We start from the raw sequence: 103,754 nt of genomic DNA on the forward strand, positions 1-103,754 counted from the left end.
TTACAATTTGAGTGACGATCAGGCCAAGAAAATTTTAGCTCATCTCAACCCATAAATCATTAAATGAGGTGGTATAAGATGACGGAAGAACTAAGAGACTTATTTTGTCGGGACTCAGGCTTGTTATTTCAAAAGGCACAGGAAATTGCTAAAACAAAAAAACTATTTATTGTTCCCCGAATATTGTCAATGGTTTCTGCAAGACTGTTCCAAGCTGTCGGCACTGTAAATGGGAACATATGAAAGTAGCAGATCCTTGCTTTTATAGAAAAAGAACGCTTAAGGAAGTTAAAGCGCGAACTCAAGTACTTGTCGAGGCGGGAATACAGAGAGTTTTTTTAGCATCCGGTTGGATGGGATATGAAGTACCGGAGTTTTACTATGATTGTATTCACTCAATAAAAGAAGATTCCAATTTAGACGTTTATGGACTCTTTGGCGCTCTGAATCGGACAAGTTTACTAAACCTCAAACGTGCCGGCATGGATGGCTACTTATGTGGCTTAGAATCTCCAAATGAAGCAATATATAAACGTTTCAGACCAGCGGGCGATACTTTGACAGATCGCATTAGTGCCTTGAAGACGGCAAAAGGCCTGAATCTAAAAATCTGGAGCGGCTTTTTAGTGGGCTTAGGAGAAACAGATGAGGATGTTAGCGTAGGGCTGGAGATTCTCAGAGGGCTTGAGCCGGAATCTCTGTCGATCTTACCATTTACGCCATTTCCCAATACTGAGATGTGGGATGAGAATCCGGCAAATCCTCTAAAATGGGCTAGAGCTATGGCTATTGCTAGGACCTATTTGCGGAAGCCAGATCTCTTTTCTGATCAAACCGAAGGATTTTATCAAGGATATGGAATCTTAGGCGGGGCTAATGGATTCTATTCTTTCCCAGGAAAAAAGTCTCTATTTCAATCTCTCGAAAGATCCGGAGCTTAAAAGGTAAACGTTTTCGCTCTAATTCCGTTAAGTTTGATTTACGTAATACACAGATTAAGCGAAGAGAATTTTATGGTGTTACAGGATACTTAACCAATTGGAGGAGGGTTAGTGATGAGCAGCGAGTTTGATGAGCCTAGAGATAACGAGAAATTTACGAGTAATTTGGAAGCAGACTATCAGTTGGGAATGGACATTATTTCTGGGCGCGCAGAAAGTAAGGACTTACCTGAAGCGGTTATTTTGTTCCGTGAGGCAGCTCTCGAAGGGCATCCTGGTGCCCAATATGAACTTGGAGTATCCTATTGTGCAGGTCGTGGTATCAAGCAAAATAGTGAGAGTGCCGTGCAATGGTTTATTCGCTCAGCTGAAAATGGATACCCCAAAGCTCTGCACAATCTTGGTGTTCGGCATTCAATCGGAAAGGGTGTTGATGAAGATGCCGTCAGAGCCGCGAGTCTTTTTCTTCAGGCTGCCAGTCAAGGTCATGCGTTATCCCAATTTAAATTGGCAGTGATGTATAAAATAGGCTGGGGTGTTCAGCAGAAGGATGAAGAAGCGGATAAGTGGTTTGGCTTAGCAGGAGATACCGGCAAGAATGAAGCGCTGTGTCCCCTTTCTGAAATAGTAAAACAAGGAAATGATCGGGCAAGATGGCTTAAGGCAGCGATGAGTCGGGGGTATAGTGAAAATGCATTTGAGGTTTTTGTCGCCAGTCAGTCGATTTAGAGCACGGTTTGTTATTATAACTTGGGAGGGAATCCATGTTGAAAAAAGGATTAGTTACTAAGGGTACTGTCTTGGGAGTCTCGATTTTACTTTTGTTTTCAATGCTCGTCGGATGCAGCAAAACAGAGGTCAATCCTGTCAACACAACTCCTGTACAAGTGCAGATTAAAGATATGGCGGGTCGGGAGGTGACGATTCCAAGCAATGTCAAGAGAATACTGGCCTTGCATCCAATTCCTTCCTACTTTCTGTTTAGGTTAGCTCCTGACAAGGTGGTAAGTAAAGACTCGGTGTTTGATGGGAGATATTTGGGTAAAGATTCAGTGAAAGTTTATTCGGACGGGGATCGTGAAAAACTTAGTAAACTACCCACTACGGGTGTCTATTTTAAAGGGTTGGAACCAGAGCAGCTACTGCAGCTCAAACCAGATGTGATTATATCCCTGACAAAGGACCCCAAAATCAACGATTTGACAACTAAAGTTAACATACCGATTATTGCTGTTTCTAAAGACACCATGGCAGACTATGAGGAGACCATGCGTCTGATTGGCAAAATTGTTGGCAATGAAAGTGAGGCCAACAAGCTCGCGGATTATTGGCAGAAGAGTATTGACGAAGTGAAAAGAAAAGTAAGCGTTATACCAAGTGATAAGCGAGTGAAGGTGTTCTTCGCGGGCGCCAGCGGTGTTCTGACTACCCCAGGGACCCAGACCATCATGGCCTCCATCGTCGACACAGCCGGTGGGGATAACGTTGCCAAAGGACTGACCGGAAATCAAACGGGTGAAAGTCTCCCTGTCTCGCTGGAACAAATTTTGAAGTGGAACCCTGAAGTGGTAATTGTAGGGACGCAAAAAGGCAAGGATCAAATCATGTCAGACACCGCTTGGAAGGATATTACCGCTGTCAAAAATAACAAAGTATTTGTTCAATCGCGTTACGCTAGCCTCGATGGAGTCACGGCACTAATGGGGTTAGTTTGGCTAGAAGGGAAACTATATACAAATGACTCGGAATTTAACACGTATTTTGAAAGCAAAATGAAAGAATACTACTTACTTTTCCATAAGTATCAGATTACTCCAGATCAGATTGAAGAGGTTGCGAAGTAATAATGCCAAAGCAGAACAAGTAATGAATCGGCTAATAGTGTACGGGTAAAAATCATGGGAAATACGTTCGCTGGAGCGGAGGGATTGCTAGTGTTCTGCGTTGCCATTTGAAACCATTATGTAGTTCTGTCCTTCTCGGCGTGGTGGTCCTAATGCCATTAATTTTTAAACCAACTAGCGATCAAGCTGGGTCATGCATAGTGATTAGGAGGGGAAATAGAAATTGAAATGTTATATTTGTGAAAGAGCCTGTGTAATTCGGGAAGGAAATACTGGGGCCTGTGGACTTTATCAGAACCATGGGGAACAAATTATTGAGCTTTTCCCCAATAAATATTTGACGGTTTGTCCTATTTCTATTGAAACAATGCCTATATTGCACTTCCACCCAAGAGGAAAATTCCTCCAGGTTAGTACCACGGGTTGTAATTTTCATTGTAATGGCTGTATTTCGGCGTTGATTGTTGAGGAAATGGCACCGTCAAGTAAAGCCTTGCGGGAATTGCTTCCTCAACAGGTGGTCGATGAAGCTGTGAAAAATGACTGTCTGGGTATTGCGTTTTTACTGAATGATCCCTTGGCATCGTTTCCAACCTTTCTTAAAGTGGCCAAACTTGCCAAAAAGCAGGGCCTGTTAGTAGGCTGTTCCTCAAATGCTTATTTTACCGAAGTCTCACTGGCTGAAATCAGTGGTTATATAGATTTCATCAATATTGGTGTTAAAGGATTGTCCGATCGGGCTTATCAAAACTGCGGCGGCAGTACGGTCGAGCCGGTTCTGAGAAGCATTAAGACGCTCTACGAAAAGGGTGTCCATGTGGAAGTTTCCTGCATGTTAAAAAAGGATAATATGGGAGAAGTTATGGTCCTGGCCGAGATAATTGCCCAAATATCGCAGGATATTCCTTTACAGCTCATGCGTTTCATCCCTTTGGAAGGTGCCGATCCTTCCTTAGAGCCCTCCATACTAGAGGCAGAAGATCTATATCGGAGGTTAAGAAAGTCCCTTAATTATATCTATCTTTTCAATTCACCCGGGACTGACTATCTGAACACATTCTGCCCTCGCTGTGGGGAAGTGATCTATAAACGAGATTTTTACGGCCCTATGGGAGCGAAATTGATGTCTACGGAGATAGGTTCAGGGCAAAAGAATAGTTGTCCACAATGCGACCGGATGATCGACATTAAGGCTGCTCCAGCGGAGATAAATTATCAAGAAGGTGCTTTTGAAGGAGGTTATCCCTTTACAAGGGCTCTGGAAATGATGGAAGCAATTTTAATAGCGATTGGTGTCACGGATAAAAAGAAAGTGGTCCAGGTTTGGGAAGAGGTTCTTTGCCATGATGGTTTGCAAAAATTACATCATTCCATTCAAAACTTCGAAACCTACCTTGAGACAATCCGGTACTTTGGGGAATTAACTAAGACGGAAAACAAAGCTGAAGATCTAGTTGCCTATATGCAAGAAAAAATCTTACTGATTAAAGACGGTTGGTCAGCTATCAAGCACAAGCCCCGTGTCTATTATGTTATGGGAAAGCCGCTTTTTTGCCTTAAAGGAGAACGCCTCGAAAATCAGTTGGTTGAAGCGGCTGGGGGAATAAGTGTAAACAAAGAGATAGAATGTAGTGGAAGGCCTGGTATGCAAATTTCTGTTGAACAATTAAATGCCCTCAATCCAGAGGTGATATTTATATCGGCCTTCCTATCTTCTTCCGTTGAAGATTTCTATAAGGAGTGTCGTAAGGTTGGTATAACGGTTGATGCTGTCAAAAACAAGAGAATTTATACCCATCTTGCCTCGGGTTGGGATTTTGGCAGCCCTCGATGGATATTGGGATTGCTGCATATAGCGAATATTCTTCAGCCCGAGATATATCATTTTGATGTGATCGGAGAGGCAAAAGGGTTGTATAAGGAATTCTATGAGTTGGATTTTTCTCTTTCCGATCTTAATCGATCATTTAGTAAGCCAAGTAGTAAGTGGACATGGAAGACCAATCGACAGGCTTGCTGCACGAATGATAAGGTAATTTCAGGTTGAGATTTGCACTTGTTATTGATCTCCACTTTTTATGCGGTGGAGCTGCTTTTTATGAGAATTGGTATATGGATATAAATGATAATTAAGAGATATAAACATTGATCCTTGGAAGGTTTGGGGGGCAAGGCTAATGAACAAAGAAATTTACCAGGGACTTAAAAAAGTATTTGAGCAAAACCTAAATGCAGCACTAATTACTGTTACCAGCGCGCTGGGGCCAACCCCCTGTAAACCTGGAGCTAAGATGTTAGTATTTGCTGACGGCACTAGTGTTGGCACCATTGGCGGAGAATGTGGTGAGGTTGAGGTTAGGCGGGAGGCTTTTAAAGTTATCGTAGCCCGTTCTCCCAAGATTCATTATTTAAATATGACTGCAGACCTTGATCAGGAAGATGGAATGGTTTGTGGAGGCATCATGGAATTATTTATTGATTATTTGGGTTTTCAAAGCCTCGTGGAACAGACGAATCTTAATAAAGCTTATCTGTCTGCTTTAAGGGACTACCATGACCCTATACTTGTAACTGTGCTTGAAGCGACTGAAGACCTGTGGGTAGGGAAAAAGCTTTTTATCAAGAATAACGGAGACGTCTTCGGTGATCTCGGCTCAGAAGAATTAAACAAAGTTGCTATAAAGAGTGCCGAAATAGGTGGAGGAAAATTCTATCCGCTGTTGATTAGTTTAGATTCCAGGTTCGAGTTATGTAAACCTTCAAGAACGAAAGCAACTTTTAGGTTACTGATAGAGCCCCCAACGACTGTGGTACAATTATTAATTCTAGGGGCAGGAGATATTACGCAATCGCTCGTAACCATGGCGAAAATCCTGGGGTATGAGGTTACAGTTGTCGATGATCGACCATTTATTTTTAATTCTACCCAATATAACGAGGCGGATAGGATTATATGCGCAGACCTCGAACGAGCCTTAGATGCTATAAATATTAATCCGCAAACCTTTGTCGTGATTGTTACTAGAGGGTCTAATTCCGATAAAGTGTGTTTGCGGAAAATGATAAATCAACCAGTCAGATATATTGGCATGATGGGTAGTAACAGAAAGGTTAAAGCATTGAAATCCGAATTGGAGAAAGAGGGAGTCGGCGGTGAGTTGATGCAAAAATTGTATTCCCCGATTGGTCTAAAAATCAGAGCAGAAACTCCGGCAGAAATAGCCGTAAGCATTCTCAGTCAGGTAATTAAAGTTCAGAAGAGGTTGGCGTAGACATGCAAAAAAGGAACACCTACTTAAAGAAGTGGGTGTCTTGGAATAGGTTAAAGGAGGATACTCAAGTGCCTGAAATAAAAGGTTCACTGACTATTAATGTCAACAATTACGCTAGTGGGGTATCACTTGTCGCTATAAACCACGATACGAATAAAGTGTTTGAATTTACAGATTTTATTATGGTTTTGCTGATCAAGGCGAATATATAGCAAACAATTGTACATTACCACAGGTTGCCCAAGGGTTATCTAGACTGCATGACCTCTACGATGAACTCAATGCGGAGGCTCAGGTTAAAGACAAGCTAAGGCTTGTTGTATTGCCGTTTAAAATTAAGAAGGATGAAAATATGGTGAAATAAACGTGCCAGTGTTATTAAAAGTCTTTTTTTAATGAACCGAATTATGAATTAAAGGAGGTGTGCAACATCAGCCTTTCTGTTTAGGAAAGGATCACTTTAAAATATAGCCTTACATTATGAAGCCAAACGCCAAAGCTTTTTATTGGCTGTGGAACACTTTTCAACCTTCCTAAGATCTTAGAGTTCTATGATGTATAGCGTTTATATAGAGATAAATATACTAAAATTGACTGATATACAATAATATGGTAATATTCGTTTGGGTAAGATATAGATGGAGGTGATACATATGCAATTATCAACGAGAAATCAACTCAAAGGGAAAATCAAGGACATAAAGAAAGGTCCGGTATCGACTGAAGTAATCTTAGATGTTAGTGCCCAAGCAGTGGTAGTAGCCTCAATCACTACTGGGTCAGCGGATACAATGGATCTTAAAGTTGGAGATGATGTCAGCGCTCTTATTAAAGCAAGTTCAGTTATGATAATGAAATAGCAAAATTGAATAAGCAGAATTGAATAAGCAGAATCAATAAAAGTAACATACTGTTTAGATCTAACAGATCTACATAATCCCACAGAAATACGAAGAACGTCCTTTTGCGGGCGTTTTTCGTTTCGGTTTATCTTAAATACTGCATGTGAGTTCATCAACAGAATGGCTGGGACTAAATCCTGGCTTTTTTCGGCATATTAGATATAAAGGGAATATAACCATAAGTTTGTTAATCATAATCATCAGTGAACAAAGTATAATATGAATGTAACGTATTAGATTCTTGGACATAAGGAGGAAACATGTTAAAGAAGAAAGTTTTTATTGTTGTGACAATCATGGCACTTATCCTCGCTCTTGCTGGTTGTGCAAAAAAACCTGCAACTCCAGTAACACCCCAAACAGGTACAGCAGTAACGCCGCAAGACCATCCAACCGAAACACCGGCTGTATCTGGGAAGGTGAGCCAAGCTGATGTAGAAGCCAAAATAAACGACTTGCTTAATAAAAAATACCCCGGCGACTGGAAAGTTTCTGGAACCACGTTAAGTAAGGGGGCCTATACTGAAAATGGGAAATATAAAATGGTGGATGATGTTGCTGCGTTGTTCCCAGATACCATGGGGGTATCTATTTTCGTTGGTGAAGAAAGGATCTCTTCCAGCGTGATACAACAAGACACTGGTCAAAGGGTTCTGAAAGGCTATGCTACCCCGCCTACAGTCGGCGAGGTTATGAAAAGTGGAAAAACCACTAGTACCCTTAGTAGCGGGTATTTGAAGGTCTATGTTCCTTTTAAGGATAGCAGCGGTAAGACGGTAGCCGTTATGACAGTGTCGGTACCACAGCAATAAAAGGTCTATGCTTATAATTCGAAATTCTGGTTATCAAACAATAAAGAAGGACCGAGGTGCAGCCTCGGTCCTTCTACTCGCCTTATCCTGACCATCGATTGATCAAATTCAAGTTATTCCCCATCTACAACATATAATTCCTCTAACCCGTGAGTTATACTTTAGCCTCAGAGGGGAGAAATAATATAGTAGTTAGAATTTTCTAAAATGAATCGAATGTAGTAAAACGAGCATCTTTGTAGCAGCTTGGAATAATCAAAAGATGTTATTAAAAAAAGCCTCATAAAAAACGTTATGAGGCTTCCTGAACATTAGCACTTTTTCATATTTAGCGAATTCCGCTATTCAGGGGGGGCTTGCTAATCTCAATTAACTTAACAATTCCCCAAGCTACCACGGCATAAACAATCATCGCAATAATGGTCGTTGGTTCTAAGACCGACTGGGCTTCAATCCCTTTAGTTACCGTCGATCTGAAAATGCCAGAAAAGGGAGATAAGAACGCTTGGGACACTGAATATATGAGCGATACGAAGGGGCTTTTAGGATTGGCCCCTAATAGTTTAAAAATAAGGCGGAAGGCAAACAAAACTTCTAAAACGCCTAGAACATAATAGACTATTCTCCTAGCTTTCAGAAACCCTTGGTTAGTTTGGATAACGTTACCTTCGTGCGCAGGCTGCTCCACTCTTTTTTGTTCATCCATTGCTGTCCCTCCAATGTCAATTTGCTGTGTTATTATCTTGCCATATTTTATAATCAACTATTACACACATGATGTTGATCGCCCAAGGCAACTATTGAAAAGAGTGCAATTTAGTAGAATTTGGGTAATCAAATCGCGTGCAATCTGATCTACTAAGAATTTAAAGGTGTGAGCTAGTTTTCGTTATATCATGTACATATTTATGCTCCCTAATGTGCAAACTTTTTATAGTGACAATAAAGGGAGGACAGACTAATGACGGAAACAATACTCGAAAAGACAGAAGGACGGGTAAGCTATCATGATTCTGTAGAAGAAATGTTAGTTCGAATTCGGGAAGATGGGATGTCTAACTCATTTGATCGATGGACTGAGCAGGAAAAAATTCGCTGTAAATTTTGTCTTCAAGGACTAACCTGCCAACAGTGTGCCCAAGGACCTTGTCGAATTAGTGAGAAAGGCGGGCAGGATAAAGGGGTCTGTGGAATAGGTGCAGATGCTATGGCGATGAGAAAGCTCCTTCTGCAAAATATTATGGGAGCTGGTACATACAGTCATCATGCCTATGAAGCGTTTAGAACTTTACGAGCAACAGGAGAAGGGAAAACTCCGTTTAAAATTACTGATGTCAATAAACTCAAATGGATGTGTGAAAAGCTTGGACTCGATACGAATCAGGATACTAACCAGATGGCCATACAATTAGCTGATCTCCTCAATGCGCAAATGAATATTGGATCTGATGAACCGAATCTGATGGTCGAAGCCTTTGCTCCGAAGAAACGAAAAAAAGTTTGGCAAGATCTCAATATCTATCCGGCCGGTGCCGTTCATGAAGAACAAAATTGTGTCGCTAGCTGCTTAACCAATGTTGACGGAGATTATGTTTCTTTAGCGCTCAAAGCTTTGCGCTTGGGGCTTTCTACAATCTATAATGCCCAAATCGGGCTGGAAATGACTCAAGACATCTTGTTTGGTACACCCACGCCTCACGAGGTCAATGTTGATTTAGGAATTATGGATCCTGAGTATGTTAATATTGTGTTTAACGGTCACCAGCCATGGCCTGCTGTAGCAACTATTCAGATGGCCAAAATGGCCGAAGTTCAGGAACGGGCGAAAGCGGCTGGTGCTAAAGGATTAAGGGTGGTCGGTTCGATTGAAACCGGACAAGAATTGATCCAAAGATTTGGCATGGACGAAGTCTTTGTTGGTTTAATGGGGAACTGGCTTACCATCGAACCCCTGCTGGCAACTGGGACAGTGGATGTTTTAGCCATGGATGAAAACTGTTCGCCACCAGCCATCGATATGTATGCTGAGAAATATCAAATAACCTTGGTGAGCGTGAGCACAATTATCGGTGTCCCCGGTCTCCAGCATAAGATTCCCTATCAACCTGCTGAAACAAATGCGATGGCTGATCAGCTCATTAACTTGAGTATCGAAAACTTTAAAAAACGTCATGGTAAGGTTACGCCTAAAGTTCCTAAAATAACGCAAAAAGCTATTGCGGGATTCTCCACCGAAGCCGTCCTAGGGGCACTAGGCAACAAACTAGATCCACTTGTTGATGTCATCACCGCCGGAAAGATAAAAGGTGTGGTAGCCTTAGTTAGTTGCTCGACAATAAGAAATGGTCCTCAGGATTGGAACACTGTGAATCTCGCTAAGGAACTTATCAAGAAGGATATTCTGGTAGTGGCCGCTGGATGCGGAAACCATGCCTTAGAAGTGGCGGGCCTTTGTAACATGGATGCCGTCAAAATGGCAGGCAATGGCCTAGGAGAAATCTGCGGTGCCCTAAAAATACCCCCCGTTTTAAGTTTTGGTACTTGTACAGATACTGGGAGAATCTCGATGCTCGTCACAGCGTTGGCGGACCATCTGGATGTCGATGTTCCTCAATTACCGATCGCAGTGACCGCACCCGAATGGATGGAGCAAAAAGCGACGATTGATGGAGTATTTGCTGTAGCATATGGGGCTTACACTCATTTATCACCGACCCCCTTTGTTACCGGGGCACCTCAACTTGTCAAATTATTAACGCAAGATGTGGAAGGCTTAACTGGAGGGAAGGTTGCCCTAGGAGATGATCCAGTCGAAGTTGCTAAGAACATTGAAGCTCATATCCTTGCTAAGAGAAAAGGCTTAGGTTTGAGTGTTAATTAAGCAGCAAGATAAACGGTTATGGAATTAAGCAAGTAATTAATTATTGAGCCCAAAAGATGGATAGATTAGCACGGCATTGATGATGGCTAAGGCTGTCGATACTTTATTGTATCGGCAGCTTTTTTAAGTAATAGTCAGAACTAGACCTCCATCCCGCTGCGCGGCACTACTGATGCTCTTCGCTAAACCACTTTTCGGGCATGAAAAGCTGTGCCGAAATTGCTCGAACAATCTAACAAAGAGGGTTCTAAATAAACTTCATACGGAAAATCGTTATGGAATATTTGACAAGTATATCCAGAGTCCTAGTTGAAAGAATAACGTAAATACTAGAAAGCTACCGACAGTATTTATATCGGTAGCTTTCTAGTAGATTGATTTAAATCGATTAAATTAGCGTGCACCTAAATCATAGGGAGTCTCCTGATAAACGTAATAATTCAGCCAGTTTTGAAAGAGTAAGTTAGTATGGGAACGCCATTTGTGGACCGGCATTTGAGTAGGATCATCGTCAGGAAAATACCCTTTAGGGAGAGCAATGGAAACTCCTTTGGCGATGTCTCGGTCATATTCTTCTTTTAGAGTTAACGTATCATATTCCGAATGTCCAGTTACAAAGACTTGTCGGCCGTCTTTAGATACCACAATATAAATGCCTGCGTCATCGGACTCTGATAGAATCTCTAACTCTGGGTATTTTTCAAGGTCACTACGCTTGATTTCTGTATGACGCGAGTGGGGAACATAAAATTCGTCGTCAAAACCACGTAGGAGCTGCATGCCGTTTATACCGCGCTTATTAACATCGTGTTTAAAGATACCAAACATTTTCTCATCAAGTGGGTATTTGGGAATGCCATAATGGTGATACAGCCCGGCTTGGGCCCCCCAGCAAATGTGAAAAGTGGAGGTTACGTGGGTTTTTGTCCAGTCCATAATTTTTTGAGTTTCTTTCCAGTAGGTGACTTCTTCGAATTCGAGATGTTCTATCGGTGCACCAGTAATGATCATGCCATCAAACTTTTGTCCTTTAATGTCAGTGAAACTCTTATAAAAGGCATCCAGGTGTTCTTGAGCGGTATTTTTAGAAGAGTGACTTTCAATATGCAAGAGAACAATGTCGACTTGCAAGGGAGAATTTCCGAGCAGTCTCAAAAGCTGTGTTTCTGTTGTTTCTTTGCGGGGCATTAAATTGAGGATAACAATCCTTAAAGGGCGAATATCTTGGTGAAAGGCGCGTTCTTCACCCATCACAAAGATGTTTTCTCGACTTAATATATCCATAGCCGGTAAATGTTCGGGTATCTTAATTGGCATATATTTAACCCCTTTTTCGAGGTGCGAGGCACGATGTACAAGCTGGAAAAATTTAAGATCAAAAGATTGTACATCGATAGTCGACCATAATTTCGTCGCTGGATTTTTTATACTATCAGAAAGTATAAACTTTCGTTATATACTTTCTAAGCATAAGTGCAACTAAGGCAGCTGCCTTCGTCGAGGCTAACAAGAAGGCTAATACGTGCGAAGACAGTGTCTTCGCGGGCGCCAGCCAAGTTTTCTTTATACCTATAACTAGTCCATGGGTGACGAGTGCTGATCTGGCGATATCCCTGATGAACTTAAGTTTTTACGCTGCTTATGCTTTCTGACTTGCTTGAAGTGCTTGATCCAAATCATACAGCAGATCGCCAATTGTTTCTATGCCAATGGAAAGGCGGATCATATCGGGTGATATGCCGGCAACGCGTTGTGATTTTTCGTCGAGTTGTTGGTGGGTTGTGCTTGACGGATGAATGACCAGGGATTTGGCATCCCCGACGTTAGCCAAATGCGAAAATAGTTTGAGGCTGTTTATGAACTTCTTTCCTTCGTTAAGGCCGCCTTTGACGCCGAATGTAAAGATCGATCCAGCTCCTTTGGGTAAGTATTTTTTAGCAAGTGCATGATAAGGGCTTTTCTCCAGCCCCGGATAGTTAACCCAAGTGACCAAATCGTGTTGATTGAGAAATTCTGCAACCTTTTGGGCGTTTTCAACATGGCGTTCCATGCGCAGTGGGAGAGTTTCCAATCCTTGTAAAAACAAGAAGGAGTTGAAGGGAGAAACTGCTGCCCCAGTGTCGCGTAGAAGGGATACCCTAGCCTTGGTGATATAGGCAGCCTTACCGCAGGCGTCTGTATATATGACGCCATGGTAGCTAGGATCAGGTTGGCTGAGCCCTAGAAACTTGCCGTTATTCCAGTCAAAATTCCCTGAGTCGACAATAACACCACCAATAGAAGTCCCGTGGCCGCCAATAAATTTGGTGGCAGAATGAACGACGATGTCTGCTCCGTGCTCAATAGGTCGACACAAGTACGGCGAGGCAAATGTATTGTCAACGACCAGGGGGAGACCGTTTTCGTGAGCAATATGGGCAATAGCCTCTAAATCGGCAACATTAATTTGTGGATTTCCTATGGTTTCTGTGTATAAGGCTTTTGTCTTGTCTGTAACTTTTGAGCGGAATTCTTCCGGTTTGTCGACATCAACAAAGTGGACCTTGATTCCAAGTTTAGCAAACGTATAGGCAAACAATGTGTAGGTACCACCGTAAAGGGAACTCGAGGCGACAATTTCATCCCCAGCTTGAGCGATGTTTAAAATAGCATAGGTAATAGCTGCTTGTCCTGAGGCAGTAGCGAGTGCTCCGACTCCCCCTTCAAGGAGCGTGATGCGTTGCTCAAATACGTCTTGAGTGGGATTCATGATCCGGGTGTAAATGTTGCCTGATTCTTTTAGAGCAAATAAATTGGCCGCATGCTCAGTGTCGTTAAATACAAAGGAGGATGTTTGATAGATTGGAACGGCACGTGAATTAGTTGCGGAATCAGGGCTTTGCCCTCCGTGCAAGGAAAGGGTTTCGAAACCTAGTTGACGTTCTTCGGTCATTATAATTTCCTCCTTTAATAACTATTTTGTAAATAAAAAACGACCACTTCAAGAGAAGCGGCCGTTATATATTTAACACGCTACTCTCATCTTTCAGAACTATGTTCTGTAGGATTTAGCACCTTATAGCTTACGCTATCGGTTGCCGGGCATCATTGGGCCAGTCCCTCCGCCACTCTTGATAAGAGAAATTTAATATTTAATTGTATGTGTAGGTTACAGCTACTATAAAACAAATTAGCATCAGTGTCAATATTCAACGAAGGTAATTTCTGTGGAAAATATTTGAATGAGTTCAGTTATCTTAAGCTGGAGCTTAGACCCTGTTAATTTAGGTTGCCTTATGTACCTCGACGGAAACAGTGTACACCAATCCTTTAGGGACCATTTTAGATACTTCAGCAACGATGGAATTGATTTTTTCCTCCGTATCAACAATCTCCAAAATGATGGGCAAGTCGGATGACAACTCTAATAGCCGTGCACTATGTAACACTTTATCCTGTCCGTATCCCTCAATTCCCCTGTATACAGTGACCCCGATGATCCCTTGTTCTTTCAGCCAATGGACTAGATATTGGTATAACGGCTTGTTCATAAAACGTTCTTTTTCACCAACGTAAACTTTCAGTAATTTTGCTTTTTCGGCCATACTCTTCATAGTTTGTGCCTCCCTTCAGATCTGCTTACAGTACTCGGGCCAAGCCAACTCCTAAGGCTACACCTGTGAAACCAACGACAATGCTCAGTAAGGTATATAATCCTGCCGTGAAAAAACTCCCACCTTCAAGTAAGGAAATTACCTCGAAACCAAATGTGGAGAACGTTGTGAAAGCACCCAAAAAGCCGACGCCAATTCCTAAACGCCAGAGGGGGCTGATGGTTAAGCGTTCAATAAATAATACATTTAAGAACCCCAAGAGAAACGCTCCGCTAACATTTATAAGAAAAGTATGTAAAGGAAATCCCTGGTTCCATTTATTAGAAATCCATATCCCAAGGCTATAGCGAGAAAGGGCTCCAAGTGCACCTCCTAGAGCAATCACTAGCATGTTTTGCATTAATTTCAACCTCGTAATTCATAAAGTTTGTAGGATTAAGAAAAATCAAAATCCAAAGATGGTGTGAGTAAAAGCGATGAATTGCATTTATCTCTATCATAATCTATAAAATAAATGAAAACAACCATGGGAGAAAATCACTGGACCGAGGAGGAAGCATAGAATTTATCGTAGAAATTTTAAAACTAATATTATAATTTTGTCATAATAACATATTGACATATATAGATATGAGAGTATGATAATATATAGAAATTATTTGGAACTGCTGAGCAAGAGTAACATTGTACTTAAAGGAGATGAGTAATGTGCCCCAGGAGTTGCCGACGATTAGGCGTCTTTTAGGTATTGATGAAAGCGGAATTCGCCAGGAAGCTAAGCGCTATAAGGCCTTGGGGGACGAAACACGCCTTAAAATGTTTCGAGTCTTAGAAAAAGGGGAGCGATGTGTCTGCGAAATGATGGATCTCTTTCAAATGAACCAATCTGCAGCTTCTCATCATCTTAAAATTTTGGAAAATGCAGGGTTGGTGGAGGGACGTCGGGTGGGTAAATTCGTCTATTATTGTGTGCCAAAAGTAAGGACGGAAGAATATTGACAAAGAATAAGGGAGAGAAAGGATTGATAATTCATTATGCTTCAAGCTTTTGCAGACTATGTAGCGTACACTTTGTTTGGGCTTCTGCCAAACAGCCGTTTAGGTGCTGCCGTTGACTTTTTTATCTATGACACTATTAAAATCTTTCTAATGCTAGCTTTAATTATCTTTTTGGTTTCACTAATCCGCAGTTTTTTTCCACCGGAACGAACTAAGAAGATTTTAAGCCATAAACGAGAATTTATCGGCAATATTCTGGCAGCCTTGTTGGGGATTGTGACCCCATTTTGTTCCTGCTCTGCAGTGCCGGTCTTTATTGGTTTTGTGGAATCTGGGGTGCCTCTTGGGGTTACATTTTCCTTCCTCATCTCTTCACCAATGGTGAACGAGGTGGCTCTGATCATGCTTTGGGGAATGTTTGGCTGGCAGATTGCAGCGATCTACATTACCACTGGGATTACCGTCGCCATTGTCGGCGGACTGGTTATCGGGAAACTTAAATTGGAACATCTAGTGGAAGAGTATGTTTACAATATTAAAATGGGCGAAACTGAATTGGAAGCCTTAACCTGGAAGGAAAGAGTAGAGTATGCCTGGGAATACGTTAGAGATATTTTGAAAAAAGTTTGGCCGTATGTCATTATTGGGATAGCTATTGGAGGATTTATGCATGGCTATGCACCAGCTGATTTTCTGGTAAAGTATGCCGGAAAGGATAACCTGTTTGCTGTTCCGTTAGCAGTGTTGATCGGAGTGCCTCTCTATTCTAATGCGGCAGGGATCATTCCCATAGTTCATGTGCTGATGGAAAAAGGGATGGCTTTAGGAACAGTACTTGCCTTCATGATGGCTGTGACCGCTTTAAGTCTACCGGAGATGATTATTCTACGTAAAGTTTTAAAACCCAAATTGCTCGGCATTTTCATAGGAATCATGTCGGTGGCCATTATTTTCGTAGGATATTTGTTCAATTGGATATTTGTTTAGCTCCTGTGGCGCGATCGGTGATACCAAAGGCCTAACTATGCGTCAAGATAATCAAAGAGTAGAAGGGGAAAAGGTTCGGTCGGGGATATGTTTGAGATCTTCAAATAAGCGGGTATTTTACTAAGAAAAGCTTCTGCCGGTTTTTAACAGGGTGGGGGCTTACTTTTTTTATAAAATAGCATTGTAATTAATATATAACAATATTATGATTAATCAATAATTACCTTACTATGATAGGTGACCTAGGAGCGGTTAAAGGCTGAAGAAGGAGGAGGAAAAGTTATGATTGAAATTCATGTGTTTGGCATCCGGGATGAGGCGCCAGCAGGTATGGGTATGTGCAGTTGCGGCGGTGCTTGTGGTTCGAGTTCTGAAAAAACCATGGGAGAAATGTACGAAGAATTAGAAGGATTTCTAATAAATAGTGATTTGGGTGCCGAGGTACAGGTGCGATTTCTTGATGTATTAGACGATGACTTGAGTGGCCATGACACAGCCCACACGATGTTCAAAAACGGGTTTGCTTTGCCTTTGGTAGCCATAAAGGGAGTTGTTCGTTTTTATGGCGGTATTAGCCAAACCATGGTGTATGACGAAGTTAAAAAACTGATGGTCTGATCATTGAAAAGCTTTACGAGCGAGGAAGAGATTGAAACGGCTCTGCAGGCAGTAAGAAGGTCCCGAGGAGATGGGCTAACCAAGCAACAGGGGCATTTGTACTGAAACGTACAGATGCCGCTGTTGCTTTACTCATGTTCGCCACAGCTGCATTTGATAATCCCGTCTTTTATCATCTCTTCCAGTTCGTTAGGAAAATATATGGCCTTCCCCCCTTACTCCATTTCAATTGATAAATCTGCAGCAGTTAGGCAAGTATGTGAACAACAACTACATCCGCAGCCCATGGTTTATACTAATTTTCATTCTTCGCTCTTTAAATTGTTCTTCTACTAAAAACAAGTGTTGCACGGGAGGCAGGGGTTCGCCATCCTCCTCTACGACTGTTTTAATGTAATATGCGCAGTCAGTTTTGTCCTCTTGTGAATTGCTCAGGGTTTTGTACTTGAAACAGCTTATGAGGCCGTTATTGTCCGCTATACCTAGACCACAGTTACCACATGTTTTCATGTTATACATCCTCCTTTTAGTTCTCCTCAGAGGGATAATAAAACTCACACATTGTTAATGATGAATTGAATTATTTTATCTGTTAGAAAACCCCTTTCAATGAATATTTTTTACTAAAGAGGATTTTATTTCCTCAAATAGTCTTAATGATCTTTTGTAGGTGTGATGTTATGATCAACTCGGACCTTTTATAAAATTGTCAGAATATAATAAAATTATTATATTATAGAATTGTGATAAAGTATACAAATGTACATGAAAAAAATTATAAAGGAAAAGTATACTGCCTAGGTAATTGACCTTGATCGTTAGAGATATGCAGTACAAGAGAGAGTTAAGTTGGAGAGCTAATATTATATCATTTAGCTTAGAGCGGAGAGGGGATGTACAAAAATGAAAGATACGGTTGACATAGTATTTAAACCTACGCCTTCTATAGAACGCCTTTATTTGGAGTTGACCAACCGCTGTAACTTGTCTTGTGAAATGTGTTACCGCCAGAATTGGCACGAACCTTTGGGTGATATGTCTACAGAAGTTTTAAGCTCGGTTGCGGATGAGGCAGCTGCTTTTCCAGACCTTAAGGAAGTGATTCTGGGAGGTATTGGTGAACCGACGATTGCTAACAATTTCCGACACGCAGTGGAACTATTCGCTTCCCGGTATGATGTTACCGTGACTACGAACGGGACTACATTGGACGAGGAGCTGATTGAATTCTTAATCTCCCATGGTGTAGATAGGATCGCCCTGTCCGTTGATTCAACTGATGTGCAAACCTTTGCTGCTATCCGGCATCAAAATGTACAAGGCATTTTGGAGAGCACGCGTCAGATAGCAGGGGGGAGGGTTAATGGGAGACCAGCGGTCACTTGGGAATTCGTGGCGATGAAGAGTACTCTCCCATATTTGATCGAAACCGTGCGCCAGGCAGCGAAACTGGGAGTCAATCAGATCGTTATTTCTCATATTCTACCGATGCGGGAAGAATCAATGGTGGAAACCCTTTATCACCCTATTATGTTTGCTGAGACAGAGAAAACTTTCCAATCGGCTTTTATGATGGGATTGGCAAAAGGGGTAGAAGTAGTTTTGCCAAAAAGCGAGTTAAAAACAGATCGGTATTGCAAGTTCGTGGAAACTCAAAGTGCAGTTGTACGCTGGGATGGTCAGGTTTCCTCCTGTTATCGGTTTTTGCATTCCTATCCTGAGTACGTGTTTGGGAGACATAAACTGATTGACGCCCACAGTTTTGGCTCACTCAGGGAAAAATCGTTGCTTGAAATCTGGACTTCTCAGGAATTTATGAGGTATCGTTACAATGTTCTGCACGGACAATACGCGTCGTGTCCTGATTGCCAGTGGATTGATGGGTGCGATATGGTTCTTCGTGCAGACATGGATTGCTTGGGTAATGCTCCATCTTGTGGAGATTGTCTTTGGGGAAGGGGAATGACAGTTTGCCCATGAGTTGGGGGTTCTACCCCACGAACTATCCGAAGGTAACAGAACCCTTTTCCTTGCCAGAGCTCTTCCACATGAAGGTCAAAATAGCTATTGAAGAATTAGAAAATCAGTGTATAATTCCCACGTTACTGCTCATCAAAAATTACAAACTCCTCCCTTCAGAGAACACCCTGACAGCAAAATTTTTGCGCCGTAGCCAAGCTTTTGGGAACGAGTAGAAGTTTATTTAGCTATATCATCGTTTTACTGGAGGGAATTTTTATTATTGGAAGTTTTACTTATAGTGGAGCTTACATTGCCAAAACGTATGGATTCAACTATTTATATTGGGTTAATTATGACAGCCTTCGGAATCATGTCAGTTATTGGCGGGAGTTTGCCAGCATTTGTTCATTATGGCTATGAAGAAGGTTTTTACAAACAATCATTCGTCTATGAAGAGAATTCCATCATTGACAGTTGCGGTTGCAAACACAACGCAGGCTCTTCGAAAGAGGTTTTTATACAGTAGTGACACGATGATTAAGATATGTTAATCTGAACTTGATAGAGATAGCTTCTCTTTATTTGAGTAAGTCTAAGGTTGTTTTCTAAAAATTTAGTTAGGAGCCAGAGTAATGTTTAAAAAGATATTGGTAGCAACTGATGCATCAGAGTATTCACGTCGGGCGTTGAAGACTGCATTGGAACTTGCTGGGATTTTTGGTGGAGAAGTCGAGCTTTTGAATGTTATGTATATTAGGGAGGCCTACTGGGGTTATAATGTAGCATACAGCATTTTAGTTCCGCCGGAACAAATTGAAGAGGCAGGAGAGCTCGCCTTAAAAGCAACACTTGAAGGAATCGATGTAGGGAATGTCCCCTTGAAGAAAAAGGTAGTTCAAGGATACCCATCGACGATGATCTTAGAAGAAGTTGAGAGAGAAGCCCTGGATTTAGTAGTCATGGGGAGCCATGGTTACGGTCCAGTTGCCGGTTCTGTCTTAGGTAGTGTGAGTCAACGTGTCCTCCAAAAAGCAGAAGTCCCTGTCCTTATTGTGAAATGATGTGTAAAAGTGATTGAATGTAAAAAGCTGTTGACGAATTGCCAAAAAATCGTCAACAGCTTTTTACTTATATTTAATTTGTGCAAAGTTCAAGTGTGTTATGACGCAAAATTTAACTTCTCAGTACTAAAAATTAAAAACTGTACTTAATTCTATGATAAGATCGGGAAAAATCGATACTTTCACATTATCAGCATCCGTAAACAATTCAGGCCTTTCATATCGGTTGTTGTCCTGTAAAGTGAATACACTTACGATCTTCGTGTCTGGCGCAACTATCCAATATTCCTTTTAATTATAAATAGAGGAAAGAGGAGCACCAATCAGAGGATAGAAACCGCATTAAGGTTGACCGTTTCAATCTTACCAATGCACCGATGGAACGCCTTCACGGAGGCTTGGCGCCAGCTAAGTTTTCTTTATCAGCGGATATTATCTCAAAAATAGCATTGAAAAAGCAAAAAATAAATGTATAATATTATAAATACATTATATTAATAATATATTGTGTTCGTTTTTGAGCGTAACAATTAGTGCGCTGCTCGTAAAAACAGCTTTAAAACAAGCATTCAATAAAGAATTGAGGAGGAGCGATTATGAATATTGGAATTTTCCCTTGTCAAGGCCGTTGTAACGTCAGTATGATGACGAAAACGGTTGCTCAATTTTTCGTTGATGACGAAATAATACGCGTACTACCTAATTTAAGTTTACTTCTTGACAATGAAAGTGGTGTTAACGAAAAGTATATTGCCTTAAATGGTTGCCCAGCAACATGCGCTTCCAAGGAATTCGAGTCTGTTAAAATCAAACCACATGAAGAAATCATCATGACCAAGGATTTTGATCCGAAAAATAATGAAAAATATGAAGAGTTATTAAATATAGATGAAGAGGTATACTTAGTGCAAGAAGTGATCGATAGATTATTGGGTAGTAGTGACGAGGCATAGCCCAATTGCTAAGAGCCTTTTTGAAGAGGGAAAAGAAGGACTACCAGATAATATGGAGCGAACTGAATAATATAAAGTATTGCTTCTCTCAATGTAGATCGGGGGGCTTTTTATTATATTATAGAGAACTAATATAAATTATTCAGAGTAGTGCTACTTATTATTTAAGAAGGAGCGTGCGAAAATGTTTACGACTCTGATGTACATTGTGGCTTTCGGCTTTCTTATCCTTTCCTTTATAAAGGATAAGAAAAAGACTTTCCAAGCCTTGAAGAAGGCCTGGAAGTCGTTTGAAAATATTCTGCCTCAGTTCCTGTCTATTTTAATAATTATCGGAATCATGCTGGCAGTACTGAGTCCCGCGGTGATTTCTGGATTAATCGGCGAGAAATCCGGGTGGTTGGGAATGTTAATGGCTTCTCTGGTCGGTTCAGTTACTTTAATACCTGGATTTGTAGCCTTTCCGTTAGCTTCGGCTTTGTTGAAAAGCGGCGCTGGTTTTATGCAAATCGCCGTATTTATCTCAACTTTAATGATGGTTGGAATCGTGACAATCCCTCTAGAGATAAAGTATTTCGGTAAAAAGGCTGCATTACTCAGGAATAGCTTAGCATTCGTATTTTCGTTTATGGTAGCAATAGCAATTGGGGTGGTGTTGAGATGAAAATGTTGATTAAACGATACAAGTATTTCTTCGTACTACTCATCATTAATATCGTAGTTTATGGTTTGTATCCATCAGTCGGTCGAAAGTCAATTGACATCACTTGGAGCAATACTATGGAAATGCTCTCGGTTATACCACCGATATTTATTTTATTGGGGCTCTTGGATGTATGGGTACAACGAGAAACAATGATCAAATTGATGGGCGAGAAATCCGGAATCATTGGAATTTTAATAGCATTTTTCTTAGGTTCGGCTGCTGCGGGACCGTTATATGCAGCTTTCCCCGTAGCGGGAGTGCTCCTGCACAAAGGGAGTAAGTTTTCTAATGTCCTAATTTTTATTGGTGCCTGGTCAACCACCAAAATACCCATGCTTCTATTTGAGGCTTCTTCGATGGGGTGGAAGTTCATGATTACTAGGTTTCTTATCAATATACCTGGGATTATTTTGATTGCTTTTATCACGGAAAGGTTATTAAACGAAAAAGAAAAACAGTATATCTATGATAATATTGTTAGTTGAAATGAATGCCACCCATGCCTTGAATCAGGCGTTATTCGGACTTTTACAGCCAGGGGATCATGTTATCACATCTTCGCTTGAGCATAATGCGGTGGCCCGGTGAAGTAGACTCTACAAAAGTCAGCTTTATTTTAGAACAGGAGGCAGGAGTAATCGTCCGGGTCGGGTTACATTGTGCTGCCCATGCGCACAGGATGTTAGGAACCTCAGACTAGGGGGTCGTTCGGTTAGCCCGTCCCATTTTACGAACGAGGAAAAAATTGAAATCGCTTTGCAAGCGGTAAGAAGGGTCGCCAAGGGGTCGGAATAACGAGTTGATACGGACACTAGATTATCTCAATGTGTTTTTCATTCGCCTATAATTATTGTATTTAAGGCCTAAAATATATTATAATATTATTAATTGGTTACTTCATGGGCAGATTATAATTAATAATAAGATTTGAGGTTTTTTTGTGGAAGAGCAGATCGTATCCATGAAGAGTGATTTTTTTAAGGCCTTAGCACACCCTACCCGGGTGCGTATCATCGAAAGACTGGCGAAGAACGGCGAAGAAGTGTGTGTTTGTGAGCTAATCGAGGATTTGGGAGTTGAACAGTCGAATTTATCCCAACACTTAAGTATCTTGCGTAAACAACAAATCATTACATCGACTAAAGTGGGCTTAAAAGTCATGTGCCGTGTCAAATATCCTGAAGTATTAACCATTCTTGAAGAGGTCCATAAGATTCTTGCCCAACATTTTCAAGAAGGGGAAGCTTTGATGAGGCATCTTGTCGACCACTAGGAGGATAAAAATGTAATTTTTATGCAATGATTTTAAAAACAAAGAAAAGGGGTAAGGATTGTTGGATATTAAAATCTTAGGTTCTGGGTGTTCAAACTGTGCGAAGTTAGAAAAAGTAACCAAGGAAGGCATATCTCAGCTCGGGATTGAAGCCCAAGTTGAAAAGATCGAAGACATGCAAAAAATTATGTCTTATGGGGTTATGAGTACACCGGCTCTCGTGATTAACGGGGTGGTTAAGTTGGTTGGGAAAGTGCCGAATAAAGCGCGCCTGATTGAAATCTTAGAAAAAGAAATGAATGCTTAATAAAATCTCGCCATACTATAGTTTGGTGTAGCGGGATTTCTAAGCTAACAAGATGACTTCTACTGTTTAGTAGAGGTCATTTGCTTTTTGTTGTGGCAAGTTGTTAACAATAAAATTTTGAGGAGTATTCTTTATCCTAATACATAAGATAAGTGGACATGCCCCCAATAACGGCCGCAAAGAAATTGATGCCTATTTGAGTTAAGAGAGTCTAGCCGATACCTTCATGGTGTAGTCGGCTTTTTATTATGTAATACTTGCAGGTTTGTTATTATTTGATGGGCGCTTTATTTTCTAGAATAAGTGCAGAAGTATTGTAATTAATATATGAGAATATTATGATTAATTAAATAATTACTTTGCTATGATAAGTGCCCAAGAGCTTTTAGGAGTAAAGAAGGAGGAAAGGTTATGATCGGGATGGCAACTATGACTAAATCAGTAAAAGGTGAAGAGCCTGTATGGTTTGACTGTGTGGTCTAAAGGGACTCCGGTTGAACGAATGAAAGGGGTAGCGTTATGATATATTTGGATAATGCAGCAACAACTTGGCCAAAGCCTCAACAAGTTGTAGCTGCCATCGAGGAGGCCCTTGTGCACAAGGGCGGGAATGCCGGCCGGGGAGGGAATGGCGCAGCGATGCAGATGGCTAGACTCATTTATCAGACGAGGGAAGACTTGTGTGTCCTATTTGGCACGAATAATCCGACCCGAGTTGTCTTTACCCAGAATGCCACCCATGCCTTGAATCAGGCGTTATTCGGACTTTTACAGCCAGGAGATCATGTTATCACATCTTCGCTTGAGCATAATGCGGTGGCCCGACCGCTTTGGGTCTTGAAACAGCGGGAGGTTGAGGTTAGCGAAATTCCTGGGGTATCCGGGGAAGAGTTCGATTTTAAAGCCTACAACAAAGCTTTTCGGCCCAACACCAAGTTAGTGGTGACCTTGCATGCCTCAAATGTAACGGGCACCTTGTTGCCAGTTAAAGAAATAGGTCAAATAGCCCATGAGCATGGTGCTTACTATCTGCTGGATGCCGCGCAAACGGCAGGGGTTTTCCCTATCGATTTAGGATGTCTTTCTGTGGATTTGCTCGCTTTTCCGGGACATAAAGGTCTATTAGGACCTCAAGGAACGGGAGGACTCATCATCAAGTCGGCGATCCCCTTGGAGCCGTTGATCTACGGTGGTACGGGGAGTCTCTCTGAAGAGGATCGACAGCCGGATTTTCTGCCGGATGCTTTGGAAAGTGGCACTTTGAACGGCGCAGGCATTGCGGGGCTGGGGGCGGGAGTGCGATATATCCTTGGTGAAGGAGTGGATAAGATACGAGTTAGAGAACAGGCACTATGCCGGAAATTATGGGAGGGGCTCAGAGAAATCCCCGGAGTTAAGCTTTATGGAAGTGAAATGGTGGAACGTCGTTCGCCCATTGTGGCATTTAACTTAGGTGACATGGATTCAATAGAAGTCGGTTTTATTTTAGAACAGAAGGCAGGAGTAATTGCTCGGGCAGGATTACACTGTGCTCCCCATGCCCATAGGATGCTAGGAACTTTAGAACAGGGAGTCGTTCGGTTTAGCCCTTCGCATTTCACGAGTGAGGAAGAGATTGAAACGGCTCTGCATGTGGTAAGAAGGGTCGCAGAGGAGATGGGCTAACTGGTCACCTGTCGAGGACGTAGGTTCTATGAGATGCAACAGGGACACCTGTACTGAAAGTACATCCCCTTTAACTACATCCGTAGTCATGATTTATATCATCTTCGTTTTTCGCTCTTTAAATTGTTCTTCTACCAAAAACAAGTGTTGCACAGGAGGAAGGGGTTCATTTGTTAATGTTTTTTACCTTATAGCCAAAGAGATGGGTTTTACACTTTGTGGATTAGAAATTGACTTGGAAGTGTTGAGATGGATTTTGACATTAACGTAGCAGTCAACAAGGGCATTTGTACTGAAAGGTACAGATACCCTTGTTGCGTTAATGACATCTTGTTCTTATATAAGGAAGAGCAAGGTGTTGGCAAGCTAGAATAAAATAGGCAAAAAATAGTAGTGCAATAATAATAAAACAGTAGTATTATATTAGTATATAATAATTATATAATTAAATAAGGGGGTGTGAATGTTCTCATAACTTAAGTCAATTTATAGAGGGGTGGATTGGGATGACCTTAACAATGACAATAGTTGCTGCAATAATTGTGTTTATTTTGACAACTCTATTGGCTATGGTGGGTATTGGTGCGGCATTTATTATTATTCCGGCCTATATATGGTTGGGAGTGGCTCTACCCGAAGCTACGGCTATTGCATTATTACTTAATGGTATAAGTATGACCTTTGCGGCTGCAACGAATGCTAAACATAAACTTATTGACTTTAAGATTGCAGTTCCAATCACCATAGTTGCAGCATTATTAACTCCCTTTGGAGCCTATGCTACTCAATTTATTTCTAAAGATAGCTTATTGTGGTTTTTCACTGCGTTTTTAATTTTTGCTGCCAGCATGATGATCTTTTATAAAACTAAGCAAAAAGATCGTATCCCGAATATACGTAGAGATATTACATTAGGAAGTATTGTTGGAGCTTTTGCAGGATTTTTAAGCGGATTACTGGGAATCGGAGGAGGCAATTTCATATTGCCAACTTTAGTGGGTTCTGGTATGGAGCCTAAAAAAGCTTCGGGGACAACTTCTTTTGTAGTGGCAATCCCTTCTCTTGTGGGTTTTTTCGCGAAATTAAAAGTAGCCAATGGTCAATTGAATTGGACGTTGTTAGGATTTTCAGTTATCGCCTCGATCCTTGGAGCTCTTTTAGGATCAAGCTTAATGAATGCAAAAATGAAAAGCAGCCAACTTAAAGTGGTTATCGGGATTGTTTTATATGTCGTTGCAGTCAAAATAATTTTAGGTTTAATCTAGCCTATTTTAGGGCAATGGTTGTGTTTTTCAGCCTATATTATTGAAAGATATTTTATTGGGTCAGAGCTCAATAAATATAAAAAATACAAGGAGGTAATATTTACTATGATTAATCCAAGAGATTATTTCGACGTAGGGATCCAATTTCACGGACACAAGTGCCCGGCCATGCCGTTAGGCCTCAGGGCTGGAGCAGCGGCTATGAACGCCCTTGGTGTAGAACGTTCCCAAGATAAGGAATTAGTGATGGTAGTGGAGACTGGCGACGATCATGCCGCAGGCTGTTTTGTTGATGGCTTGATGACTGTTACTGGTTGCACGTATGGCAAAAGCAATATTAAGAAAACCTATATGGGTAAAATGGCCTTTACCTTAATTGATACTAAACAGCAAAAAGCCGTGCGCGTTCAGTTAAAGGCGGAATTTTTTGGAAAGATGTTACAGTCACCCTTTGTACTGCAACGCAAACAAGGTGTACTGCCACAGGACATAACCGCCAATATCACTGATCCGCTAGTAGAAGGGGTTATGAACCGGGCCGAAGAAGAATTTCTGGCTATCAGTCCAGTGTTCAATTATCATTTCGAAAAGGCAAAAGGAACATTTGATACTGACTTATGCGCGGTGTGTGGTGAACGGGTATTCGTGCATAAATTACAAAATGTCAATAACGAAAAAGTCTGTATTCCCTGTGCGGAAAAACAAAATAAGTAGACGGAATCATCCATAGCAAGATCTATCATGCATTCTGAAGTTTTGTTGAGGCGGGAGTTATGTGTCTGTGATTTGACAGAAGTATTGGAAATCAGCCAGCCGGGGGTGTCTCAACACATGAGGCGCCTTCGTCAAACTGGATTTGTGAATGAGCGTCGGGGCGGGCAATGGATTTATTATTCACTTAATTTGGAAAATCCACTGATTAACTTGCTTTCTCCTACTTTTCCAAAGGTTAAAGAGGATGAGGAAAAGCTAGCGCGTGCTAAAGGATGCCCAACCTAAATTAGGTTAAGACTCAATAATTAGGTTGAAACAATAGGGAGAATTTGCTGTGAGAGTTGCGATAATATCCGATATATATCTACCAATTTAAGGAGGTAAAGCCATCTTCAGTAGCTTCATATGCACCCATAATCACTACACTGGCATCTAATAAATCTTCAATAATGTCTTTGCGTTGTAGTGGAAAGCATAGGGCATTATTACACCCGGAACGCATCGCTTTTGGAGTCGGGATTAGAGCATAGGGACAATCAAGTTTTTTAAGGACTTTCTCCGCAGCCATAGCCTGGGTTAAAGAATCAAAGGTAATTAGAGCACGGTACTGTATCAGTTCACGATAGAGCATTTGCATTGACTCCTATTCCTTAAGATATAGAAGAGTGAAAGTAAGAGAATCCTTTCTCTTATTTTTGCTGTGCTGTTGCAATAATAAAACTCTTTTTGATTATGGATATAGCGACAATTAATATTAGTAGGCCAATACCATAGAGAATGAACAGTGTAGTAAAGCGACTGTTTCCTACAATCCTACTTCCGAAAGCAGTGCCTAATCCCCCGCCCCCCATGAAACAGAAGGCAACAAGTGACATAGCGACGCCCCTTGCTTTGGCCGCAAATTCGGTAGCAATCGTTAAGAAGGTTGAATGGGCGAGCATGAGGCCTAACCCAAAAAGACCTATGCCGAAAATTAGAGTTTCAAGAATGTTGCCTAGGGTTATGATTATTATCATGGCTAATAACACAAAAGTAAGTCCAAGTAGAATTGTCTTTTTGCGTCCTACTTTAGCAGAGATTTTCCCAGAAATACGTCCACCAATAATAGACATAACTCCAAAAATTGACATAATCAGTCCGATTAGGAAGTTATTAAAGTCATAGATATTTTGTATGTATCCACTAAGGAATGAAAATGAGCCTAAAAGAAAAAAACCTTCAAATAATACAAGTAGATAAATTTTTAGACTTGAAGGATTACTTAAAAGGTTTAAATAGGGGGCAAATACTTTGCCCTCTTTGTTTTTGCTTGAAGGTATGTTTCTTCCTACGGTTAGCAATAGAATGGTTGCCACTACCGATAATATGGCATAAATCATAAAAACACCACGCCAATTGAAAAAGAAGGCAATAGAACCACCGATGGCCATGCTTAAACCTTGTCCTAAAAAAGATATACCTAGGAAGGTCCCAATGGCTGTTTGCCGTTCATTTAAAGGGAATATATCGCCAATCAACGCCAACGATATCGGCATTACTGAAGCTGCAAATACGCCTGTCAAGGCCCTGTAGATAGTAAGGTCGGTTAGACCAGTGCCGAGTGCACATAAACCTGTCGCAATAGTAAAGAAAACCATTGAGAAGCTTATAACTTGTCTTTTACCGAACTTGTCGGCAAGGTAGCCAAAAATAAGTTGAAACAATCCAAACGGAATCATATAGGCTGAAATTATTAATGAAGTACTTGCAAGGTTTACTCCAATATCCTTTGATATAGAAGGTAGGATAGGAGAAACAACCCAATTATCTGCCATGACTACAAATCCAGCCAGGCCAAGGATTAAGAGGATACTTCTTTTATTCATACTATCCCTCCAAAATAATTAATTACATGACCTTATTAGAATGATTTGGTGCTTATTAAAGAATATTTTATTTCCTCCTTTGCGTATATTTAGTATAATTTGATTAAATATAATAATTTTATTATATTATAAAAATAGAGTAAATTGAACTGCTTTATGGAAAATTTTAAAAGTACTTGCACCTCTTTAGGATTTTCTGCAGTGTCGCAGTAGGTCCGTCTGCAAAGGGGATTGGGGGCCTACTAAAGTGGAGTTTTCCCTAAAAATTGATCCAAATTTTTGTACAGCAGCGCTGAACCTTATAAATGCAAAATAGCCACCAAGAATCCACTGAGCGTAAATAATGCAGTCGCTATTTTTGATTTTAAAAATGTTAATAAGAGATTAGTTGAATTTAAATTAAAAAATATATTATAATAGAGATATTATAATATTATCGATGGGTTCTTTATGGGCAAGCTGATAATTAAAAATAGATTAGAGGGGTTTATGTGGAAGAACAGATTATATCTATGAAAAGTGATTTCTTTAAGGCCTTAGCGCACCCTACACGGGTACGTATTCTTGAACGATTAGCAAAAAATGAAGAGGAAGTATGTGTTTGTGAGTTTATAGAAGAATTTGGGATTGAACAATCGAATTTATCTCAACACTTGAGCATTTTGCGCAAACAGCATCTTATTGAATCAACTAAAGTTGGCTTGAAAGTATTGTATCGTATTAAATATCCAGAAGTATTGATAATCCTAGAGAAGGTTCAAGAAATTCTTGCACAGCAATTTAGAGAAGGGGAAGCTTTGATGAGGCATCTTACCGAGCGTTAGGAAGATTGGAAAAAAGAGCTAAATATTTAAAAATTCCTGCTCTACTGTAAGTTCAGTGTGGCGGGAAATTTTTTTTATACTAGTGAAACCATAATTCACGCCTTATACAAATACCATTTGCATGTGCTCAACTCATATTTAAGTTCGAACAGCTTTAAAAGCCCAGCTACTTCACTTTGACAACGAAAAATAAACATGCGATTTCCGGCGAGTTTCTCTTCAGAACGTGTTACGACTCGGTCGACTTTGACCACTACGTTGGAAGCATTATCAGAAGTCAGCCTATATCGTATAGGATGAGGGATTCCCTCAAGGGTAAACCAAGCAACCATTTCGATCGGTTGCATTAAAATTCGCATACTACTACCCACCTTAATTCTAAGAATGCTGAAATGACATCATGAGGTAGTCTTTATCTTGGATTACACCGCCGGTTAGGGTGTTGGGTACAGTTCATACTGACAAGAATACTTTATCAGAACTAGCGTTCTGTGTAAAGGGTATATATGTTTTGGGATTCGAATGTACATTTATCTTAAGTGAATTGGGATATTTTCCTGTAATAAAATAGAGTATGGCCTCTAATACTAAGTTTGTTAGAAGGCAAATTTATAAGGAGGGGTTCCAATGACAGTTCAATCAGATTTACAAAAAGCAGTGGCTGCTGCCCAATCTGCTCTCGGTACTTATTCCACGTTTTCCCTTTCAACTCAAGACCAATCGGCCAAGGCAATGTTCGAGGAACTATCTAAAGATGCGCAGCGTCATGTCACGATGCTCAACAACCGTCTTGCTTATATTGAACAAAGTAATCCAATGAATCAACAAACCACTTAAACTGAGAAAGTAGTAAGGCGGAGATAGTTAAGACAACTATATGGCACGATAAAAGAGTTCTGTCAGCGTTCGTAATAACGCCAACAGAACTCTTTCGTTTTATGAAACTGGGGATCAAAAAATTTGAAGATAACGTGATGATAAGTGTGAGATTAAACCGCTCCAGGAATTACTGCGGGGACATAGACGCGTTGGGCGAGCTCACTATCGATCATAAAGAGTCCTGCCCCGTCTCCATTTATAAGTTTAAGCTTATTCAGCACGCGACCCATGTTTTCCTCTTCTTCTACTTGTTCTGTGATATACCATTGAAGAAAAATTTCAGTCGTATGGTCTTTGATTTCGCGTGAGATATTCATGAGCTCATAGATAGAATTGGTAACGAATTGCTCATGTTTTAAAGCGAGTTCAAATACTTCTTGAGGACTGGAAAACTCATTCTGAGGTTCTTTGATCTCAGCTAAGGTTACCTTACCGCCTATCTTGTTCAAATAATTAAAAAATCCTAGGGCATGATCGCGTTCTTCCTGAACCTGAACTCGAAAGTAATTGGCAAATCCGTCCAGATTCATAGATGAAAAATAAGTCTGCATAGCAAGATAAAAATAGGCTGAGAAAAATTCTTTATTCACTTGATCATTAATAGCTTTAATCATTTGTTCATTTTGCAATGTATTTCCACCTACCTCTTTTTTTATAATTAACCTTTAAACGTTTAAATATGTATTCTACATTATTCCACAAAGCTCCTGCAAATAATAACATCTTTATAAAAATAATTAAAATACTTATCAAATAGATAAAAGTTAAGTTTATAACATAAAGTGTAATCACTATGCATTTAGATTAAATAATCCGAAGTATCTTTCGAGAAGTATCTTCCGATGAACAGAATACCCCATTTTATCATGAAATGAATGATCACCACTAACATAAAGACTGTTGATAGGTTTATTGTAACCTGTCAACAGCCTTTTTTCTTTATACGAGTCACTCAAAGTATTGCGATCGGATCTTAAAACATCTTGGTTGAGAGTTTTGTTCAGCGTAAAAGCGTTTTTAAAAAGGAAGCCCTATTCGTCGGATAAGTGCAAATCCTGCTCGCTTAGCGAGAGGAATAAATACTTTACGCAGAAGAGGAGTCCCAACACGTTGGGCTAAGGGAATTCCTACTTTGCGGGCTAAGGGAGGGCCGACGTGCTGGGCTAGGGGAATTCCCACTTTGCGGGCCAGGGGAGGACCAAATTGTCTCATGATTGAAGGGCCGTATTGTTTCAGAAGGATTCCTGCTTGCTGTTGCCAGAGATTAGAAGATGCAGAAACAGAAGATGGGGGATGTTTTTCCAATAGAGGAACTTGCTTTTGAATGGAAGAAGTGGGTTGGGTTATTGGTATAACGGTCGGTTGGGTCGCTGGTGTATATTGAATTTGTTGTGCAACGGGTGATTGTCCAGGACTTTGAACGTTGTTAGTTCCCTGTCGATGAATAGGGGAGAACCTGTTCTGGCGATTTGGGAAATAACCCTGTTGCCCCATCAACGATGTCATGGGTAGGCCCCCTTTATTTTAAATGTGAGAATCATTTGGTTTAGGATTCTTATGCTAACACGGTATGCATTGAATTCCATAATGTTCCATAATTTAAGAACTAACTATGACTCTCGGATTAGAAATCAATTTCTATAAATTATTTTTAATAAAAATAAAAAATTGAATTATTTGGGACGCCAAGGTAATTTGTGGAATATATTGGAATTATGGAGGTGTTTTGAATGGCTCTGAATTTTCTCAGGAATCAAGGAAATGTTCCCACCCAAGGTCAAAACCAAGCTGTTCCGAACGGTCTAAACCGTTTCATGCAAAAGAAGGGAATTAATTCTCAGGCCGATTTTGAGCAAAGAATCCAACAAAATCCTATTGGTTTTCTAAGAAAACGAGGATAACTCTTAAGGAACAAGAAAGCTGTTGAACGAAGTTCAACAGCTTTCATCCATTGGCTGGCCTTTTGTTTCTTCGCCAAGAATAATGACATTTAACGCGACGAGAAGTAATACTCCTGCAAACATGAGGAAAATAGATTGAGAGGATAAATGGTAAGACCCTAGCATTAAGCCGACGACAGCTGGGGCAATAATTCCACCTATTCGTCCAAACCCAGCGGCCCAGCCGGAACCAGTTGCCCGGGCATGTGTCGGATAAAGCTCAGGAGTGTAGGTATAGACAATTCCCCATGCTCCAAGGTTAAAGAAGGACATCAATGATCCCATCAGCAGAATGGTTTGAACATCTGTGGTTTGACCAAAGAAATAAGCTGAAATTCCCGTGCCAATAAGATAGGCAGTTAACGTTGGTTTACGACCGATCTTGTCTACAAAATACGCAGCACTGAAATATCCAGGTATTTGAGCCAGCGTCATCGTCATGACGTATTGGAAACTCTTGGTTAGAGAGAATCCCTTCAGGGCGAGTAGAGAAGGAAGCCAAGTGAAGATTCCGTAATATGAGTAGACCACGCCGAACCAGAGAATCCAGAGAAAGATTGTACGTCTTATAAATCTGTTAGAAAAGAGTTCTTTAACCGCCATTCCAGGCGGATTCGGAGAAATAGACTTTGTAATGAGTTCAGTTGTAGTCCGACGTACTCCGGCTTCTGCTTCGATAAGTTTCACAATGGCCTCTGCTTGAGTGAAGTCACCCTTGGACGCTAAATATCGAGGCGATTCGGGAATAGAACGCCAAAGATAAAAAATATAGAGAGCTGGTAAGGCACCGATATAGAATGCGGCCTGCCAACCAAAGCGAGGAATGATTATGTAAGAGATTAGAGCAGCTAGTAACCAACCTATCGCCCAGAAACTTTCAAGTAGAACAAGAAATTTACCACGGTGTTTAGCGGGAGAGAACTCGCTCATTAATGTTACGGCAACAGGGAGTTGGCCGCCTAAGCCGAATCCAACCAAAAAACGAAAGATCAAGAGTGATTCATAGTTCCAGGACAGCCCGCATAATCCGGTCGCGAAGCTATAAAGGACGAGCGTAGAAGCAAAAACCTTTTTGCGGCCAAAAAGATCAGCCATCGTCCCTGAAAGAATAGCTCCGATTGCCATACCGACAAGTCCAATACTGCCGATTGTGCCGACTTGCTCCGGACTGAGCTTCCAGGCCTTCATTAACACGGGGAGAACAAAGGAAATAATGCCAGTGTCCATAGAGTCAAACATCCAACCTAAACCAGCTGTGATCAGTAGGAGATAATGAAACCTGGATACGGGTAATGTTTCCAGGCGTTCGGTTAAGGTCATTTTATCCGTCCTTTCTACAAGTATAATCATGATCTGTTTTATCTACTACTCTAACTTGTCTCTGTCGTATAATACCTATTCGTGTACTAATTGTAAATACCTTTAGGTCATAGAGGGCGAAACCCAAAATATTTAAAGTTTTGTGATGTTTTTAACAGTCAAAAGTATAGCCAATAACCGCCTGAAGTTTCACATTGTTGTTTGAATAGCTACAACTAAATGGTTTGAAAGGAGTTCGTACGGATGTAGAACGACAGAATCGATTATGGTTTTAAGCATCAGGAAGATAGCTAAAGGGAAATTTGACTAAGTTAATAATCAAAAGTAAACGGAGTTTACAAGAAAGAGAAAGGGGTTCCGGCGGAACCCCTTTCTCTTCGTCCTTGAGAAAAACCAAGTGCGTTTAAATTCCTATTCAGCAAGAGCAATTGCTTCAATTTCAAGAATGGCGTCCTTAGGCAAACGAGCGACTTGTACAGCAGAACGGGCTGGTGGATTAGTTGGAAAATAGGTGGCGTATACGGCGTTCATTGCAGCAAAGTCATTCATGTCTCTTAGAAAAACCACAGTCTTAACAATTTTATCCATAGAGGTGCCTGCAGATTCTAAAATCGCTTTGACATTATCTAAGGATTGTTTGGTTGCGCCTTCAATATCAGCAACCAATTCACCACTTTGTGGATTCAGAGGGAGCTGTCCAGATGTGAAAATTAGATTTCCAATCTTAACCCCTTGAGAATAAGGGCCAATGGCCGCAGGCGCGTTTTGTGTATTAACGGTTTGTTTATTCATGACTATCTACCTCCTTAAAGCTTGTCATGCAATCTTCATGCCATGTTAATATAAGTATAACTGATTTTGCGTGGACAAACCAAGTAAGAAACTGGAACTCAAAGTGGGTATAAGAGTATTCTGCTCGGATTTGGCAAGTATTATTAATGTATAGGGGGTTTACAATTTTTATTGTTTATCTCATTTCTCGCCATATGAACTTAACGTATGATATAATTTATTGTCTAATTCGATATTATTTGACGTTTTTCCCCATGAACAAGGTCGATTAGAGGAGGTAGCCAATGGGATTTCTGGAACGTGTGATTCAAATTGATTTTGAAGACCGCTTAGGTTTGGGGATGGAGATTTTTGAGAGATGCGAAAAAAATAGGGTGGATAAGATTGGGATGGAAGTCATTCCAGCTCAAGGCATGTTTATTAAATTCCGTTGTACTTCAGTTGATCAAATTCAACGATTAATAAGGGATTTGGAAGCGGTTAAAGGGGTTCATTCTGTAAAACCGCGCGATCAGATGCCGTACGAAGAGAGAGAACATGAGTTAAGGACAATTTTGAACTCTGTCAGCGAGGGGATTGTGGCCGTTAATAAAACAGGAAAAATCATTCAAATTAATGAAGTGGCCTGTAATATCTTTCACTGTTCATCTGAAGAGGTGATCGGGTCAAAAGCTGAGGAACTGTTTCAAGAGAATGCTCCTATTCTAGAAACCCTTAAGACTGGGTTGCCTTATCGGCTCGAGGAAAGGGAATTTAAAAAGGGAAATAAGGCCATTCATTTTTTGACGACAGGTGTTCCGGTGCTCAATGCGAAAGGTCAGGTCATTGGAGCGGTTGCCACCATGAAAGATTTTCGTCAAGTAGAAGAGATTATTTCGAAAGTAGACCGAAAAAAACAATTAATGTCGTTTGAGGGGATTATTTATCACAGTGCGAAGATGCGCTATGTTATCGAAACCGCAAAAATGGTTGCTAAAGGAAACTCAACGGTCTTATTACGTGGAGAAAGTGGAACTGGTAAAGAACTGTTTGCGCGAGCGATTCATATGGAAAGTTTGCGGGCCCAAGCTCCTTTTATTGCGATCAATTGCGCGGCCTTACCGGATAGCTTGCTGGAAAGCGAACTCTTTGGCTATGAAGAAGGCTCGTTTACAGGGGCAACAAAAGGGGGGAAAAAGGGACTTTTTGAACAAGCAGAACATGGAACAATCTTCTTAGATGAAATTGGAGAAATTCCAACGCAGGTTCAGGTTCGGTTGCTTCGTGTTTTGCAAGAAGGTATGATTCGCCGGGTTGGAGGTGCTAAGGAACTTTCGGTAGATGTTCGAATTGTTGCTGCGACACATCGTAATTTGGAAGAAATGATCCAAAAGGGTGAATTTCGTGAAGACCTTTATTATCGCTTAAATGTTATCCCACTTCGGATCCCCGCTCTTCGAGAACGTCGTGAGGATATTCCCCTGATTGCCCAGCATCTAATTCGAAAGATATCCAGCAAGCTTGGAAAAGCAGAAATTCATTTAACAAAAGAGAGTAGTGACTTGGTGATGAACCAACCTTGGCCAGGAAATGTACGACAACTCGAAAACACCCTTGAGCGCATTATCAATGTCATGGATTCCGCTGAGATTAAACCTCAACTTTTTTATGAATGGACCGATTTAGTTTCTATTCCACACACTGCAGAGTGTGAAGAGGGGAATTTTCAAATACAGATTCCTGTAGATAAAGAATGGCCTAGCTTAAAGGAGATTGTGAGTGACGTTGAAAAACAAGTTCTCATACGGGTTCTGGAAACTCATTCATCTTCGAGAAAAGCTGGGAAGATCCTTGGAGTTTCCAATACAACAATTTTAAACAAAATGAAAAGTTACGGAATTGATTAGGAAATGATAGGAAATGATTAATTTGGCAATAAAGTGACAAGTATTTTTATCACTGATAATAATAGTTGTCACTTTTTCTTATCAATCCCAAGTAATTGGGTCTGAAATAAAGGCAAAACCTTTTAAGGTATGCATTGAGGTAATGGCATGAAAATTGCAACTATTTAGTTGTGCCTTGATTTCTAAACTATCATCAGGGAAAAGCAGAAAGGGGCAATGTTATGAGCATTCAGGAACAAAATGAAAGTGGTATGCAAAGAGGGTTGAAGAACCGGCATATCCAAATGATCGCCTTAGGCGGAGCTATCGGAACCGGGCTGTTCTATGGATCAGCGGAAACCATTCGATTAGCAGGACCCAGTATCACGCTGTCCTATCTCATCGGGGGCTTAGTTATCTTCTTTATTATGAGAATGCTAGGCGAAATGTCTGTGGATGAACCTGTTTCAGGTTCCTTTAGCCACTATGCGTACAAGTATTGGGGCGAGTTTCCCGGTTTCCTCTCCGGTTGGAATTACTGGTTTAACTACATTATCGTCAGCATGGCAGAATTGACAGCCGTGGGTATTTACATCAACTATTGGTTTCCAACGTTTCCGCAGTGGTTATCCGCTCTGATATTTTTAATTCTTATTACAATGGCAAACTTAGTAAGCGTTAAAATGTATGGAGAATTTGAATTCTGGTTTGCCATTATTAAAGTTGTTGCCATTCTAGGGATGATCATATTTGGAATAATGTTAATCTTCACGGGAATTAACGGACAAGCTACTGGATTTAGCAACCTTTGGATACAAGGGGGGTTTCTGCCAAACGGAGTGGGGGGATTAGTCCTTTCCCTGGTTGTCGTTATGTTTAGTTTTGGAGGAATTGAACTAATCGGGATCACGGCTGGAGAAGCGGAGAACCCGAAAAAAACGATTCCGAGAGCCATTAACCAAGTCATGTGGCGTATCCTAATCTTCTATGTTGGGGCCTTATCTGTCATGATGATTATCTTTCCATGGAATAAGGTAGGGCTGGATGGGAGTCCATTTGTTCAAATCTTCTCGAAGATGGGAATCCCTGCCGCAGCAACTATCTTAAATGTTGTTGTTCTGACGGCTGCTCTTTCAGTCTATAACAGTGGTATTTACAGTAATGGCCGGATGCTTTATAGCTTGGCCCATCAAGGTAACGCACCTAGGTTTTTTGGTAAACTGAATAAAAGAGGCATTCCTGTTGCAGGAGTTTTAGCCTCATCCGCTCTAACGCTGGTGGCAGTCGTTCTGAACTATTTAGTCCCCGGTAAAGTCTTTATGTACTTGATTTCTATAGCCATTATTGCAGCAATCATTAACTGGACTATGATCATTATTATAAACCTTAGATTCCGCAAGTCTAAAGGGAAAGATGCCGATAAACTAGAGTTCAAAACCCCTCTACACCCGTACAGCAATTATGTTGCTTTAGCCTTCCTATTAATGATTGTGGTTTTGATGACAACGATGAAGGATATGAAACTGGCAGTCTACATTCTTCCTTTATGGTTATTCATTCTCTGGGTTGGTTTTAAAATCAAAAAGACAATGGGGAATAAGGGAATCACTTGATTGATAAGTTTTATTTCCACCCATAAGAAAAATTGACAACTATTCTTATCAATTTATAGGTTGTCATCGTTGGAAGTGGCTAGTATAGGTAATTTTGATCCCTTCCAACGGTGGCACGCAACTTGCAATACAATAATCATAGATCCAAAATTATCTGGAATAAAGGGAGGAACTTTATAATGGCTAGAAAAGCAGAACCTTATCGCATTAAAATGGTGGAATCCATGCGCATGATTTCTCGTGAAGAGCGTCTGATAAAGCTTCAAGAAGCTGGGTATAATCCCTTTCTGTTAAAAGCGGAAGACGTGTATATTGATCTTCTCACAGACAGCGGTACTGGTGCTATGAGTGACAAACAGTGGTCCGCATTGATGCTTGGAGATGAGTCTTATGCTGGAAGTAAATCCTTCTTTAAAGTGAAAGATGCGGTAAAAGGGATTTTCGGGTATGACTATGTGATTCCGACACACCAAGGTCGTGGGGCGGAACAAGTTCTCTTTCCCCATTTGAAAAAACACAACGGGCAATTTGTGCTTGGAAATATGCATTTCGATACGACTATGGCTCATATTGAGATGAATGGTATGGTTGCAGTCAACCTCGTTATTGAAGATGCTTTCGATACACAAAAGGAGCATCCATTTAAAGGTAACTTTGATCTGGAAAAACTCGAGAATTTCATCGTTGAAAAAGGTCCTAAAAACATTGCCTTCATTATTGTGACAGTAACCTGTAACTCATCGGGTGGACAACCAGTTTCTATGGAAAATTTCCGAGGGGTTCGGAAAATTGCAGATAAATACTCCTTGAAGATCGACATTGACTCCGCTCGTTTTGCCGAGAATGCCTATTTTATTAAGAAACGTGAACCAGGGTATGAAAATAAGAGCATTCAAGAGATTGTCAAAGAAATGTATGACATGGGTGACTACTTCACGATGAGTGCGAAGAAAGATGCTATTGTCAACATGGGTGGTTTAATTGGTATTAAGATTGAAGAAGAATTGTACCAGAATGCATGTACGAGCTGTGTACCTATGGAAGGCTTTGTAACTTACGGTGGGCTCTCTGGTCGAGATATGGAATGCTTAGCGGTTGGATTGTACGAAGGACTGGATGTTGATTATCTCGAAAGCCGAATTGGACAAGTGGAATACCTAGGCGATGAGCTTCGTAAGCTTGGTATCCCTATCCAATGGCCTGTCGGTGGACATGCCGTTTTCGTGGATGCTGGAAAGTTTCTTCCTCATATTCCCGCAGAACAATTTCCAGCTCAAGCCCTCAGTAACGAACTATATCTTGAGGCGGGCGTCCGTCCGGTTGAAGTAGGTTCTTTATTACTGGGACGCGATCCTGAGACCGGAATTCAAAAGAAAGCTGGCGTGGATTTCATGCGTTTGACCATTCCGCGTCGTGTCTATACTGATCGTCATATGGATGTAGTTGTGGATGCCTTAGCAGCGATTTGGGAACGTCGTGACCAAATAAAAGGCCTAGAATTCACTTATGAACCCAAAGTACTCCGTCACTTCCTTTGCAAGCTCAAGCCTATCGATGGTTAAGTTTTAAAACCTGAAAAGTACGAGTAAGAAACTTTAGGCACTAGCGCAGTGAAGGTTTACTGCGCTAGTGCATTGTTCAGGACCCGACTGGTTTTCAAACCTGATCGGGTTTTCTAATACTGCCAATGAATGATTTAGGAGGAGTAAGAATGTCGGAAATGGGTACTTGGGCCTTGAAAAGAGGTTTGGCCGAAATGCTTAAGGGTGGAGTCATCATGGACGTAACGACTCCTGAACAGGCCAAGATTGCAGAAGAAGCGGGCGCCTGTGCTGTTATGGCCTTAGAAAGGGTGCCTTCGGATATTCGTGCGGATGGTGGGGTTGCCAGAATGGCTGATCCATCTATTATTCTGCGGATTATGGAGTCGGTTACGATCCCGGTAATGGCTAAAGCGCGGATTGGGCACATGGTCGAGGCCCAGATTCTAGAAGCATTGGGAGCAGATTATATTGATGAAAGTGAAGTCCTCACACCGGCTGATGAGGAATTCCATATTTATAAGCATGATTTTAAAGTTCCGTTCGTGTGCGGAGCACGGAATCTAGGAGAAGCGCTTCGCCGGATCGGCGAAGGGGCAGCTATGATCAGGACAAAAGGGGAACCCGGAACGGGTAATGTTGTGGAAGCCGTTCGGCATATGAGAAAAGTCATGAGTGAAATTCGTCTTCTCCAAAACCTACCGAAGGAAGAACTAATGACGGCTGCTAAAAATATGGGTGCACCTTATGACTTAGTCGTACAAATCGCAGAACTTGGAAGATTACCGGTCGTTAATTTCGCGGCCGGGGGAATTGCAACCCCTGCAGATGCAGCTTTGATGATGCAACTGGGGTGTGATGGAGTCTTTGTGGGATCGGGCATCTTTAAGTCAAAGAATCCTACTGCACGTGCTAAAGCGATTGTTGCTGCAACCACTCATTATCGTGACAGTCAGATTTTAGCTGAGATATCAAAGGACTTGGGAGAATCGATGTCTGGGCTTGAAATATCAACACTACTGAAATCAGAGCGCATGCAAGACCGCGGCTGGTAATTGTCTAGGATTATATTATAGTTATAGCTGGTGATAAATTAACTTGGTTGATTTATCACCGGCTTTTTATTTTCATCAAATTTCAGTATACACACTCGGAAAATTGAGAAACTAGCTATTATATTAAGGCGATCTTAGCTACTGAGTGAAAAGGGAGTGCTAGCTTATGGGCTTGGTTTATACAGTATTTGTTCCACATCCACCTATCCTCGTCCCGGAGATCGGAAAGGGAGAAGAGCGTAAATGCCAGGCAAGTTTAGACGCCTACCGAGAGATTTCCGGACGTCTAGTTCGAGCGGAGGTTGAGACAGTGATTCTGATCTCTCCTCATGCACCGCTCACAAAGGATGGGATTACACTTTCAATAGAGGAGGTTGTCCGAGGAAATTTCGCTCAATTTGGAGCTGCACAGCTAAGCTTTTCATTTAAATGCGACGCTACAGTGCTTGCCCAATTTCAGAAAGAGTTGTCGGGAATTGTTCCGACAGAGGGACCTATTGATCACGGTGCCTTAGTACCACTCTATTTTATACAAAAGGCAGGTTGGAGTGGGAAGGTTGTCCTTTTAGGGATGCCCTTGGAGCGACCAGAAGAATATGGCTTACGTATAGGTCAAATCGTGGATAAGCTACCGGGACGCTATGCGCTTGTTGCCAGCGGGGATCTCTCCCATCGCCTGAAAGAAGACGGGCCGTATGGATTTGATTCTGCGGGGCCGGAATTTGATCAGGCCATTGTAAAAGGTCTTCAGCGAGACACGAAAAAGCTCACTAGTTTACCAGTTGATCTAGTCGAAAAAGCTGGTGAATGTGGGTACAGGAGCCTGCGCTTAGCCTTAGCGGCTAAAGAAGGAGCTCCAGAAGTGTTATCCTATGAGGGGCCATTTGGTGTAGGGTATATGGTGGCTGATCTGTATCATTCATCCCCCTTACCCCTTTGGGCGAGGCATTGCCTAAGCGCGTATTTGAATAATGAAGATCCTGGCCAACCTAGTTTTCCCGATTCTTCAGAGTTTGCTGTGCGGAGAGGATGTTTTGTAACGTTAAAGCAGAACGGGCAACTGCGTGGCTGTATTGGAACGACTGAGCCTTGGCAGGAAAATTTAGCTTTGGAAATTCAACATAATGCACTGGCTGCGGGAACACAAGACCCACGTTTTCGGCCAGTTCAAGCAGACGAAATGGATACCTTGAGTATCACTGTTGATGTGCTGGGGGAACTGGAGAAAATCGGGGGTACAGACGATTTAGATCCCTGGCGGTATGGAGTCGTTGTTCGTCGAGGAAGGAAAACTGGGCTTTTGCTCCCTCATTTAGAAGGTGTAGATACCATCGCTGAGCAAGTCAGTATTGCCAAACAAAAAGCGGGAATCTTGCCAGAGGAATCAGTGGAGCTTTGGCGTTTTGAGGTCAAGCAGTATTATGAATAATCTAAGCAAAGAGAGTAATCTAGGCAAAGAATTACATAGTGCGAGTTGTCTGGTATGTCCCCAGCATTGTCAATTAAAGCCTGGGCAGTCAGGGCGGTGTCATGCACGGGAAAATCGCGAGGGAAAGGTCGTATCTCGAACCTATGGTGAAGTTGCAGCCTGGAATTTAGACCCAATAGAAAAGAAGCCTCTTTATCACTTTTATCCTGGTTCTTGGATTTTTTCCGTCGGAGGATTTGGCTGTAACCTAAGCTGTTCGTTTTGTCAAAATCATGAGATATCCCAAAAACACCAAGTGGGAAGAAAAGTAACGCCTGCCGAGCTTGCAGAGCTGACCGGACAGGAGCGTAAATCGTTGGGGCTGTGTTTTACTTATTCAGAGCCGAGCGTGTGGTTTGAGATGATCAGGGATACTGCTCCTCTAGTACGAGCTCAAGGGGGAAAGGTGGTTTTAGTTAGCAACGGAACAATTTCGCCGCGTTTTCTCGAGGAGTTGATTCCGTGGCTAGATGCAGTCAATATTGATATTAAAGCGTTTTCGGAGGAGTTTTATCAACACTATTGTGGAGGAAAACTGGCTTGGGTTTTAGACAATGTAGAGCGATTAGCAGGGCGTGTTCATTTAGAGATAACAACTCTCGTTATTCCAGGGGCCAATGACGACCCGAAAGAACTCACTGGGTTGGCTCGTTGGCTACATCAGCTCAATGTTCCACTGGCCTGGCATTTGAGTCGTTATCACCCGGCCTATCGTTTAGTGGTACCGTCGACGGATCGACAGACCTTAGAACGATTATGGAATATTGGCAAAGAGTGGCTTCCTTATGTATATTTGGGGAATGTTAGCGGCGGGGATACGACGTTTTGTCCTCAGTGCGGAGAAGCTGTGATTCGGCGGGAACCAGTGCTGGTGAATCGTCTGGAGCGAGGGCGTTGTCCGAAATGTGGGGAGAGTATTTTTGGGGTTGGGATGAACGCGGTATTACCTCTAAATGGTCAGTAGATAAAAGCGAGAGTAGTCTTGGACTACCACTCTCGCTTGCAGAGTTTTATGCGGCGTGACTTAATAATAACGAATCAGGAGGTAAATAGCTGAAATTACAGTGGAGAGAATCATGATGGGAAAACCTACTTTAAGAAATTGAGTATAACGTATTTTAATGCCATTTTTCTCAGCAATTCCTGCCACGATGAGATTAGCGGAAGCTCCTACCAAGGTTCCGTTTCCGCCAAGGCAAGCGCCTAAGGCCAAAGCCCACCACAGGGGCTGTGTTTGTGCAGCAGTAAACTGGCTCAGTAAGGCGAGTTTTTGGATCAGTGGAATCATGGTTGCTACGAAAGGAATATTATCGAGGAAGGAAGAGAGCAGAGCGGATATAAATAAAATCAACATAGCCATGATGAGGGGGTCTCCCTGGGTCAGGCTCATGCTCCACACTGCGAGACGGTCAAGAACTCCGACTTCAATAAGGCCACCAACAAGAACGAACAAACCGGCAAAGAAAAAGAGCGTGGGCCATTCAATAGCTAAGAAAATGTCTTCAGGTTCTTCGTGGGTCCAGATCATTAAGAGCATTGCCCCGCTAAGGGCGATGGTGGCTGTTTCAAGGTGCAGAATGGAATGCAAAGAAAAACCCAAGATGACTAAGCTTAACACGGAAAGACTTTTTTTGAGTAAGGCAAAGTCTTTAATATGGTCCCATTCATTTTGAACCATGAGTTTAGTTTTTAATTCGTCTTTGGTAACTAACTTATGACGATATAGAAGATAAAAAATGTAAAGAGCAACAATAATAATGATAATAATAACGGGGGCCAGATTAATAATAAAATCCATAAAACTAAGTTGCGTTTGTCCGGCAATTATTATATTGGGTGGATCTCCGATAAGAGTTGCTGTGCCACCAATGTTACTCATGAGAATTTGACTGAAGAGAAAGGGAGTAGGATCGACTTCCAATTGATCAGCAATTGAAAGGGCTACAGGAACAATCAATAAGACAGTTGTGACGTTGTCCAATAATGCGGATAGGAAAGCTGTGAGCAAGGATAAGGAGAGCATCAGTAATAGGGGATCCCCCTTTACCTTTTTGCTAATCCAGATGGCTAAAAAGGTAAAGATGCCTGATCGTCGAGTCAGATCAACGATGATCATCATCCCAACCAATAGCCCCAAGGTGTTCCAATCAATATGATGAATCGCCTTTTCTTGAGTAAGAACCCCAAAGATAATCAGTAGTGAGGCACCGAAAACTGCGATTACAGCGCGAGGGATCTTTTCTATGATAATGAAGAAATAGCTAAATAAGAAGAGTGTTATGGCTATCCCAATGAGCATTAATACACCTCCAAAAAAAGTTTTTTACCTAATATTCCCAAAATAAAAGAGAGCAGTCTTCAGTGACTACTCTCCCCAGAGAAGTTCTATCTTGTAATCTGGCGATCTTAGCTTAAGTTCCAAATAACTTTAAAAGTACTTTGGTTTTCTTAAGCCTTAGACCCATGACTTTAGCGTCCTTCGCTTTCGCAAAGTTTACCCCAACCGAACTGCTGATTATTAAATTCAGAATAACAGATTTGTTGTCAGTATATCAAGCAGGGTTAGTAATCGTCAAGAACTAAAGATGTTTTTCTATCGGAAATTAATCTTGAATTCTTTCGCTTAACTGTAAACAATTCCCCCGGATAAAAGTTTAAACTAAATCAAATAATAACCTTGAAATTCGACAAGTAATTATCACTTCAAATAAATTAGCTAAAAGGGAGGGCTTTTAAGTGTTTAAACATGTTAAGGATATGGAATACACCGTACATGTCGACCAACCAGATCCTCGATTTGCCGTCTTATTATTAGAGCAATTTGGGGGTGGCAATGGTGAACTTAAAGCAGCTATGCAGTATTTTTCTCAGAGTGTAGGGTGTAATGATCCGAAAATAAGGGATTTACTGCAAGATATTGCAGCTGAGGAGTTAAGCCATTTAGAAATGGTCGGTGAAGCCTTAGCAATGTTGATTGGACCCGTTGATAGCATTCCTAAAGATTTCCCAGCCAATCATATGGCCCTGTTAGGAGGAGGCCCACTCCTGGTCAACTCTGCCGGTGTACCTTGGACATCTAACTTTGTTAATTCAACTGGGGATTTATATACTGATCTTTCCGCCAATGCGGGAGCAGAGTTGCGAGCTAAACTAGTTTATGAGCGTCTGTTGCAACAAACAGATGATGCCGGTGTCAAAGATATGATCCGATTTCTTTTAAGCCGCGAGGAATCTCATAACTTCTCGTTTATGCAAGCGATTAATACCTTAGCAGGAAGCGGAGTAAATAAAGACTTTAGAGATTCTGACTTCTCTAAGAAATACATGAATATGTCCACTGGACAAGGAGATAGTCGAGGCCCCTGGAATCAAGGCAACGAATTCTCCTATGAGGAGAACCCCAACGAGAAATATGGTGGGCCAGCTCAGTACGGTAAAGATCCGCAATCGGCTGGAACTAAGGAAGTCAAGCCAGGCTACAATGACCATACTCGAAACAATCCACAGTATTCTCAACCTCAACCACCGGGACAACATTAAACAGAGATAGAGATGTTTGAATTTTAGGAAGACCTCACCTTTAGTATAAAACGGACAGAAAATGTCCGTTTTTTATATTTGACCTATAAATATTTGTTTGACAATTAAATACAAAGGGAGTAATATACTTCGTGGACGAAGTATTCTTACACGAAATATTCTTATACGAAATATATTGGGAAGCGGTGAACAAAATGGAGAACTCAAATGATAGTGTAAAAGTTGCCAAACTTTTTCAGGAAGTAATGCATCTTTTCAAGCAAAATATGAGCAAAATGTTTGAGGGAATTGGTATGACTGCTCCGCAAAGCATGGTCATTGGAATTTTAAGTAAAGAGAAAACGCTTAAAATAACAGAATTAAGTAGTAAGCTTTGTTTATCCAATAGTACGGTATCAGGCATTATCGATAGGCTTGAGAAGCAGGGGATGGTAGAAAGAAAAAGAAGTGAACAAGATAAAAGAGTCGTTTATGTCAGCATATCTTCTGATTTTATGGAAAGGCACAAGAATTTTCATAAAAGACTAGAGGAAAGCATCGAAAACACAATGAACAAAGGCACGCCCGAAGAACTTGATAAAATATTTGAAGGTTTAGATGCCTTGAGGAAGCTTCTAGGTGGTTACGAAGAATAATTTGAACTCATCTAGATTACAAAAGATTGGAGAGATGTTTAATGCTTAAATTATATAGATTCCTAAAACAATATACTCTATATATAGCTGTTATAATCGTTTTTCTTTTTGCACAAGTACTTTCAGATCTCTATTTACCTACCTTAATGGCCGATATTGTTGACAAGGGTTTAGCTAACCAAGATATTAATTATATTCTTAAAATAGGTGGTTTCATGTTACTCATTGCAGCAGGTGGGACATTATGTGCGATTATGGCCACTTATCTCTCATCAAAAACAGCTGTAGGATTTGGCAAGATCTTGCGAGAAAAGATTTTTGCTAAAGTTGAAAGTTTTTCTTTGCATGAGTTTGATAAATTTGGAACTGCGACACTGATTACCAGAACAACCAATGATGTAACTCAAATTCAGCAAGTATCTGTTTTGATCCTAAGTATGATGATTACTGCGCCGTTAACTTGTATTGGTGGAGTTATTATGGCCTTGCAACAGGATAGATCACTGGCGTGGGTGCTTGTGGTTACAATACCAATCCTATTCCTTGTAATTGGGATCACCTTGAAAAGAGGCTTGCCTCTATTTAAGGTCATGCAAGAAAAAATAGATAAATTGAATCTTGTTTTACGAGAGAAACTGACAGGCATCAGAGTGGTGCGAGCTTTTAATCGCATTGAGAAAGAAAGAGTACGCTTTGATGACGCTAACGCAGATCTTATGGACAATGCAGTTAAAGTCAATATAATTATGGCGGTATTAATGCCAGCGATGATGTTGATTATGAACTTAACCACTGTGGCACTTGTTTGGTTTGGTGCGCTAAGAATAGAAGAGGGATCTATGCAGATTGGATCACTGTTAGCCTTTATTCAATATGCTACGCAAATATTATTTTCCTTACTGATGCTTGTGATGTTATTCATTATGGTTCCCCGTGCTCAGGTTTCGGCGGTGAGAATCAACGAAGTACTGGAAGCAAATCTCGATATCATTGATCCTGAAAAATCAGATACCACCAATAGTGAAAGAGGTTTTGTTGAATTTAAAGAAGTATCCTTTAGGTACCCTGGCGCAGATCAACCAGCTCTTAACAAGATAACCTTCAGCGCAAAACCAGGTGAGCTAACAGCAATTATTGGAGGGACCGGTTCGGGAAAATCCACGTTAGTTAATTTAATTACTCGTTTCTACGATGTGGAAAACGGCAGTGTTTTAGTTGATGGAGTCGATGTTCGAGAAATGAGTCAGAAAGCGTTGCGTGCTAAAATTGGTTTTGTTCCTCAAAAAACGGTGCTTTTTTCAGGGACTATTGCTGAAAATATAAAATACGGCAAAGAAAATGCTACTTTGGAAGAGATTGAACAGGCAGCCCGTGTTGCTCAAGCAACGGAGTTCGTCTCAGGGTTAGAAGCAGGTTTTGACCATCATATTGCCCAGGGTGGAACCAATGTTTCAGGGGGACAGAAACAACGCCTTTCTATTGCCCGTGCTTTAATTAGGAAACCGGAGATCTATATTTTTGACGATAGTTTCTCTGCCTTAGATTTTAAAACCTCTGCTAAGCTACGGGCAGCGCTTAAGCCCGAAGTCCTGGATGCTACAGTTTTTATTATTGCCCAAAGCGTTTCAACTGTCAGAGATGCTGATAGAATTATAGTCTTAGATGACGGTCAGATATCGGGCATGGGAACGCATAAAGAATTGCTTAATACCTGCAAGGTATATCGCGAGATTGTAGCTTCACAGCTTTCAGAGGAGGAATTAGCATGAGTGAAGAACGTAAAGTTGATAAACCTCAACAAGGAGTTTTTGGTGGAAGATCAGGCGGCCCAGCGGGATCACTTGGAAAACCGGTAGAAAAAGCGAAGGATTTCAAGGGGACGCTTTTCAGGTTGCTTAGTTATTTAAAGCCTCAGAGAACTAGATTTATTACTGTGTTTATATTTGCAATCTTGGGAACAGTTTTCAGTATTGTTGGACCTAAAATTATGAGTAAGGCGATTACAAAAATAGCTGAAGGTTTCGGAGCCAAAATGATGGCCCTGAAGATGCATCAGCCTATTCCAAGCATGGATTTCACGTATATTGGTCAGATTGTGTTAATTCTTTTAGGGTTATATCTTATTAGTGCGGCATTTAGTTATTTGCAACAATATATTATGGCTGGAGTTGCCCAAAAAACGGTTTATAATATGCGTAAGGAAGTTGATGAGAAGCTTGCCCGCTTGCCGCTTAAGTTCTTTGATGCCCGTACGCATGGCGAAATTCTCAGCCGGGTTACCAACGATTTTGATAATATTTCAACGACGCTTCAGCAAAGTCTGACCCAATTGATTACTTCTATTGTAACGATTCTAGGTGTTGTGGTTATGATGCTTTCCATAAGCCCCTTATTAACCCTTATTGTTATCTTAACGTTACCACTCTATGTTTTTGTGACCATGAAAATAGCCAAACACTCTCAAAAGAACTTTGCTGAACAGCAAAGATCACTGGGACAACTTAATGGGCATGTCGAAGAAATGTACACTGGTCACAGAATTGTTAAGGCTTTCGGCCGTGAGGATGAATCGATTACAACCTTTAATGCTATTAATGATCAACTCTATAATGCCGGCTATAAAGCACAGTTTATTTCAGGGATAATAATGCCCTTAATGAGATTCGTTGGCAATCTAGGATATGTTATTGTCTGTGTCGTTGGCGGTATTTTTGCAACCAGAGGTACCATCACAATTGGCGATATTCTAGCGTTTATTCAATACTCAAGGCAATTTACGATGCCTATCGTTCAAACGGCCAATATAGCTAACATCATTCAATCAACGGTGGCATCTGCTGAACGTGTCTTTGAATTGCTGGATGAAAGCGAAGAATTACCGGATAGTGCGAATGCTAAAGTTATTGCCTTCCCTAAGGGCGAAGTAAGATTTGAAAATGTAGACTTTAGCTATAAAGAAGAAGAACCACTTATCAAGAATATGAATATCGACGTGAAGCAGGGTCATACCATTGCTATCGTTGGGCCGACGGGTGCCGGGAAGACGACACTTGTTAATCTGCTGATGCGGTTCTATGAAATAGGTGCTGGTAAAATCACGATCGATGGCGTTGATATCCGAGATATCAAGCGTGGCTCTTTACGCAGTATGTTCGGCATGGTGCTTCAAGATACTTGGCTTTTTAATGGTACTATTATGGAGAATATAGCCTACGGGCGAGAGGGTGCTACAGAAGAAGAGGTTATCCAAGCAACAAGAGCTGCACACGCCCATCACTTCATTAAAACACTTCCTGATGGTTATAATACAATCTTGAATGAAGAAGCTTCGAATATTTCGCAGGGTCAAAAACAACTTCTAACGATTGCTCGGGCAATCCTGGCAGATCCGTCAATTCTAATTCTTGATGAAGCGACCAGTAGTGTTGACTCGAGAACTGAGGTTTATATCCAAAGAGCGATGACGGAACTTATGAATGGTCGAACAAGCTTTGTAATTGCCCATAGACTTTCTACGATCAGAGATGCGGAATTGATCTTGGTAATGAACAAAGGAAGTATTATTGAAATGGGTAACCATAATGATCTTCTTGCTCAGAATGGTTTCTATGCAGATCTTTACAATAGTCAGTTTGCTGGAGCAAATTTAGAGAATGACGTAGTCTAAAAAGAGGGGGATGTGTGAAAACTCAGTCTCCAAAATTTCAAGTGGTTACAACAATCAATAAGCGTCCTCATTTCACTATTAAAGTGGAGTGAGGACGCTTGTGTTTTGATGATATAGAAGCAAAAGTGGGGATGTGAAAAATATAGTAACAAGTTTTAGCACAGCCCCCTTTTGGTGCTAAGTCAGAAAGAATAAGTTTTCAGGAATCTGTATGGTAACTTGAGGAGTTATGGTGAGGGGCAATTCATGAATTGCCTTACTAGTTCTTAATCGTTATGTTCATGAGGGTGTTTATGACCATGTTCAGGGTGTTCGTGGTCATGATTGTTGTGGTTGTGGTCGTGTTCAGGAACGTTATGGTGACTGCTTTGACCATCCTCATGCGAAGTATGGTCGTCATGGTGGCTATGGGTATGACTGTGGTGATTATGATGGTGTTGATGCTCATGCTCATGAGAGAGACCGAGGGCATGAGCTATCGTATGCTCTTTATCAGGAAGAGCATCAAACCAGCCATTATTGGCATCCTCTTTGCTGTCCAAGAAATGCATATACGGTTTGATGTCTATTAAGGGGGTTCCATTATAAACATCAATCCCTGAAATGATGAGTTCATTACCATGGATTTCTTTTACTTTGACAATACTTAGGCCGATGGGATTGGGTCTTTTAGGGGAGCGGCTAGCAAAGAGGCCGATTTCAGTTTCGGGAGCCCAGGGGGAGGTTGTCAGCAGTTCAACCGGAGAGGTCACTTGATCTAGCTGATAGAGGACATAAATGTACTTAAAGGTGTTTAAGGTTTTTAGAGCACTGGCATAGTCGGGATTAAGCGTTATCCAAAAATCACCGGGTGCGTCAGGAATCGGCTGATGGGGAGTATTAAAGGCAAAATAGGGCGTATGAATTGTACCAATGGATTGAAATGTGATGTCCATAAAAATCCCCTTTCATTTTTTAACCGTGGTTCTTAGCTCCACCGATATGAAAATGAGATCGCTCATGAATAAGATTTACATCTAAGAGAAGTTCCCTGTCACTTAGAATTTCGGGCGCTGTGCTGTCTGCAGCGACTGTATGGTTTTCGCGTAAGACAATCACCCGCTGGGCGATTTCTTCAACAATGGAAAGGTCATGTGTTGCGGTTATGATCGTCTTCCCAGCGTTTTGGAGGGCTGAAAGAAATTCTACAAGCCAAAACTGAGTGCGAGGGTCGAGTCCATTCGTAGGTTCATCAAGAAATAAAACTTCAGGGTTAGCGGTAAGAACGCATGCCAAAGCGACTTTTTTCTTCTCCCCACCGCTTAGTTTATAAGGGGGGCGGTCTAGCAGAGGTGTGATTCCCAGCAGGTCAGCAGTTTCAACAATCCGTTGTTTCACCTGTTCGGTTGAAAGACCAAGTTGAAGTGGCGCAAAGGATAACTCATCCCGGACGGTAGCAGAGAATAGTTGGGCATCAGAATTCTGAAAAATAAAACCCACACGTTGGCGAAACTCAGATAAAAATGAAGGATCCTGCAGTTTCTTTTCTGTAATTTCCTGACCAAAGGCCAGAATTTGACCGGATGTAGGATGAACAAGTCCGGCAAGAATCTTCAGTAGTGTTGACTTCCCACTTCCATTGGCGCCAAGAATAACAAGGCTTTGTGCTGGGTAGAGTTGAAGATGAATATCGGATAATACGGGATGATCAGGAATATAGGCGTACGAAACAGCCGTTAATTGGAAAATAGGGACGGTTTGTTCTGACAAGTTATTATCCTCCTAAGACTTTGTCGGCAGCATAAAGTGATAAACTTAACATAAGGCTGACTCCTATGCTAAAGATGTCTATCCAACGCAGTTGGAAAGGTTGAAGGGTATAAATTTCGCCGGTATATCCCCGTGCGGTCATCGATGTATAGACCTCTTCACTCATCTGAAGCGATTTTCCGAAAAGATGAGCAATGGAGGAACCGACAAATCGTCGCTGTTCAGCTCCGGAAGAATGGCCTGAGTCACGTGCCTTCCGTGCTAAGAACATGTCTTCAAGGAGGGTGATGAGCACAAAAATATAACGGTAGGTCATTTCCAGGGTAACGATGAAAATCCTAGGGACGAAAATAGTGCGTAACGCGCGCAACAGATTGTTCCAGCGCGTGGTAAGGGTGAGAAGAACGGCGAGAGTGACTGAAATGCCGACTCTGCTGATCAGGAGGATTGCTCCCCAAAAGCCCTGTGAAGTAATGCTTAATTCACGCGGAAAATGAACGGGTCCGACGTGGAGTGAGGTTGAGAAAGTCCAAATGGTCCAGAGGGGATCACCAGGGCGTACCCAATTAAATAAGGCCGGGAGAACCATAATTCCCGTAAATAAGGGTATAACTAACCAGACCCGCTGAACGAGGAACCGAGTAGGAACCTTCGATAACGTGGCCAGGATCAGAATAATCAGATAAGTCCCCCAAAGTAGAGGCAAATGACGCAAAAGATTGACAGTTATGAGGAGTGAAAAAAAGGCAAGCAGTTTCATCCTGGGATCCATAGCTTGCAGGAACCCTGAGCGAAGAGCGACCTCCTCAGAATAGACGGACTCCCTTACAAAAGTAATAATACCTTTAAGGGTTTTTTGAATAAAGTTCGATTGCTTTAATTTTGAAGGAGAAGGCGCAAGTGGACTATTATCTTGAAGCCAAAGAGGAAGATCCATGCTGATTAGCTCTCTTTCGTTATTTAATGTCGGTTCTTTCTAAAATAATGCGGTGGTTCAGAAGAGTCATGTCTTTGATTCTGGCTTGGATAAACATTTGTTTTCCGAAAATATCCATGAGTTTAAGACCGTTTTCATAGGGTTCGATGATATCTACTGATTCCATAAACAACACTTCGTTTTCTCCATCTTTAAGATAGGCATTAGCTTCACACATTATTATTTTGCTCCTTCTTTTTTAAAATTAAAGGCTTTGGATACCTATATTCGGGTCGACCGCTATGTTTTTGTACTAGTCAGTATATATTAGCCAGGTTTTATTAGGCATTAAGTTATAACTATTATTCGACAGTCAGTAGGGATTTCCTGTAAAAGTAATTAAATAAAAAGTATTGCAAGGGAGAAACATGTTGTATGAAGGGTACTAGTTAATATTGTATGTTATTTGCACAATTGTATCCTTTTAGGATGGTTCAATCTTCTAGTAGCTTTTGTCATGGATAACAGGCCCAATGAGATTGTGATGGTCAGATCAGAATATCATTGGGTCCGAGTTGAGGTTACAGGTGTATTTTGAAGGTATTTTGGAACAAGGAATTATCACATTACGGAAAGATACTGAACGAGCTCATATGTTATAAGTCCACCTCCTTGTTGAAAATGGAAAAGACCATGGAAAATTGACCAGACTTAAAGTCAAGCCAAGACCTCCATGGTCTTTGTTTTATCATAATATTCTTTTATACCGTTGTTATTCTACACAAATGTGTTAATTCCTTCTATAGTTTTGTGTTTTTAAAAATCTATTTTTATAGGTTATAATCCCCTTTGAATTTTGCTTTGAGAGGCTTACTCACTTGAAGCCTTGACAAGAGTTAAATCTACTGACAAGAGTAAATCTACTGACAAAAGTTTGTAATGTTGGTTATCATATTACAAAAAAATGAAAATTCTGAAAATTATTAAGGGAAAGCTTTACATAAATGTTATTCCTTGATATTATAATAATAATCATCATGAATATAAGGCCCATGGAGGTCTTGACTTGACAGTAGTTTGGTCATCTTTCATTGGCCTTTTTTATTTTTGGAGGTGTTAACAATGAATTAGTGATTTAAGAGTAAAGCTTATGTTTGTAAATTATCCAATTGCCGAGGAGGTGAGCTCTGTTGATAACCTCAGAATTAGAATTTATCACTAAAGCTTTAATAAAGGGACAGGCTAACCGGGTGAAAACTCTTACCATACTGGCGATTGAGAACGGGATAGAACCCCGAACAATCCTTGAAAAAGCATTAATGCCAGGCATGCAGGAAATCGGAAGACAATTTAAAGATAACATTATCTATATTTCGGATGTATTAATCGCTTCACGGGCAATGTATGCGGGGTTGCATGTATTGAACCCGTTCTTGTCAAATCCACAGCAATCTTCACTCGGTAAAGTAGTTATTGGCACAGTAGCCGGAGATTTACATGATATCGGGAAAAATTTAATTGTTATGATGTTTTGTGGTGCTGGATTAGAAGTCATTGACCTTGGAATTGACGTCCAACCTGAAGATTTTGCGCAAGCAATTATAGACCACCAGCCCGACATCTTGGCCATGTCTGCTATGCTTACGACCACTTTAGGTATGATGTCTGAGACAATAAGGGAACTCAATCGTCGGGATCTACGCGATAAAGTTAAAATTATTATTGGTGGAAGTCCAGCAACTCAAGAGTATGCACAAACTATCAAGGCAGATGGGTTTGCTGTCGATGTAATGAAAGCGGTTGATTTGGCAATGAAACTTATTAAAGAAAGTGTTAAACCTCATAAAGCTACACACTGCCTCGTTAACTGAAAACCATAAATGCACGGAGGCAAGAATGGTGAACTATCGATGAAAGTTTATAGGTTGGTTCCAGGAACTCTCGTCCAAACTGTCTGGCGAATGCAAAGAAGTTATGCTATTAAGGCCATATGAGTCATTAGGTGGTGAGACGACGCCTGTGATTTATATGGTTTTTTATCATTTTGAAAGAGATTTATTATCCTTGACTTTAGTAGCGGAGATTTTTCCCATATAAATTTTTCAGGTGCTTTATTCTTAGTTGTCTAACCCAGTTTCCATGGTCTTCATACATATCTCCCCCTAGTGTTTTAATCATTCGTGTACCATTCACAGTCTTAGCCTCAGGGACGCCGTAAAAGGAATTGGTTAACTGAGTAAATACAGTAATAACTCGATTTTTTCGCACTATGAGCACGACTTGATTACCCTCTTGTGCAGGGTCTGGAGCTAAGTAGTACTTGGCACTTTTTTTCATTTTATTTAAGATACAAGCTACCTCATTAGCTTCCTCAAAAGATACCTCACGTGCAGTTTGTAACCACTCCGCCATAAAGCGGTTAACTGCGAGTGGGTCTAACCCAAGTCTACCAACAACACCTTCTAAGCTATGAACAGTGGCTGTAATCATATTATTTCCCCATCCCCTCATACTAATTAACCCATAGTCCATAGTTCCGTCTAAGAAAAACATCTCTAAAAATCACCTTATACATCAACCTAGAAGTAGAATAAATAAACCTCCCGCACTCAAAGCAGGAGGTTTATAAATATGCCAATAACATAAATATCCTTACCCTCCCATCCGTCGTGGGTGCTAAAGGTGAATTCCAAAATGAGCAGGTATCCTGGCTTAAGTTCATCGCAACCTTACGTCTTCCCGGATAACTCCAGTGACATTTTGTAAAGCTACTCCCTATTACAGTGGCGGGACCGCGTCAGAATTAGACTGACTTCTCATTTAAATATTATCTTTATGTTTGCAAAGACAATATACTCATTTGGTATAATATTAAGTTGCTTAAAGAATAGCATGGGTCAAATCCCCTGTCAATGGTATTTAAGGCCATTATCTTCATATATTCACCTCTAATCATAGATCGATTTAACATCCTAGCCTCAGGTAATAGAACTGGTTAACGGAGCAATAGAGTGACCACTCGATTTTTTTACCATGCTTCCAGTTTTATCAGATTAAGGAACGAACGAGTGTAGGCCTAATGCTCTGCCCACATATGAACATAACTATGATATAAGAGAGAAGTGTATCTGAAAGGGGATTGCTTGGAGATCAAAATACGCTAGTAAGCTGCGTAGAGTTGTATTTATTAGTTAAAGCAGCTAGTTTGTTGTAGGTGATTTTAACATAGGATTAAAAAGTAAAATGTTAAATAATCAACATATTATGGTGAGATTATCGTATTAATTACTTGTTAGCGGGAAGTATTCGCCTGAGAATTCAATAGAGCGTCATTTAAGGCATCATTTGAGAGTACTTCAAGCAGTATAATAAACCATTGACAGGAAAATTAACCCATGCTATTCTATAGCCAATTTAATATTATGAAGAGTAAGTACACTTCTTTTGTAAAAAGAAGTGTTTAAAAGGGAAGTCGGTTTAAATCCGACGCGGTCCCGCCACTGTAACAGGGAGTAGCCTTGCAATGTGTCACTGGATTAAATCTGGGAAGACGTAGGGCTATGATGATCTAAAGCCAGGAAACCTGCTTATTCTGAATTTTCCTTTAGCCCACTAAGGATGGGAGGTAAGGATATCTATGTCTCTGAACATATATAACCTCTTGCATCCAGGTGCAAGAGGTTTATTTAATTTCTTTGATGGACCACTAGAATAATTTGAGAGTAAGAGCCTGTCCAATCAGATGGTGTTAAGGAGGTGTGCGATTTTAGAGCAGATGGTTTGACGAAGACATAGGCAATATAGGCTTAAAGGTAGAGAATAAAGGAGTGGTTATATTTTGAACCTGCGAAAGTTTAGAAGTATTGGTTTATTAATCATCTACGTTGTTGCTATCTATGTTATATTTCCGGATAATGCTTACGCTATGCATATTATGGAAGGCTTCTTGCCTTTTAACTGGGCCGCTTTTTGGTGGATTGCGATGATTTCGTTTGTTATCGCTGGGGTAATTTCCATTAAGAAAACAGTGACTGAACACCCGAGTTTAAAGATGTTGCTGGCCATGGCCGGAGCCTTCGCTTTTGTTTTGTCGGCCCTGAAAATTCCGTCTGTAACGGGTAGCTGTTCGCACCCAACTGGTGTGGGCCTAGGTACGATTCTGTTTGGACCTGCAGCAATGACTGTCTTGGGGATGATTGTCTTAATCTTTCAGGCTCTATTACTGGCTCACGGCGGAATAACAACCCTAGGTGCTAACACGTTTTCTATGGGGATTGTTGGACCATTTGTTTCTTATGCTATCTATAAAGGTACCAAGAAAATGGGCGCGCCGCTGTGGCTATCTGTTTTTCTATCAGCAACGATAGGGGACCTAATGACCTACATCACAACTTCCTTTCAGCTGGGGCTGGCTTTTCCTGCAGCCACAGGTGGAGTAATGGCTTCTACAGTAAAATTCATGGGTATCTTTGCGTTCACTCAGCTTCCTTTAGCTATAAGTGAGGGTATCCTTACGGTAATGGTGATTAATATTCTGAGTGCTTACAGTAAAAAAGAGTTGCAGATTTTATCGGTATTTACTGGGAAAGAGTTGCCTAGCAACAAACAGGGGGTGAAAGTATGAAACCGATTGCCAAGAATGGAATATTACTGGTAATTGTTGTTGTCTTGGCCTTCGCTCCGCTTTTTGTAGCCCATAATGGCGAATTTGCCGGAGCTGATGATCAGGCAGAGCAGGCAATTAGCTCGATCAATGCTAATTATGAACCTTGGTTTAAGCCCTTGTGGGAACCACCAAGTGGAGAGGTTGAATCTTTTTTGTTTGCCTTACAGGCTGCGCTTGGCAGTGGATTCGTCTTTTATTATTTGGGTTATTCGAAGGGTAGATATAACGAGAGCAAGAAAAGTCAAGCTGGGTAACCTTGGATTGTTATGTCTTGGAGACAATGGCAGATGCTTGTGAGAAAATAGAAGGACATTTTTCGCTATGACTTGGCCCAATAGTGGCTTCTCTGTTACGCAAGCATGGAACATGTTGTGGGAAGCAGGTTATGGTGCTAATAAATAACATCAACAATTATTGTTATTAGGATTGATAAGGCGTTCTCGTGAGAGAACGTTTTTTGTTTCTATATGAAAGGAGGCCTGAGTGATAAAACTTTGAGAATAATTATCTATAGACGGAAATAATTAATTTTGATAAGGAACAATTTGGCAGGAATTCGCGAACGATTGTAGAATGTAAATTATTGAGGAAATGATATTGCTGTGCAATACCATGAAGGTGTTTGCAAAAACCATGGAGGTTTGACTCGTTAGAGTCTACTTCATGGTTTTTATTTTTGCTCAGGTAGAAAATGACGTACAAGGTCAATGATGGAGGTGAATTTTATGGAGAAAACATAAGCAGGTTGGACGATTGGCAACGCTGCGTTGTCTAGGAAGTGTGAGGAGAAAGAGAAAAGGACTCAAAAAACTAATAATTAAGGAGTAGATGAACGATGGATGAACTAGTTCAGAGAGATTGGGATCGTTGTGTGGAGTTTCATGGACATGTCTGTCCGGGGTTAGCGATTGGCTTCCAAGCCGCTCAGATTGCCTTAAAAGTGCTCCCTGCTTTAGAGGGGGAGACGTACAATCCTAAAAGTGGAATTGTCAGCATTGTGCAGAACGATGCTTGTTGCGTGGATGCCGTGCAGACGTTGCTTTCAAGCACCTTTGGCAAAGGAAATCTAATGTTCAAGGATCATGGCAAGTTCGTTTTCAGTTTCATCCGTCGTCAGGATGGGCGTGGTGTTCGTGTGGCCCTGAAGTATGACGCCATGGATAATGAGAGGCATCAAGCTTTGAGGTCTAAAGTGATGGATAATACAGCAACCCCGGCTGAGGTAGAGGAATTTTATAAAGTGCATGAAGAGCTTTCGATGCATCTAGTGGAAGCCCTGCCGGAAGAGCATTTTGATTGGCGGGAAATCACCTTTGAATTGCCGAAGGGTCCTAAACTCAATCCTACCGTGCAATGTGCTTACTGTGGAGAAGGTGTAATGGAACAACGGGCGAGTGTTCGCGATGGATGTATTGCTTGTCCGGAGTGTGTGGAAACCTATGAGTCGCGGGTCCTTGTGTTAAATAAATGAAAGCTTGAGCTGGGAAAATGATTTGAGGTGATTAAAGTTGCTTCGTGATGAAACCGTGCCGGATGGCGGGATAATTCATTACTTAAACTATACCTGGAAGAAGAAATTAATCTTGTTGGGTCTGCTGGTTATGACTGCTCTGCTCTCCCTATATGCCATCAGTGCCGGTTCGGCCGAGCTTACCCCCTGGCAAGTGGTTCTGACGTTACTCGGTCGAACCGAGGGACAGTCTCAGATTATCATTTGGTCAATCCGTTTACCCCGAGTATTGGCCTCGATGGTTGCGGGGATCGGTTTGGCGGTTGCCGGTGCGGTCATGCAGAATATTCTCCGCAATCCCTTAGCTTCTCCGAGTACCCTCGGAATTGCTCAAGGCGCAGCCTTTGGAGCCGCGCTGGCCATCATCGGCTGGGGAGCCGGCAGCACTTCCAGTACAGGTGGAGGAGCGTTACTGATTAATAGTCCCTATACTGTCACAATCTCAGCTTTTGTAGCGGCGATGCTTACGACGATGATCATTCTCTTTTTGGCCCAATATAAGGGAGTGTCTCCCGAGTCAATGGTGTTGGCTGGTGTTGCTTTAGGATCTCTCTTCTCCGCGGCTACAATGCTCTTGCAGTTTTTTACCAATGATGTTAATGTTGCAGCCGTCGTTTTTTGGACCTTTGGCGACATCGGGCGGGCATCATGGGGTGAGTTGGGGATTATGTCCTGTGTGGTCTTAGGAGCCTTGCTCTTTTTCTTGTTCAACCGCTGGAATTATAATGCCCTGGACAGTGGGGCTGAAACTGCCAAAGGTCTGGGTGTCAATGTAGAGCGGACGAGACAGTGGGGGATGTTCTTTGCCTCTTTGATCACGGCTACCGTCGTTTCCTTCTTGGGAATCATCGCTTTCATTGGTCTCGTCGCTCCACACCTCGTAAAACGTTTGATTGGTGGGGACAATCGTTTTCTTATTCCGGCTTCTGGGGTGATGGGTGCCTTGTTGCTTTTGGCTGCGGATACTCTGTCCAGGCGGATTATTGCGCCTGTGGTTTTGCCGGTTGGAGCAGTCACTTCCTTTCTGGGTGCACCGCTCTTTCTCTATCTTTTAGTTAGGGGGTCTAAGTTACGATGATCTTATCCGTTAATGGGATCGAATTCAGATATGGATGTCGCACAATTTTAGAGAATATAGGTTTCACTGTCCAGCGGGGGGAGTTCTTATCTATTTTAGGGAATAATGGCGCTGGAAAATCAACCTTGCTGAAGACACTGAATAAAATTCTCTCACCGCAACAAGGGAATATCTTTATTGGGCAACAGGAATTGTCTAAACTTAGCCGCTTGGCGATTGCCCTTAAAATGGCCTATGTCGCGCAAAACTACGGGAGCAATCGTCAGACCGTCTTTGACGCTGTGCTCTTGGGCCGTAAACCTCACATTAAGTGGGAGGCGACAGCAGCCGATTTATCTTTGGTCCAGGGAATCCTGGTAAAAACAGGTTTGGCGGAGTTTGCCCTGCGCTACTTAGATGAACTGAGTGGAGGAGAACTGCAGAAGGTTGTCATCGCCAGAGCCTTGGCCCAGGAACCCGAGGTTCTGCTCTTGGATGAGCCCACCAGCAATTTGGATCTGAGAAATCAAATGGAAGTTCTGAAAACCATCCGGACCGCGGCTCAAGAGAAAAATATTGCAGTGGTTGCTGTGATGCACGATCTTAATTTAGCTTTGCGCTTTTCGGATAAATTCTTATTGCTCCAGGATACAAAGGTTTTTGCGGCGGGTGGTCCGGAGGTGATGACGGCAGAAAATATCACTCAGGCCTATGGAGTTCCGGTAAGCGTGGATAGAGTACAGAACCAAATGGTCGTAATTCCCAGGTGAGTTTAGAGAGCTGGAACTTTATTCAAGTGTTTTCCTCCTTGAAAATATCTATTATTGAAAAGGATGTCTGGCTTGGGCGGAGTGCCTTCTGACCGAGGAGATCCTCAGAGAAAATTATGCCTTGATCATCGGTAAAGTAGTGCACTTGGAAGCCGATGATAACTTCTTTAATGAAGCCGGAGAAATGGATTTTGAGCGGGCCCAGCCTCTCTTCATCATGATTGGCGAGCAGGGAATTCAGTTTACCAGACCGATTATATCCACGAGAAAAGCAGCTCATTCGGAGATGTTTATAAAAAAGGAGCTCTAAAAGCATTTGTGCAGGGTCGTTATTGCCTCCGCAATGTAGTCTTATCATTAGCCAAATGTATTTCGAAAGTTGACATAGGAGCGAATTCGAAACACGGAGTACCAGAGCAGAGAGGATGAATTCAATGAAAAAGGTGATAGCGTTATTGTTGGCTTTGCTTATGCCAGCGTTGCTTTTAACGGGATGTGGAGATGCTGCAGGCACTAAAGAATCGGGAACAGTTCCGGCAGCAGCGGCTCAGGTTCAGAAACAAAAAATTACTGATTTGGTCGGGAGAGAAGTCGAGATTGCGGTACTCGTCCAAAGGGTCGTGGCGATTGGACCGGGGGCGTTGCGGCTGCTGGCCTATGATGAAGGGACATCCCTGGTGGTGGGTATCGAAGAGACTGAGAAAAAGCCTTCTCCCGGGAGATCCTACATGCTGGCTTATCCAGACTTGAAAAAGCTGCCCAGTATTGGTCAGGGGGGACCGGATACTGCCCCGAACGAGGAGAGTTTGGTTAGCGTCAAACCAGATGTTATTTTTGTCAACTCTCTTGTCGATAAAGAGAAGGCGAATCAACTTCAAGCCAAGACAGGAATTCCCGTGGTTGTCCTGAGCTATGGCCCACTGGCAACCTTTGATGAGGATCTTTACCGTTCTTTAACTATGGTTGGCATGATCATAGGGAAAGAGAAGCGGGCTCAAGAGGTTGTGAGTTATCTTAAACAAAGTGAAAAGGATTTGGCAGAGCGGACGGAGGATGTTCCGGCGGAGGACATACCAAAGGTCTATGTCGGTGCTGTAAGTATGAAAGCAAAGCTGGGGATTGAAAGTACTCAGGCTAAATACCCGCCGTTTAAGTTCATTGGAGCGAAAAATGTTGTCGATGAAACAGGCAAGAGTGGAACCGTTATGATCGATAAAGAAAAAATTATCAACTGGGATCCCGATATCTTATTCCTTGATGAGGGTGGTTATACAGTCGTTACGGATGATTTTAAGAAAAATCCTGCTTTTTATCAGTCTTTGCGAGCGGTGAAAAACGGCCAAGTTTATAGTCAGATTCCCTACAATAACTATACTACCAATATTGACACGGCATTTGCCGATGCTTATTACGCAGGCAAAATTATCTTTCCTCAACAGTTCCAAGACATTGATCCGATTAAGAAGAGTGATGAAATTTATCAGTTTCTGCTAGGCAAACCCCTGTATGCAGAAATGGCACGGGATTTTGGAGGCTTTAAAAAGCTTGAGATAGGGAAGTAAAAGCGGCACTTCTTTTTTGCTATCTTTAGTGATGGGGGCGAAGTTACGATGATCTTAGTGGTTAATAAGCGATCTCGATGTTTCTCTCTTCCAAACTGGAGTGAGTTTTCTCCTGGACAGAAAATGCATGACATATTGTGGTTATTGCTGAAGTCGAACACCTTCCCTGTATATGAGAAAGAATGAGGAGGTTATATGCGGATAGCAGTCATTGATGGACAGGGTGGCGGCATTGGTAAACATATAGTGGAGCAGTTACGCAAACGAATTCCCGAATTGGATATCCTTGCGCTGGGAACGAATGCCCTGGCTACTGGGGCAATGTTACGAGCAGGGGCGACAGAAGGCGCTTCAGGGGAGTCCGCGATTTGTTATAACGCGGATAGGGTGGATTTTATTGTAGGATCGATCGCGGTGATGATAGTTTATGGTTTGTTAGGGGAAATCACTCCCGCAATGGCTACGGCCATTTCTTCCAGTAAAGCAGCTAAATTATTCATTCCAATCCAACGTGGAAATATTCTAATTGTGGGAGTCCCCCGTATCCCGTTGCCCCACCAGATTGAAGCCCTGGTCGACGAAGTGGAGGAACGACTTAAGCTTAACCCTTCGAGAGCCAGAGAACAGTGACAATTCCAAATGAAATGAAAGGTGATTCGGATAAAACGAAAGGATGGTTGTAAATGAAAGAAGAGGTTATTAATTATTGGAGCGACAAATGCAATAGGAAAGCAATGGCTGAGGCTATCGCCAAAGAATGTTAAAAAGCCATATGCTTTTGAGATGCTTTTGCTGAAATAACGTTCGGCACTAATCTTGCATTGTTCATCCTATGTGGTAATATTATCCTATACATCCTAACCTGGGAGGGGATTAATTTCATGCCACTACCAAAAGGAAAAAGTAATTATTCCTACGCTGATTATCTTACTTGGCCGGAAGATGAAAGATGGGAGATTATCGACGGCATAGCTTATATGCAATCAGCACCATCTCCTGTTCACCAAGAAATATCGGGTGGTCTTTTTGCCCAATTTCATAATTATCTCTCAGATAAACCCTGCAAAGTCTACCATGCACCATTTTGCGTTAAACTGATGACGGATGATGAAAAGACAAATGAAGACATAAAAAAGGTTGTTGAACCAGACATAACTGTAGTGTGTGATCAATCCAAAATTGATGATAAGGGATACAACGGGGCTCCAGACATGATCGTGGAAATTATATCTCCATCGTCGATTAAGATGGATAAATTTATTAAATTTAATAAATATGAAAAAGCAGGAGTTAAAGAGTACTGGATTGTCGAACCAGAGGGAAAGCTTGTCATTGTATTTACATTACAAGGGGACCAAAGATATGGTCGACCAGATATATATTCAGAGGATGATGAGATTAAAGTATCAATATTTCCCGATCTTGTGGTTAATCTGAAACCGGTTTTTGACAGTATTGGTAGTTGAACAAGACCCGACACAGGTTTATCTGAACCAATCCTTTATGTATAACGGGTGTTTAGAGCGAATTATTCACTAGTTTATTGGTATAGCTTTCTTTGGGTGAATCAAAGACGTCTACTACTGACCCATGCTCAATAATCCTTCCGTTGTACATGATATATACTCTGTCGGCAATTTTCCGGGCCAGAGCCAGGTCATGGGTTATATACAACATCGCAAAACCCTTGGCGTTTTGTAATCCCTTTAGAAGCCTCAATACGTTGGCCTGGGTGGATGGATCAAGCATGGAGCTGATTTCATCAGCAATCAGCGGCTTCGGTTCCATGACTAGGCTTCTTGCCAGAGCTACCCGCTGCTTTTGACCGCCGCTTAAGCAATGACATTTTCTGGCGATAAACTCGTCGTCACTGGGAAGCTGAACATCCTGGAGAGCCTGTCTCACTTTGTCAAGCTTCTCCTCTTTTGTGCCTAGTTTTAAGATATCGAGAGGCTCTTTGATTACTTGGGCAATACTCAAATGTTCATTGGTGGCTGTGAAGGGATCCTGAAAGACGATTTGAATGCCGTTTTTACGACTGGTGGCCTTATTCCCTTTAATTTTTTCGCCTTCAAACATTACCTCGCCTTCGTCTGCTGTCAATACTCCCGCCAGAATACCGGCCAAGGTGGTTTTACCCGAGCCTGATTCTCCAATTAAGGCGACAACTTCTCCGGAGCGGATTGTCAGGTCACAGTTATCGCAGACTTTAATTGTTTTCCCTTTTAAACCGTTCCGGTCAGTACAGTGTGCCTCAGGAGACACTCCAAGATCTGCTCGTGTACCGTCAAGACAGGATTTAGAACATCCAAACTGTTTTGAAATACAATGGCAATTTACTTGGCCATCAACTGTCGCCGCTTTTTTTAATAACCCCATCATAGCCAGGGCAATCGAGGTTTTTCCACTGCCGAATTCTCCAATGATTCCCAAGCCGCTCCCCCTGTCCAGGTTAAAGCTGACCTTGTTTACGGCCGGAGTTCGTCTTTTTTCGTTGCCACGAGGGCTATGGCTATGACACTCTTTAATATTTTCTTAAACATGCTACCCCTCCTTAAGGCTAAATTTTCCAATACATCCAGGCAATCTTGGCCTCGATTTTTTCCTTGATCTGGCCATTTTTAGAGATTTTCTCCAGATAAGCGTTGATATGTTCCTTTTGCACCTCATTTAAAGGGTGTGTCATTTCATAATAGGCCTTGTACAAGGCAACAGCCTTTTCCAGAGTGTAAGTATTTTCCCATTCGGTATCCAGATAGGTGATCTCTGGGTAAAAGCCCATCAACCATAAGATATTGAAGCCGCAGTAGATGGTCTTGCTGAAATCTCTATGGGTGCCTTGCCAATCAAGAAGGCTGGTCAAACGGTCTCTTACCGAGTCCCTTCTATTAACAAAGGTGCTGACAAAGCAGAAGCCTTTACTGGCCTGCACCATTTTTTCAAGAGTATTTTTACTGTTAATGGCCGGAGTCATTGAGGCAAAGACCAGATCAAATTTCTTCTCCCAGCCCAAAGCCTTGAGATCAGCCATTTCCCAGTCCAGAGTGTCAAACGAGGCATTATTAAGCCCTTCAGCCTGGGCATTCTCTCTGGCAAACTCAATCATCTTTGGAGAAATATCCGTGCCGATAACACTTTTGGCTCGTTTGGCGAATTCAACAGAATACTTACCGGGACCGCAGCCAATATCAAGAACGTTTCCATCTTCCTTCAGCATTCCTTTAGAGATAAACAGCTCCAAGACACTGTCTAACCGCTTGTCTCTTTCGTTATTTTGTTTTCTGAGGTTGAAATCCTCGGCTCTGCCATCCCAGAAGGATTGACAGGCCGTCTTATCTGTTTCCTTCTTGCTCCAGATCTGCTCAAAATAGTTTATATCCATAGCTTAACACCCCCTGAAATAGTCAATGAAGCCGTCAAGGCATATCTTTTTACCTTCATTGAACTTTTGCATCTTCTTATTTTCATAAGCACAGTGTTATGTGGGTCTTTATGTTCTCACTTCCTCTCAGATAAAATAAAAAACCACAAAGGTGACCCTAATGAGTCAAACCTCCATGGTTTTGCATACGCCTCCATAGCTTTGCTTTACATATTTGCATATTTATTCTAAATATTATTCTACATGTTTGATATATTATTCTACATGTTTGATATATTTCCTGCATAGTTAAAAAAAAATAATTTATTTTCTAGGGGAATATTTTGGCATAGTATCTAAATATTTTCTTTTGGGCTTCTTCTTTACGCCATTTAATTCCTTTTGAATCATCTCGTTGTAGCGCTCATTAGCGGTCTGCCAGGAATTTACCCTTGTTCCCAACCCCTACTACTGGGGTGAAAAACCTAAGGTCGATAAAATAACCTTTAACGAATATAACTTTGTCATGATTGATGTGGAAAGGCGCTACGGGAATGCTAAAACGTTAGACGACAGCCCAAATAGTAGTTTTTCTTTGTGGTAAAATAAGGTATAATTGATCTGAGGTGATTAGATGCCTGCAATTGAAGATATTATAAGTAAGAGAGAGCAAATTATTAGCTTAGCAAGACAATACAAAACTCATAACGTCAAATTATTCGGTTCTGTTCTTAGAGAAGAAGAAACTCGGGAGAGTGATATCGATTTTTTAGTGGAATGCCAGGATGATTGTTCTCTTTTTGATATCATTTCTTTGAAGTATGACCTTGAAGAATTTTTAGGAAGACAAGTAGATATCGTAACATATGATTCTTTGCACTGGACTTTAAAAGACAGAATTCTTCTGGAGGCCAGGTCGATATGAAAGATGCAAAAGTTTTTCTTCAGAGTATATTCGAATCTATTGAAAAGATAGAAAGCTATACTTTCTCAGGAAAAGATGAATTTATGAAGTCGACTCTCACTCAAGATGCAGTAATAAGAAATCTTGAGATAATTGGTGAAGCTACTAAGAATATTCCACAAGATGTCAAAGAACAAAACAGCGAAATTCCTTGGAAGCAAATGGCGGGACTTCGTGATGTGTTAATACATGATTATATGGGTATAAGTTTAAAAATTGTATGGAATGTCGTACAAAATGAGCTCCCCCAACTAAAGACTATGATCAAGAAAATACTGTAATTTATTAGCACTGAGCAGTTAATGTTCAGTGCCATGTTTATATTTGGGGCTTGGGCCATCGTCTAACTTCTAGAGATTTACGAGGTTCGTAGACGGAGAAAAAGGATATGGTGGAATTTGCTTGACGTTCAATCATTGGTAAATTGTAAGAAAGTGCGAATATATAATGCGGAGGAACTATGGGATAAAAAAAGGAAAGGAGTTACTATTAAAATGAAGAGATATGTTCATGACATATCCCATGGTTGAAAATGAGATGATAGAGCTTAAGATTTGAGAGACCATAAAAATCAGTTTTATGGCGTCACACAGTAGACATTTGAGCAACAATAGATTCTTTGTGTATTATTGCAATCAAGACACTTATTAAATATCAATTTGAGTAGAAAGGAGTTTGTGAGATTGGATTGGTTTATGTTAAATATATGGCTTTTTGCGTTAATAGCCGGAACAACTTTATTAATTTTGTCAGGTAGCAAAAGATATATTGATTGGGTAAAAGAAAGAATGCCTATGCCAGAGGAAAAAACAATTAAATTGGAGAAAAGCGGGGCTATCGGCCTTATTACTATTTCTGTTTTAAGCTTATTACGAGTACTAAGCTTGATTGATCATAGATGGAAAAATCTTACGACTAGAAATCTGGTTTCAGAAGGGCTCATTAGAAAGCTAGCTATTGTAGATAAGTAAGATTGTGGAAGGAGGTGGAAATAGATTGTTGATTCTAAGTTTTTATAAGGATATCTCGTTTGGCCTTCCTATCGACGTATGATGTCGACTTAGCTTATTCCTGGTCAGATAGGATAGTCATAATGTACAGTGGAGGGATTCATAATCGCGTTCTACAAGCTCTTCTTCATCGCTTACCACTCATATTCCTAAATTGAGATAAGCGAAAAGATTTAGGTACTTACGCTGGACAAGCTGGGAGTTCTTTTCTGGGCATCAAATGGTGGGCATCTTTCTAAGATAATACGATGGTTGAGAAGGGTCATGTCTTTAATTTTAGCCTGGATGAACAACTGTTTTCCAAAGATATCCATAAGTTTAAGGCCATTTTCATAAGGCTCAATGATATCAACTGACTCCATGAGTAACACCTCGTTTTCTCCATCTTTGAGATAGGCATTTGACTCACACATTCATGATCACTCCTTTTTTAAAATAAAGGCAAAAAAGACCATAGAAAACTGACTATCAAGTAGTCAGACCTCCATGGTCTTCGTAAAACCTTCATGGTTTCTCAGGTTATGATTATATATGTATTCTATAACCATATCATGAATTCCTGCTAAGCAAATGTCTAAAATGAATAAATAACGAAGAGTTCTTATTTAAGGGAACTTGCTGCCCATTAGTCGGTTCAATCTCCTAACTTCTCTCCGCCGACCAAAAACATCGGTGTGGATCGATATAAGATTTGCTCAGCAACATCCCAGACCTGCTCTGCAATATTATTTTCAGAGAAAATGTAGGAAAAGCCACTTCCTCTTAAGGCTGAAAAATCCCATTGAGGTCTAACTTCCCTGCTTAACGGAAGTTCCCTGCTGATCCTATCTGATTCTTCGGTATCAGTGTTTTTGTGAGGATTTTCCATACCCATTTCATCGGCTGTTTTTTGGTCTTCTTCATAGCGGCGTTGCATCTCAGCATCAAAAAGGCGCAAATGCCAGTTGGCATCAAAGACAAGCAGCCTGCCCCCCGGTTTCAAAACCCTATGCCATTCAAGGTAGGCAACCTCTGGTTCTTTCAAGATCCAGGTCAGATTTCGGCAGAGAATTAAATCAAAACTATTACTCTCTAAGTCGAGTTTCTGACAGTCCATTTTTCTAAAGTCAGGAGCGACACCTTCCCGCTCTGCATTTCGGCGAGCATGAGCTAACATTTCTTCAGTGCAGTCGATGGCTGTTACTTTATGTCCCAGTGAAGCTAGAATAATAGCAAAGAAACCGGGTCCTGTCCCGATATCTAAGACCTCCATTTGTTTCCTTTGGGGAGCATATTTTCCGACTAAGTTAATCCAGGCATCTTTTTTAAAGCCTTTCAATTCGTTTTGGATGCTTTCACTATAACGTTGGGCGCTGCCAGTCCAGTATTTCTCAACACGTTTTTGCAGTTTCGTCTTAAGCCCTCCTTTTATCCAGCTCGTAGTTATGGCAGGCAATAAAGTGTTTTTCGGATACTCGCTTCATTACGGGTATATTGGTCTCACATTGTGGTTTAGTCATGGGGCAGCGGGAAGCATAGGGACAGCCCAAAGCATCAAAGCCCGTTTGGTCGAGTTCACTTTGATAAGTGGCGAGCGTTTGTTTTTGACCAGGGTCACAGGAAAGCACTGAGGAGAGAAGCTGGCGGGAATACGGATGGCATAGTGAATCAAATAAGGATATATCTTCGATATACTCAACAATCATTCCCAAATACATTACTGCCAGAGAATCCGCTAGATAGTATACAGATTCAATGTCGTGAGAAATAAAAAGATAGGAGAGATGATACTCCTGCTTCAGGTCGGTCAAGAGATTCAAAATCTGTGCTTGCACGGATACATCGAGGCTGCTCAAGGGTTCATCTAGAATTATGAGTTTTGGTTTGACAGAAAGTGCCCTGGCTATGCATACCCGTTGCAGCTGGCCGCCGCTGAACTGTTCGGGATATTTATCTTTGTGTGCCTTGCTTAGCCCCACTTTTGCCAACAGTTCGCTGATTAGGTTGTCTTCCTGCTCGGGAGCTATTTGTAAAAAATTCTTGACGGGTTCACCGATGATCCTACCTGCAGGATGTCTGAGGTTTACTGAGCCAACACAGTCCTGAAAAACCATCTGCATATCTCTACGTAATAAGAAACGCTCTTGTTTATTAGCTGAGAGCAGATTGCTCCCTTGTAATAAAATTTCTCCCTGACTTGGTTTAACTAGACCAGCTATCATTTTTCCTAGGGTTGTTTTGCCACAGCCGCTTTCTCCTACTAAACCTAGACAGGTTCCAGATTTTATGGATAGAGAAACATTCTTGACGACTTTTGAAATCTTTTTCCTGCGCCAAAAATAGTTCCGGAAGGCATACCTCTTACTCAAGTTTTTTACTTCAAGAACATGCACAAGTGGTTGCCTCCTCCAGTGTGGCATAGCGCAGGCATCTCACAGTATGACTCCCTAAGCCATAATCACTCATCTCAAATTTTTGGCAGTCTTTTTTGGCGTATGAACAGCGTTCAGCAAAAGGGCAACCGGCTTTAATCTGCATAAGCGAGGGAGGATAGCCCTCAAGTACCTTCAATCTGTTCTTGGTGAAGGAAGGTTTAGACTGCAGCAAAGCACGTGTGTAGGGATGCAAGGGGTTTTCGAATATCTCGAATGCAGAAGCTTTCTCTATAATATACCCAGCATACATTACGGCAACGTCGTCTGCCATTTGAGTAATGATTCCTAAATCGTGAGATACAAGAAGCATTGAGGTTTTAAAGTTGTCTCTCAAGTGAGACAACTCCCCAAGTATCTGGTATTGTACAGTCACATCGAGAGATGTGGTTGGTTCATCAGCTATCAAGACAGCTGGGCACATGAAAAGCGCTATGGCGATCATAACTCGTTGCAGCATCCCTCCACTGAGTTGAAACGGGTATTGCTTCATGATTTTTTCCGGCGAGGACAAGTTAAGTTTAGAAATCATATCAAGAGCAATCTGTTTTGCTTCTCCTTTGGAGACGGCTTTATGGCAGCGGATGGTTTCCATAAAATGTTCTCCTAGGGTAATCAAGGGATTGAATGACCCTATGGGGTTTTGCATAATCATAGACATGGCAGCGCCGCGCAGCCTTCTTAGTCTTTCTTGGTCACTGTATTGAATCTTCTGGCCTTGAAGAAGAATATTGCTTTTAACATTCCATTTTTCCTTCTCCAAAAGCCCCATAATGGCCTGGCAGGTTGCTGACTTACCGCAGCCACTTTCTCCGATAAGCCCTAATACATTTCCTTCATACAAAGTAAAGCTAACATCCTTAACGACCGGCACATTTCTGGCCGGTGTTCTGAGTTCAACCTTTAAATGTTCGATTTCCATGACTTTTGTTTTAATCATCCTTAGAGCCTGCCTTCATTGATAATTTTCATCAAGTACGTCACGCAGCGCATCCCCAATAAGATTTAAGGAAATAACGACAAGGGTTATTAATATTCCTGGATAATACATCAATTCAGGTGTGCTCCTGATAAAGCGTCGGCCGTTTTCGATCATCGTGCCCCATTCGGGCGTCGGAGGCTGAACACCTAGTCCCAAAAATGAATAGCCCGTAAAATGCAGAATGATACTTCCTAAATCAATGGTCGAAAGGACAATCAGCTGTGGAAGGACATTGGGCAGGATGTGCGTCCAGATGATCTCCTGATCTGAGGTTCCTGCCACTTGGGCCGCCTCAATAAAAGAACGAGATGTTATACTTAAGACCAAGCTGCGGACAATGCGGACGTACCAGAGCCATTGAACGATGACCATGCTGAGCATCACATTGATCAAGCCTGGTCCAAGAACGCCAACGATAACCAATACGATGACCAAGCTGGGAAACGAAAGCAGGATATCGCAGAGCCTCATGAGGAAATTGTCAATGCGGCCACCTTTATAGGCTGAAAAAGTGCCAATGCTCGTTCCTATCATCAGGGCACAAATCATGATGATAAAGGCTGAACCAAGAGAAGTTCGCGTCCCATAGATCAATCTGGAAAATACGCAGCGGCCCATGTCGTCGGTTCCGAGAGGAAATTGTCCGCCTGGTCCAAGAAGTTTGAATTTTAGGGATACCTCGGTGGGGTCATGAGGGGCAATCCAGGGGGCAAAAACCCCGCAGAGGACCACAACAAGTATAAAAATAAGGCAGATCACCGCCATTTTTTTTTGGACAAAGCGATGGGCCATTTGTTTAAGCAGCAACCTGATCATCTCCAATTCTGATTCGCGGGTCGATGAGCGTGCTGACAATATCGGCTAGTAGATTGGAAAGAACAAACACAATCGCCATCAGCAGCACATACCCCTGTATCATTGGATAATCGCGGTTGAAAATGGATGAAGTAATCAGCCGACCTAGTCCGGGCCAAGCAAAGACAACCTCCACCACCACACTGCCCGCCAACATATAGCCGAAGCTTACTCCAAAGGCATTGACAACAGGGAGAAGGGCATTTTTCAAGGCGTGTTTTCCAAAGACGATCTTTTGTCTCAGTCCTCTGGCCTTAGCGTAGAGTATAAAGGGTTGATTCAAATTTTCGAGCACTCCTGCCCTTAAAATTCGGGCATAGGCGGCGATATAATTAGAAGCCAGGGTAAGAGAGGGAAGAATCAGATGCTGCCAAGAGCCCTTGCCCATAATAGGCAAAATATCCAACTTAATGGCAAACAACTGAATTAAGAGAAAGCCTAGCCAAAACCCGGGAATGGATGCTCCGACAAAGGTGAAAACACGACTTAGATGATCAAAAAGACTATCCTTAAACAACGCTGATAAAAAGCCTAGGGGCAAACTTAAGAGAATCAGCCAACCGAAAGCCGCCAGAGTGAGGAGCAATGTGTTGGGGAAACAATGGGTGATCTCATCGAAAACAGGGTCCTGACTCACATAGGATTTGCCAAAATCCAGATGGATTGCCTTCCCCAGCCAGCTAACGTATTGCTCCACAAGAGGTCTGTCCACTCCTAGCTCCTCTCGGACGGAAGAGAGCGACTTCTCCGTGATTGGAATCTTGCAGGCTGTCATGTAAGCTTGGGCCGGATTGATGGGAATCATATGAATCAGAACAAATGTTAAGATGGTAACCCCAAACAAGACTGGTACAAGAGAAATTAACCTTTTTATTAAGTAGGCTCTCATTGATTTAAACCTCTTTTCCAAAGCAACTGAAGTTCTGCTGTCCGGCATTTGTCCGTCGTTCCCTGAACAGCAGAACTGCTAAGATCAGAACAACAATAAAGCAATTAATAAAATTATTTAAGATCTACATTAAGTAAAGGAACCTCGTTCGCTACTGTAAAAGTTACCCCGGTGACTTTTTTGTTGCCCACCGCAACATTGGTTCTGTAAGAAATCGGAAGATAGACGGATTGTTCATGCAGTGTGCGCAAGATATCGTCATAGAGTTTCTGGCGACTGGTCTCATCGGTAGAAATCAGAACGTTAGTTATATTTTCATCAATTGTTTTCTTCATGGGCAGGCCTAACTGGGCTTGATAATCAAAATGAGAGGGCTCGCGGAAAGAGGACACATAGGAATGGGGATCATACGGTGCTCCCCAAGATTCTCCGAAAATCAAATCAAAGTTTCCTTTCTTTTGTCGATCGCTAAAGGAGTTTTTCTCCTCGCCTATTAAGTTGATCTTAAGGCCAATTTTTTTGAATTCGGCCTGTAAGTCCTCAGATATCGACTTTGTTATGCTGTCATCTGCGACAAAGCATAAATCGAGCTGCAGGATTTGCCCGTCTTTTTCCCGGTAGTCTTTTTCGCTGGGTATCTTCCAACCGGCATCCTCTAAATACTTGGCAGCCTTGGTTGGATCGTAGTTTCTGGCTTCCAAACCAAGTCGGCAATAAGGGAAAGATTCGGCAAACAAGGTATCGGCCTTTTTCTCAGTGCCATAAAGTATATTGTCCACAATATTTTGTTTGTCAACTCCATATTGAAGAGCCAGGCGTACTGCTAAATCCTTAGTAGCCCCCTTGTTGGAGTTTACTCCGATAACGCGGGTAGTCATGGGAGCAGATTGCAGTGCCTCTAATTGCGCATTCTTTTTTAATTCTTTGAAAGTATCAATGCTGAGAACTCCATTGCCATAGATCAGGTCAATGTCACCTTTTTCCAGGGCGGCAGCGGCAGTTTCACCATCCGGAATAACTTTAACAATCACTTTGGAGAGCTTGGGTTTAATTCCCCAATAGTTTTCATTCCTTGTGAAAATAGCATATTCACCTTTTTTATGTTCGCTAAGCACCCACGGGCCAGTTCCTATGGGACTTTTAATTTCCTTAGCGGTATCTCCGTCAGTGGGGAACCCTGCTGCGCCAAGTATGCGCATCGGTCTTACCAGAGTCAGCTCTTGGAGAGCCGGATAATAGGTATTCTTTAGATATAATTTGAAAGTACTAGCGTTGACTACTTCGGTTTTGTCAATCTGGTTGATTAATTCCAGCCAGCTATGATCATCTTTGGCCTTCAAAACTGCATCATAATTCTTCTTAACAACATCGGCCGTCAGTTCAGACCCATCCGAAAACTTTACGCCCTTTCTGAGATGGAAAGTATAGATTTTATCATCTTGAGAAATGTCCCATGATTCAGCAAGACAGGACTCAAGCTTGCCATTTTCTCCATAAGTTAGTAAGTTTTCATAAACGAAATACTGAGCGTACATCTCACTGTTGTATTTATGAGGATTCAGGGTTCCAATATCATCGGGACTGCTTATGGTTATAACCTTTTCAGCTGTTTGGGCGGTGGATTTTTCAGTACTGGTCTTTTGACTGCACCCTCCTAACAGGGACATGGTTAGTAACAGTGTGATAATTAGGTTTGCTAATTGTTGTCTCTTCATTCTAAGTTCCATTCCTTTCGCTGTTCTCGAGGCACAAAAATCTTTGAAAGTGTGTCCCCTGGTGGTTATAATCCAATTGGATAAGCAGATACACTACAGAGCACGGGGAGGTGAGTGGTGTAGGGTTTGCTCCTGGGCTGGACTTACTCCCCAAAACAACGAGAGTGCTGGCAAGAAGAAATCTGTCCGGGTTTCGCGAGCTGGCGTATAAATCAAGCCATTACTAGTCCAATGTGCAAATGCTGCAATTAAAAGTAAAAAGTGTCCGTATTTCAAAATCCGTTATGACCAAATGAAGAAACGCCGAGGCCACAAAAAGGCCATTATTGCTAGTGCACATATACTGTTAAATTGTATCTACCACATGCTGGATAAGAATGAGACATTCAACTATGACGTGAACAAAATTGACTCCAAACCAAAACAAACTTATTCATCGCAAATCACTGAGGAAATGGCTATACGCTACCTGCAAACATTAGGCTACCAAATACCCGATATGCGTAATACCTATCTCTCCTTCAAATGTCGATCGTTCTGTGACTCTGGAAACCTAAAATCTTATAAAAGATAACCTGCTAAATACCGATTCTATCCTCCTTTCACACAGAAAAAGACCACAGAGACAGACCCCCTTGTGGGGTCAGACCTCCATGGTCTTGTTTTTTTCAGTATTCACTCAAGTAGGTAAATATCAATAGGCTCCTGATTGTGGTATCTGAAAAATACTATTCTCCGATATCATGACATTTTCCTTCTTTAAAAACCTGTTTTTTAGTAAAATAACAAAATTTTATAAATAAAGAACGTTTAGCATAATTTATAAAAGGTTATAGAATTAAACAAGAAATTATAGCAAAGCAATCCAATGAGATTTGATTCGTTAGAGTCGTTAATTGATTCTAGACAGACTGTCTCAAGTTGTGCTAATATTTAATTAATTAAATATCGAGGGATGAGTGATTCTTTTCCGAGGAAAAGAATTGAAAAGGGAAGTCAGTTAAGCTGACGCGGTGCCCGCCACTGTAAAAGGGAGTCTACTTACAAAATGTCACTGGGGATCTATTCCCGGGAAGACGTGAGTTGATGAAGATCTTTAGCCAGGAGACCTGCTTATTCCGAAGTCAGAACTACCTACGGGAATGTTAGGGGGTGTATTAGAGGTATCTTCAAGTCTACTATTTTTGTTGGATACCAGTTAAAACCTTTTATTTTTGGTAAAGGGTTTTTTTATAGTTTATAGGGCATTTTTTGTAGTTTATTTAGCTATCAAGTTTCAATAAGCTATCTAGTATTAATAATTGGAGAGTTTTATCACATTTTCTATGGGAATTGTCGGCGGCATATCGGATTACGTCAGTTGGAAGCTCCTTCACTCACTGGGGAGTCCCATTTGGTTAGAGCAGGAGTTGCAGGTTTTGTAGGAGATATCTTAACCTATTTAGCAAGTTCGTTTGAGCTCGCTCTGAGTTTACATGGTAATATTTCTTTACTTAAACAGTGGATGATTTTCTTTATGGGTTATGGACCAACCCAATTACCTCTGGCAATAGCCGAGGCTGTATTTACGGCAGTAGTACTGCAAGCGATGGTTAACCGTTGACACTAAGAAGAAAGCGAGTTATTAGCTCAAGGATAAGAGCTTAAAAATATTTAATACCTACAATAGTTCAATGAATGGAAAAAATAAGGATGCCTTACTTGGCATCCACACATTCCGGGCGGCTCTTTTTTTAGAATTATTAAAGGATTTCCAGACAAGTTCATAAGAAGTTGCCTGAGAAAGATGCATTTTAGGTTAGGTCAGACCCAATGATACCTTAACGGTCAGATCAAAATGTCATTAGGTCTGAAGTTGTTAGATGCAGGATAGTTTTGAAGGCGTTTTGAAACATTAAGATTTCAGTACATCAACTTTGGAAAGACATCGGGCATAGGTTCATATGCCTATAATCACCTCCTTAGCAAAATGAAAAAGACCATGGAAAGGATGACTAGATTTAATGTCAAGTCAAGACCTCCATGGTCTCATTTTTCATAATGAATATTTGTTTATGTCACTATTATTCTACATTATTCTACACGAAAGGCTTAATCCCTTCTGCTTTTTAAATTTTATTTTTCAGAATGTTTTAATTTTTAAGAGAAGAATCTTAGCAGGAATTTGAAAGTGGTTGTAGAATATTGTTGAAAATGACATTGCGTAGCAAAACCATGAAGGTGTTTGCAAAGACCATGGAGGTTTGACTTTTTAAGTCAGCTTTCTTGGTCTTTTTATTTCGCAAATTATGAGGAGGGGTGCGGAACAACGAGAGGGGTCTATGTTCAAAATTGATCATCGTGACTATGTACTAACTTATAAAGACTATTAGAGGGGAAGGGTAAAGGAATGAAACACTTTACAAAACTATTTATGGCACTTTTAATTCTTTCATTAACAATGTCTTCCATGGTTGGTTGTTCTAAGGAGGTCACTCAAACTCAAAGTGGATCTTCTGATGTATCCCAGGAACTGACGATTGCCTACGGCTTGGATACTGATGCTCGATCGATTAAAGGAACGGGAGACATGTTGCTCAAAATTTTTTCCGCAGACAGACTGGTGGAATTAATTGATGGAAAGATCCAGCCAAGTTTAGCTTCTTCATGGGACATTAAGGATAATGGAAAAACGATAATCTTTAAGCTTCGTAAGGATGTCAAATTCTCAGATGGAACACCTTTTACGGCAGAGGCAGTTAAATTCACCTATGATCGTCTGCTAGCTAAAACTATGAACAAAAAAACTGTCGAAATCCCAGGTAGAGGAAGGTTTTGAAGATAAAAGGCATGAATCTGATTCCGTAGAGTCAGATTCATGGTTGACACATTTGACTAATATGCGGTAACATTATAGTAAGTAAATATTGGAAAATAAAGGTGCAAGTACTAAGAGTACAGCTTAAAAGGGAAGCAGGTAAAGTCCTGCACGGTCCCGCCACTGTAATGGGGAGATGTTTCAGACGATCGGCCACTGGTTGATACCGGGAAGGCGTGAAACATCAATGAACCAAAGTCAGAAGACCTGCCTTTGTCGATGAACCAATAACTCTACGAGCGATAGGGGGTTCTATAAGTAGGATTGTATTTAGGGACATATACAGCCTCTTGGCGCTCATCGTCGAGAGGTTTTTTAATTGAGAGAATTGGAGGTTATGTAAGCTATGATAGCAGAAATCATTAAAAGAAATGGAAGAATTGAGCCTTTCAATCAAGAGAAAATTGTGCATGCTATTTTTAAAGCCGCTACGGCTTGTGGAGGATCAGACTTTGAGCGTGCTGAGGAAATTGGCAGACAGGTTGTTGAAGTCTTACAAAATAATTATCGGGACAAGCAACCCGATGTAGAATCGATTCAAGATATCGTCGAAAAAGTCCTCATCGAAAATGGACATGCCAAAACAGCCAAAGCTTTCATCCTTTATCGTCAGAAAAGGAAAAGCACCCGGGAGATGGATGCGCTTATTGGCGCGACCATTGGCATGTTTTCCGACTACTTAGGAGATAAAGACTGGCAAATTAGTGAAAATGCGAACACCCAAAAAAGTATTAATGGGTTAAACAATTATATACGAGAGGCCTTCACCAAAAAGTATTGGCTTTATGAAATCTATCCTCAGGAAGTTCGAGAAGCGCATGAAAGCGGAGACTGCCACATCCATGACCTAGGCTTTTTCGGGCCCTATTGTGCAGGCTGGGATTTGAGGCAGCTTTTGTTGGATGGATTTGGTGGAGTACCCGGCAAGGTGGAAAGCGGTCCAGCCAAACATTTGCGATCCTTCCTTGGGCAAATCGTCAATTCTACCTTTACCACCCAAGGGGAAACTGCGGGAGCTCAAGCTTGGTCAAGCTTTGACACTTTTTGTGCGCCGTTTATTAGGCAGGACCAATTGACATTTACCCAAGTTAAACAGTGTTTGCAAGAATTTGTGTTTAACATCAATGTTCCCACGAGGGTTGGATTTCAATGCCCTTTTTCTAACCTTACCTTTGACATCAAGGTGCCTGCCACGTTGAGAGATGAGCCTATCATTATTGGTGGAACTTATGCAGAGGCTAAATATGGTGATTTTCAGGAAGAGCTGGATATGTTCAACTTGGCGTTTTGTGAAGTAATGCTAGAAGGAGATTCTAAAGGAAGGGTGTTTACCTTCCCAATTCCAACGATTAACATTACCCAAGACTTTGATTGGGAGAGTCCAGTGGCAGATGCCTTCATGAGAATAACTTGTAAGTATGGAATTCCATATTTCGCGAATTATATAAACTCGGATTTGTCACCTGAAGATGCTGTATCTATGTGCTGTAGGTTAAGGCTGGATACCGGAGAACTTAGAAAAAGAGGGGGAGGTTTGTTCGGAAGCAATCCGCTCACAGGCTCCATCGGTGTATTTACTATCAACTTACCCAGATTAGCTTATCTATCGCATACAAAGCAGGAATTTATGGAACGTCTGAAACAAATGGCTGTAATTGGACGTACGGCTTTGGAAATCAAGCGAAAAATCATTGAGCAGCAGTCTGATAGGGGACTCTATCCCTATTCCTGCTATTATTTGAGACATGCAAAAGAACGGACTGGGCAGTATTGGCACAATCATTTCAGTACGATCGGGATTGTGGGGATGAATGAGGCCTTACTGAATTTTATGGGCCAAGGAATTGAAACGGATGAAGGGCGAGAGTTTTCGGTCAGAGTCATGAACTATTTGAGAGAGCTCCTAGTCAAATTTCAACAGGAGACGGGAAATGTCTACAATTTAGAAGCGACGCCTGCAGAGGGAACCTCCTATCGTCTGGCTATGTTGGATACTAAAAGGTATGACTCAATTATTACTGCTGGCAATGGAGTTCCTTATTATTCAAACTCAACCCAACTTCCGGTAGGTTATACGGACGATATTTTTGAGGTTTTAGAGCTACAAGACGAATTGCAGTCTCTTTATACAGGGGGAACAGTTCAGCATCTCTATCTTGGGGAAGCGGTTGAAGATATAGAGGTTTGTAAGCGGCTTATTCAAAAAATATTTAACAAACACAAAATCCCCTATATTTCCATTACCCCGACCTTCAGTATCTGTGATACTCACGGATACATCAGCGGCGAACATTTCAATTGCCCAGAATGTGGTGCTGAAGCCGAAGTGTGGTCCAGAGTGACAGGTTACCTGAGACCGGTCAAGAACTACAATCTTGGCAAGAAAGAAGAATACAATCAGAGAAAAAAATTCATGCTGCCAGAGGTGGTAGCTTGAATATAGCGGGGTTTATGAAGACGTCCTTTGTAGATTATCCAGGTAAGATAGCATCTGTGGTTTTTACTCAAGGCTGTAACTTAAGATGTGGTTATTGTCACAACTTAAGCCTCCTGGACATCGACGACGCTTCAACCAGCACTGTGCCTGAAGGTATTTTGGAATTTCTTTTCAAAAGAAAAGGCATGATTGACGCGGTCGTTGTAAGCGGTGGAGAACCGACGTTGCAAAGGGATCTTCACGATTTTATCAAAGAATTGAGAACAATGAATATGCTCGTCAAGCTTGACACAAATGGAACAAATCCTAATGTTTTAAGAGCGTTGATCAAGGATAAACTGCTGGATTTTATCGCTATGGACTTAAAGGCTCCACTCAACAAATATGAGTATATTACAGAGACAAGCTGTTTGAATCTATCGTCGGTTTTGAAAAGCGTAGAAATAATCAAACGTTGTGGGCTTGCCCATGAATTCAGGACAACACTATGTCCTGAACTTGAAGTCGATGATATCCCTAGGATCATTTTAGATTTCGACATCGCTAATAATTATGTGGTGCAGAGATGTAGAAGTACGAAACTTAAAAAAGTACCTAGAAATAAGCAGGATTTGAAGAGATTAACCCAGTGGTCTAACATGAATTTGCCCTTGTCTTTTCGAGGGTTTGAAGTCGGCTAAGTAGTGCTCTGTTGTTACGATAGCATCAAGAACGACATAAGGAGGAAATCCTCGGTTAGTGTTCGTAATTAGACATACTATTGCTATTTCCGTAAAATTGTTGAAGGTTGCAAATGCCCGGCCTGTGGGTCGAATTCAAGTGTTACATGTGAATGCTATAATTAAAAATAAACAGGTAGGTGAAAGAATGACCCTTCAACAGCTTAAATACGCCATTGAAATCGCAGCCAGGGGCTCCATAAATGAGGCTGCAAAACGTTTATTTATCACTCAGCCTAGTCTCTCCAACGCAATAAAAGAATTGGAGGCCGAGCTTAATATTACGATCTTTGAGCGTACCAACAAGGGAATTAGTATTTCTGTTGAGGGGGCAGAATTTCTTGGTTACGCCCGACAGGTATTAGAGCAAACAGAACTGTTGGAAAACCGTTACCTGGATGCCAAGCCTTTCCCCCAGCATTTTTCTGTTTCAACCCAGCATTATGCTTTTTCAGTCAATGCCTTTGTAAATCTGATGAAAAAATATGCTTTGGAGGAATATGAGTTTACCTTAAGAGAAACAAAAACCTATGAAATTCTAGACGATGTAAAAAATTTACGCAGTGAAATTGGTATCTTGTATCTCAATGAATTTAATTCGAAGGTAATCAATAAGCTTATGAAAGAAAATAATTTGGGGTTTACAGAACTATTTAAAGCTGCACCGCATGTATTCATCAGCGCTAAAAATCCGCTGGCCAAACAAGAGCGAGTCACTTTAGAGGACTTGGATTCTTATCCTTGCCTGTCCTTTGAGCAAGGAGAGTACAATTCTTTCCATTTTTCAGAGGAGATACTAAGCACCTTATCTCATAAGAAGAGTATCCGGGTGAGCGATAGGGCAACTCTGTTTAATCTTCTGATCGGATTAAATGGATATACCATTTCAACAGGCGTCTTGAGTTCTGACCTTAATGGCAATAACATTATCGCGGTACCCTTAGATATTAATGAAACGATAACTGTAGGCTGGATTTCTCATAAAAATGTAACGCCTAGCAGGCTTGCGACAGCTTATGTGCAAGAATTGGACAAAGTAATTAAAAAAGTCTAATCATTTCACAATAGAACCTTTCTGCACTAACGACTGCAATCATAGGTGGAAAGAAAAAATGGCTTGTTATAGCCTTATGCTATAACAAGCCATAGTTTTTTGGAGTTACCTTATATCTATTTCCTGATGCTATAGTAAATGTAACCCCGCCTAAGCTTTCTGGCATGATTGAGTTAGCGATCACCCAGTTTAGCGACCCAGCACTGACCACAGTCTAGGCGGGGGATTAGGTGAACCAACATCTGTATCAGAATACCATGCTTACAATGTCTAATCGCTTTAGGTCAGCAAGGGGTATTGATACATAATAAGCATTAATCTTAAATCGAGGGGGCCAACGAATGAGATACAATATCGAGAATTATTTAAAGGAAGGAATTCTAGTCCTGGATGGCGCAATGGGGACCTGTATTCAGGGACATAATTTAAATGAGCAAGAGTTTAGGGGAAGTTGTCTTTGCCACAGAAGCCAAAAGGGGAACAACGACCTTTTAAACATTACACATCCTGAGATTATTCAAGCCATCCATAAAAGTTATCTTGAGGCTGGAGCAGATATTATTGAAACAAATACCTTTAATGCCACAAGAATATCTCAAAAGGATTATGGTATGGAGGAGAAGGTTTATGAGCTTAACCTCCAAGGAGCAAAGTTAGCCAGAGAACAGGCAGATGTTTTTACTCAGGCTGATCCAAGCAAACCGCGTTTTGTCGCAGGTTCAGTCGGGCCAACGAATAGAACAGCATCACTTTCGCCGGATGTGGAAAACCCAGGAATAAGAAATGTAAGTTTTGACGAACTTTTACTTGCCTATGGGGAGCAAATACAGGGGCTTGTAGATGGCGGAGTCGATGTCCTATTTATGGAAACAATATTTGATGCCTTAAATGCTAGGGCAGCTATATTTGCAGCTGAAAATGTCTTTGAGGATAAAGGTGTAACCCTACCTATCTTTATTTCAGGTACTATTGCCGATAAAAGCGGTCGTATTTTATCTGGTCAAACGCTGGAAGCATTCGCTCATACAATGAAGGGCGATGAAATACTGGGTATTGGATTAAACTGTTCCTTTGGTGCTAAGGATTTAATTCCCTTCATTAAATATCTTTCTAAAACGCAAGATCGTTATGTAACATTTCATCCTAATGCAGGTCTGCCCAACTCCCTTGGGGAATATGAGGAACGTCCGGAAGAAACGGCAGTTTTAATAAAGGAATTAGCAGAGGCAGGTCATTTAAATATTGTAGGAGCATGTTGCGGTTCTACACCGGCGCATATTAAAGCGATCAGTGAAGCGGTTAAAGGCATCCAACCAAGAAAAATTCCGGTGCTAGAAACAGAGACTGTTTACTGTGGCCTCGAAGCCTTTAAAGTAAAGAAAGAAAATAATTTTGTCAATATTGGGGAACGAACGAATGTTTCTGGATCTGCTAAGTTTGCCCGATTAATAAGAGAGAAAAAATATGAAGAGGCCTTATTCATAGCCAAAGAGCAGGTGGAGAATGGAGCCCAAATTATCGATCTTAACTTTGACGATGGACTACTTGATGCCCAAAGTGAAATGGACATTTTTCTAAAACTGCTTGCCAGTGAGCCAGAGATCTCCAGAGTTCCGGTGATGATTGATTCATCGAAATTCGAGGTTTTAGAAGCAGGTTTAAAGGCAATTCAAGGAAAAGCAGTTGTCAATTCCATAAGCCTAAAAGGAGGAGAAGAAGAGTTCATTCGGCAAGCAAAGCTAATCAGACGATATGGTGCGGGCGTTGTGATCATGGCCTTCGATGAACAAGGTCAGGCAGATACATTTGACAGGAGAATTGCAGTATGCCAAAGAGCGTATGATTTATTAGTGAAGACGGTAATGTTTCCACCAGCGGATATTATTTTTGACCCTAACATTTTAGCAATTGCGACGGGGATTGAAGAACATAATAATTACGCTGTTGATTTTATTAACACCGTAACCTGGATCAAGGAAAATCTTCCTTTCGTTAAGGTAAGTGGCGGGGTAAGTAATTTATCCTTCTCCTTTAGAGGAAACAATGCCATCAGAGAAGCGATGCACTCGGTGTTTTTGTATCACGCTATCAAAGCAGGAATGGATATGGCTATTGTCAACCCAAGTATGATTCAAATTTATGATGAAATAGACAAGGATCTACTTGAAAGGGTTGAAGATGTGGTTTTAAATAAATCACCAGATTCTGCCGAAAAACTGTTAGACTTTGCAGAGCTTTACAAAACCTCTGGCGGGGAGCAAGCTGAGAATAAGTTGGTCTGGAGAGAGAAAGATTGCAAGGAACGCTTAATTCATGCTTTAGTTAAAGGCATCGCTGAATATATCGAAGAAGATGTTGAGGAAGTCAGAAGACAATACGACAAAGCAGAAAAGGTCATTGAAGGACCACTTATGGATGGCATGAAGGTAGTTGGAGAATTATTTGGAGAAGGCAAAATGTTTCTCCCGCAAGTTGTAAAAAGTGCGCGAGTTATGAAAAAGGCTGTAGGCTGTTTATTACCGTACATTGAGGCAGAGAAGAAGAGTGGCGGAAATAGCAGTGCAGGAAAAGTCGTCATGGCTACGGTTAAGGGTGATGTTCATGATATAGGTAAAAACATCGTAGCAGTCATTCTGGCCTGCAATAATTTTGAAGTGATTGATCTTGGAGTAATGGCATCTTGCGAAGTAATCCTCCAGACAGCAAAAAAGGAAAATGCAGATATCATAGCTCTGAGTGGGCTTATTACACCTTCGTTGGATGAGATGTCTCATGTGGCAGAGGAAATGGAACGACAAGGATTTGATATTCCCTTAATGATTGGCGGAGCAACAACTTCTAAGACGCACACAGCCTTAAAAATTGCACCTAATTATTCAAAGGGAGTCGTGTATAGTGTTGACGCCTCAAAATCTGTAGAAGTCGCCAAAAAGCTAGTTGATAGAAATCAACGAAGTAGTTATCTAACTCAAGTAGAGGAAGAATACCAAACAATAAGAGAAACCTACGGGAAGGTTGAAAGAAAGCTCGTACCCATCAAAGAAGCCAGGGAGAAGAAATTCAAAATTGATTGGAATCAGGAAAATATAAAGGTTCCAAACTTAATTGGAACCCAACAGTTAAAGAATTTCCCTCTTAGAGAGCTAAGAAACTATATTGATTGGTCTTATTTCTTTATAGCTTGGGATATGGGGATGGTTTATCCCAAGATTATGGTAGATCCTAAATATAGTGAAGAAGCTAAAAGGCTCTTTGATGATGCCAATGAAATGTTAGATTTACTGGAGAGGGAAGAGATACTTACGGCAAATGCTGTTTTAGGTATTTTTCCTGCCAACTCTCTAGGCGATGACATTGAACTGTACCATCAGGGAAGGGTTACAACTTTTAATATGTTGAGGCAACAAACGATCTCTAAGGATAATGTCTATCGATGCCTTGCAGATTATATAGCTCCTAAGGAGAGTGGGATAACTGATTATTTAGGTGGATTTATTGTAACTGCAGGAATAGGTGCCAAGGAGTATGCCGAGAAACTCAAAGTACAAGGCAATGACTATGGAGCAATAATGGTAAAACTTCTTGCTGATCGGTTAGCTGAAGCTTTCGCAGAGTTATTGCATTTCCAGGTAAGAAAGGATTATTGGGGATACTCTCCAAATGAAGAGCTAGAGCTTAAATCCTTATTAAAAGGGTCACATAAGGGAATCAGGCCTGCCTTTGGCTATCCTAGTCTTAGGGACCATACTGAGAAAACCAAGCTCTTTCAGCTCTTAGAGGGAGAATGTCATACGGGTATAACTTTAACAGAACATTATATGATGGATCCTGTAGCTAGTGTTTGCGGTTTATACTTTGGTTCTCCTACTGCCAAATATTTTGATATTCACAGAATTGATAAGGATCAAATGACTGATTACGCCAAGCGCAACCAAAAGGAGCTTAAAGAGCTCGAGAAAATGTTAAGCACGATTCTTAATTAGACCTGCTTTCCCTCGCTCCAAAGATGGATAAAATATTGAATATCCATCTCTTTACCATCAACACACATACAATTAATCCCCTTTCCGATCTAACTCAATTTAGATTGTTTAATCTTTTTCAAATGTGATAACTATCCAATTTAAATAAAAAGACCATGGAAAATGACTGGACTAAATAATGTCAAGTCAAGACCTCCATGGTCTCGTTTATCAATATGAATAATTATCTTTGTCTAAAAAAGTATTCTACATGAAAAATGAAATACCTTCTCGGTTTTATGAAACTGAATAAGAGATCTGGGGTACAAAGGAAGTGAGATTTGCCATATTATCTTTGAGCATCATTTAAAGAATATTCTACAAAAAAATTTTCATGGATATTTAGCAGGAATTTATGAATGGTTGTAGAATATTGAAATAATATATATTGCAGAGCAAGACCATGAAGGTGTTTGCAAAGACCATGGAGGTTTGACTCGTGAGAGTCTACTTTGTGGTTTTTTTTATTTGCTTGAAAGGAAGGTGCTGATTCTCTTTGATACACTTCTTAGGGCTAATACCAGTCATCAGTTCAACTATGAGTGAGAAATAAGAAATAAGAAATAAGAAGGAGTTGTTTAGTATGCATATTCCTGACGGATATCTTAGTCCACAAACAGATGCAGTCCTTGGTATTGCAAGTGCAATCACTGCAGCAGTCGCGGCCTCAAAAACAGCAAGCACGGTTCGAGCTAAGTACATTCCGATGCTTTCAGTGGGTGCGGCGTTTTCCTTCACTATCATGATGTTCAATGTTCCTGTTCCCGATGGAACAACCGCCCACGCCGTTGGTGGAGCACTGCTAGCTGTTATTTTAGGGCCTTGGGCAGCCATGATTTCTGTGTCAATTGCCCTAATTATTCAAGCACTTTTCTTTGGAGACGGAGGTATTTTAGCACTGGGCGCAAATATCTTTAATATGGCGGTTGTAATGCCCTTTGTCAGTTACGCCATCTATCAGCTTATTGCAGGAAAGAGTGACATCTTTGCCAAACGTCGCATGATTGGAGCGGGAATTGCTGGATTCGTCGGAATCAATATGGCCGCACTTTGTGCTGCAATTGAATTCGGAATACAGCCCATGCTCTTCCATGCTGCCAATGGAATGCCTCTCTACAGCCCCTATGGACTTAATATAGCAATTCCCGCAATGCTCTTTGCTCACTTTACTATTGCAGGACCAGTTGAGGGAGTTGTGACAGGATTGGTATTTACTTATTTGCAACGCTCTAACCCCGTTCTGCTACAAATGCGAAGTGATTCAGGAAACTCCGCGTCTACTGTCTCTTATGGTCGTTACATTGTCGGTTTGATCGTTGTTGCCTTGCTCACGCCCCTAGGTTTGTTGGCCTCCGGAACGGCTTGGGGTGAATGGGGTGGAGAAGATTTGCAGACTCAACTTGGGTTCATTCCCAGTGGACTAGATAGACTAGGAGCTTTTTGGAATCATGTTTTATTCCCAGACTATGGCATTGGGGGATTTGATCAATCATTTTGGCAACAAGCACTTGGTTATATTATGTCAGCATTTTTTGCTTTGTTGATTATCGGGATCATTGGGGTTGCTATCCAACGTTTTAAACGTAAATCTGAAAAACCTGCTTAATATGTTTTATTAGTGTATCTTTATATTGAATTATCTAAGAGAGTTCAAGGTGCTGTCAAGAGTCTTAATCTAATCTAATCTCATAGAATAGGGAAGATTAGAGGCTTTACTCTGGCAAACTCCTCGGGCATAGTATTAGAAAACCTCACAAGATGAACACCACTATGCTAACGGGATGGCTGTTAAAAATGATAGTGCATAAACAAAGACTACGGAGTTCTGACTAAAAGGAGTCAGCTTCGTGGTTTTTTTTATATGAGTCAGAGGTGTTAGGAACATCCCGGTGTAGATTTATAAAAATAGAAAAGTTTGGGAATACACAAGGTGTTTTAATAATATAGATAACTAGTCTAAGTAACATTGGAAGGTGATCTATATTTATATCTCGCCACGAGTCTCAAATATGAAGTTTTACCCGGTGCTAGTAGGAAGCACGTTTTTTATTATTCTAGGTTCTAAAATACTCCAAAATAAAGAGGTGTTAGACCAAAGCGCCAATGTAGCAACATTAGCCTTAAGTGTCATATTACAGGCTTTACCATTTATACTTCTTGGCGTCTTCGCATCCTCCTTGATTCGCTATCTTGTACGAGAGGATTGGATTGCTAAACTTACTCCGAAGAATCCAGTGGCGGGTGTAATAGTTGGTTCACTCTTAGGATTGTTTATTCCAGTATGTGACTGTGGAGTATTACCTGTTGCTCGTGGTTTATTTCGCAAAGGAGTTTCGATGCAAACAGCTCTGGCGTATTTACTTACTGCCCCGGTTATAAACCCAGTCGTTATACTGGCAACAGCGATGGCCTTTCAATGGAATTGGCATCTCGTTGGCCTGCGGGTTGTTAGCACGTTCCTTGTAGGAGCAACGACGGCTTTATTAGCAGGTTCTGTATTCAGTTATCGAGCTTTTACTGATAGAGAATGGCATCGGCATGAACATGAAAGCTCCAAGATTTCGCTACACCAACTGCTGGTACATGCTGGAGATGAATTCTTTGATGTGGGGCGTTACTTAATTATTAGTGCCTTCCTTGCCGCTGCAATTCAGATTTGGGTTCCCAAAGGTATTCTGGTACAAGCAACCAGTAATCCCTTTATGGCAACAGGAGCAATGATGTTATTAGCTATAGCTATGTCACTTTGTTCAGATGCCGACGCATTTGTGGCTCGAGTTCTAGCAAATCAGTTTCCCTTAGGGTCGGTTATGGCTTTTCTGGTTATCGGTCAGATTATCGATTTACGTAATATTATTTTATTTGCTAAGAATTTCCGACTCTCTTTATTTATATTTCTTCTTGTCACCTCACTTTGTTTAACCTATGTACTAAGTTTAAGTATTCACTTTGGTTTAGGGAAACTAATGTTTTAAGAAGAGGAGGTTGCAATGCAAATTCTGCGGAGGAATGCCTTAGTTCAGAGCTTAATATTAAGTTTATTTTCTGTAATGATAGCATATTTAATCCTGACAGAAACGATTGACTTGTATATCAGCCTCGAGGTAATTTGGCTAGCTAAATTGTCAGCAATACTTCTTGCCGTAATTTCTATCGCCAAGTTTGTACCGGTGCGACGTAGTCTAATTCATAACTGTTGTGGCCACAATCATGCTTGTACAACCAGTCATAATCTTCATTCCCACAAAACGAACAGTTTAGGACAAATAGCCATTTTCGTAATTCCATTAATGGTCGGATTTGGCATGCAGCCAAGCATTCTTGATTCGACAGCGCTTTCCAATAACATTAATACCGCCGGTCCGATTCCTTATTATGCTCTTCACGTGCCAAGGACTGATAGGCTAAGGAGTGAAATACCACAGCCGAGTGAGTTATCAGCTGCGGAAAACAATATAGGTAGTTCTTCGGTAAAGGACTTAACTCCTAATTCGCTTAATTCTGTGGTGAAGGAAACTGATGTGATGCAATTATACCTTAATATTGAGGACCACCCCGAACAGGTATATAATCAACGCTGGAAATTAACAGGCTTTGTTTATAAAGATCCGAAGTTAGCGAAAAATCAATTTGTTCTCTCCCGTTTTGTGATCACATGCTGTATCGTTGATGCCACTCCAATAGGGGTTATTGTTGAAAGTCCAGATGCGCCTAAGCTGAAAGCCGATACTTGGGTTGAAGTTACTGGGTTATTGCAAAAGCGGATAATCGGCGAAGTTAATGAAATTAAATCGGTACATAATTTCACTGAAACAAATGATGGAGCTCCTTATTTGGTCGTTAATAGTTGCAAAATAGTTTCAACGCCTCAAGACCCTTATTTGGCTCCCCCAATGCAGTGAATTCTAAGCATAAATGGATGAAGGATAGCTAAAGTGAAGCAAAGGAAGTGTCTGACATGCTAACCCCCAGCTTGGAAGACTATTTAGAGGAGATATATCGGTTTTCGTTATCGCTTGATACAGTTCGAGTAACGGACATTAGTAAAAGGCTTAAAGTTGCTTTGCCATCAGTAACTAAAGCCCTCTATAAATTAAGAAACGAATGTTACATAAAGTACGAACGGTATGGTGAGATCAAGCTTACAGACAAAGGAAACGAATTTGGGTATTACTTAGTTGCGAGGAATCAATTGTTGCAGGAGTTTCTAGCTCTAATATGCAGTAAATGTAACTTTGCTGTTGAGGCCGAAGCTATGGAACATTATCTTTCAACTGCAACGATTGATGCCATTAAAAATCTAGTGGAGTTTATGAAAGGCAATCCATCTTGGCAATTAGCCTTTAAAGATTTCATGAGTTTACAAGACTAGGAAGACAATAATACCCACAGAACACTTGGCCAGTGTATCTGTGGGTTAGACGAATTTTTTGACGAGGTTGGAATACCTCTTCTAGGCTAAGCCTAAAAGGTACGCTGTCTGGGCGATGATGAAACATACTGTGAACGCCAGAGTCGTAGGGATGATAAAACCCATAAAGGTCCATTTTTTACTTCCTGTTTCTTTGTACATGCTGAGTAAAGTTGTGGCACAGGGCCAGTGGAGTAGGGCAAAGAGCATCGTGTTGAAAGCGGTTAGCCAGGTCCAGCCGTTGGCAAGCAGAACTTTTTTCAGTTCGAATAAACTCCCAAACTCAGTCAATTGCCCCGTAGCCAGATAGCTCATAAGAAGGATCGGTATCACAATTTCATTAGCTGGGAGACCTAAGATAAAGGCCATAAGGATAAAACCGTCCAGTCCAATAGCTTTGGCTAGAGGATCAAGAACACTCGCTATATAAGCAAGGACACTGACGTCCCCGATGTAGACATTCGCCAGAATCCAAGTGAGTCCCCCAGCGGGTGCTGCTACAACAAGCGCCCGGCGCAAAACAAAGATCGTGCGGTCAATAAGGGAACGATAGAAAACCGCCCCGAACTTGGGTCTGCGATAAGGGGGTAGCTCCAACACCAGAGAAGAGGGCTCACCCTTAAGGATCGTTTTGGACAAGGTCCATGATACAGCAAACGTAACCGCTACTCCAAGCAGGACTAAGAGCGTAATCATGCCTGCGGCTAGAAGTGATTGTGAAAAGGCGAGTGCACTGGTCATGAAGATTGAAGTGAGGGCAATGAGGGTCGGAAAACGTCCATTGCAGGGCACAAAGTTATTGGTCAGGATAGCGATCAAACGTTCTCTAGGAGAGTCAATGATCCGTGCAGAAACAATCCCAGCTGCGTTACACCCAAAGCCCATACACATTGTCAGGCATTGTTTCCCGCAAGCATGCGCTTTTTTAAACATGTGGTCAAGGTTAAAGGCCACCCGCGGAAGATAACCTAGGTCTTCAAGGATGGTAAACAAGGGGAAAAAAATGGCCATCGGAGGAAGCATCACCGCAGTAACCCAGGCCAAGGTACGGTACATACCTAGGACCAATACACCATGCAGCCAAGCAGGGGCCTGAGCTAACTGAAACCATTGGGTAAGTACATCTTGAAAGGCAAAGAGCACGGAAGCAATCATTTCCGAGGGTACGTTCGCTCCAGCGATAGTAAGCCAAAATACTGTGCCTAACAATAGCAACATAAGCGGATAACCGAACACACGGGAGATTACAATTTTATCAATCTTATCTTTCCAACTACACTGAACAGTGTCTTCCCGCAATACAACCTGTTTGGCTAGCTTTTCAGTATAAGCGAAGATATCTGTAACAACACGATCTGCTAGAGGTGTTCCAGAAGACAAACGGATCGATTCGGTATCGGAGTAAATTTTTAGGAGGGGATCTATTGGAGTAAGTGTGCTCATAGTGTGATCTTGCTCCCTTGCTGAGGCATAGCTACTATTTTCTGATTTTGCGTTGCTGCATAACGGCCAATGGTTTCAATAAAAGAAATATCACTATCTAACAAGCGAAGTGCCAACCATTTTGGATTTACTACTCTAGCCAAGTCTAGCTTTTCGAGCTTAGGCAGAAGTGTGCAAATTGCTCGTTCAACTTCTTCGGAATAGACGACCTGTCTCGGCCGGGTTTTTTTCTTCTCTACAGCCATTGTGTAGACTGCGTTTTGCAATTCTTGAAGTCCTTCCCCATTCCTCGCTGCTGTGGGAACGATAGGTACACCCAGCTCTTTTTGTAGTTCAATGAAGTTTATGCTTAATTTCTTCTTCCTTGCTTCATCGATCAAGTTGACACATACAATGATTTTTGACGAGATCTCCATAACTTGCAGGGCTAAGTTGAGATTACGTTCCAGCGAAGTCGCATCAAGCACCACGATGGTCGCATCGGGTTGACCAAAGCAGATAAAATCCCTGGCGATTTCTTCTTCAACACTATGGGCTAGTAAGGAATAAGTACCAGGTAAATCAACCAACAAAAACGATTTATTCCGATATGTGTAAGTCCCTTGCGCATTATCGACTGTTTTTCCTGGCCAGTTGCCGGTATGTTGATGTAAACCAGTAAGCGCATTAAACACGGTACTCTTCCCTACGTTTGGATTCCCAGCGAGTGCAATCACGTACTGTTCACCAGTCGTTCTAATCCCAAAGTGTTCCCTCATAACACGACCATGATCTTTAAGCGCGTTAGAACGGTCTCCTATTTTTAACTCCATATTTTTTCACCCCAAAGATATTTTTTAACAATATGATTAGGACCTATCTGGCTGCAGAGTCAATATAAATAAGGCTGGCGTCTTCACTGCGCAAAGCAATTACAGTATCCCGAACTAAGTAAGCGATCGGATCTCCGGCAGGGGCTTTCCCTATGCAGGTAAGAACTGTCCCAGGGACAATACCCAGATCAAGGATTCGACGACGGAGTAATCCTTTAACCTCTAATTGTATAACCTTGGATTTTTCGCCGGGCTTTAGTGTGGATAATGGTACAGGTAATATTGTCATCTGCGTAACTCTCCTTTCGAGGATTGTTAGACTAAGTTAACTTTTGACCTAGCCCTTTCTGAGGTTAACTGAGGTCTTGAAATACAGTATTAAACCTGGGAGTGAAGTGTTACTATGAAGCTTACTGAAATTTTCATTACTATTGTTTATAACAAGCTAAAGAAGCCCTGGATTTGCCAATCCAGAGCTTCAAAGATGATTAAAGCAGTACATGATGCTGGGGTAAATTGATCTGAGTACAACAGGAATATTCAAATGAGGCGACGGAGGAGCTTTGACAAGGCCAAAAAAGCTCCTCGTTCGCTCTGACCTAAAGATATCGGACGGTCAGATCACAATATCATTAAGCCAGAAAGTGATAAGATACGGAGGGATCCAAACTTCCGCACTTTTTCGCACGCAAGATGCCAGGTGATTTTGAAGGCGTTTTGGAACATTTAATTCGAGGGCCTCGTCACAACAGTTATTGTAACTTATATTTGCAATTGGCGCCTTGAAATTATTGTCTAGTATTGGACAAACCAATACTTTGAGTGCGAAAATTGAAGAAACAAATAATTATTACGTAGTTGTTTGATTATCAGAGAGAAGACTTTCAAGCCATTAAAACAATTAGGAAGATAAAATAAATAAATTCTAAGAGGTTGATATAGTTACATGTTTTACGTCTTAACTGGGAATTTTAATGTGAGTAAGAAAGATTTTTTGCGGAGGTGCTTTGTAAGATGCCAATGATTAACTTTGATGGGCCTGTCCTGACTATCGATCAAAAGAGAAGTCTGATTCACGGAATGAGTCAAGCTGCTTCGCAGGCTTTAGGAATTCCTATGGCAGCGTTTACCGTAACACTGGATGAACATGATTACAGTAACATGGGAATTGGTGGGGAAGTGCTGACAGAATCAGTTTACTGGGGTAAATATAAAGAACTTAAAGACTGAGTTATTTTGCTTTAACTCACAGCGTCTGAATCGACCTCTTTTAGGGGTCGTTTTTTATTACCTTGTTTTATTGAATTATGATAAGATAATTCCTAAGAAGGAAAGAAACTATAGAAGTCTAAACGAATGAATGTTGCAAGATATCGGAAACGACCGGAAATAATTTGCCAAAGAGAGAAGGTGTGTCCAATGCCTACAAAAAGAGACGTTGAGCGTGTATTAGAGAACCGGGATTGGAAGCAACTAGGCGTCTGGGTTGAAGAAAATAGGAACGTTTATGGACAACTGATGGCGCGAATTTATGTTAAAGATGGTATTATCTTCTGGCGGGCGGTAGAGGCGTTGGGTGTTGTCACGCATTATTTCGAGCAGGAAAAGCGAAATAATGCTCTTGAACTTGTGCGACGTTATTTTTGGATGCTCACTGAGGAATCAGGAGGGACTGCCTGGAATGCTTCGGAGGCCATAGGAAGCATTCTCGTCCATTGTCCAAAGACTTGTGGGCACTTTAATTGGATGCTTTCCGGGTTGCTGGAAGATGAAAGTTTGTGTGATGGAGCTCTATGGGGGTTAGGACAATTGGCTCAGGTTGCTCCGCACTTAGTGGAGCCTTTGGAAGAACGGATAAGACCTTTCTTAGAATCGGAAAAACCGTTACCACGAGGTTTGGCAGCATTAATCTATGCATTGATGAGGATTCCACACGATCATTTTCCGATTTATCGCGAGGCTGGGCCTAAGTGGACAGTCCCAATAGATCTGGATACTCGTTTAAGGAATGACCAAAATTTAATCGAAATCTATCAAGATGGGGATCTGAAAAGTTATCACGTTCAAGAACTTTGGCAAGCCGAAACGATAGCTTTTTGGACGGAACAAGTAGCAATCCAAGACCTTGAGGTGGAGGTAACGGTTGCTTCTACTTCGGTGGGGTTATGCTGGTTAGGTCTCGGCTCACCGGTTGAAGAAGAACTGTCCCTCCGGATTTGGGCGGCGCGTTGGTTACCAAAAGGGTTCCTAATCAGGAAGCGTGAACGGAATAGCGAAACAATTCGTCAGCTTCAAGAGTATCTTGTTGGAAAACGCAAGGAGTTTACGATTCCCCTTCATCGGCTAGGGACTCCGTTTCAACTTCAAGTTTGGGAAGAACTGCTCAGTATTCCATATGGGGAGACACGTAGCTATAGTGACATAGCCACCAAGGTGGGAAGTTTGAAAGGGCAGAGAGCAGTGGGTATGGCTAACCATAATAATCCCATTGGAGTTATAGTGCCCTGTCATCGAGTGATTGGTAAAAGTGGGAATTTAACAGGATATGCCGGAGGCTTGGACATCAAGCGGAGGCTATTAGAGCTAGAAGGGGCCATTTCGCTCGAATTAAGCGAAAAAATAGAAAAATAGAGTCTTAGGAGGAGAAAAATGGAGAGAATAAAGAACGAGTCTCTTTTTACAGGAGTCGAACATATTGGGATTAAGGCCTTGGATATAGAGAAAGCCCTTCAGTTCTACATTGAGATACTGGGTTTTAAGTTTTTATACCGGATTAAACCGGGTGATGTGGAATTAGCTTTTTTAGAGTTAGGGGGTACAGTTGTAGAGCTTGTTGAGGTTGTCGATGGTCAACGTTTTGAGGATGGAGTTGTCAATCATTTAGCGCTGCGGGTATCGGACATCTTCAAAGCCGTCAAGCGCTTAAAAGAATTTGAGGTGGAGCTGATCTCTGCGGAGCCAATGACCTTAGGAGAAGGACGATATAATTTCTTTTTCCGTGGTCCTAGCAGGGAAAAGCTTGAACTATATCAGGAGTAAGTGGGAAGCTTCGTAAACACAATTGCCAAGAAGATTATGGATTAATCTATAATAGAGAATGGAATTTCGATATGCAAAAGAGATATCATACCTTTAACGAACATTTACGGGAGAGGTTCGGTGGGAAAATTTTCAAGGTCTCTTTAGATGCTGGATTTACATGCCCAAACCGGGATGGGACATTGGGTAGGGATGGCTGTGTCTACTGTAGCGAACGAGGGTCCGGGGATTTCGCTGGGGAACAGGGGTTATCCATCCATGATCAATTCATCGAAGTAACGGAACGGATGAAGAAAAAATGGCCCAACGCAAGGTACATTGCTTATTTCCAGGCTTATACCAATACTTATGCAACGGTAGAGCGGTTACGTGAGGTCTATGAAGAGGCTTTAAGAGAGGAAAACGTTGTAGGGTTATCCATCTCAACAAGACCGGATTGTTTGCCAGAGAATGTGCTGGACTATCTTGAAGAACTGAATCAGAGAACGTATTTGTGGGTAGAGCTAGGGTTGCAAAGTATTCATGATCGTACCATGGAGTGGATTGAAAGGGGCCATAACTATGCCCAATTCCTGAAGGGTCTTGATCTGTTGTGCTCCAGAGGGATACGGGTTTGTGCTCATATAATTCTCGGCTTACCTGGGGAAACGAAAACGGAGATGTTAGAAACCGCCCAAGCGGTTGCCAAGATGCCTTTACAAGGAATCAAGATTCATTTGCTTCATGTGTTGAGAGGAACCCCTTTGGCAGCAGTTTATCAGCGTGAACCGTTTGATCTTATGACTCAAGAGGACTATGTTTCGCTCGTGGTTGATATTTTAGAGATCGTCCCCTCGGGGATGATTATTCATCGTTTGACAGGAGATGGGCCTCCGGATGATCTTATAGGGCCTCTCTGGAGTCGTAAAAAATGGGAAGTTCTCAATGCGATTGATGCCGAGCTTGTACGCAGAGACACATGGCAGGGAAAAAGGGCGAAAAAATAGCGACCCGCAGGATCGCCCTTAAAAGGAGGAGATAAAGTTATGAGTATTTTTAAGGCCTTAGTGGAGGCCTAGGAAACCGAGGTGGTAGAATCGAACGTTCCGAATGTTCGTTGGGAGTTTTAGGGTGAGATGGGGTCAATTTGAGGCCAGGCGCTAAGTTCAAGTAACGCTTCAGATCTGAATTTGCATCTGTGATCCGTCGGATTATTTGATCGTTATTAAGACGTTCAGTCATTGACACCGCCCCCTTTTCAAACTATATAAGCTTATTATGGAGTCTCGTACTGAATCAATTTTCCTTCCCAAGTACGCAGGATCGCTTTGTTTTCATCAAGGGACATCAAGTATTGAGGTGAAATGGGAGTCTTGCCTCCGCCTTTGGGGGCATTTATAATATAGGTTGGTATCGCAAGGCCCGAAGTATATCCTCGTAAGTGTTCCATAACGGCAAGTCCATCTTGGATCCGCGGCACAAAATGACGTGTTCCTTTGACGTTCTTAGCATGGAAGATATAGTAGGGCCGGACTCTAATTTTGAGTAGTTCTTGATTAAGCTTTTTCATGACTTCTGGTTGGTGGTTTATGCCCTTGAGCAATACTGCCTGATTCCCTAAAATCACTCCGGCTGCAACAAGTTTGTCAGCCGCTTTTTTGGCATCTGCGGTAACTTCCTTAGGGTGGTTGAACTGCGTATTAATATATATAGGTGGATATTTAGCCAATATAGAACATAGTTGATCTGTAATGCGCATGGGGAGAGTTACCGGAGTCCGTGTCCCGAGACGTTTAATTTCTACGTGGGGTATGGCATGGAGTTCCCCGAGAAGCCAATCGAGGGTTAAGTCACTGAGTAGTAGAGCATCTCCTCCAGTCACCAAGACATCCCGTATCTCCGGATTTGCTCGAATATAATCGAGAGCTGCTCTCAGCTGGGTTCGTTCTTGATGGGTGTCCGTTTCACCAATATTACGTCGGCGCTGACAATGGCGACAGTACATGGCGCACATGTTGGTGACGTTGATGATCAGGCGGTCCGGGTAACGCCTCGTGATACAAGGCGCAGGAGATGTAATAGCTTCTCCCATCGGGTCTTCTTCACCGAAATCATCGACAAGCTCAGCTTGGGTAGGTAATCCTTGAAGTCTAATTGGGTCAAACGGATCGGTATCATTGATCAAACTCAAATAATACGGAGATAATGCCCAGCGAAAGGTCTTCCCAACACGTGCTATTTCTTGACATTGTTCGGAGGTTAATCCAGGGAGCAAATTACTTAAGACGTGGGCATCTGTAATTCTGTTGTGCATTTGCCAGTGCCAGTTTTCCCAGTCCTCAAGCGTTGCGCTGAAATAGCTTAAAATGGTTGCTCGGCGTAATTGATAGGCTTCTATACTTGTAAATCCCGTCGGAATTGTTTTGCACTTTTGGATATAAGGAACGATCTTTTGTTTCAGTTCTGAGGCTCGCCTTAGTGCAAACTGACGAAACGTATCTGGTCTATTGCTAAGTTGAACAGCCATTCTTATTTCCTCCTCCTCTACTTCAGATAGGTCAAATGATGCTATTAGATTAACTGCGTTCCAATGGCGAAGACTAGGATTTAGAGTGTGTTTATTTAGAAGAAACATATTTTCAGAAATGGCTCATAATCACTAACAACCTTATAATAACATAGGGGTTGTTAGTTGTCAATAGGATGATGCCACTAGAAGATGGCTATGCTATAATAGTAGAAATGAGTAAGGGGATGAAGGTATTGGAACATGCACGCTACCAGGAGATCGCGATAGATATAGCTCACGCTATTATGATGGGGGAATACCATGAAGGCGAAAAAATTCATGGTCGTTCTACTTTGGCAGGACGGTACAATGTGTCACCGGAAACTATTCGCCGGGCCATCGCTATTTTACAAAATGTCGGTGTCGTCGTGGTCAGTCAAGGCGTAGGGATTACCGTAACATCGAAAGCTTTGGCCGAGAAATTTATTAAATCATTTGATCAAAAAGGTGAAATTCAGGTCTTTCTCGAAGACTTAAAAAGTCTAATGGATCAAAGGCGTGAAAATGATTTGAAGATTGAAAGCCATCTGAACAAATTGCGGGGATATGCTGACCGAATAATGTCCCGTTGGTTAGATGTTGGGGAAATAGAAATTGGAAAAGCTTCTCCAGCAATTGGGAAGACTTTGCGGGAATTAAAAATTCGTGAGCGTACGGGGACAACTATTATAGCGGTAGTTCGTGATGGCTTTGAACAATTTTCTCCGGAAGCAGGTTTTGTTCTTCGGGCAGAAGATGTCCTGTTGGCCGCGGGGTCATCAGAAGGGCAGGAAAAGTTGCAACAATTAATTTTATGATTTGGAGCGGGCAGAATGTATCCTGGTATTGATATCATTGAAATAGAGCGATTTTCTATGGCGTTTCAACGACAGCCTAAGTTATATGAACGCCTTTTCACAACGCGAGAGCAGAGTAACTTAATAGGGAAAGGTATTCAGAGTTACGCAGCGCGTTTTGCTGGAAAAGAGGCTGTTCTTAAAACATTAGGCACTGGCTTGCGTGGATTGTCTTGGCATGATATAGAAATCTTAAGTGATTCAAGCGGCGAACCTCTGGTATATCTTAGCGTTAGAGCTATGGATCAGGTTAGGGCTCGAGGTGGGTCCCAAGTTCGCATAAGTTTAACTCATGATCGCACACAGGCGATGGCTTTTGCGATTTTAAGTTGAGCAAAATGAGATTCGATGTTGCAATGATGAAGAATGAAGGCGACAGTTCTAAGTTAATGAGATATGATATGATAAATATAACAGAACCGGGGTGAGGAGAATGCGTGTAGTCAGCGCGGAACAGATGCGGCAGATTGAGGAAAGAGCCATTCATCATTATGGCATTCCAAGTTTGCTGCTTATGGAAAATGCAGCCTGGGCAGTTGTCGAAGAAATTCGGCGTTGTTTTCCCAAAGAGGAGGCAGATTTAAGCGGACGAAAAGCAGTGATCCTGGTTGGGAAGGGAAATAATGGCGGAGATGGATTAGCGGTGGCTCGACATTTAGTTTTCCAAGGCATGGATGTCACGGTCTTTTTATTTGCAGGATTTGAGGAATTTAAAGGGGATGCCGCCTTAAATTTGCACCTTTTCCAAGGGATGTCTGGAAAGTGTTTTATAATCGAAGGAGAGAAACAACGTCGTTTGACACGTCTAGCCTTAGCGCAAGCAGATGTCGTGGTCGATGCTCTTTACGGAATTGGGCTGCGGGGTGCTTTACCCAGCTTAATAGAAGAGTATGTAGACGAAGTGAACTGTTCTCCTGGATGGGTGATCTCTATTGACGTCCCGAGTGGAGTGGAAGCCAATACTGGTAAGGTATATCGCACGGCGATTCGCGCTCAAACGACAGTTACCTTCGGACTCCCTAAATGGGGTCTTTTTCTTGGTGAAGGGCCAGAGTATAGCGGACGGGTTGTTGTGGACCCTATTTCAATCCCGGAATCCTACACTCGAGATGAAGCGATCTCCACGTTTGTGTTGACTGATGACGATGTCCGCAATATGCTTCCCGTTCGCCAACTTAAGGGTCATAAAGGAACCCACGGAAAAGGGATTCTTGTTGCAGGGTCTAAAGGAATGAGTGGGGCTGCTATTCTTGCAGGACGAGGTGCTTTGCGAAGCGGCATTGGACTGTTGCAGATTGTTACCCCCACTGGGATTGCGAAAGACGTAGATGCTAGCCTTACAGAGGCGACGACTTGGTCCGCTCCAGGAGACGATTCTTTGAATGAGGAAGCTTGGCAGGTCATCTTAAAGCAATCTGAAAAAGCCCAAGCCTTTGCCGTTGGCCCAGGCTTAGGCCAAAATACCCAATTTATAACGGTATTAGACAAAATTATGGAAACTATACGTTGCCCGGTCGTCTTGGATGCCGACGCGCTTAATCTGGTAGGATTAGAACCAGGTTTACTTAACTTGAGAAACGGTCTTGGTCCGTTGATTCTTACGCCTCATCCTGGTGAGATGGCCCGACTTTGTCAGTGCAGTGTTGAAGATATTGAGCGAAATCGCTTGGAGATTGCGGTGGCGAAAGCCGTAGAGTGGGAGGCAGTGGTTGTTTTAAAGGGCTCAGTGACCATTATTGCGGCGCCTGATGGTCGCGCCTTTTTCAACCCTACTGGAAATCCGGGACTTGGAACAGGAGGGACTGGCGATGTACTTACAGGCAGCATTCTCGCTTGGTTGGCCCAGGGGGTTGATCCACTTGAAGCTGCATGTCTAGGTGTATATTTGCACGGGAAATCTGCAGATAACTTAGCGACTGAGTATGGGTGGTTAGGATTTACGGCCTCGGAAGTGGCCGATCGGCTGCCTAAAGTTCGGCGTGAGTTGGAACTAAAGCCTTTAGAGAAAGAGAGGATGGGAAAATGGGGTTACGACAAGTTTGGGCTGAGGTAAATCTCCAAACGCTAAGAGAAAATTACAACAAGCTACAGGCGTATACCCGAAGTGAAATGATGCCAATCGTCAAGGCAGATGCCTATGGTCATGGGGTGATCCCCATTGTGAAAACGTTACAGGCGTGTGGAGCAAAACGTTTTGCGGTTGCTCTCTTACAAGAGGCGCTAGAAATTAAAGCCGTATTTCCCGAGCTTACAGTCATGGTTCTCGGGGCTACTGAACTGGACCAGATGGATATCTTGGTTAAGGAAGAGGTTATTCCTGCGGTTTTCCAATTATCCCAGGCTCTAGCACTCTCTGAAGCAGCTGTGAAACAAAACAAAACAGTGCGATTACATATAAAAGTAGATACAGGAATGAACCGGATCGGGTTTCGCGAGATAGACTTTGACGAAATTATGGAAATTTCCGCTTTACCGAATCTTTATATCGAAGGGATTTTCACTCACTTTGCTACGTCTGATCAATCGGATCTGTCGTTTGCCCGAGTGCAACTTAAACGTTTTCAAGCTCTTTATGAGAAGTTGAAGAGTGCTGGACTTAATATTCCGATCCGCCATGCGGCAAACAGTGCAGCGATCATCCATTTCCCAGAATCACATTTCGAACTTGTTCGTCCAGGAATAAGCCTTTATGGCCTTGTACCGTCTGCTCAGATTGGTGGAAATGTCGGCTTGGAACCGGTTCTGTCATGGAAAGCGAAAGTGTCCCATGTCAAAAGTATTAAGACGGGTGAAACTGTAAGTTACGGATGTACATTTCAAGCAGCCTATCCTACATGTGTCGCTACCATCCCAGTGGGCTATGCAGATGGGTTGCGCAGGGCACTTTCCAATTATGGTGAAATGCTGATTCACGGGCGGCGCTCCACGATGATCGGACGGATTTGTATGGATCAAACAATGCTTGAAGTGACTAAGATCTCAAAAGTACAAGTGGGTGATGTGGTTACGATTCTGGGAAAGGATGGATATGAACAAATTACAGCGACAGAAATGGCAGGATGGATGGGTACTATTAGCTATGAAGTCGTGTGTGGAATTTCTAAACGAGTGCCTCGAATTTATCTTGACTCGATGGAGAACAGCTAATAGGAGGGATTTTTCATTAAAGGTTTATGGAGTGTTCTGTAAATAATGGGGGCATTAAACTACTATGACAAATAACAAGCATAACACGTATAACACATTGTTCCATTGGAATAGTTTTAGATTGAAATTAGTGTTTGAAGGAATGGGTGTAGGTATTCTTACGGGCCTCTTAGTAGTGCTATATCGTTTTATGCTGGAAGAAGCCGGACTCATGTTAACAAAAGTTTATAATGTTTTGACTGTTCGACCAGCACTCATTTTTGCTTGGATTGGGGTACTTTGTATAATAGGTTATGTTGTAGGTTTATTGGTCGAACATGATCCTATGATTAGTGGTAGCGGTATCCCTCAAGTTGAAGGAGTCTTGTTAAGAAAATTATCCATGAATTGGTGGAAGGTTATTATAGGAAAGTTCGTTGGAGGAGTCTTAGCGATAGGGTCAGGACTTTCTATGGGAAGGGAAGGCCCATCTGTCCAACTGGGTGCTGCAGTTGGACAGGGTTTTAGTCAAGTATTAAAAAGAGTTAAAATAGAAGAAAAATATCTTACCACAAGTGGTGCAAGCGCAGGGCTTGCGGCGGCCTTTGGTGCTCCTTTGGCAGGGGTTATGTTTGCCTTAGAGGAAGTCCATAAAAACTTTTCACCCTTAGTATTACTTTCAGCAGTATCGGCAGCAGTATCGGCGGATTTTGTGACCAGCGAATTTTTTGGTTTGAAACCAGTCCTTAACTTTGCGAACTTACACGACTTTCCTCTTCGGTACTATTTCTATATTATTATATTGGGAGCTATCATAGGCGTCTTAGGGGTTGTATTCAATAAAACTCTTTTAAAGACTCAAGACTTATATGCTATGCAAAATTGGTTGCCCAAAAAATATTGGGTCATCATTCCGTTACTGATTTCAATACTCTTAGGATTTTTCTTGCCCCAAGTTTTAGGCGGCGGTCACGAGTTGATAGCTTCGCTTGTCACAAAAGGAAATTATCCTTTTAGAATTCTTTTGGTTCTGATGTTAGCAAAGTTCTTATTCACTATGGCGTGCTATGGATCGGGAGCGCCGGGGGGGATTTTTCTACCACTACTTGCTATAGGTGCCCTAATAGGTAATATTTATGGGATTACGCTAGTCCATGTTTTTCATATGGATAGTACCTATGTTAATAATTTCATAATACTGGCCATGGCTGGTTATTTCACCGCTGTTGTTAGAGCTCCGATTACAGGGACAATTCTGATTACAGAAATGACAGGCTCCTTTAGTCATTTGCTTACCTTAGCAATTGTATCTATTGTTGCCTATATAGTAGCGGATCTTTTAGGTTCAAAACCAATATATGAGTCCTTGCTTGAGAAATTCTTGCATAAACAGGGCGAAGGAATGGAAGCTGGAAATGAGAAATCAAAATACATTTTAGAGTTTGCAGTATGTATGGGATCAATATTGGATGGTAAACAAATCAAAGAAATCAAATGGCCGGCCCATTGCCTTTTGGTTTCAGTTAAACGTGGCGAACGGGAAATAATACCGAAAGGGGACACGGTGATTTATCCAGGTGATTACTTAATTGTCCTGACAAATGAGGATAAAGTTGCAAAAATAAATGATGCTTTAATTTGTTTGGTTGGAAGCTGTGAAATCCATAATGGCAGGTAATAAATTCAATTTTAAAAGGGGCTGCAACAAGCTGGTAAACAGTTACATCGCAGTCCCTTTTAGCTCCCCCTGGCAAGCTCCAAAGTATTATGTATTTTATTGTAAAAATACATAATACTTTGGAGCTTTTAGTTACCATAAATCCGCTAATATGCTAAAATCGAACTTGTACTCGTTAAATATAGGAGTTTACAAACTTAGACGTTCCCTTGCTTTCTACCACGTTGAGATAGTAGTTGTCGATTGGGGTTCTGGGGTTTCTTCAAAGATTTTGGGCATTCTAATATTTTACAAATTTATCCTAGAAAAAAACTGTATTACAATAAAGGGTGTGTAATATGCAAAGTTATGGTTTACCAAAGAAACAAGGGCTTTACGATCCAGCCTTAGAACATGATGCATGTGGTATGGGGTTTGTTGTTAATATCAAGGGAGAAAAGTCCCATGACATTATCGACGAAGCCTTAACAGTACTGGAAAACTTAAACCACAGAGGAGCAAGCGGAGCCGATGAAAATACCGGAGACGGTGCCGGGATCCTGATCCAAATACCCCACGAATTCTTCAAACGAGAATGCGAAGTCCTGGGGTTTGCG

The 103,754-nt window shown here is 41.6% G+C and carries 107 protein-coding genes, 1 pseudogene and 6 riboswitches; of the genes and pseudogenes, 73 read left to right on the plus strand and 35 right to left on the minus strand.

What is annotated here, in order from left to right:
* Positions 1–78 precede the first annotated feature (78 nt).
* The 9 genes from DSBG_RS22875 to DSBG_RS05230 all read left to right on the plus strand — a co-directional run bounded on the left by DSBG_RS22875 (position 79) and on the right by DSBG_RS05230 (position 7,771).
* Positions 79–243 carry a hypothetical protein gene (locus DSBG_RS22875; protein WP_176716174.1) on the plus strand — a complete coding sequence of 55 codons (165 nt, stop codon included), beginning with the start codon at positions 79–81 and terminating at the stop codon, positions 241–243.
* Positions 240–941 carry a radical SAM protein gene (locus DSBG_RS05195; RefSeq protein ID WP_068963135.1) on the plus strand — a complete coding sequence of 234 codons (702 nt, stop codon included), beginning with the start codon at positions 240–242 and terminating at the stop codon, positions 939–941. The genes DSBG_RS22875 and DSBG_RS05195 overlap by 4 nt, the downstream gene beginning before the upstream one ends.
* A gap of 114 nt (positions 942–1,055) precedes the next feature.
* Positions 1,056–1,670 carry a tetratricopeptide repeat protein gene (locus DSBG_RS05200; protein WP_068963136.1) on the plus strand — a complete coding sequence of 205 codons (615 nt, stop codon included), beginning with the start codon at positions 1,056–1,058 and terminating at the stop codon, positions 1,668–1,670.
* A 35-nt stretch (positions 1,671–1,705) separates the two neighbouring features.
* Positions 1,706–2,785: an ABC transporter substrate-binding protein gene (locus DSBG_RS05205; protein WP_068963137.1), complete on the plus strand. Its 1,080-nt coding sequence runs from the start codon at positions 1,706–1,708 to the stop codon at positions 2,783–2,785.
* Between the two features lie 223 nt (positions 2,786–3,008).
* Complete coding sequence (locus DSBG_RS05210; protein ID WP_068963138.1) at positions 3,009–4,832, plus strand: radical SAM protein; 1,824 nt, start codon at positions 3,009–3,011, stop codon at positions 4,830–4,832.
* A 130-nt stretch (positions 4,833–4,962) separates the two neighbouring features.
* Entirely contained in the window at positions 4,963–6,057 is a 1,095-nt protein-coding gene (locus tag DSBG_RS05215) for an XdhC family protein (protein WP_068963139.1), read from the plus strand.
* Positions 6,058–6,059: 2 nt separating this feature from the next.
* A complete protein-coding gene (locus tag DSBG_RS23570) occupies positions 6,060–6,269 on the plus strand; it encodes a hypothetical protein (RefSeq protein ID WP_068963140.1) in 210 nt (69 codons plus the stop codon).
* A gap of 441 nt (positions 6,270–6,710) precedes the next feature.
* Positions 6,711–6,917: a TOBE domain-containing protein gene (locus tag DSBG_RS05225; protein ID WP_068963141.1), complete on the plus strand. Its 207-nt coding sequence runs from the start codon at positions 6,711–6,713 to the stop codon at positions 6,915–6,917.
* Positions 6,918–7,219: 302 nt separating this feature from the next.
* Positions 7,220–7,771, plus strand: a complete 552-nt coding sequence (locus DSBG_RS05230) for a cache domain-containing protein (protein ID WP_068963142.1) — start codon at positions 7,220–7,222, stop codon at positions 7,769–7,771.
* Between the two features lie 328 nt (positions 7,772–8,099).
* Here DSBG_RS05230 and DSBG_RS05235 read toward each other — a convergent pair whose 3' ends face one another.
* Positions 8,100–8,477 (minus strand): YggT family protein, encoded by a 378-nt coding sequence (locus tag DSBG_RS05235; protein WP_176716175.1) that lies wholly within the window; start codon positions 8,475–8,477, stop codon positions 8,100–8,102.
* A 255-nt stretch (positions 8,478–8,732) separates the two neighbouring features.
* Here DSBG_RS05235 and cooS point away from each other — a divergent pair, with 255 nt between their 5' ends.
* Positions 8,733–10,652, plus strand: coding sequence for an anaerobic carbon-monoxide dehydrogenase catalytic subunit (gene cooS / locus DSBG_RS05240; RefSeq protein WP_068963143.1), 1,920 nt, complete (start codon positions 8,733–8,735; stop codon positions 10,650–10,652).
* A 393-nt stretch (positions 10,653–11,045) separates the two neighbouring features.
* On the opposite strand, the gene metA is transcribed toward cooS, so the two are convergent.
* The 4 genes from metA to crcB all read right to left on the minus strand — a co-directional run bounded on the left by metA (position 11,046) and on the right by crcB (position 14,645).
* A complete protein-coding gene (metA, locus tag DSBG_RS05245) occupies positions 11,046–11,969 on the minus strand; it encodes a homoserine O-acetyltransferase MetA (RefSeq protein ID WP_068963144.1) in 924 nt (307 codons plus the stop codon).
* Positions 11,970–12,291: 322 nt separating this feature from the next.
* A complete protein-coding gene (locus DSBG_RS05250) occupies positions 12,292–13,584 on the minus strand; it encodes a homocysteine synthase (protein WP_068963145.1) in 1,293 nt (430 codons plus the stop codon).
* 83 nt (positions 13,585–13,667) lie between these two features.
* A riboswitch (SAM riboswitch) is annotated at positions 13,668–13,772 on the minus strand.
* Between the two features lie 143 nt (positions 13,773–13,915).
* Positions 13,916–14,245 carry a DUF190 domain-containing protein gene (locus tag DSBG_RS05255; protein WP_242877409.1) on the minus strand — a complete coding sequence of 110 codons (330 nt, stop codon included), beginning with the start codon at positions 14,243–14,245 and terminating at the stop codon, positions 13,916–13,918.
* A 25-nt stretch (positions 14,246–14,270) separates the two neighbouring features.
* Positions 14,271–14,645 (minus strand): fluoride efflux transporter CrcB, encoded by a 375-nt coding sequence (gene crcB / locus DSBG_RS05260; protein ID WP_068963146.1) that lies wholly within the window; start codon positions 14,643–14,645, stop codon positions 14,271–14,273.
* 308 nt (positions 14,646–14,953) lie between these two features.
* Between crcB and DSBG_RS05265 the strand changes: the two genes are divergently transcribed.
* The 3 genes from DSBG_RS05265 (at position 14,954) to DSBG_RS05275 (ending at position 16,849) form a co-directional block, all read left to right on the plus strand.
* Positions 14,954–15,244 (plus strand): ArsR/SmtB family transcription factor, encoded by a 291-nt coding sequence (locus DSBG_RS05265; RefSeq protein WP_176716176.1) that lies wholly within the window; start codon positions 14,954–14,956, stop codon positions 15,242–15,244.
* 36 nt (positions 15,245–15,280) lie between these two features.
* Complete coding sequence (locus DSBG_RS05270; RefSeq protein ID WP_068963147.1) at positions 15,281–16,231, plus strand: permease; 951 nt, start codon at positions 15,281–15,283, stop codon at positions 16,229–16,231.
* A 282-nt stretch (positions 16,232–16,513) separates the two neighbouring features.
* Positions 16,514–16,849: a hypothetical protein gene (locus DSBG_RS05275; RefSeq protein WP_083236733.1), complete on the plus strand. Its 336-nt coding sequence runs from the start codon at positions 16,514–16,516 to the stop codon at positions 16,847–16,849.
* A 13-nt stretch (positions 16,850–16,862) separates the two neighbouring features.
* Here DSBG_RS05275 and DSBG_RS23955 read toward each other — a convergent pair whose 3' ends face one another.
* Complete coding sequence (locus tag DSBG_RS23955; protein ID WP_282434193.1) at positions 16,863–16,994, minus strand: hypothetical protein; 132 nt, start codon at positions 16,992–16,994, stop codon at positions 16,863–16,865.
* 125 nt (positions 16,995–17,119) lie between these two features.
* The gene (locus DSBG_RS05280; protein ID WP_068963148.1) at positions 17,120–17,359 is read right to left on the minus strand and encodes a hypothetical protein; all 240 of its coding nucleotides are present in this window, start codon (positions 17,357–17,359) and stop codon (positions 17,120–17,122) included.
* 393 nt (positions 17,360–17,752) lie between these two features.
* Between DSBG_RS05280 and DSBG_RS05285 the strand changes: the two genes are divergently transcribed.
* The 14 genes from DSBG_RS05285 (at position 17,753) to DSBG_RS05345 (ending at position 27,040) form a co-directional block, all read left to right on the plus strand.
* Positions 17,753–18,829, plus strand: a complete 1,077-nt coding sequence (locus DSBG_RS05285) for a radical SAM/SPASM domain-containing protein (protein WP_068963149.1) — start codon at positions 17,753–17,755, stop codon at positions 18,827–18,829.
* Between the two features lie 68 nt (positions 18,830–18,897).
* On the plus strand, positions 18,898–19,044 hold the full coding sequence (locus DSBG_RS23375; RefSeq protein WP_207647218.1) for a hypothetical protein: 147 nt from the start codon (positions 18,898–18,900) through the stop codon (positions 19,042–19,044).
* Positions 19,045–19,133: 89 nt separating this feature from the next.
* Positions 19,134–19,337 (plus strand): hypothetical protein, encoded by a 204-nt coding sequence (locus tag DSBG_RS22880; protein WP_176716177.1) that lies wholly within the window; start codon positions 19,134–19,136, stop codon positions 19,335–19,337.
* A 106-nt stretch (positions 19,338–19,443) separates the two neighbouring features.
* Positions 19,444–19,872, plus strand: a complete 429-nt coding sequence (locus DSBG_RS05300) for a universal stress protein (RefSeq protein WP_068963152.1) — start codon at positions 19,444–19,446, stop codon at positions 19,870–19,872.
* Between the two features lie 596 nt (positions 19,873–20,468).
* Positions 20,469–20,825: a putative zinc-binding protein gene (locus tag DSBG_RS05305; protein WP_068963153.1), complete on the plus strand. Its 357-nt coding sequence runs from the start codon at positions 20,469–20,471 to the stop codon at positions 20,823–20,825.
* A gap of 184 nt (positions 20,826–21,009) precedes the next feature.
* Entirely contained in the window at positions 21,010–21,489 is a 480-nt protein-coding gene (locus DSBG_RS05310) for a permease (RefSeq protein ID WP_068963154.1), read from the plus strand.
* The gene (locus tag DSBG_RS05315; RefSeq protein ID WP_068963155.1) at positions 21,486–22,016 is read left to right on the plus strand and encodes a permease; all 531 of its coding nucleotides are present in this window, start codon (positions 21,486–21,488) and stop codon (positions 22,014–22,016) included. Before DSBG_RS05310 ends, DSBG_RS05315 begins: the two co-directional genes overlap by 4 nt.
* Entirely contained in the window at positions 21,997–22,119 is a 123-nt protein-coding gene (locus DSBG_RS23960; protein ID WP_282434194.1) for a hypothetical protein, read from the plus strand. Before DSBG_RS05315 ends, DSBG_RS23960 begins: the two co-directional genes overlap by 20 nt.
* A gap of 373 nt (positions 22,120–22,492) precedes the next feature.
* Entirely contained in the window at positions 22,493–22,804 is a 312-nt protein-coding gene (locus DSBG_RS05320; RefSeq protein ID WP_242877410.1) for an ArsR/SmtB family transcription factor, read from the plus strand.
* Between the two features lie 61 nt (positions 22,805–22,865).
* Positions 22,866–23,111 (plus strand): thioredoxin family protein, encoded by a 246-nt coding sequence (locus DSBG_RS05325; protein WP_068963157.1) that lies wholly within the window; start codon positions 22,866–22,868, stop codon positions 23,109–23,111.
* Positions 23,112–23,630: 519 nt separating this feature from the next.
* Positions 23,631–24,776, plus strand: coding sequence for an aminotransferase class V-fold PLP-dependent enzyme (locus tag DSBG_RS05330; RefSeq protein ID WP_068963158.1), 1,146 nt, complete (start codon positions 23,631–23,633; stop codon positions 24,774–24,776).
* A gap of 506 nt (positions 24,777–25,282) precedes the next feature.
* A complete protein-coding gene (locus DSBG_RS05335) occupies positions 25,283–26,041 on the plus strand; it encodes a sulfite exporter TauE/SafE family protein (RefSeq protein ID WP_083236734.1) in 759 nt (252 codons plus the stop codon).
* Positions 26,042–26,146: 105 nt separating this feature from the next.
* Positions 26,147–26,755, plus strand: coding sequence for an FmdE family protein (locus DSBG_RS05340; protein ID WP_068963159.1), 609 nt, complete (start codon positions 26,147–26,149; stop codon positions 26,753–26,755).
* 27 nt (positions 26,756–26,782) lie between these two features.
* Positions 26,783–27,040 carry an ArsR/SmtB family transcription factor gene (locus DSBG_RS05345; protein WP_242877411.1) on the plus strand — a complete coding sequence of 86 codons (258 nt, stop codon included), beginning with the start codon at positions 26,783–26,785 and terminating at the stop codon, positions 27,038–27,040.
* A 79-nt stretch (positions 27,041–27,119) separates the two neighbouring features.
* On the opposite strand, the gene DSBG_RS05350 is transcribed toward DSBG_RS05345, so the two are convergent.
* Together DSBG_RS05350 and DSBG_RS05355 are read right to left on the minus strand one after the other, a co-directional pair.
* Positions 27,120–27,386 (minus strand): putative Se/S carrier protein, encoded by a 267-nt coding sequence (locus DSBG_RS05350; protein ID WP_068963161.1) that lies wholly within the window; start codon positions 27,384–27,386, stop codon positions 27,120–27,122.
* A 58-nt stretch (positions 27,387–27,444) separates the two neighbouring features.
* Positions 27,445–28,620, minus strand: coding sequence for an MFS transporter (locus DSBG_RS05355; protein WP_068963162.1), 1,176 nt, complete (start codon positions 28,618–28,620; stop codon positions 27,445–27,447).
* A gap of 491 nt (positions 28,621–29,111) precedes the next feature.
* On the opposite strand from DSBG_RS05355, the gene DSBG_RS05360 reads away from it, so the two are divergent.
* Entirely contained in the window at positions 29,112–29,444 is a 333-nt protein-coding gene (locus DSBG_RS05360) for an ArsR/SmtB family transcription factor (protein ID WP_068963163.1), read from the plus strand.
* Positions 29,445–29,539: 95 nt separating this feature from the next.
* Here the strand turns inward: DSBG_RS05360 and DSBG_RS05365 are convergent, their stop codons facing one another.
* Entirely contained in the window at positions 29,540–29,803 is a 264-nt protein-coding gene (locus tag DSBG_RS05365; RefSeq protein ID WP_068963164.1) for a hypothetical protein, read from the minus strand.
* A gap of 268 nt (positions 29,804–30,071) precedes the next feature.
* On the opposite strand from DSBG_RS05365, the gene DSBG_RS05370 reads away from it, so the two are divergent.
* On the plus strand, positions 30,072–30,281 hold the full coding sequence (locus DSBG_RS05370) for a DUF1657 domain-containing protein (RefSeq protein WP_009614919.1): 210 nt from the start codon (positions 30,072–30,074) through the stop codon (positions 30,279–30,281).
* Positions 30,282–30,433: 152 nt separating this feature from the next.
* Here DSBG_RS05370 and DSBG_RS05375 read toward each other — a convergent pair whose 3' ends face one another.
* Both DSBG_RS05375 and DSBG_RS05380 read right to left on the minus strand, forming a co-directional pair.
* On the minus strand, positions 30,434–30,952 hold the full coding sequence (locus tag DSBG_RS05375) for a ferritin (protein WP_068963165.1): 519 nt from the start codon (positions 30,950–30,952) through the stop codon (positions 30,434–30,436).
* A 388-nt stretch (positions 30,953–31,340) separates the two neighbouring features.
* Positions 31,341–31,829, minus strand: coding sequence for a hypothetical protein (locus DSBG_RS05380; RefSeq protein WP_068963166.1), 489 nt, complete (start codon positions 31,827–31,829; stop codon positions 31,341–31,343).
* A gap of 224 nt (positions 31,830–32,053) precedes the next feature.
* Here DSBG_RS05380 and DSBG_RS22885 point away from each other — a divergent pair, with 224 nt between their 5' ends.
* The gene (locus DSBG_RS22885; RefSeq protein WP_176716178.1) at positions 32,054–32,224 is read left to right on the plus strand and encodes a hypothetical protein; all 171 of its coding nucleotides are present in this window, start codon (positions 32,054–32,056) and stop codon (positions 32,222–32,224) included.
* A 33-nt stretch (positions 32,225–32,257) separates the two neighbouring features.
* Here the strand turns inward: DSBG_RS22885 and DSBG_RS05385 are convergent, their stop codons facing one another.
* A complete protein-coding gene (locus DSBG_RS05385) occupies positions 32,258–33,583 on the minus strand; it encodes an MFS transporter (RefSeq protein ID WP_068963167.1) in 1,326 nt (441 codons plus the stop codon).
* A 411-nt stretch (positions 33,584–33,994) separates the two neighbouring features.
* Complete coding sequence (locus DSBG_RS05390) at positions 33,995–34,375, minus strand: RidA family protein (protein ID WP_068963168.1); 381 nt, start codon at positions 34,373–34,375, stop codon at positions 33,995–33,997.
* 284 nt (positions 34,376–34,659) lie between these two features.
* Between DSBG_RS05390 and DSBG_RS05395 the strand changes: the two genes are divergently transcribed.
* The 6 genes from DSBG_RS05395 to amrS all read left to right on the plus strand — a co-directional run bounded on the left by DSBG_RS05395 (position 34,660) and on the right by amrS (position 42,881).
* Positions 34,660–36,261 carry a sigma 54-interacting transcriptional regulator gene (locus tag DSBG_RS05395; protein ID WP_068963169.1) on the plus strand — a complete coding sequence of 534 codons (1,602 nt, stop codon included), beginning with the start codon at positions 34,660–34,662 and terminating at the stop codon, positions 36,259–36,261.
* Between the two features lie 221 nt (positions 36,262–36,482).
* Positions 36,483–37,853, plus strand: a complete 1,371-nt coding sequence (locus tag DSBG_RS05400; protein WP_068963170.1) for an amino acid permease — start codon at positions 36,483–36,485, stop codon at positions 37,851–37,853.
* A 179-nt stretch (positions 37,854–38,032) separates the two neighbouring features.
* Positions 38,033–39,415, plus strand: coding sequence for a tryptophanase (locus DSBG_RS05405; RefSeq protein WP_068963171.1), 1,383 nt, complete (start codon positions 38,033–38,035; stop codon positions 39,413–39,415).
* Positions 39,416–39,564: 149 nt separating this feature from the next.
* Complete coding sequence (pdxS, locus tag DSBG_RS05410; protein WP_068963172.1) at positions 39,565–40,449, plus strand: pyridoxal 5'-phosphate synthase lyase subunit PdxS; 885 nt, start codon at positions 39,565–39,567, stop codon at positions 40,447–40,449.
* A gap of 166 nt (positions 40,450–40,615) precedes the next feature.
* Positions 40,616–41,878, plus strand: coding sequence for an AmmeMemoRadiSam system protein A (gene amrA, locus DSBG_RS05415; RefSeq protein ID WP_068963173.1), 1,263 nt, complete (start codon positions 40,616–40,618; stop codon positions 41,876–41,878).
* Positions 41,871–42,881: an AmmeMemoRadiSam system radical SAM enzyme gene (gene amrS / locus DSBG_RS05420; protein ID WP_068963174.1), complete on the plus strand. Its 1,011-nt coding sequence runs from the start codon at positions 41,871–41,873 to the stop codon at positions 42,879–42,881. The genes amrA and amrS overlap by 8 nt, the downstream gene beginning before the upstream one ends.
* A gap of 60 nt (positions 42,882–42,941) precedes the next feature.
* On the opposite strand, the gene DSBG_RS05425 is transcribed toward amrS, so the two are convergent.
* Positions 42,942–44,216, minus strand: a complete 1,275-nt coding sequence (locus DSBG_RS05425; RefSeq protein ID WP_068963175.1) for an ArsB/NhaD family transporter — start codon at positions 44,214–44,216, stop codon at positions 42,942–42,944.
* 89 nt (positions 44,217–44,305) lie between these two features.
* Positions 44,306–44,426, minus strand: a riboswitch (cyclic di-GMP riboswitch).
* 227 nt (positions 44,427–44,653) lie between these two features.
* Between DSBG_RS05425 and DSBG_RS05430 the strand changes: the two genes are divergently transcribed.
* From DSBG_RS05430 to DSBG_RS05445, 4 genes are all read left to right on the plus strand, one after another.
* Positions 44,654–45,457 carry a manganese catalase family protein gene (locus DSBG_RS05430; protein ID WP_068963176.1) on the plus strand — a complete coding sequence of 268 codons (804 nt, stop codon included), beginning with the start codon at positions 44,654–44,656 and terminating at the stop codon, positions 45,455–45,457.
* Positions 45,458–45,651: 194 nt separating this feature from the next.
* Complete coding sequence (locus tag DSBG_RS05435; RefSeq protein ID WP_009614857.1) at positions 45,652–46,092, plus strand: MarR family winged helix-turn-helix transcriptional regulator; 441 nt, start codon at positions 45,652–45,654, stop codon at positions 46,090–46,092.
* Between the two features lie 41 nt (positions 46,093–46,133).
* Entirely contained in the window at positions 46,134–47,861 is a 1,728-nt protein-coding gene (locus DSBG_RS05440; RefSeq protein ID WP_068963177.1) for an ABC transporter ATP-binding protein, read from the plus strand.
* Positions 47,858–49,759, plus strand: a complete 1,902-nt coding sequence (locus tag DSBG_RS05445) for an ABC transporter ATP-binding protein (protein ID WP_068963178.1) — start codon at positions 47,858–47,860, stop codon at positions 49,757–49,759. The genes DSBG_RS05440 and DSBG_RS05445 overlap by 4 nt, the downstream gene beginning before the upstream one ends.
* Positions 49,760–50,025: 266 nt before the next feature.
* Here DSBG_RS05445 and tsaA read toward each other — a convergent pair whose 3' ends face one another.
* From tsaA to DSBG_RS05465, 4 genes are read right to left on the minus strand one after another with little or no spacing between them, the layout of a single operon-like run.
* On the minus strand, positions 50,026–50,694 hold the full coding sequence (gene tsaA, locus DSBG_RS05450) for a tRNA (N6-threonylcarbamoyladenosine(37)-N6)-methyltransferase TrmO (protein ID WP_068963179.1): 669 nt from the start codon (positions 50,692–50,694) through the stop codon (positions 50,026–50,028).
* 19 nt (positions 50,695–50,713) lie between these two features.
* Positions 50,714–51,508, minus strand: a complete 795-nt coding sequence (locus DSBG_RS05455; RefSeq protein ID WP_009614850.1) for an energy-coupling factor ABC transporter ATP-binding protein — start codon at positions 51,506–51,508, stop codon at positions 50,714–50,716.
* Between the two features lie 4 nt (positions 51,509–51,512).
* A complete protein-coding gene (cbiQ, locus tag DSBG_RS05460; RefSeq protein ID WP_068963180.1) occupies positions 51,513–52,445 on the minus strand; it encodes a cobalt ECF transporter T component CbiQ in 933 nt (310 codons plus the stop codon).
* A 19-nt stretch (positions 52,446–52,464) separates the two neighbouring features.
* On the minus strand, positions 52,465–52,662 hold the full coding sequence (locus DSBG_RS05465; protein ID WP_068963181.1) for a CooT family nickel-binding protein: 198 nt from the start codon (positions 52,660–52,662) through the stop codon (positions 52,465–52,467).
* Positions 52,663–53,614: 952 nt separating this feature from the next.
* Between DSBG_RS05465 and DSBG_RS05470 the strand changes: the two genes are divergently transcribed.
* Positions 53,615–54,295 carry a cobalamin B12-binding domain-containing protein gene (locus DSBG_RS05470; RefSeq protein ID WP_068963182.1) on the plus strand — a complete coding sequence of 227 codons (681 nt, stop codon included), beginning with the start codon at positions 53,615–53,617 and terminating at the stop codon, positions 54,293–54,295.
* Between the two features lie 199 nt (positions 54,296–54,494).
* On the opposite strand, the gene DSBG_RS05475 is transcribed toward DSBG_RS05470, so the two are convergent.
* Positions 54,495–54,977: a hypothetical protein gene (locus DSBG_RS05475; RefSeq protein ID WP_242877412.1), complete on the minus strand. Its 483-nt coding sequence runs from the start codon at positions 54,975–54,977 to the stop codon at positions 54,495–54,497.
* Between the two features lie 127 nt (positions 54,978–55,104).
* Positions 55,105–55,299, minus strand: a riboswitch (cobalamin riboswitch).
* A gap of 539 nt (positions 55,300–55,838) precedes the next feature.
* Positions 55,839–56,029, plus strand: a riboswitch (cobalamin riboswitch).
* A gap of 233 nt (positions 56,030–56,262) precedes the next feature.
* Between DSBG_RS05475 and DSBG_RS05480 the strand changes: the two genes are divergently transcribed.
* The 5 genes from DSBG_RS05480 to DSBG_RS05500 all read left to right on the plus strand — a co-directional run bounded on the left by DSBG_RS05480 (position 56,263) and on the right by DSBG_RS05500 (position 60,427).
* Complete coding sequence (locus DSBG_RS05480; protein WP_068963183.1) at positions 56,263–57,048, plus strand: energy-coupling factor ABC transporter permease; 786 nt, start codon at positions 56,263–56,265, stop codon at positions 57,046–57,048.
* Positions 57,045–57,344 carry an energy-coupling factor ABC transporter substrate-binding protein gene (locus tag DSBG_RS05485; RefSeq protein ID WP_068963184.1) on the plus strand — a complete coding sequence of 100 codons (300 nt, stop codon included), beginning with the start codon at positions 57,045–57,047 and terminating at the stop codon, positions 57,342–57,344. The genes DSBG_RS05480 and DSBG_RS05485 overlap by 4 nt, the downstream gene beginning before the upstream one ends.
* Positions 57,345–57,925: 581 nt before the next feature.
* Positions 57,926–58,561, plus strand: a complete 636-nt coding sequence (locus tag DSBG_RS05490) for an FmdE family protein (RefSeq protein ID WP_068963185.1) — start codon at positions 57,926–57,928, stop codon at positions 58,559–58,561.
* A 37-nt stretch (positions 58,562–58,598) separates the two neighbouring features.
* Positions 58,599–59,678 (plus strand): FecCD family ABC transporter permease, encoded by a 1,080-nt coding sequence (locus DSBG_RS05495; protein ID WP_068963186.1) that lies wholly within the window; start codon positions 58,599–58,601, stop codon positions 59,676–59,678.
* Positions 59,675–60,427: an ABC transporter ATP-binding protein gene (locus DSBG_RS05500; protein WP_068963187.1), complete on the plus strand. Its 753-nt coding sequence runs from the start codon at positions 59,675–59,677 to the stop codon at positions 60,425–60,427. Before DSBG_RS05495 ends, DSBG_RS05500 begins: the two co-directional genes overlap by 4 nt.
* Before the next feature lie 22 nt (positions 60,428–60,449).
* On the opposite strand, the gene DSBG_RS22890 is transcribed toward DSBG_RS05500, so the two are convergent.
* Positions 60,450–60,707: a hypothetical protein gene (locus tag DSBG_RS22890; RefSeq protein ID WP_176716179.1), complete on the minus strand. Its 258-nt coding sequence runs from the start codon at positions 60,705–60,707 to the stop codon at positions 60,450–60,452.
* A gap of 154 nt (positions 60,708–60,861) precedes the next feature.
* On the opposite strand from DSBG_RS22890, the gene DSBG_RS05510 reads away from it, so the two are divergent.
* The 3 genes from DSBG_RS05510 to DSBG_RS05520 all read left to right on the plus strand — a co-directional run bounded on the left by DSBG_RS05510 (position 60,862) and on the right by DSBG_RS05520 (position 63,455).
* Positions 60,862–61,989: an iron ABC transporter substrate-binding protein gene (locus tag DSBG_RS05510; RefSeq protein WP_068963189.1), complete on the plus strand. Its 1,128-nt coding sequence runs from the start codon at positions 60,862–60,864 to the stop codon at positions 61,987–61,989.
* A 195-nt stretch (positions 61,990–62,184) separates the two neighbouring features.
* On the plus strand, positions 62,185–62,619 hold the full coding sequence (locus DSBG_RS05515; RefSeq protein ID WP_068963190.1) for a DUF3842 family protein: 435 nt from the start codon (positions 62,185–62,187) through the stop codon (positions 62,617–62,619).
* A 251-nt stretch (positions 62,620–62,870) separates the two neighbouring features.
* The gene (locus tag DSBG_RS05520; RefSeq protein ID WP_068963191.1) at positions 62,871–63,455 is read left to right on the plus strand and encodes a Uma2 family endonuclease; all 585 of its coding nucleotides are present in this window, start codon (positions 62,871–62,873) and stop codon (positions 63,453–63,455) included.
* A gap of 52 nt (positions 63,456–63,507) precedes the next feature.
* Here DSBG_RS05520 and DSBG_RS05525 read toward each other — a convergent pair whose 3' ends face one another.
* Positions 63,508–64,422 carry an ABC transporter ATP-binding protein gene (locus DSBG_RS05525; protein ID WP_068963192.1) on the minus strand — a complete coding sequence of 305 codons (915 nt, stop codon included), beginning with the start codon at positions 64,420–64,422 and terminating at the stop codon, positions 63,508–63,510.
* Between the two features lie 127 nt (positions 64,423–64,549).
* Entirely contained in the window at positions 64,550–65,371 is an 822-nt protein-coding gene (locus DSBG_RS05530; RefSeq protein ID WP_068963193.1) for a class I SAM-dependent methyltransferase, read from the minus strand.
* 613 nt (positions 65,372–65,984) lie between these two features.
* Here DSBG_RS05530 and DSBG_RS05535 point away from each other — a divergent pair.
* The 3 genes from DSBG_RS05535 to DSBG_RS22895 all read left to right on the plus strand — a co-directional run bounded on the left by DSBG_RS05535 (position 65,985) and on the right by DSBG_RS22895 (position 67,285).
* Complete coding sequence (locus DSBG_RS05535; RefSeq protein WP_068963194.1) at positions 65,985–66,275, plus strand: nucleotidyltransferase family protein; 291 nt, start codon at positions 65,985–65,987, stop codon at positions 66,273–66,275.
* Entirely contained in the window at positions 66,272–66,595 is a 324-nt protein-coding gene (locus tag DSBG_RS05540; RefSeq protein WP_068963195.1) for a HepT-like ribonuclease domain-containing protein, read from the plus strand. Before DSBG_RS05535 ends, DSBG_RS05540 begins: the two co-directional genes overlap by 4 nt.
* 402 nt (positions 66,596–66,997) lie before the next feature.
* Positions 66,998–67,285, plus strand: coding sequence for a hypothetical protein (locus DSBG_RS22895; RefSeq protein ID WP_068963196.1), 288 nt, complete (start codon positions 66,998–67,000; stop codon positions 67,283–67,285).
* A 212-nt stretch (positions 67,286–67,497) separates the two neighbouring features.
* Here DSBG_RS22895 and DSBG_RS05550 read toward each other — a convergent pair whose 3' ends face one another.
* The 7 genes from DSBG_RS05550 to nikA all read right to left on the minus strand — a co-directional run bounded on the left by DSBG_RS05550 (position 67,498) and on the right by nikA (position 74,176).
* On the minus strand, positions 67,498–67,737 hold the full coding sequence (locus DSBG_RS05550) for a CooT family nickel-binding protein (RefSeq protein WP_068963197.1): 240 nt from the start codon (positions 67,735–67,737) through the stop codon (positions 67,498–67,500).
* Between the two features lie 221 nt (positions 67,738–67,958).
* Complete coding sequence (locus DSBG_RS05555) at positions 67,959–68,759, minus strand: class I SAM-dependent methyltransferase (RefSeq protein WP_242877414.1); 801 nt, start codon at positions 68,757–68,759, stop codon at positions 67,959–67,961.
* The gene (locus tag DSBG_RS05560) at positions 68,719–69,696 is read right to left on the minus strand and encodes an oligopeptide/dipeptide ABC transporter ATP-binding protein (protein ID WP_083236735.1); all 978 of its coding nucleotides are present in this window, start codon (positions 69,694–69,696) and stop codon (positions 68,719–68,721) included. Before DSBG_RS05560 ends, DSBG_RS05555 begins: the two co-directional genes overlap by 41 nt.
* Positions 69,683–70,675 carry an ABC transporter ATP-binding protein gene (locus DSBG_RS05565; RefSeq protein WP_068963199.1) on the minus strand — a complete coding sequence of 331 codons (993 nt, stop codon included), beginning with the start codon at positions 70,673–70,675 and terminating at the stop codon, positions 69,683–69,685. Before DSBG_RS05565 ends, DSBG_RS05560 begins: the two co-directional genes overlap by 14 nt.
* 15 nt (positions 70,676–70,690) lie before the next feature.
* Positions 70,691–71,524, minus strand: coding sequence for a nickel transporter permease (gene nikC, locus DSBG_RS05570; RefSeq protein WP_242877416.1), 834 nt, complete (start codon positions 71,522–71,524; stop codon positions 70,691–70,693).
* A complete protein-coding gene (opp1B, locus tag DSBG_RS05575; protein WP_068963200.1) occupies positions 71,514–72,461 on the minus strand; it encodes a nickel/cobalt ABC transporter permease in 948 nt (315 codons plus the stop codon). The genes nikC and opp1B overlap by 11 nt, the downstream gene beginning before the upstream one ends.
* Before the next feature lie 113 nt (positions 72,462–72,574).
* Positions 72,575–74,176, minus strand: a complete 1,602-nt coding sequence (nikA, locus tag DSBG_RS05580) for a nickel ABC transporter substrate-binding protein (protein ID WP_068963201.1) — start codon at positions 74,174–74,176, stop codon at positions 72,575–72,577.
* 124 nt (positions 74,177–74,300) lie between these two features.
* Between nikA and DSBG_RS21620 the strand changes: the two are divergent.
* The 11 genes and pseudogenes from DSBG_RS21620 to DSBG_RS05630 all read left to right on the plus strand — a co-directional run.
* Positions 74,301–74,687 (plus strand): annotated as a pseudogene (locus DSBG_RS21620) (transposase); the annotation flags it as partial.
* Between the two features lie 429 nt (positions 74,688–75,116).
* A riboswitch (cobalamin riboswitch) is annotated at positions 75,117–75,307 on the plus strand.
* A 262-nt stretch (positions 75,308–75,569) separates the two neighbouring features.
* Positions 75,570–75,779: an energy-coupling factor ABC transporter permease gene (locus tag DSBG_RS05585; protein WP_242877418.1), complete on the plus strand. Its 210-nt coding sequence runs from the start codon at positions 75,570–75,572 to the stop codon at positions 75,777–75,779.
* Between the two features lie 786 nt (positions 75,780–76,565).
* The gene (locus tag DSBG_RS23965) at positions 76,566–76,994 is read left to right on the plus strand and encodes an ABC transporter substrate-binding protein (protein WP_068963202.1); all 429 of its coding nucleotides are present in this window, start codon (positions 76,566–76,568) and stop codon (positions 76,992–76,994) included.
* An 82-nt stretch (positions 76,995–77,076) separates the two neighbouring features.
* Positions 77,077–77,262: riboswitch (cobalamin riboswitch) on the plus strand.
* 117 nt (positions 77,263–77,379) lie between these two features.
* The gene (locus tag DSBG_RS05595; protein WP_068963203.1) at positions 77,380–79,470 is read left to right on the plus strand and encodes a ribonucleoside triphosphate reductase; all 2,091 of its coding nucleotides are present in this window, start codon (positions 77,380–77,382) and stop codon (positions 79,468–79,470) included.
* Positions 79,467–80,150 (plus strand): anaerobic ribonucleoside-triphosphate reductase activating protein, encoded by a 684-nt coding sequence (locus DSBG_RS05600; protein ID WP_068963204.1) that lies wholly within the window; start codon positions 79,467–79,469, stop codon positions 80,148–80,150. The genes DSBG_RS05595 and DSBG_RS05600 overlap by 4 nt, the downstream gene beginning before the upstream one ends.
* Positions 80,151–80,337: 187 nt before the next feature.
* Positions 80,338–81,243 carry a LysR family transcriptional regulator gene (locus tag DSBG_RS05605; protein ID WP_068963229.1) on the plus strand — a complete coding sequence of 302 codons (906 nt, stop codon included), beginning with the start codon at positions 80,338–80,340 and terminating at the stop codon, positions 81,241–81,243.
* A gap of 341 nt (positions 81,244–81,584) precedes the next feature.
* Positions 81,585–85,226, plus strand: coding sequence for a methionine synthase (gene metH, locus DSBG_RS05610; protein WP_068963205.1), 3,642 nt, complete (start codon positions 81,585–81,587; stop codon positions 85,224–85,226).
* A gap of 622 nt (positions 85,227–85,848) precedes the next feature.
* Positions 85,849–86,871: a cobalt transporter CbiM gene (gene cbiM, locus DSBG_RS05615; protein WP_068963206.1), complete on the plus strand. Its 1,023-nt coding sequence runs from the start codon at positions 85,849–85,851 to the stop codon at positions 86,869–86,871.
* Positions 86,872–87,274: 403 nt separating this feature from the next.
* Positions 87,275–88,240, plus strand: a complete 966-nt coding sequence (locus DSBG_RS05620; protein WP_068963207.1) for a permease — start codon at positions 87,275–87,277, stop codon at positions 88,238–88,240.
* 15 nt (positions 88,241–88,255) lie between these two features.
* A complete protein-coding gene (locus tag DSBG_RS05625) occupies positions 88,256–89,167 on the plus strand; it encodes a TIGR03943 family putative permease subunit (protein ID WP_068963208.1) in 912 nt (303 codons plus the stop codon).
* A gap of 56 nt (positions 89,168–89,223) precedes the next feature.
* The gene (locus DSBG_RS05630) at positions 89,224–89,637 is read left to right on the plus strand and encodes a metal-dependent transcriptional regulator (RefSeq protein ID WP_068963209.1); all 414 of its coding nucleotides are present in this window, start codon (positions 89,224–89,226) and stop codon (positions 89,635–89,637) included.
* An 81-nt stretch (positions 89,638–89,718) separates the two neighbouring features.
* Here DSBG_RS05630 and DSBG_RS05635 read toward each other — a convergent pair whose 3' ends face one another.
* The 3 genes from DSBG_RS05635 to DSBG_RS05645 are packed head-to-tail and all read right to left on the minus strand — an operon-like array spanning position 89,719 to position 92,220.
* Entirely contained in the window at positions 89,719–91,119 is a 1,401-nt protein-coding gene (locus tag DSBG_RS05635) for a nucleoside recognition domain-containing protein (RefSeq protein ID WP_068963210.1), read from the minus strand.
* Positions 91,116–91,931 carry a FeoB small GTPase domain-containing protein gene (locus DSBG_RS05640; protein WP_068963211.1) on the minus strand — a complete coding sequence of 272 codons (816 nt, stop codon included), beginning with the start codon at positions 91,929–91,931 and terminating at the stop codon, positions 91,116–91,118. Before DSBG_RS05640 ends, DSBG_RS05635 begins: the two co-directional genes overlap by 4 nt.
* 43 nt (positions 91,932–91,974) lie before the next feature.
* On the minus strand, positions 91,975–92,220 hold the full coding sequence (locus DSBG_RS05645) for a FeoA family protein (protein ID WP_068963212.1): 246 nt from the start codon (positions 92,218–92,220) through the stop codon (positions 91,975–91,977).
* A 725-nt stretch (positions 92,221–92,945) separates the two neighbouring features.
* Between DSBG_RS05645 and DSBG_RS05650 the strand changes: the two genes are divergently transcribed.
* From DSBG_RS05650 to mnmL, 4 genes are all read left to right on the plus strand, one after another.
* Positions 92,946–93,161: a tautomerase family protein gene (locus DSBG_RS05650; RefSeq protein WP_009621665.1), complete on the plus strand. Its 216-nt coding sequence runs from the start codon at positions 92,946–92,948 to the stop codon at positions 93,159–93,161.
* A 189-nt stretch (positions 93,162–93,350) separates the two neighbouring features.
* Positions 93,351–94,562 (plus strand): DVU0298 family protein, encoded by a 1,212-nt coding sequence (locus DSBG_RS23970; RefSeq protein ID WP_068963213.1) that lies wholly within the window; start codon positions 93,351–93,353, stop codon positions 94,560–94,562.
* Between the two features lie 18 nt (positions 94,563–94,580).
* Entirely contained in the window at positions 94,581–94,970 is a 390-nt protein-coding gene (locus DSBG_RS05660) for a VOC family protein (RefSeq protein ID WP_068963214.1), read from the plus strand.
* Between the two features lie 71 nt (positions 94,971–95,041).
* Positions 95,042–95,956, plus strand: coding sequence for a tRNA modification radical SAM protein MnmL/YtqA (mnmL, locus tag DSBG_RS05665; protein WP_068963215.1), 915 nt, complete (start codon positions 95,042–95,044; stop codon positions 95,954–95,956).
* A gap of 49 nt (positions 95,957–96,005) precedes the next feature.
* Here mnmL and DSBG_RS21625 read toward each other — a convergent pair whose 3' ends face one another.
* Together DSBG_RS21625 and eam are read right to left on the minus strand one after the other, a co-directional pair.
* Positions 96,006–96,191, minus strand: coding sequence for a hypothetical protein (locus DSBG_RS21625; RefSeq protein ID WP_083236736.1), 186 nt, complete (start codon positions 96,189–96,191; stop codon positions 96,006–96,008).
* A 34-nt stretch (positions 96,192–96,225) separates the two neighbouring features.
* Positions 96,226–97,476, minus strand: a complete 1,251-nt coding sequence (gene eam, locus DSBG_RS05670) for a glutamate 2,3-aminomutase (protein ID WP_068963216.1) — start codon at positions 97,474–97,476, stop codon at positions 96,226–96,228.
* Positions 97,477–97,691: 215 nt separating this feature from the next.
* On the opposite strand from eam, the gene DSBG_RS05675 reads away from it, so the two are divergent.
* From DSBG_RS05675 to DSBG_RS05700, 6 genes are all read left to right on the plus strand, one after another.
* Positions 97,692–98,315, plus strand: a complete 624-nt coding sequence (locus tag DSBG_RS05675) for a GntR family transcriptional regulator (RefSeq protein WP_491005709.1) — start codon at positions 97,692–97,694, stop codon at positions 98,313–98,315.
* A gap of 15 nt (positions 98,316–98,330) precedes the next feature.
* Entirely contained in the window at positions 98,331–98,687 is a 357-nt protein-coding gene (locus DSBG_RS05680; protein ID WP_068963217.1) for a holo-ACP synthase, read from the plus strand.
* A gap of 100 nt (positions 98,688–98,787) precedes the next feature.
* Positions 98,788–100,407: a bifunctional ADP-dependent NAD(P)H-hydrate dehydratase/NAD(P)H-hydrate epimerase gene (locus DSBG_RS05685; protein ID WP_068963218.1), complete on the plus strand. Its 1,620-nt coding sequence runs from the start codon at positions 98,788–98,790 to the stop codon at positions 100,405–100,407.
* Entirely contained in the window at positions 100,377–101,501 is a 1,125-nt protein-coding gene (alr, locus tag DSBG_RS05690) for an alanine racemase (RefSeq protein WP_068963219.1), read from the plus strand. Before DSBG_RS05685 ends, alr begins: the two co-directional genes overlap by 31 nt.
* Positions 101,502–101,565: 64 nt before the next feature.
* Positions 101,566–103,158 carry a H(+)/Cl(-) exchange transporter ClcA gene (gene clcA, locus DSBG_RS05695; RefSeq protein WP_068963220.1) on the plus strand — a complete coding sequence of 531 codons (1,593 nt, stop codon included), beginning with the start codon at positions 101,566–101,568 and terminating at the stop codon, positions 103,156–103,158.
* 338 nt (positions 103,159–103,496) lie between these two features.
* Positions 103,497–103,754, plus strand: a 258-nt coding sequence (locus DSBG_RS05700) for a hypothetical protein (protein WP_141694240.1), incomplete at its 3' end; no start/stop codon positions are given.

The sequence above is a fragment of the Desulfosporosinus cupriresistens genome, assembly GCF_001707885.1.
Classification (GTDB): domain Bacteria; phylum Bacillota; class Desulfitobacteriia; order Desulfitobacteriales; family Desulfitobacteriaceae; genus Desulfosporosinus.

Bases quoted from the DNA above. Each gene is read 5' to 3' on its own strand.
- DSBG_RS05490 (WP_068963185.1), top strand. From the start codon at position 57,926: ATGGATGAACTAGTTCAGAGAGATTGGGATCGTTGTGTGGAGTTTCAT.
- DSBG_RS05285 (WP_068963149.1), top strand. From the start codon at position 17,753: ATGAAAGATACGGTTGACATAGTATTTAAACCTACGCCTTCTATAGAA.
- DSBG_RS23970 (WP_068963213.1), top strand. From the start codon at position 93,351: ATGCCTACAAAAAGAGACGTTGAGCGTGTATTAGAGAACCGGGATTGG.
- amrA (WP_068963173.1), top strand. From the start codon at position 40,616: ATGGGCTTGGTTTATACAGTATTTGTTCCACATCCACCTATCCTCGTC.
- DSBG_RS05680 (WP_068963217.1), top strand. From the start codon at position 98,331: ATGTATCCTGGTATTGATATCATTGAAATAGAGCGATTTTCTATGGCG.
- DSBG_RS05350 (WP_068963161.1), bottom strand. From the start codon at position 27,386: ATGCTCTATCGTGAACTGATACAGTACCGTGCTCTAATTACCTTTGAT.
- DSBG_RS05225 (WP_068963141.1), top strand. From the start codon at position 6,711: ATGCAATTATCAACGAGAAATCAACTCAAAGGGAAAATCAAGGACATA.
- DSBG_RS05385 (WP_068963167.1), bottom strand. From the start codon at position 33,583: ATGACCTTAACCGAACGCCTGGAAACATTACCCGTATCCAGGTTTCAT.
- DSBG_RS05305 (WP_068963153.1), top strand. From the start codon at position 20,469: ATGAATATTGGAATTTTCCCTTGTCAAGGCCGTTGTAACGTCAGTATG.
- DSBG_RS05550 (WP_068963197.1), bottom strand. From the start codon at position 67,737: ATGTGTGAGTCAAATGCCTATCTCAAAGATGGAGAAAACGAGGTGTTA.
- DSBG_RS05315 (WP_068963155.1), top strand. From the start codon at position 21,486: ATGAAAATGTTGATTAAACGATACAAGTATTTCTTCGTACTACTCATC.
- DSBG_RS05445 (WP_068963178.1), top strand. From the start codon at position 47,858: ATGAGTGAAGAACGTAAAGTTGATAAACCTCAACAAGGAGTTTTTGGT.
- DSBG_RS05230 (WP_068963142.1), top strand. From the start codon at position 7,220: ATGTTAAAGAAGAAAGTTTTTATTGTTGTGACAATCATGGCACTTATC.
- pdxS (WP_068963172.1), top strand. From the start codon at position 39,565: ATGTCGGAAATGGGTACTTGGGCCTTGAAAAGAGGTTTGGCCGAAATG.
- DSBG_RS05200 (WP_068963136.1), top strand. From the start codon at position 1,056: ATGAGCAGCGAGTTTGATGAGCCTAGAGATAACGAGAAATTTACGAGT.
- DSBG_RS05530 (WP_068963193.1), bottom strand. From the start codon at position 65,371: ATGGATATAAACTATTTTGAGCAGATCTGGAGCAAGAAGGAAACAGAT.
- DSBG_RS05235 (WP_176716175.1), bottom strand. From the start codon at position 8,477: ATGGATGAACAAAAAAGAGTGGAGCAGCCTGCGCACGAAGGTAACGTT.
- amrS (WP_068963174.1), top strand. From the start codon at position 41,871: ATGAATAATCTAAGCAAAGAGAGTAATCTAGGCAAAGAATTACATAGT.
- DSBG_RS05510 (WP_068963189.1), top strand. From the start codon at position 60,862: ATGAAAAAGGTGATAGCGTTATTGTTGGCTTTGCTTATGCCAGCGTTG.
- DSBG_RS05645 (WP_068963212.1), bottom strand. From the start codon at position 92,220: ATGACAATATTACCTGTACCATTATCCACACTAAAGCCCGGCGAAAAA.
- DSBG_RS05630 (WP_068963209.1), top strand. From the start codon at position 89,224: ATGCTAACCCCCAGCTTGGAAGACTATTTAGAGGAGATATATCGGTTT.
- metH (WP_068963205.1), top strand. From the start codon at position 81,585: ATGAGATACAATATCGAGAATTATTTAAAGGAAGGAATTCTAGTCCTG.
- alr (WP_068963219.1), top strand. From the start codon at position 100,377: ATGGGGTTACGACAAGTTTGGGCTGAGGTAAATCTCCAAACGCTAAGA.
- DSBG_RS05515 (WP_068963190.1), top strand. From the start codon at position 62,185: ATGCGGATAGCAGTCATTGATGGACAGGGTGGCGGCATTGGTAAACAT.
- crcB (WP_068963146.1), bottom strand. From the start codon at position 14,645: ATGCAAAACATGCTAGTGATTGCTCTAGGAGGTGCACTTGGAGCCCTT.
- DSBG_RS05195 (WP_068963135.1), top strand. From the start codon at position 240: ATGAAAGTAGCAGATCCTTGCTTTTATAGAAAAAGAACGCTTAAGGAA.
- DSBG_RS05345 (WP_242877411.1), top strand. From the start codon at position 26,783: ATGCATTCTGAAGTTTTGTTGAGGCGGGAGTTATGTGTCTGTGATTTG.
- mnmL (WP_068963215.1), top strand. From the start codon at position 95,042: ATGCAAAAGAGATATCATACCTTTAACGAACATTTACGGGAGAGGTTC.
- DSBG_RS05675 (WP_491005709.1), top strand. From the start codon at position 97,692: ATGAGTAAGGGGATGAAGGTATTGGAACATGCACGCTACCAGGAGATC.
- DSBG_RS23570 (WP_068963140.1), top strand. From the start codon at position 6,060: ATGCAAAAAAGGAACACCTACTTAAAGAAGTGGGTGTCTTGGAATAGG.
- DSBG_RS22875 (WP_176716174.1), top strand. From the start codon at position 79: ATGACGGAAGAACTAAGAGACTTATTTTGTCGGGACTCAGGCTTGTTA.
- cbiQ (WP_068963180.1), bottom strand. From the start codon at position 52,445: ATGGATCTTCCTCTTTGGCTTCAAGATAATAGTCCACTTGCGCCTTCT.
- DSBG_RS05405 (WP_068963171.1), top strand. From the start codon at position 38,033: ATGGCTAGAAAAGCAGAACCTTATCGCATTAAAATGGTGGAATCCATG.
- DSBG_RS05565 (WP_068963199.1), bottom strand. From the start codon at position 70,675: ATGATTAAAACAAAAGTCATGGAAATCGAACATTTAAAGGTTGAACTC.
- DSBG_RS05475 (WP_242877412.1), bottom strand. From the start codon at position 54,977: ATGTTTTTCTTAGACGGAACTATGGACTATGGGTTAATTAGTATGAGG.
- DSBG_RS05300 (WP_068963152.1), top strand. From the start codon at position 19,444: ATGTTTAAAAAGATATTGGTAGCAACTGATGCATCAGAGTATTCACGT.
- tsaA (WP_068963179.1), bottom strand. From the start codon at position 50,694: ATGGACATCACATTTCAATCCATTGGTACAATTCATACGCCCTATTTT.
- cbiM (WP_068963206.1), top strand. From the start codon at position 85,849: ATGCATATTCCTGACGGATATCTTAGTCCACAAACAGATGCAGTCCTT.
- DSBG_RS23965 (WP_068963202.1), top strand. From the start codon at position 76,566: ATGAAACACTTTACAAAACTATTTATGGCACTTTTAATTCTTTCATTA.
- DSBG_RS05205 (WP_068963137.1), top strand. From the start codon at position 1,706: ATGTTGAAAAAAGGATTAGTTACTAAGGGTACTGTCTTGGGAGTCTCG.
- DSBG_RS05340 (WP_068963159.1), top strand. From the start codon at position 26,147: ATGATTAATCCAAGAGATTATTTCGACGTAGGGATCCAATTTCACGGA.
- DSBG_RS23960 (WP_282434194.1), top strand. From the start codon at position 21,997: ATGATAATATTGTTAGTTGAAATGAATGCCACCCATGCCTTGAATCAG.
- DSBG_RS05400 (WP_068963170.1), top strand. From the start codon at position 36,483: ATGAGCATTCAGGAACAAAATGAAAGTGGTATGCAAAGAGGGTTGAAG.
- DSBG_RS05255 (WP_242877409.1), bottom strand. From the start codon at position 14,245: ATGAAGAGTATGGCCGAAAAAGCAAAATTACTGAAAGTTTACGTTGGT.
- DSBG_RS05330 (WP_068963158.1), top strand. From the start codon at position 23,631: ATGATATATTTGGATAATGCAGCAACAACTTGGCCAAAGCCTCAACAA.
- DSBG_RS22890 (WP_176716179.1), bottom strand. From the start codon at position 60,707: ATGAGCTGCTTTTCTCGTGGATATAATCGGTCTGGTAAACTGAATTCC.
- DSBG_RS05440 (WP_068963177.1), top strand. From the start codon at position 46,134: ATGCTTAAATTATATAGATTCCTAAAACAATATACTCTATATATAGCT.
- opp1B (WP_068963200.1), bottom strand. From the start codon at position 72,461: ATGAGAGCCTACTTAATAAAAAGGTTAATTTCTCTTGTACCAGTCTTG.
- DSBG_RS21625 (WP_083236736.1), bottom strand. From the start codon at position 96,191: ATGACTGAACGTCTTAATAACGATCAAATAATCCGACGGATCACAGAT.
- DSBG_RS05540 (WP_068963195.1), top strand. From the start codon at position 66,272: ATGAAAGATGCAAAAGTTTTTCTTCAGAGTATATTCGAATCTATTGAA.
- DSBG_RS05390 (WP_068963168.1), bottom strand. From the start codon at position 34,375: ATGAATAAACAAACCGTTAATACACAAAACGCGCCTGCGGCCATTGGC.
- eam (WP_068963216.1), bottom strand. From the start codon at position 97,476: ATGGCTGTTCAACTTAGCAATAGACCAGATACGTTTCGTCAGTTTGCA.
- DSBG_RS22880 (WP_176716177.1), top strand. From the start codon at position 19,134: ATGGATTCAACTATTTATATTGGGTTAATTATGACAGCCTTCGGAATC.
- DSBG_RS05660 (WP_068963214.1), top strand. From the start codon at position 94,581: ATGGAGAGAATAAAGAACGAGTCTCTTTTTACAGGAGTCGAACATATT.
- DSBG_RS23375 (WP_207647218.1), top strand. From the start codon at position 18,898: ATGAAGGTCAAAATAGCTATTGAAGAATTAGAAAATCAGTGTATAATT.
- DSBG_RS05485 (WP_068963184.1), top strand. From the start codon at position 57,045: ATGAAACCGATTGCCAAGAATGGAATATTACTGGTAATTGTTGTTGTC.
- DSBG_RS05380 (WP_068963166.1), bottom strand. From the start codon at position 31,829: ATGACATCGTTGATGGGGCAACAGGGTTATTTCCCAAATCGCCAGAAC.
- DSBG_RS05310 (WP_068963154.1), top strand. From the start codon at position 21,010: ATGTTTACGACTCTGATGTACATTGTGGCTTTCGGCTTTCTTATCCTT.
- metA (WP_068963144.1), bottom strand. From the start codon at position 11,969: ATGCCAATTAAGATACCCGAACATTTACCGGCTATGGATATATTAAGT.
- DSBG_RS05500 (WP_068963187.1), top strand. From the start codon at position 59,675: ATGATCTTATCCGTTAATGGGATCGAATTCAGATATGGATGTCGCACA.
- DSBG_RS05355 (WP_068963162.1), bottom strand. From the start codon at position 28,620: ATGAATAAAAGAAGTATCCTCTTAATCCTTGGCCTGGCTGGATTTGTA.
- DSBG_RS05215 (WP_068963139.1), top strand. From the start codon at position 4,963: ATGAACAAAGAAATTTACCAGGGACTTAAAAAAGTATTTGAGCAAAAC.
- DSBG_RS05465 (WP_068963181.1), bottom strand. From the start codon at position 52,662: ATGTGTGAAGCTAATGCCTATCTTAAAGATGGAGAAAACGAAGTGTTG.
- DSBG_RS05435 (WP_009614857.1), top strand. From the start codon at position 45,652: ATGGAGAACTCAAATGATAGTGTAAAAGTTGCCAAACTTTTTCAGGAA.
- DSBG_RS05635 (WP_068963210.1), bottom strand. From the start codon at position 91,119: ATGAGCACACTTACTCCAATAGATCCCCTCCTAAAAATTTACTCCGAT.
- DSBG_RS05640 (WP_068963211.1), bottom strand. From the start codon at position 91,931: ATGGAGTTAAAAATAGGAGACCGTTCTAACGCGCTTAAAGATCATGGT.
- DSBG_RS05370 (WP_009614919.1), top strand. From the start codon at position 30,072: ATGACAGTTCAATCAGATTTACAAAAAGCAGTGGCTGCTGCCCAATCT.
- DSBG_RS05625 (WP_068963208.1), top strand. From the start codon at position 88,256: ATGCAAATTCTGCGGAGGAATGCCTTAGTTCAGAGCTTAATATTAAGT.
- DSBG_RS05685 (WP_068963218.1), top strand. From the start codon at position 98,788: ATGCGTGTAGTCAGCGCGGAACAGATGCGGCAGATTGAGGAAAGAGCC.
- DSBG_RS05275 (WP_083236733.1), top strand. From the start codon at position 16,514: ATGATTGAAATTCATGTGTTTGGCATCCGGGATGAGGCGCCAGCAGGT.
- DSBG_RS05365 (WP_068963164.1), bottom strand. From the start codon at position 29,803: ATGCGAATTTTAATGCAACCGATCGAAATGGTTGCTTGGTTTACCCTT.
- DSBG_RS05620 (WP_068963207.1), top strand. From the start codon at position 87,275: ATGAAGTTTTACCCGGTGCTAGTAGGAAGCACGTTTTTTATTATTCTA.
- DSBG_RS05605 (WP_068963229.1), top strand. From the start codon at position 80,338: ATGACCCTTCAACAGCTTAAATACGCCATTGAAATCGCAGCCAGGGGC.
- DSBG_RS05320 (WP_242877410.1), top strand. From the start codon at position 22,493: ATGAAGAGTGATTTTTTTAAGGCCTTAGCACACCCTACCCGGGTGCGT.
- DSBG_RS05650 (WP_009621665.1), top strand. From the start codon at position 92,946: ATGCCAATGATTAACTTTGATGGGCCTGTCCTGACTATCGATCAAAAG.
- DSBG_RS05270 (WP_068963147.1), top strand. From the start codon at position 15,281: ATGCTTCAAGCTTTTGCAGACTATGTAGCGTACACTTTGTTTGGGCTT.
- DSBG_RS05520 (WP_068963191.1), top strand. From the start codon at position 62,871: ATGCCACTACCAAAAGGAAAAAGTAATTATTCCTACGCTGATTATCTT.
- DSBG_RS05595 (WP_068963203.1), top strand. From the start codon at position 77,380: ATGATAGCAGAAATCATTAAAAGAAATGGAAGAATTGAGCCTTTCAAT.
- DSBG_RS05335 (WP_083236734.1), top strand. From the start codon at position 25,283: ATGACCTTAACAATGACAATAGTTGCTGCAATAATTGTGTTTATTTTG.
- DSBG_RS05535 (WP_068963194.1), top strand. From the start codon at position 65,985: ATGCCTGCAATTGAAGATATTATAAGTAAGAGAGAGCAAATTATTAGC.
- nikA (WP_068963201.1), bottom strand. From the start codon at position 74,176: ATGAAGAGACAACAATTAGCAAACCTAATTATCACACTGTTACTAACC.
- clcA (WP_068963220.1), top strand. From the start codon at position 101,566: ATGACAAATAACAAGCATAACACGTATAACACATTGTTCCATTGGAAT.
- DSBG_RS05395 (WP_068963169.1), top strand. From the start codon at position 34,660: ATGGGATTTCTGGAACGTGTGATTCAAATTGATTTTGAAGACCGCTTA.
- DSBG_RS22885 (WP_176716178.1), top strand. From the start codon at position 32,054: ATGGCTCTGAATTTTCTCAGGAATCAAGGAAATGTTCCCACCCAAGGT.
- DSBG_RS05280 (WP_068963148.1), bottom strand. From the start codon at position 17,359: ATGAAAACATGTGGTAACTGTGGTCTAGGTATAGCGGACAATAACGGC.
- cooS (WP_068963143.1), top strand. From the start codon at position 8,733: ATGACGGAAACAATACTCGAAAAGACAGAAGGACGGGTAAGCTATCAT.
- DSBG_RS05425 (WP_068963175.1), bottom strand. From the start codon at position 44,216: ATGCTCATTGGGATAGCCATAACACTCTTCTTATTTAGCTATTTCTTC.
- DSBG_RS05250 (WP_068963145.1), bottom strand. From the start codon at position 13,584: ATGACCGAAGAACGTCAACTAGGTTTCGAAACCCTTTCCTTGCACGGA.